Raw genomic sequence first — 109,661 nt, forward strand, 5'->3', positions numbered from 1 at the left:
GGCGTCCCTGGCCCTGATCGTGTCGGCGGCGGAGGAACACGAACATGCGCAAGACTGACCAGCGGCCCGGCCAGTGGCGCAAGAGCAGCCACAGCGGCGGCAACAACGGCACCTGCGTCGAGGTGGACGACGCCGCGCCCGGGCGGTCCGGGACTCCAAGGACCCCGACGGGCCAGTGCTCGCCTCCACTCCCGGCGCCTGGCAGTCCTTCGTCACCGCCGTCCGCGCGGGCGAGTTCGGCCGATCCCTGCCTACCGGACGAACTCGCCGATCAGCCGGGCCAGCTCTGCCGGCCGTTCCAGGTACAGGTCGTGGCCGGTGCCGGGCACGCTGACCGCCACCGTTTCCGGTCGTGTGCCCAGCATCCGGTCGAACTGCTGCGCGTCGATGATCCCGGACTGCCCGACCACGGCCAGGACCGGGCACCCGATGCGCTCCCACTCGTCCCACCACGACCGGTGGGAGTTCTCCGCCAGGCTCTCGACCATCACCCCGCTGTCGAACCGCGGCCACCAGCCGCCGTCGCGCTGCTCCAGCCCCGCCGCCCAGCCCTCCCCGACCGCTCCACCGCCGAAGAACCCCACAGCCGACTCGAACGACGGGAACGGCTCCGGCCAGGCGTCGAACCAGCCGGCGACCCCCGCCAGCGTCTCCGGGTCCGAGCCCGCCGGCCCCGCCTCGACCACGACCAGCCCACTCACCGCCTCGGGGTGCGCCGCAGCGGTGAGCATCGCGGCATGCCCACCGTAGGACTGGCCGACCAGCACCGGTCGCTCCAGCCCGAGCTGCCCGACCACGGCGAGCACGTCCGCCACGTACGCGGCCCGCGAGACGTCCTGCGGCCGCCGCTCGCTGGCGCCGCTGCCGCGCTGGTCCACGGCCACCGTCCGGAACCGCCCGCCCAGGGCCGCCACCACGGCGTCCCACTCCCCCGCGTGCCCCGCCAGCCCGTGCAGCAGCACGACGGCTGTTCCCGGCCCTCCCGAGTCGCGGCAGGCGAGCCGGACCCCGTCCCTCTCGACGTACCTCACCACCGTCATTCCGCCCCCTCCAACCGCCGCGCGCGTTCGGTCAGATGGCGCCGCTCGGGCGCACTGGTCGTGCGGCGGGCCGCCTCCCGGTAGGACTCCACCGCACCGGCCCGGTCGCCGAGCAGTTCCAGCAGGTGGGCCCGGGTCGCGGGCAGCCGGTGGTTCCGGGCGAGGTTCTTCTCCCCCTCCAGCACGGCCAGCAGTTCCAGCCCGGCCTCCGGGCCGTGCACCATGGCCACCGTGACCGCGCGGTTGAGCGTGACCACCGGGTTGGGCCCGAACCCCTCCAGCAGCTCGTACAGGGCGAGGATCTGCGGCCAGTCCGTGGCCTCCGCCGACCCGGCCTCGTCGTGCACCGCCGCGACGGCGGCCTGCAGCTGGTACGGACCGGCCTGCCCACGCGGCAGGAACCGCTCCAGCAGCGCCACGCCCTCCGCGACCAGCCGCCCGTTCCAGCGGCCGCGGTCCTGCTCGGCGAGCGGCACCAGCTCCCCGTCGGCGCCGGTGCGGGCCGGACGGCGGGCCTCGGTGAGCAGCATCAGTGCGAGCAGGCCGGCCGTCTCGGCGTCCTCGGGCAGCAGGCCGTGCAGCAGCCGGGTGAGTCGGATGGCCTCGACGGCCAGTGCCGGCGCAGTCAGATCGGTGCCGTTGCTGGCGGTGTAGCCCTCGTTGAAGACCAGGTAGAGCACCTGCCGGACGTCCGCCAGGCGCTCGGCGTGCTCCGCGCGGCCGGGCACGGCCAGGCCGACGCCCTTCACGTTCTGCTTGGCCCGGCTGATCCGCTGGGCCATCGTCGCTTCGGGCACCAGGAAGGCGGCGGCGATCTGCGCCGTGGTCAGGCCGCCGACCGCGCGCAGGGTCAGCGCGATCCGGCTGGGTGCGGAGAGCGCCGGGTGACAGCAGAGGAAGAGCAGTGCCAGCGAGTCGTCCCGGTCGCTCTCCGGCGTGCCGTCCGCCGCGTGGCCGATCAGCGCGGACTGCGGGGTGGCCAGGGCGAGGGCGTCCTCGCGGCGGCGCCGGGCGCTCTCACTGCGCACCTGGTCGACCAGGCGGCGGGAGGCGACGGTGAGCAGCCAGCCGCGGGGGTTCTCCGGCGTCCCGGCCTCGGGCCACTGCTGTGCCGCCGCGATCAGCGCCTCCTGCACGGCGTCCTCGCACGTGTCGAAGGCGCCGTAGCGGCGGACGAGCGCGCCGAGGACCTGCGGCGCCAGCTCGCGCAGCAGGTCCTCGGTCGCGTGGGGCAGGGCGGTCACACGTCCGCCGCGGCATCGTGCAGGATCGGCCAGAGCTCGACCGGCTCGACATCCGCGAACGGCATGTCGGCGGCGATCTCCTGGGCCCGTTCCAGGCTCTCGCAGTCCAGCAGGTAGAAGCTGGCGAGGTACTCCTTGGTCTCCAGGTACGGGCCGTCCGTGACCACCGGGAGGCCCTCCCGGCGGCGCACCAGCTGGGCGGCGGCCGCGTCGGCCAGGCCGTAGGCGCCGATCAGCTCACCGCTCTCGCGGTACTTCTTGTTGAACGCGTCCTGCTTGGCGATCGCCTCGGGCCAGGCCTCGGCCGGGAACGCGTCCCACTTGGCCTGGTTGCCGTAGATCATCGCGACGTACTTCATCTCGGGTGTCCTCCCGTCGTGCGCGCCCCTCCGGCGCGCTCTCACCCTTCAGTCGGAGCGGGTGCCGGGACCTCGACATCGTCCGACGACATTTCCCGAATCCTTTTCGCGGGCCGTCGAACGGCCCGGAAGACGCCCCCCATCGGCATGATCAACATATCGGTATCGACCTGCCGGAGTCAGCGGTGACGCCCGAGCCCGCCGCCCGGCCCGCCGCCCGGCCCACGAGCGGCGGGCGGCGGTCCTGGCGGGGCGGTCAGTCCTCCGGGCCGAGGTCCACGCCCGCGAGCAGGCCGGCCAGGCGCTCCGGGTCGGTGAGGACGTCCAGGGCGGTGATCCGGCCGCCCCGGATGGTGAAGGCCATCAGCGACAGCGGCTCGCCGTCCGCGAACGAGAGCACCGCGGGCCCGCCGTTGACCAGCACGTGGCGGCCCTCCACCGCGAACCGGGCGAAGGTGATCGCCTGCGAGGCCACCTCGGCCGCACCGCGGCGCAGCAGGCTCGGCCGCAGGGCGCCGCCGTCGGAGCGCGCCACCACATCGGGGTCGAGCACGGAGAGCAGGGCGTCGAACTCGCCGCCGCGCGCGGCGGCGAGGAAGGCGTCCACGACGTGGCGCTGCCGGGCCAGGTCGGCGTCGGGAACCGGGGCGGCGTCCTGGACCCGGCGGCGGGCGCGGCTGGCGAGCTGCCGGGTGGAGGCGGAGGTGCGGCCGAGGATCGGGGCGATCTCGTCGAAGGGCACCTCGAACATGTCGTGCAGGACGAAGGCGAGCCGCTCCGCCGGGGAGAGCGCCTCAAGGACGATCATCAGCGCGATGCCGACCGAGTCCGCGACGAGGATCTCCTGCTCGGGGTCGAGCGTCTGGACGCGGCTGACCACCGGGTCGGGCAGCCGGAGCCGGTCCTCCTGGTCCGGCATCGCGTCCTCCCGGCGGGCGGTGCGCGAGCGCAGCATGTCCAGGCAGATCCGGCCGACCACGGTGGTCAGCCAGGCGCCGAGGTTGCGTACCTCCCCCACGTCGCTGCGGTGCAGCTTGAACCAGGCCTCCTGGACGGCGTCCTCGGCCTCGGTCAGTGAGCCGAGCATCCGGTAGGCGACCGCCCGCAGCTGCAGGCGCTCCTCCTCGAAGCGCCGGGCCAGCAGTTCTTCCCCGCTCATCGGTCACATCCTCGGGTCGGGATCCGTCGGTCCACTGACGGACGCTAACCGACGGAACGGACCCGCGCCGCGGCATCCGCGCTGACCTGCGGAGACCCGGAGGCCGTCTCCGCCGATCGCAGCGAGCGCCCCGGACTGCCGCTCCGGGAAACCTCCGTGACGGTCCGTCACGCCTCCGGCCGGCGCAGCGGGACCGCACCGCGCCGCCCGCGGGACCGCGCCGCGCCCGAGTGGGGCGATAATCCCCCGTACCGATCCGTCCACGCCCGCAGGGAACGGCCCATGACCAGCTCCCGGACCTCCCGAGCCACCTCCCGGACCTCCCGGACCCCCCGGGCCATCACCGGGGCCGCCTCCTGGACCGCGTTCGGCGGCGACCTGCACCTCGACCTCACCGGGCGGCGGGCCGCCGGCGCCGGGGTCCGGGCCGCCCTGGAGGACGCGCTGCGGGAGGCGGTCCAGGACGGCCGGCTGGCGCCCGGCACCCGGCTGCCGTCCTCCCGGGCGCTCGGCGAGGACCTCGGAATCGCCCGGAACACCGTGGTGGAGGCGTACGGGCAGCTGACCGCCGAGGGCTGGCTCAGCTCCCGGCAGGGCTCGGGCACCACGGTGGCCGAGCGGACCACCCCCCGCCCGGCCCGGCGGGCCGCACACCCGCCGCTGGACCGCCGCACCGCCCGGTACGACCTGGCCCCGGGACGGCCTGACGTCTCGCTCTTCCCGCGGACCGCCTGGCTCTCCGCCGCCCGACGGGCCCTGGCCACCGCCCCGCACGAGGCCTTCGACTACGGCAGCCCGCTCGGGCGGATCGAGCTGCGGCAGGCGCTCACCGACTACCTGGCCCGGGTCCGCGGCGTCCGGACCGACCCCGACCACCTGCTGGTCTGCGCCGGGTTCACCCAGGGGCTGGGCCTGCTCTGCGCCGCCCTGCGCGGCCGGCGCGCCCGCTCGCTGGCCGTGGAGGAGTACGGGCTTCCGCCGCAGCACGAGGTGGTCCGGGCCGCCGGGCTCACCACGGCACCGCTGCCGCTGGACTGCTCCGGGGCGCGCACCGAGCTGCTGGCCCGACGGCGGGACGCGGCGGTGTTGCTCACCCCCGCCCACCAGTTCCCGACCGGTGCCGCGCTCTCCGCCGAGCGCCGGGCCGCCGCCGTGGCCTGGGCCCGCACGCACGACGGGTACGTGATCGAGGACGACTACGACGGCGAGTTCCGCTACGACCGGCAGCCACTCGGCGCGATGCAGGCACTCGACCCCGAGCGGGTGGTGTACGCGGGCACGGCCGCCAAGAGCCTCGCCCCCGGTCTGCGGCTCGGCTGGCTGGCACTGCCGGACGCACTGGTGGAGCCGGTGGCCCGGCTCAAGCAGCAGGCGGACGGGATGTCCCCGGTGATCGACCAGCTCACACTCGCCGAGCTGATCACCTCCGGCACCTACGACCGCCACGTCCGCCGCTCCCGGCTGCACTACCGGCGCCGCCGTGACCACCTGGTCGCGGCGCTGGCCGAGCGGGCCCCGCGCGTCCGGGTGACCGGGATCGCCGCCGGCCTGCACGCCGTGCTGCAACTGCCGCCCGGCGCACCGTCGGAGGCCGAGCTGCTGGCCCGCGCCGAGGCCGCCGGCCTGGTGTTCGGCGTGCTCGGCTGGCACCTCGCCGCGCCCCCGCCGGGCCCGGACGCCGCACCCGCCCTGGTGGTCGGCTACGCGACGCCGCCCGACCGGCTCTTCCCGGCCGCAGTGGACGCGCTCTGCGAGCTGCTGCGCGGGGTATGAGGCTCGGGCGGGCCCGGGGCCTGTCCGCCTGCGCGCAGGGGTCGCTACTTGTTCCGGTTGCCCAGCTCGAAGAGCAGGAGGATGAAGCCCGCGAAGGCGTGCGTCGCGACCGTGTAGATCACCAGGCGGATGCCGACGCGGCGGTTGGCCCACTTGCCGGCGTCGACGGTCTTCGCGGCGGGGGCAGCGGGGGCGGCGGGGGCGGCGGGGGCGGCGGGGGCGGCGGGGGCAGCGGGGGCAGCGGGGGCGGCGGGGGCAGCGGGGGCGGCGGGGGCAGCGGGGGCAGCGGGGGCGGTGTCGGCGCTGACGGTGGTGACGGTGGTGGGATCAGCCATGGGAGATCTCCTCCGGGAGGTCTGACGGTGGGTCAGTGCGGAGCGGCAGGGCCGCCGCCGAGGCAGAGTTCACCGCCGGGGCTCTGCAGCAGGGTGTGGACGAAGAGCAGCTCGACCCCGCCGGACGACTCCGCGGCGATGCAGTGCGGGGTGAGCGAGTCGAAGTGCGCGGAGTCGCCCTCGTCGAGCTGGTGGAGGCGGTCGCCGAGGGTCAGCTTCAGCCGGCCCTGGAGGACGTAGAGCCACTCCTCGCCCGGGTGGACCCGGACGACGGCGTCCTGGACGCCCAGCGGGACGTGCACGCGCAGCGCCTGCATCGCCCGGCCGGGCGCACCGGCCCGCCGGTAGCCCCAGCCGCCCGCGCGGCCGGGCTCGATCGCGCCGCCGCGAACCACCGGGTCCGGCTCGACCATGGCCTCGCCGAGGAGGCCGGAGACGGACGTGCCGTAGGCGCGGGCGAGGCCCAGCAGGACGGGCAGCGACGGCTGCCGTCGGCCGGTCTCCAACCGGGACAGATAGGCTGGGGAGAGGCCGACCCGGGCGGCGGCCACCTCCAGGGTGAGGCGGCTGCCGAGCCGGTGCTCACGCAGTCGCGCGGCGAGGCCGGCGACCTCCTGGTCGTCGAGCTGGTCACCGGTGGAACCGGCGGAACCGGCGGAACCGGCGGTGGTGGGGCCGGACGGGCTGGTGCTCATGTGACCAGTGGACACCCCCGCGTGCCACACGGGCAAGAAATTTGCCTCAGAGGCAAACCGCGTCCCGCCCTCTACTCCGCCGCCAGGTGGTCCGGCCCCGGGCCGAGCGTCCCCGCGGCCACCCCGGCCTGCGGCTGGCGCCGGGCCGGCTCGCGGCCGGGCGGCTGGGCGCAGCGCTCCTGGGCGGGCGGCACCGTGGTGGGCAGCGTGACCGGCGTGCCCGCCTTCACCTGCACCGCCTCGCCGTCGTGCCGCAGGTGGATCACCTCGCCCCGGCGCAGCGTGTACGTCGTCCCCTCGTGGGTGATCCGCACCCCGAGCAGCTGGCCGCGCACCAGCAGCGAGAAGCTCAGCCTCATCAGCCCGGTCGGCAGCCGGGGCCGGAAGGACAGCACCTCCGTGTTGTCCCGCAGGCCGCCGAACCCGGCCACCAGGGCGATGCAGGCGCCGGCGAGCGAGGCCATGTGCAGGCCGTCGCGGGTGTTGCCGCCGAGGTCGTGCAGGTCCATCAGGGCGGCCTCGGCGGTGTAGTCGTACGCGAGGTCCATCTGGCCGACCTCGGCGGCGATCACCGCCTGGGTGCAGGCCGAGAGCGAGGAGTCGCGGACGGTCAGCCGCTCGTAGTAGGCGAAGTTGCGGGCCTTCTGCTCGTCGGTGAAGGCGTCGCCGCGCACCTGCATGGCGAGCACCAGGTCGGCCTGCTTGACCACCTGCTTCCGGTACAGGTCGAAGTACGGGTAGTGGAGCAGCAGCGGGTAGTTCTCCGGCGGGGTGCGCTCGAAGTCCCAGACCTGGTGGTCGGTGAAGCCGTCGGCCTGCGGGTGGACGCCGAGGTTCTCGTCGTACGGGACGAACATCGCCGCGGCGGCGTCCCGCCAGGCGGCGGTCTCCTCGGTGTCCACGCCGAGCGCGGCGGCCTCCCGCGGGTGCCGGGCGGCGGCCTCGGCGGCGACGCGCAGGTTGGTCTGCGCCATCAGGTTGGTGAAGACGTTGTTGTCGGCGACCGCGCTGTACTCGTCCGGCCCGGTGACGCCCTCGATGCGGAACTTGCCGACGGCGTCGTGGTGGCCGAGCGAGCGCCACATCCGGGCCGTCTCGACCAGCAGCTCCAGCCCGTACTCGCGCTCGAACTCGACGTCCCCGGTGGCCCGGACGTACCGGGCGGCGGAGACGGCGATGTCGGCGCCGATGTGGAAGGCCGCGGTGCCGGCCGGCCAGTACCCGGAGCACTCCTCGCCGCGGATCGTCCGCCACGGGAACACCGCGCCCGAAAGGCCGAGTTGGACGGCCCGCTCGCGGGCCATCGGCAGCGTGGTGTGCCGCCAGCGCAGCGCCTGGTTGACGGCGCCCGGCAGGCAGTAGGTGAGCACCGGCAGGACGAAGGTCTCGGTGTCCCAGAAACTGTGGCCGTCGTAGCCGGGGCCGGTCAGGCCCTTGGCGGGGATGGCCCGCTCCTCGCTCCGGGCGCCCGCCTGCAGCACGTGGAAGACGGCGAACCGGACGGCCTGCTGGAGCTCGACGTCGCCCTCGATCTCGACGTCGCTGGTCTCCCAGAACTCGCTGAGGAAGGCGGCCTGTTCGGCCACCAGGCCGTCCCAGCCGGTGTACCGGGCGGCGGTCAGCGCGGCCTCCACCTGGTCCCGGACGGCGGGCAGCGAGCGGGTCGCGGACCAGCCGTAGGACATGAACTTCACCAGGCGCAGCTTCTGGCCCGGTTCGAGCACGGTGGTCACGCTGATCCGGCAGTGGTCGGCCTCGGACTCGGCGACGGTGTCCAGCCGCTCCGGGCCGTCGATGAAGTGGTCCATCCCGGCGGCGACCCGAATGCCGCTGTAGCGGGTGCGGTGCACCAGGACGGCCTTGGTGCCGCCGGCGTGGCTGGCCTCGGCGAGCAGCGGCGCCTCCAGCACGGCGGCCGCCCTGGGGTCGCCCTCGGGGCCGCCGGGCAGCTGCTCGTTGGCGACCAGCTCCGACTGGAGGACGATCCGCACCGGCCCGTCCACCGCCTCGACGGTGTACTCGACGGCGGCGATGGCGCGCTGGGTGAGCGAGACCAGCCGGGTGGAGTTCACCCGGATCGTCCGCCCGGCCGGGGAGGCCCACTCCGCCTCGCGCCGCAGCAGCCCCTCGCGGAAGTCCAACCACCTCCGGTGGCTGAGCAGTTCGCCGTAGCGCAGGTCGAAGGGCTCGTCGTCCACCAGCAGCCGGATGATCTTGCCGTTGGTGATGTTGATGATGCTCTGGCTGGACTCCGGGTAGCCGTAGCCGCCCTCGCCGTACGGCAGCGGGCGCAGCTCGAAGACGCCGTTGAGATAGGTGCCGGGCAGGCCGTGCGGCTCGCCCTCGTCCAGGTTGCCGCGCAGGCCGATGTGGCCGTTGGAGAGGGCGAAGAGCGACTCGGCGCGGGCCATCGAGGCCAGGTCGAGGCCTGGCTCGACGATCTGCCACGGGTCGACCGAGAAGTTGTCCAGGCCGGTCATGCCGCGCCTCCTTCGAGCAGTTCGGCGAGGTCGGTGACGACCACGGTGGCGCCGTCGCGGCGCAGCTCGGCGGCCTGGCCGACGCGGTCCACCCCGACCACCGCGCCGAAGCCTCCGGCCCGGCCGGAGGCGACGCCGGCGAGCGCGTCCTCGAAGACGGCGGCGTGTGCCGGCTCGACGCCCAGGGCACGGGCGGCGGCCAGGTAGGTGTCCGGGGCCGGCTTGCCGGGCAGTCCCTCGCGCTTGGCGACCAGGCCGTCCACGATCACGTCGAACAGGTCCTCGATCCCGGCGGCCCGCAGGACGTCCCGGCAGTTCGCGCTGGACGAGACCACCGCGCCGGGCAGCCCGAGCTCCCGCAGCCGGCGCACGTAGGCGACCGAGCCCTCGTAGGGCTGGACGCCCTGCTCGCGGATCATCCGCAGCACGGTGTCGTTCTTGGCCAGGCTGATGCCGTGCACCGTGCGGGTGCCGGGCGGGTCGGCGTCGGTGCCCTCGGGGAGCGCGATGCCGCGGCTCTCCAGGAACGCGCGGGTACCGTCGAGTCTCGGGCGGCCGTCGACGTAGGTGTCGTAGTCGACGACCGCGTCGAAGGGGACGAACTGCCCGCCGGTGCGGGCCGCTTCCGCGCGCAGGAAGGCGTCGAAGGTGTCCTTCCAGGCCGCGGCGTGCACCTTGGCGGTCTGGGTGAGCACCCCGTCGAGGTCGAAGAGGAAAGCGCGGATGTCGTCCGGAAGCCCCAGCATGGGTGCAGTCTTACCCGTGAACGCGGGGAAGCCACCCATTCCCGGCGGCGCGTCGCGGGAAGGGGCGGCTTCCGGTGGCTCCCGGGCCCGGCGGCGCTCAGGAGTCGGGCATCTGGGACTCGGGCGCCGCCGTCACCGCGAAGACCGCGCCCTGCGGGTCCTGCACGACGGCCATCCGGCCGGACTGCATGTCGAACGGCGGCTGGATCACCGAACCGCCCGCCTTCACCAGGGCGTCCACCGTGGAGTCGGTGTCGTCCACCGAGAAGTACGTCATCCAGTGCGGGGGCGTGCCTTCCGCCAGGTACCCGGCGACCGGCTGCATGCCGCCCACCGTGCGCTCGCCGACGTTGAGCGAGTAGTAGCCCTCCATGCCCTGGATGGTCGCCGGGCGCAGGCCGAGCGCCTGGTGGTAGAACCGCCCGGCCGCGTCGGTGTCGGTGGTGTTGAGCTCGTTCCAGACCAGCGCGCCGGGCTCGTTGACCACGCCCGCGCCGGAGAAGTCCACCTTCTGCCAGACGCCGAACACCGCGCCGGTCGGATCGGCGGCGACCAGCATCCGGCCGACCGTGCCGACGTCCATCACGGGGTAGAGGATGGTGCCGCCGCTGTCGGCGATGGCCCGGCCGGTGGCGTCGGCGTCGTCCGAGGCCAGGTACGTCGTCCAGGCGACCGGCGGGACGGGCTGGCCCTCCGGGGCCGTCTGCGCCATGATCCCGGCGACCGGCTTGCCGTTCAGCGAGCACACGGAGTAGCCGCCGAACTCGGGCGGGCCGACCTCGCCCTGCCAGCCGAACAGGTCGCGGTAGAAGTCGAGCGCGGCCTGCTGGTCGCTCGCCATCAGGTCGACCCAGCACGGGGTGCCGGGCTTGTACGGAGCGGTGACTACGGGCATTGCTGGGCCTCCAAGAGCGATGGTCCTCCGCCGGGCCCGCCGGTCCGGCACTCCGTGCGGGAGCCGTCGGGGCGGGCGCGGCGCTCCCGCACCGGGCGGACGACCGGACGGCGGTACACCGCCCACCTTCGCCGCGCCACCGCGATCGCGCCACCGGACGGCGCCCGGCGGGGGACGCCCCCGGCGCACCGTCACGCAGTGTGCTCCGGGGCCTTCACGAAGTACGGCTGCACCTTGCCGCTCTGCACGTAGTCCTTGAGCCGGACGATCAGCTCCGCCCAGGTGCCGGCCACCGTCGGGACGCCCTCCTCGGTGCCGGGCTGCCAGCCGCCGTGCCGGAACAGCAGCCGGGTGCGGCCGGGGTCGCCGGGCTGGTCCGCGAGCTCCCAGCTGATCCAGGTGCCGGCCCAGTGCGGCGGGAAGGTACCGACGTTCGTCCACACCACCCGGTCCCGGTCGGCGCGCTCGCGGCGCAGCCGGAACGGCTCGGGGACGCCCGGGAAGTCGAAGAGCAGCACCTCGTCCTCGTCCCGGTCGACCTCGGTGGTCCACCAGCTGGTGAGGCCGTCGTGGGTGTTGAGCGCGGCGAGCACGACGTCGCGGGGCGCGGCGATGTCGAACTGCATGGCGATCTCGGCCATGGGGTCCGCCTTTCGGTCCTGCGGGCCCCCCTCGTTCCACGGCCCGCCACGTGGGCCCGTTCCGTGGTCCCCAACGGCCACCATGGCACGGGCCCGGGGCGCGCACACCCCGGGCCCGGCCCCGTCGCCCTGCGTCGCCGGCCGCTACCCGCCGCTGCCGTAGGTGGTGCCCGCGCAGATGTCGTCGTCCGCCGAGCGGGCCTCGTTGGTGACGCTGGTGGGCAGCGGTCCCGGGGCGGTCGGGGCGGCCGAGGGACCGGAGGTGCCGGAGGCGGCGGCCGTGCCGCCGTTGGCCGCCACGAAGTCCTTGCCCACGATCACGGTGACGCCCGCCGAGCTGCCGGCCTCGACGGTCGCCCCCGGGAACAGCGCGGCGACCTTCTCGGCGTTGGCCTTCTGGCCGGAGCCGTACTCGACCATCGTGGTCGTGTACTTGGTGCTGGCTGCCGTGCCCGCCTTGGTGACGGTGAACTTCGCCGCCTTGAGCTGCTCGCTCGCCTTGTCCGCCATGCCCCGGGTGGTGGTGCCGTTGTAGACCGCCACCTTGATCGCCGCGTTGCCCGCGTCGGGGGCCGCCGCCGGGGCGGCGGAGGTGGTGGCGGGGGCTCCCGGTCCGGCGGAGGCGGACGGCGAGGCGGGCGCGTCCGGCTGCTCACCCGTGGCGTTCTGGCCGTCGAGGGTCCGGTCGGCCTTGATGGTCTCCCAGAGCTTGCCGGCGTCGGGCTGGACGATGTCGAGGTCGGCATCCACGGTGCGGTAGCGCCAGGGCACCGTGACGAACTTGAGGTCGTGCAGGTCGATGTTCTTCAACGAGAGGCCGAAGGAGAGCAGCTTGTCCGCCGAGTCCAGCCCGGGGTCGACGACCAGCGACTTGGTGGCGGCGTCGGCGAGCGGCAGCAGGGTGGTCGGGTTGAGGCCCTGGCCCTTGATGTTCTTGGCCAGCGAGCTGAGGAAGGCCTGCTGGCGCTTCATCCGGCCGATGTCGGAGCCGTCGCCGAGGCCGTGCCGCAGCCGGACGTAGTCGAGCGCCTTCTGGCCCTCGACCTTCTGCGGGCCCTGCGGCAGGACGAGGTTCCCCTTCTTGGGGAGGAGCTTCTGGTTGATGTCGCTCTCGTAGATCGGCTTCGGCAGGCAGACGTCGACGCCGTGGACCGCCTTGGTCATCGCCGAGAAGCCCTGGAAGTCGACCACGATGGTGTGGTCGACCCGGATGCCGGTGAGCTTCTCCACGGTGTTCTGGGTGCAGGCCGGGTTGCCGTCGTCCGTCCCGCCGACGGCGAAGGCCTCGTTGAACAAGGCGTTCGGCTTCTCCTTGGTCCACTTGCCGCTCGGCAGCTTGCAGGCCGGCAGGGTGACCTTGGAGTTGCGCGGGATCGAGATGCCGACCGCGTGCTTATGGTCGGCGTAGACGTGCAGCAGGATCGTGGTGTCCGAACGGGCGCCGCCGTCGTCGCCGCCGCCCAGGTCGGCGTTGTTCTTGCCGCGGCTGTCCGAGCCGACCAGCAGCACGTTCACCGGCTTGTTGCCGTCCGCGTCCGCCTGCGCCTCGGGCGGCCGGTCGGTGGCGATGGCGTCCGCGTCGAAGGACTTGATGTTGGCGTTGAGCTTGAGGTAGATCGCCCCCCCGGCGCCGGCTATCAGCACCAGCACCCCGGCCGCCGACCAGGCGACGATCTTCTTCACGTTCTTGGGCGGCTTCCGGCTGTTGCGGGCCGCCGCCCGGCCGCCGGGGACGGGGCCGGACGGCCCGCCCGTCTCCGGTCCCCCCTTGCCCTGCGGGCCCTTGCCCTGAGCCGCCCGCCGGGCCTCGGCCCGCCCGCCGGTCCGCGGCTGCGGCACCGCGCCGCCGTCGCCCGCCTCGGTCGTGAGCGCACCAGGCGCGTCGTCACCACGAGCCGGGCCCTCGCCCCATTGACCTGACATCCGTGTACCTTTCACCGGCGGACGCGGCACCCGCACATCCGGGTGCACTGCACACAGAGAGACGGCTGGAACCACCGCCGGGTTGCACATACGAAGGTCGCAATGACCTACGAACGCCCCCCGCGATCGTCCCCGCAGCCCCCTCCTACGGCCCCCTGCAGCCACAGCAGGCCCTCTCGGAGCATACAAGCCGGTCATATTTATCCGGCCGTGCTCTCGATCACCCGCCGGTGCCCCACCGGTCCAGGAACCCTGCCCGCACGCACGGGTGACCCTCCGTCAACACCCGTCCACGACTCCCCCAACGCAGCGGAGCCGGACCGGGACTCGCGTCCGGTCCGGCCCCGCAACCGTGGGCCGCCAGGGGCTCGAACCCTGAACCTACGGATTAAAAGTCCGCAGCTCTGCCAATTGAGCTAGCGGCCCTACACCGGCGACAGTATGCCAGAGCGTGCCGCCGCGCGACGCACTGTGCGGCGTTTGCGCAGATCAGGGCACGTGTAATGCGCTCACCGCGCACTGCCGCACGGGCTAGCCACAAATTCGCCGGGGACACGTCAATCTGTTCCCGCGCCCCGCATGGTCCGAAGGCGTCCGGACACATCACGGACACGGCATGGGTGGGGCTGACGCATCGCCACCCGCGCCCCACGAAGCGCTTGGCACGGAACCGAGCGGCCTGCTCACGCGCCACTGGCCCGCCAGCCCCAGATGCAGAACCACGCCGCAGACACACCGAGCGCGTGGCAGGAGACGGAATGCAGGATGCCGCGCTCGGCCCTCTGGTCGCCGATCACCCCGACAAGCGCCGCCGGGTCCGCCACAGCTATTTCACCCGCAGGGTCATGCAGCGCTTGAGAACATCACGCTCCGTCTCCAACTCCCGGACAAACTTGTCCCGTTCGGCCGACTGCCACCGCAGCCGGGCCAGCTCCTCGCGCTCGGACTCGCCCAATGTCCCGTCACTGCCAGCCTTCCGCGACCGGGAAACCCAGGTGGGGTCAGGGTGGTCTCGTTGATCCCGAGCTCCGCGCGACCTCCGCTGCGGGCATCCCCGTCTCGGCGACGATCCGTCTGGGTGGACTGTCCGCAGAAGGAGCTGACCTCCCGTCTCCTGGCGGACACATGTGAGGCCTGCGGGGCCACCGGTGATGTCCAGGTGCATCACGGCAGGGCCCTTGCCGATCTCGCCCGTGCCGGATGGCCGCCGTCCGACTGGGCGCGCGTCATGCTCGACCGGCGGCGCAAGACGCTCGCGGCCTGCGCTGCCTGCCATGACCGCATCCACGAGACACGAACGGCCGGATCACCAACGCCGTGATCACTGGAGAGCCGGATGACCGGGAACCCGACATGCCCGGTTCGGCGGGACGCCGCGCGGGAAAGAGCCTGCCAGTCAGGCACCTCGCCGCGCGGCCGACCCAACCACCTGGCTCACCGCACACCGGCGCCTCGCCCGGGACTACGAAGCCCTTCCCACTCGCTCTGCAGCCGTGATTCACGTCGCGATAATCAACCTCATGACCCGCCGACTCACCGGCGCCCCCACCTGGCGCGGAACATCAGCCCCAGACTCAGGGGCGAAACGCCCGGTCAGGCCCCGGCGGCAGGGCGGAACACGAGGGTCCGGGTGCCCCAGAAGCGCAGGGCGGTCGCCAGCGCCATCCCGATCACGCTGCCGGAGATCAGGTCGGCGGTCGGAGTGGTCAGGTCGAGCAGGTAGTGCGAGACCCCGAGACAGCCGAGCTGAACCACTGCGCCGAAGAGGTTGACCACCAAGAACATGGCGGTCTCCCGGCCGGTCTCGCCCTTCGGGGCCCCGGCCCGCCGGGCCCGGAAGGTCCAGTACTTGTTCCCGACGAAGGCGACAGCGGTCGAGGCGGTCAGCGACAGCACCTTGGCGAGGACCGGTCCGGCCCCGTCGCGGAGGACGAGGAAGAGCAGGATGTCGGTGGCGTATCCCAGACCGCCGATGATTCCAAACTTCAGCAGTTCGGGGAGCGCCGTACTCAGCCGGTCACGGAGTGCAGCCATGTCACCCGGCCAGAACAGCGAACCCGTACAGCCCGGCCCAGATGGCGCCGAGGACGAGTAGCGGACGATCCTTGAGGACGACGTTCTCCGGAGCCTCGGCGTGGCCACGGTCGGCGAAGACGGCGTAGCGCAGGATCGCGAAGACGAACGGCAGGACGGTGATCTGCCGCAGCGCGGTGTCCGCTCCGGCGGCATTGTCGGACGACCACAGGCAGTAGCTGAGCAGGGCCACAGCCGCGGAGGCCTGCCAGACGAACCGCAGGTACCCGGGGGTGTACGAGGCGAGCAGGCGGCGGGAGTCAGCGGCCTGCTCGCCCATGCTGACGAGCTCCGAGTAACGCTTGGCCCCAACCATGAACAGGGCGGCGAACCCGGTGGTGATCAGGAACCACTGGGACAGCTTGATGTCGGCCGCGAGTCCGCCGATCATGGCGCGGATCAGGAAGCCGGACGTCACGAAGGCCAGATCAACCACGAGGACGTGCTTGAGGCCGGTGCAGTAGAGAAACTGCATGACCAGGTAGGTGCCCAGCGCGATGGCGGTGGGCAGGTTGCACAGCAGGAGCGCCCCGCCGATCGCGCCGCCCGCGAGCAGAGCCGCACACAGGTAGGCGAGCGGGAGCGGGACGATCCCGGAGGCGATGGGACGGTTGCGCTTGGTCGGGTGGGCCCGGTCGGCCTCGACGTCCATGGCGTCGTTGAGAAAGTAGATCGCCGACGCCGCCGCGCAGAACAGGACGAAGACGATCCCGGCCTGCTTGAGCACCGTGGTGTCGGTCAGCATCCCGGCGGCGCCCGGCGCCGCGAGCACGAGGACGTTCTTGACCCACTGGCGGGGCCGGGCGTTGCGGATCAGCCCAGCAGGAAGGGCCTTGAGCTTGAACGGGCGGGCCGTCGGCGCGGTGCTCGCGGTGCCGGCCAGAACCGCCTGCTCGACAGGACCCGCAGCGGCCGGGGACGCCACGGGCTCGGTGTCGAGCGTCGTCGACTCAGCCATCGGCCCGCTGCCCCTTGGCAATCCAGGAACGTCCGGCCGCGGCCACGGCGGCGCCGAGAGCGGCACCGCCGACGACGTCGGTCATGTAGTGGACGCCGACGACCAGGCGGGAGAAGCACATTGCGCCGGCTACGGGAGCCACCGCCGAGGCGGGGAGCAGCGAGGCGAAGGCGACCACGGCGGCGGCCGAGGACGTGGCATGCGAGCTGGGGAAGCTGTGCTGCCCGGCGGTCTTGACCAGCGGCTCCATGCCCGGACCGTTGGGGCGCGGCCGACGGACCACCCGCTTGACCGCCATGCTGGCGGCATGAGCGCCGGCGACCGTGGCGGTTGCTCGGAGCCAGCGGCCCCGGCGGTCGGAGTCGAGGACCGCACCGGCGAGGCCGAGGGCGATCCAACCGGCGGCGTGCTCGCCGGTCCAGGACAGGGCCTTGCTGGCGTTCACTGAGCGCTGGTCATTGAACCGCTCGCGGACGGACCGGTGGACCTTGTGGTCAGCACGTTCCAACGCCCGGAGAAACTGGGGCATTCTGGGATTTCCTCTGCTGCAGAAGCGGGGAGAGCACGGCCTCACTCGGAGCGGGGAAGTCACACAGCATGCGCCGGTCCCACAGACCCGAGTCCGCTCTTGCGCCCCCCCTAGCGATAGGCATGCGGGGACATGATACAGACTATTTTCATACCGCACTTGCGATCCCCTCACGCGTGAGCGGTCCCTGCCGCGGGATTCAGGCCCGGCGACGGTGCGCCGGCGGCGGCTGACGTGACGGGCGCAACATCCGATGGCCATCTTTTCTGCCTCTGGTACGGTCAGTCAGTTCATCGCCAAGTGCCGAATGCGGCCGAATCGTGGATGGGTTGAGGATCGCTCGTGGGCGTACTGGGGCTGCTAGTGGCCCTGACGGCGACAGCCGTCGGCACAGCGCATGTGATCGGCACATTCGGCCCCTGGAGGGCTGCTGACGCTCTCTCGGGCTGGATCCTGGCGTCGGTGACGCAACTGATCGGGTTGGCCCTTCTCGTCGGGGTCCCCGTGCGCGGCCTGAGACCGCTTCCGATGCTCGTCGCCGCCGTACTGGCGGCCGCGATGGAGATCGCCGTGGTCCGGACCAGACCGGCCGCCCTGGTCCGGTACCGCGAGACGGTGTCGGGCGTCGCCCACTCGCTTCGCAGCACCGTCGGCGTCTTCTGGCGCAACCCGGCCACCGTGTTCCTCGGTTTGCTGGTGACGGCCGCCTACGTGTGGCGCGTCGCGCTGGGCTCCTTTGTGCTTCCCGTCGAATGGGACGGCATGTGGTACCACTTGGTCGGTCCCGCGGTCTGGATCCAGAACGGTCAGATCGGCCATACCCCGGCCGCCTTCTGGTCCGACGTGTACCCGCAGGGCCAGGAGCTGCTGGGCGCCTGGGCCGGCGTATTCACCCACACGCTGCGCTGGTCCTGGGCGGCGACGCTCCCCTTCCTGCTGCTGGGTTTCACGGCCGCGGTGTCCCTCGCCCGGCGCTTCGGCGCGCGGCGCGACCACGCGCTGCTTGCCGGGTTCGGGTTCCTGACGACCCCGGCAGTGCTCGCGCAGACCGCAACCTCCTATGTTGACGTCGGCGCGGCCACCACAGCTGCCGCCGCGTTCCAGTTCGTGCTCGCCACCCCGAGCGGCAGCGGCGAGGTCGGCGGACGGCTCCGCCACCTCTGGCTCGCAGGCATCGCCCTCGCCCTGGGGACCAGTGTCAAGGCGTCCAACCTGCTGACCATGGCTTGCGTCTTCGCTGTGGGGATCGCGCAGGTGGTGCTGGCGGTTCTGGCGGAGCGCCGCTCGGTGGGCCGCGAGGCGACCGGGTTCCTGCGCAGCGGTGTCACCCAGTCGGCAATGCTGAGTGCGGCGCTGATCGTGCCCTCGGTCCTACTGTCGTCCTACTGGTACGTCCGGACGTGGATGGCCCACGGCAACCCCTTCTATCCGTTCACCATGTTCGGCTTCTCAGGACGCGGCACCGTGCACGACCTGATCATGGTCAATAACACGCCCAAGGTGATCCTCGAGGCGGGCGGGGTGCCCGCGCAGCTGTGGGAGTCGTGGACCACCCCGATCGCGGCTGGCTTCTCGTACGACCAACGGCTGGGCGGTCTCGGCGGCGGCTGGGTCTGGGTGCTTCTTCCGGCGGTGCTGGCGGGGACCGTGCTGTTCGCCGTCCGACGCCAGTGGGCGCTGCTGCTCGGCCTGCTGCTACCTATGGCGGTGATGGCGGCGGCGAGCCCGGGTCCGTGGTGGGCGCGCTACACCCTGTACCTGCCGGTGCTCGGCGGGGTCTTCCTCGCGGTCCTCCTCACCTGGATAGGCGGTACGGAAGAACGGCCGGCCGGCTCGGTAGCGTGGGGGCGCTGGGCCGGATCGGTGGCCGTCGGGCTCGGGCTGGCGGTTGCGGCCACCGGTCCGATGTGGGCGGCGACGGAGCCCACCTACCTCCCGGTGAGCTCCGACGGTTCGCACCTGCGGGCGGCGACGATCGACGAGACCGTCGGCCTGATGCGCAACCGGACGCTCCAACAGAAGCAGCTCTGGCCCTGGAACACCTTCACCAACGTTCGGAAGCTCCCGAACGGGTCGGTGATCGCCATCACCGACAAGGGCCCCGACATCCGCTTGCCGCTGATGGGTCTGAAGATGGAACGGGAACTGGTCCAGGTCGACTCCACCACGGATCTGGCCACGCTCCGTGCCGACCTGAAGCGGAGTGGCGCGGGCTTCCTCGCGCTCGACCCGGCCGGCGAGTCCGACGCCCAGCTCCTCGCGCAGGTCCAGACGGACCCCGGCCACTTCCGCCTGGTGAGCGGCAATGACCCGATCCGGATCTTCGCGCTCGACGGGATCTGATCACCCGCGGGACGCCACAACGGAGGCCTGGTCCGGTGACGTTCACCGGACCAGCCCCCGTCGTCCCCAGCACACGCGCATCACTGCACCACCGCTGCCGGTCAGCCGGCGAGCAGCGCGGCCCCGGCCGGGCGGCCCGGCACCGCGTTCCGCGGGTGCGGCGGCTGAGGAAAGAGGTTGTTCCTCCCGCAGATGCGCACGGTGACGCGGGACTCGGCCGGGCGGTGCAGGCCGTGGAACTCCTCGGTGGGGGCGGCGAAGAGGCCGAGCCGGTCGGTGTCGGAGCCGGCGTGGGCGAGGCCGTACGCGGTCGAGCCGACGATCCCGGAGAGCAGGACGGTGCCGGGTGCGGTGGGCATGGATCTGCTCCGATCTGGACGGTCCCGGTCGGGATCGCGCGGGCGCGGCCGGTGTGCGGGGCCCTCGTCGCGCGGTGCGGTCAGAGGAGTGTGCCGTGCGCGGGCCGCGCCGGGCGAGCGAATTCCCACCCGGCGGCGGCCCGGGCCCGATACTGGCCGCATGGCGAAGGCGAACGGCACCCCCCGGCACCCCGAGGCCGCCTCCACGGCCCCGCCCGGTGCCGCACCCGGCACGGCGCCCGACGTCACCCCCGAGAAGCTGCGGGCCTGGTGGGCGCACCGGCAGTGGCTGGACGGCACCCACCGCGGCGCGTCCGCGGCCGAGGTCCTGGCCACCACCGGCTGGGCCCGCTCGGTGGGCGGCGCGGCGCCCTACCTCGGGCTGTTCGCCCGGGCCGGGCTGGACCGGCAGACGGTGGACGCGGCGGTCGCCGGGCAGGAGGTGCACGAGCTGCCCGCCGCGCGCGGCTGCACCTACGTGGTGCCGGCCACCGACTTCGCGCTCGCCCTGGCGGTCGGAGCGGCCTCCGCCGCAGGCGAGTTGGCCTCCGCCGAGAAGCACCTCGGGGTCGGCCGGGACGAGGTGGAGAAGCTCTGCCTGGCGATCGGCCGTGCCCTCGCCGCCGCCCCGGACACGCCGCAGGACCCGGCCGCGCTCCGGGTGGCGGTCAGCGGCGCCGTCCGGTCGCTGGGCGAGGCCGGGAAGAGGCGCGGTCTCTCCACCACCCTGCCGCTGGCCCTCGGGCTGATGCAGTCGCGCGGCCAGATCCGCCGGGTGCCGGCCAACGGCCGTCTGGACCAGCAACGTTACGGCTACCTCGGGTGGGACCAGCCCGTCGCCGGCGACGCGGTCGACCTCGCCCGGCGCTACTTCACCTGGGCCGGCCCGGCGAACCTCGGGCACTTCCGCTGGTTCTCCGGCTTCACCGCGGCGACCGCCCGGCGGGCCGTCGCCGAGGCCGGGATCGTCCCGCTGCCGGGCGGGCCGCCCGGCAGCGGGCTGCTGATGCTCCCCGAACTCGTCGAGGAGTTCGCTGCGTTCACCGTCCCGGCGGAACCGTCCTACGCACTGCTGGCCGGCATCGACGGCATCCACCTGCTCCACCGAGACCTGCCCCGGCTGGTCGACCCCGCCGACGCGGTCCGGCGGCTGCCGTCCGGCAGGGGCGGGAAGGCCGGGCGCATCCTCGGCGACGAGGCCGATCCGCAGACCCACGTCGTGCTGGACCGGGGCCGGATCGTCGGCTTCTGGGAGTACGACGTCGAGCGGTCCGAGATCGTCCACCAGTCGTTCGCGCCGCCCGACGCCGAACTGCGGGCGGCGGTGGCCCGGACCGAGGCCTTCGTCCGCGACCAGCTGGGGGACGCGCGCGGGTTCAGCCTGGACTCGCCGAGGAGCCGGGCGCCGAAGATCGCGGACCTGCGGGCGGCGGCGGCCGCGTCCGGGTGGTGAGGCCCGGGGCCGCGGGACGGTGACGTCGACCCGGGCCGTGACGCGGGGCCCGGGCCGTGACACGGGCCCGGGCGGGCGCCGGCGGAGTACCGTGCAGGGCATGACCGACGCGACGGCCGCGGCCCGTACCGAAGTCCTCCTCGTCACCGGCGCCGGGCGCGGGATCGGCGCCGCCACCGCACGGCTCGCCGGGCGCCGCGGCTACCGGGTCTGCGTCAACTACCGCAGCGACGAGGCCTCGGCGGCCTCGGTGGTCGAGGCGATCCGGGCCGAGGGCGGCACCGCCGTGGCCGTCCGGGCGGACGTCACCCGCACCGCCGGGGTCGAGCGGCTGTTCGCCGCGGTCGACACCGAACTCGGCCCGCTCACCGCCCTGGTGAACAACGCCGGAACGCTGGAGAAGCAGTGCCGGCTGGAGGAGGTCGACGAGGACCGGCTGAACCGGATCTGGGCCGCCAACATCACCGCCCCCTTCCTCTGTGCCGCGCAGGCCGTCCGCCGGATGTCCACCCGCTACGGCGGGGCCGGCGGCGTGATCGTCAACGTCTCCTCCGTCGCCGCCCGGCTCGGCTCGCCGAACGAGTACGTGGACTACGCGGCCGCCAAGGGCGCCGTCGACTCGATGACCCGCGGGCTGGCCTTGGAGGTCGCCGCCGAGGGCATCCGGGTCAACGCCGTCCGGCCGGGCCTCATCCACACCGACATCCACGCCCTGGGCGGCGAGCCCGGCCGGGTGGACCGGGTCGCCCCCGGCCTGCCGATGCGGCGCGGCGGGCAGCCGGAGGAGGTCGCCGAGGCGATCCTCTTCCTGCTCTCCCCGGCCTCCTCGTACATGACCGGCGGCTTCCTGGACGTCGCGGGCGGCCGCTGAGGCGGGCCCGCACCCGGCCCCGGCGGCCGCTGAGGCCGGCCGGGGCGGACCGGGCGGGCGCCTGCGGCTGCCGGGGTGCGGGCGCGGGGAGCCGGACACCGAGACCTCGTGTTCCGTTTCCTTCCCGTGGCGCCGCTCCCGCCCGTACGGTGGAGCGCATGACCGACGCCTTGCCGGACCGTGAACCCGACCTGCCGTCCGCCCTCATCGACATCCCCGGTGTCCGCAACTTCCGTGACGCCGGCGGCGTCGGCACCCTGCGCAAGGGGGTGCTCTACCGCTCCGGGTCCTTCCACGCCCTCGCCCCGGAGGGCGCCCAGCGCCTCAAGGCGCTCGGCGTGCGGCTGGTGATCGACCTGCGCAGCCCGTTCGAGCTGGAGGTCTGGCCGGACCTGCGGCACGGCCTCGACCACGAGGCGGTCAACCTCCCCACCCTCCCGGCCAACCGGGAGGACACCGACCGGCCCTGGCCCGAGGACCAGGCCGAGCTCTACCCGTTCATGGCCCAGACGGCCGGCCCGTCCCTGGTCGCCGCGGTCCGCCGGCTCGGTGCCCCCGGCGGCGTCCCGGCCGTCGTCCACTGCGCCGTCGGCAAGGACCGCACCGGCCTGACCATCGCCGTCGTGCAGTCCCTCCTCGGAGCCTCCGACGCCGACGTCATGGCCGACTACCTGCTCTCCAACGCGGGCCTCGGCCTGCTGGGCGGACCGACGCCCTACATCGACGAGACCGGCGCCGAGCGGATCTCCCGCCCCGTCCACGCGCCGCTGCTGGCCTCCTCGCTCACCTGGATCCGGACCAACCACGGCTCCGTCGCGGACTACCTCCGGGCCCACGGCACCACCGACGAGGACCTCGCCGCCCTCCGCGGCAACCTCTCCGCCTGAGGTCCGGGGCCCGAGTCCCGACCGACCCGGTCCGGGCCCGAGTCCCGACCCGGTCCGCGACCGGTCCGCGACCGGGGCGGGCCGGGGACGGGCCTCTACCCCGGCCCCGACGGCCCCGGGCGCCGCCACCGCGGGACACCGCTGCGGCGGCTCCCGCCGGCGGCCTCCGGCAGCAGGCCGCTGCCGACGTTCCGCACCCGGTGGAGGCCGTCCTGGAGCGCGTGATCCGTCACCGTGCGGTCCTGCCACCGGGCACCCACCGGCCGCGGGGCCGCGCGGCCTCGTAGCCGAAGGCCCCGCCGAGCACGGCGGCCACGGCGGCCACCTCCACCAGCGCCGACACCCGCGTACCCAGCGGGACGGCCGCCAGCAGAAGGCCGGCGGCGAGCAGCCGGGGCAGGTTGGGGGTCAGCGCGAAGCTGCGGCGGATCGCGGTGTTCACCGCGAGGAAGAACGCGACGCCGCCGGCCAGGGCGGCGGCCTGCGCGAGGGTGATCGGCGCGCCCGGGTGGGCGACCGCCGACTTCACCCCGGCCGCGAAGAGCAGCACGCCGAGCAGCAGCCCGCAGTGGCCCAGGTTGTAGACGCTCACCGCGAGCAGGTTCCGGCGGTCCGGGGGCAGCGCCGCCATGTGGTGCTCGGCGCGGCTGTCGTCGTCGTGGCCGAAGTACGCCCACCAGAGGCCCACGCAGACGGCCAGGCTGAGCACGGCGACGGAGACCAGCGCGGCGCTGAGGTCGGCGGTGCCCGCACCGACGCCGATGGCGATCACCGACTCGCCGAACGCGATGATCACGACGAGGCCGTGGCGCTCGACGAAGTGGTCGGCCCGGAGCTGGAAGCTCGGCAGGTCGACCAACCGGGGTATCGCGAGCTGGAGAGCGAAGGCGGCGGCCCACAAGCCGAGTTGGGCGGTGCCGGTGAGGTAGCCGCCGGCCACCACCAGGCCGGTGTTGACCAGGTTGAGCCCGCCCATCCGCAGTACCGGCCCGAGCGCCACCCCGGAGGCCGCGAACATCCCGGTGTGCACGGCGACCACCAGCAGGTACGCCCAGCCGAAGGCGACGCCGCTGCCCTCGAAGGCGTGCGGGACGGCGAGCGCGATCACCAGGAAGCCCGCCATCGCCAGCAGCAACAGGCCGCGCCGGCCGTGGCTGGTCGGCGGCATCGCGTTGGTCAGCCAGATGAACGCGTCGTACATCCACCAGATCACCGCCAGCATCACCACCACCTGGGCCAGGCCACCGGGGGTGAGGTGGTGGACCAGGCTCCCGGTGAGCTGGGTGATGGTGAAGACGAAGACGAGGTCGAGGAAGAGTTCGAGCGGAGCCACCCGCAGGGCGGGCTCCGCCTCGGCCGCCGAGGGGGCCGGCAGGGCACGGGGCACGGTCACCGCGCGAGTATGCGGCACGGCGACCGCTTCCCGCGGGTGTTTTCGGCAGCCGGACACGCGGGCGACCCCGGACGGACGGCCCGTCGGGGTGGGCGCCTATGCTGCGGCGAATGGTGTCCGACCGAATTCCCCCGCCCGGCGGGTCCGCGGATCCGTCCGACCGTCAGCAGCCGACCCTCGACGGCGCGATCACCGCTCTGGAGGCCGCGAACGCGGTCGCCGACATGGAACGCTTCGATGCCGCCTTCCGGCTGGTGGGCGGCCTGCTCGGACCGGCCGGCGAGCGCGAGTCGGCGGCGGTCGGCCCGCGGCTGGCCGCCCAACTGGCGGACTCCCCTCCCTTCGAACGGGCCCACCTGGCGATGATGGTGGGCGCCTGCGTGGAGCGCGGCGCCGATCCGGTGGCCTGCGCCGACCAGGTACTGGCCGGTCTGCGCGAGGCGCTCACCGGCGCGCTTCTGCTGGTCGAGCGGTGGAAGGAGACCGGCGGCGGGGAGCTGCCCGACCCGGAGGCCGACAGCCCGGGGCACGCGCACGCCCGGATCGCCGACCCGGACGACCCGGACGCCTGGCCGGCCCACCGGGCGGTGATCGGCTGGTGGACGCTGCACCTGTGGCAGATGGCCTCGTTCGCGGTCTACACGCACGCCGCCGTCCGCACCTCGGCCCGGTCCTCCGGCGTGACGGACGTCCTGGCCGAGCTGATCGAGCGGTACGGCGACGACCACCACGACCTCAAGGGCCTGCTCTACCTGATGAAGACGCTGGACGACGAGCCGCTGCTGGTGCTCGACCGTCCGAGCGGCACCGGCTACCTGGTCCGGATGGACGGACTGACCGACAACTTCCAGCTGCACACGCTGCTCGCCGAACTGCTGATCGGCGGCGGCCACCTGCCGGGCACCCGCCCCGACCCGGAGGTGGTGGCGCTCAGCCGGACCGCCGAGGTCGACGGTCGGCGCCGGGTGACCGCGCTGGGCGCGTTCAACCTGCTCGCCCCGGACGGCTTGTGGATCTGGAACGAGGGCACGCCCGCCGACATCCCGGTGGTGGACGGCGTACGCACCCTGGTGCTGGACCCGCAGCCGTACGAGCGGAGCTGGTCCGCCGGCCGGTTCATCCAGCAGGTCCCGGGGGACCTCCGGTTGGAGCGGGTGCTGGCCCCCGCCGAGGCCGCGGCCAAGCTCGCCGCGGCGGCGCCCGCGCACCCCTTCGAGCAGGCCTACCGCTGAACCCCGCTGCCGGGAGGGGCGGCCGGACCGACCCGCCCCGGCCCCGGCCCCGGGTGGACGGGTCGGCCGGCCCGGCGGGCGGGTTATCGTCGGAGGAGCCGGAGGAGCCGGAGGAGCCGGAGGAGCCGGCGGCCCCGGGCGGAACCCACAGGAGCGGAGTCGACCATGGCGAGGATCCCCGACGTGCTCTCGGCCGCGGCGCCCGCCGCGCTCACCGCGGCGAGCGGTCTGGTCGGTGGCTACGGCGTCGCCCGCTGGAGCGGCCGGCGCGAGCTGGGCGGCGCGGTCCTGGCCGCGGCCGGGGCCGGTGCCGCGGTGCAGTGGCACCGGCGCTCGGGCGCGGCCACCGCGGCCGCGCTGACCGGGCTGTACGTGGCGGCATTCGGCGGCTCGCACCCGCTGGCGAAGAAGATCGGCGCCTGGCCGTCCGTCTTCGCGGTCACCGGGGTGGTCGCGGCCGCCTCGACCGCCGCCACCGCGATCACCGCCCGCAAGGGCTGACCCGACCGTCCGGCGGGCCGCCGTCGACACGACGCCGGCCCCGGCCGTCAGGGGGTGGCCCGGCCGAACCGGACCTCGAAGGCGGCGCGGTTGGCCGAGACGGGCGTGCGGTCCCAGACCGCGAACACCACCCGCTCGAAGGCCGCGCCGTACTGCGCCAGCGCCCCCTCGAACGCCGCGGCCACCTGCGCCGGGTCGTTGCGGAACACCCCGCAGCCCCACGCCCCCAGCACCAGCGTCCGGACCTCGTGGCGGGCCGCCGCCGCGAGTACCCGGACGGCCCGCTCGGCGAGCACGCCCCGGACGTCCGTCCCGGCCGAACGCCGTTCCAGCTGGCCCGCGTTGGGCGCGGGCGAGGTGAGGAAGGTCACCGGGTAGGGCTGCGCCAGCAGCTCGCCCTCGCCGTCCCGGATCACCGGCACGTCCGGCGAGACGATCACCCGGTGGCTGTAGCGCAGGTCGGTGGAGGCGCGGTGCGCCTCGTAGTAGTCCGGCGCCTCCACCAGGCAGGTGTACAGCAGGGCGCTGCGGCAGAGGTCCTCCTCCTGGGCACGGGCGCCGCGCAGGTAGCCGCCGCCCGGGTTCCGCGCGGAGGCGAAGTTGAGCACTCCCACCCGGCCTGCCCCGACCAGCCGCCGGGCCGCCTCGACACTGCCCTCGGCGGTCACCTCGACGGCTCCGGCCGCACCCGTCAGCGGACCCGGCCCGCCCTCCCGGACCAGCGCGTCCAGCGCCTGCGGGGTGTACGGCACCGTCCCCGCCCTGGCCGCGGCCAGCCGCTCCCCCACCTGGACGAGCTCGCCCCCGGCCGCCCGGTAGCTCCCCCGCTCGGCGATCCCCTCGTTCACCGCTGCCACGTGATGCAGTCTGCTGCTCATGACCGCGACCGTAGGGGACGGGGCCGCCCTCGCGCCACAGGTTATTCTCACCAGCAGAACAACACCCGCGCGGGCGGCCGCGAACGACCCGGCCGCCCCCGGCCGAACCGGCGGACGGGTGCCGAAAAGCGGACGGGCCCGCCCCACCGAAGTGGAGCGGGCCCGTGGCGCCGGTGCCGACCGGGTCAGTTCTTCCAGCGCGGCTTGCGGTCGTCGCGGTTGAAGCCGCCGGAGCGGCCGCCGCGGTCGTCGCGGTCGCGGTTGAAGCCGCCGGAGGCCTGCGGGCGGCCACCGGAGCGGTGGTCGTCGCGGCGGGAGAACGGACGGCTGCTGCCGCCGCGCTCGTCGCGGTCCCGGCCGAAGGACGGGCGGTCGCCGAAGGAACGGGCCGGACGGTCGCCGAAGCCGCCGGAACGGCCGCCGCGGTCGTCGCGGTCACGGTTGAAGCCACCACGGTCACGGTCGCCGAAGCCACCCGAGCGGCCGCCACGGTCGTCACGGTCACGGTTGAAGCCACCACGGTCACGGTCGCCGAAGCCACCCGAGCGGCCGCCACGGTCGTCACGGTCACGGCCGAAGCCACCACGGTCACGGTCCCGGTCCCGGTCCCGGTCACGGCCGAAGCCACCGGAACGGCCGCCACGGTCGTCGCGGTCACGGTCACGGTCACGGGTGAACGCCGGGCGCTCGGTGCGGACCTCGCGGTAGGACGAGGTGCGCTCCTCGACCGCCGGCGCGGCGGTCTCGGCCGGAGCCTGCGCGGCCTCGGCGGTCTCGCCCGCCTCGGCGTCGGCGGCCGGCGCGTCGTCCTCGATGCCCAGCTCGGCCCGCTCGCGCGCGGCCCGCGCGGCCAGGCGGTCGGCCTCGTCGCGCAGCTCGGTGGCGCGGCGCTGAGCGCGCTCCAGCTGGCGGGTCATCTCGGCCAGCTCGCGCTCGGCGGCACCGGCGATGCCGGCCGCGCTCTCGGCCTGGACCTCGATCAGCGAGCGGGCCCCGGTGATCCGGGCGACCTCGGCGTCGAAGGCGTGGTCGAGGATGTGGCGCGAGGCGTCGACGCCCGCGTCCTCCATCAGGCGGAAGACGCCGCGGCGCTGGTGCGGCAGCACCAGGGTGACGACGGTGCCGGAGCGGCCGGCACGCGCGGTGCGGCCGGAGCGGTGCAGGTAGTCCTTGTGGTCGCCGGCCGGGTCCACGTTGAGGACCAGGTCGATGCCGTCGACGTGGATGCCGCGGGCGGCGACGTCGGTGGCGACGACGACGTTGACGTAGCCGTCCTTGAAGTCGCCGAGGACGCGGGTGCGGGCGCCCTGGGTCATGCCGCCGTGCAGCGCGTCGGCCTTCACACCGGCCTCGATCAGCTGCTCGGCGACGCGGTCGGCGCCCATCTGGGTGCGGACGAAGATGATCGTGCGGCCCTTGCGGGCGGCGATCGCGTTGGTGATCGGCGCCTTGTCCTTGGGCTTCACCACGAGGATGTGGTGGGTCATGGTGGTGACCGCGCCCGCCGACGGGTCGACCTCGTGGGTGACCGGGCTGTTCAGGTAGCGCTTGACCAGGGTGTCGATCTCGTTCTCCAGCGTGGCGGAGAACAGCAGGCGCTGGCCGCCGGCCGGCACCTGGTCGAGGATCTCGGTGACCTCGGGCAGGAAGCCCATGTCGGCCATCTGGTCGGCCTCGTCGAGGACGGCGACCTGGACGTCGTCGAGCTTGGCGGAGCCACGGTTGATCAGGTCGCGCAGACGGCCGGGGGTGGCGACCAGGACGTCGACACCGCGCTCCAGCGCGTAGATCTGGTTGGACATCGAGGTACCGCCGCAGACGACCTTGAGACGCAGGCCGAGCACCGAGCCGAACGGCTCCAGGGCGTCGGCGACCTGCATCGCCAGCTCGCGGGTCGGGACCAGGATCAGGCCGCGCGGGTGCTTGGCGCGGGTGCGCTCGCCGTCGGCGAGGCGGGTCAGCAGCGGCAGGCCGAAGCTGAGGGTCTTGCCGGAGCCGGTGCGACCGCGGCCCAGGACGTCCTTGCCGGCCAGCGCGTCCGGGATGGTCGCGGCCTGGATCGGGAACGGGGTGGTCACGCCGCGCTTGGCGAGGGCCCGGACGACGTCGTCCGGCAGGCCCAGGTCGCCGAAGGTGACGGTGGGCTCGGCAGCCTCCGCGGCCTCCGCGGCCTCGTCGGCGGCGGCCTCGGTGATCTCGGCGGCCTCGGCGACGACCTCGGCGGCGTCGGCCTCGGTCAGTCGGGCGTCGGTCTCGGGAGCGGTGGCATCGGCGGCGGACTCGTTCGCGGGCATGGCGAAGCGGGCGTCGTCAATGAGAGACATCTAAAACCTTCCGGAAGTGGCACGCGCCAAAGTCCGGGGTTCTGTTTCACAACCGCCTCTATGCGGTCAGCCACGGATCGCCGGAACGCGCCAAGGGCGCCAGATGGGAGTAGGGCGCCAGTCAAATGGATCAAACGAACGATCTACCACCATAGAGGAACCCCGGGATCAGAGGCAAATGCCCTGGCCAGATCGCTAATGTCCACCCGGAGCGGCGGTCGGGGCCGAAGATCCGGAGTTTCCGGCGGAGGGCTCCGGGGCGCTCGGCGCGGGCGGGGCGGAGGTGGTGTGCCCGGGCTCCGGGGTGCTCGACGGCCGTGTGGTCGGGCTTGCCGCCGGGGTGGTGGCGGAGCCGCCGCCGGACCGCCCCTCGCCGGTGCCCGCGGTACCGGTGGTGCCGCCGGTGCCGGTGGCACCGCCTGCCCCGCCCTGGCCGTCGACCGCGCCGCCGCTGGACGAGCCGCTGCCCGGACGAGGTGTGGTGCCGACGCTCACGCCCCCGGCGGATCCGCTCGCTCCGGGCGCGGGCTCGCCCGCCACGGCGCCCAGGGCGGATCCCGCGCCCTCAGCCGTCCCGCTCACGTCGTTCGGACCGGCCGCGCTGTCGGCGCCCGGAGAGGCCGCGCCCGGCGTCGAGGTCAGGCCCGCCGTCCGCGCGCCGTCGACGGACCCGCTCCCGGACCGCTCGGACCTCCCGGACGGGCCGCCCTGGTGGCCACCGCTCGGCGCGGCCGTACTGCCGGCACCGCCCGCCCGGCCCGGCGTCCCGGCCTGCCCGACCGGCACCGTGCCGTGCTTCTCGTCCGCCGCACCCGGGCCCACCGACATGCACCCCGTCAGGCCCAACCCGGCCACCGCCAGCACCGCGGCCGCCCGCACCACGCCACTGCGCACCGCAGCCGCCCGCGGCTCGGCCCGCCGGACCGCCACCGCCCGCACCACCGCCGGACGACCCTCCCGGGCACCCACCTCGCGCACCTCGCGCACCTCGCGCACCGAACGCACCGAACGCACCGAACGCATCGCCGCCACCGAGCCCCTCTTCCACAGCCCCACCCGGCCGCCCATGCACACGGCCCACTTGTGGTGACCAACGCGCGCCCGGCCCGGCGGGACACGGCCGGCCCGGCGGCAAGCCCCGGACACCAGCCGCCCGGCGCAACGGCGGCGGTTCAAACCTCCCGGCCGGCCCGGCCCCCGGGCGGCTCCGCGCCGCAGCCGCTGCACGCAGGATCGCGGGACGCCCCGGAGCCGCTCAGCCCCAGAGCGCCGAGGCCAGCCCCGCCCCCGCGTAGACGGCCGCCAGCCCCACCGCGATGCTCCCCAGCGCATTGGCCAGCGCGTACCGCCCGGCGCCGCTCTCGGCCAGCCGCAGCGTCTCGTACGAGAAGGTCGAGTACGTGGTCAACGCGCCGCAGAACCCCGTCCCGACGAGGAGTTGGACGTGCGGGGACGCCGCACCGGCCGCCGCCGCACCGGTCAGCAGACCGAGCACCAGACAGCCGGCCGCGTTCACGGCGAAGGTGCCCCACGGGAAGACCGAGTCGTGCCGGGACTGCACGGCACGGTCGGTCAGGTACCGCAGTGGGGCGCCGACCGCCGCACCCACCACCACGAGCAGCCAGTTCACGTCCCCGCCCCCCGCTCCCGCTCCGCGCCCCGCCCGCGGCCCGCCGGCCGGACCACCTCGCACGGGTCGAGCACCACCAGGCCGCCCGCCACCAGCCCGTCCAGCCGGGGCAGGAAGGCCCGCACCCGTTCCTCGGTGTCCACGACCACCACCGCCACCGGCAGGTCCTCGCTGAGCGAGAGCAGCCGCGCGGTGTGCACCAGTGAGGACGCTCCGAACCCCTCGATCCCCCGGAACACGCTCGCCCCGGCCAGCCCGGCGGCCCGCGCCCGGTGCACGATCTCGCTGTACAGCGGGCGGTGGTGCCACCGGTCGCTCTCGCCCACCAGCACGGTGAGCCGCAGCGCCGGCCCGCTCAGCTCCGGCCCGTCCGCCCTGGGCCCGTCCGACGCCGGTCCGCCCGGCCCGGGCCCGTCCGACGCCGGCCCGTCCGGTCGGCCGGTCATCCCGACACCTCTTCCCCGCGACGGGCCAGGCGGCGGATCAGGCCCCGGGTCAGCCCGGCCGCCGCCCATACCGCGGCCATCGCCGCCAGCAGCGTCAGCCCCAGGTAGACCACCGCGGCCGCCGGCCGCCCCTCGGCCAGCAGCCGCCGGACGTCCACCTCGTAGGTGGAGAAGGTGGTGAAACCGCCCAGCACCCCGGTCCCGAAGAACGGCCGCAGCAGCGGGTGCGCGGGCCGTCCCTCGGTGACGGCCACCAGGAACACCCCGATCACCGCGCAGCCCGCCACGTTCACCACCAGCGTCGTCCACGGGAACGACGCCGGACCGGCCGGCCAGATCAGCCCGGCCCCGTACCGGGCCGCGGCGCCGGTCGCCCCGCCCAGCCCCACCGCGGCCACCGTCCGGCCCTGCCCGCGCAGCACCGGCGGCCGCGCCGGCCGGGCCGGCGCCGCCCCCCGCCGTTCCGCGCTCTCCACCGCACCGCCCGAGGTCGTCATAGGCCCATGAAACACCGGCGCCGACCGCCTGGCACACCGTCACCCCAGACCCGACAATGATCCGGTGGAGATGACCCGGGAAGAGTTCGAGACGCTGGTCGGCGACGCCCTCGACCAGATTCCCCCGCAGCTCGCGGCCATGATGGACAACGTCGCGGTCTTCGTCGAGGACGAACCCGACGCCTCCGACCCGGAGCTCCTCGGCCTCTACGAGGGCACCCCGCTCACCGAGCGCGGCGAGTGGTACGCGGGCGTCCTGCCCGACCGGATCATCATCTACCTGGGCCCCACGCTCCGGCACTGCAACTCCCGCGAACAGGTGGTCGAGGAGGTCCGCACCACGGTGATCCACGAGGTCGCCCACCACTTCGGCTTCGACGACCACGAGCTCGACGAGCTCGGCTGGTCCTGACCGGCCCGTCCCACCCGCCCCACCACTCGGCCGAAACCCGTTTTGGCGTTCGGCTCGACATCCCATATGCTTCTCGACGTCCCCGAGCGCTGGAAACAGCGGGACAGGCCGCAAGCCCTCATCGTCTAGTGGCCCAGGACGCCGCCCTTTCAAGGCGGTAGCACGGGTTCGAATCCCGTTGGGGGCACGCAGTACCGCAGTACCGTAGTAAAGTGCAGTGCCGCAAGACCTAGTGGAGAAACACCACATAAGGTCCCGTGGAGCAGTTGGTTAGCTCGCCACCCTGTCAAGGTGGAGGTCGCGGGTTCAAGTCCCGTCGGGATCGCTCGTCTCGCAAGAGACGGTGCAGTACGGCCAGGTAGCTCAGTTGGTACGAGCGTCCGCCTGAAAAGCGGAAGGTCGCCGGTTCGACCCCGGCCCTGGCCACATAGTCTGACCAGGCACGATGCCCCCGAAGCAGTTCGCTTCGGGGGTATTTTCGTGCCGTTTGACGCCAACGGCGCAGCGGACGGTCGCTGTGCCGCCCCGGCCCGTCTTTACCGAAGCTAGACAAAGACCTCGATGATGCACTTGGCGGCGCCGCTGCGTTGGATTCGGGCGTCGCTGGTGACGAGCGGCACGCCGAGCGTCTCGGCAAGCGCCACGTACTGTGCGTCATATGCACTGATGTTGTGGTGCAGCTCTCGCACCCGCTGCCAAAGGATCAGCGTCTCGTGCCGCGTGATGGCGAGTGCCTGGTAGTCGGCTACCGCCTTCACCGCTTCCTTCTCCGCGAGCTTGCCGCCCCGCACCATGCCGAAGAGAGCCGACACCAGCTCATAGTCGAGCAGGCCGGGAGCAGCGAGCACATCCGCCCTGCGGAGCCGGTCCCGGACGGCATGGCCCGCAGGGCTGTGGTCGACGAGCACCCGAACCAGCGCAGAGCAGTCGATGACAACGCTCGAATTCACCGACGCTCCCGCCCGTCATCGATCGCGGCGAGGATGTCCGAGGTACTGACGTCGGTACGGGTCTCCCGGTCGAGACGGGCCATCATCTCGGCCAGCGTCGGCACAGCCGCCTCGCGGGTGACGAGGTCGAGCAGGTATGCCTGGAGGCTCTTCCCTGCCTGGGCCGCCTTGAGCTTGAGGGTTTCGAGAACCGGGTCCGGGACTTCACGGATCGTGATCGCAGTCATGCATGCATTTTAGCTGCAACGCCTGCAAAGTGCAGCGACTCGACTGGACCTGCTACGCCCGGCCTCCGCCGGTTGACCCCAGCTCTGACGCCAACCGCCCCACACCAAGGCGATCGATCGCGGCCGTCCATGGACGGCAGAATCACCCAAAGCGGGGCATCTCGACGCCCCGGCTTGGCCTGAAAAGCGGAAGGCCGCCGGTTCGACCCCGGCCCTGGCCACCACGCCTGACCAGGCGCGATGCCCCTGAAGCAGATCGCTTCGGGGGCATTTTTGCGTTGTTTGACGCCAACGGCACAGCGGACGGTCACCGCCCTCCTGTGAGGGTAAGTGCGTGAAGTACTTGACGTACTTCACGTACTGGCGCGACCCTGGTCCTCGGACGAGGAGGCTTCCAATGACAGCGGTCCACTACGAGAGCTACACCGAAGCCCGAGCGCACCTGAAGGATCTACTGGACGCAGCCGGGCAGGGCCGGGTCGCGACCGTTCGCCGGGACACCGGATATGCGGCCGTGGTCGATGCGGGGCGGCTGCGCCACGCGCTCACGCTGCTGTGTCCGTCCAAGGCCGAGGTGATCGCCGAGGGCGGTGGCTGGTCGGTGTTCTTCCCCGGCCTCCCGGTCGCCGCGGATGGCGGCACGTTCGATGAGGCCATCGACGAGATGGTCGACGCGCTGCGCGAGTACGCGGATGACTGGCAGGACCGGCTCCTGAACGCGCCCAACCACCGTGACAACTGGGGCCTGGTCCAGCTGATCGGTCTCAGCGACGACGCGCAGCTCCGCGACTGGCTGCTCGGAGTCGCGAAGTGACCTGGCCTCAGCCGACACGCGAACGACACGAGCAGTTCTGCAAGGTCGAAGGCTGGGATCGGGTACGCGACGCGCACGGTCGCACCGGCACCCACCACATCACCTATGAGTTCGGGCTCCCCGATGGGCGGATCCTGCGTACTCGGGTGTCGCATCCGGTCGACCGCACCGGGTACGGCGCGAGCATGTGGGCGCACATCCTCCGCGACCAGTTGGACGTGACGGAGGATGTCTTCTGGCCGTGCGTCCTGGACGGCACGCTTCCCGATCGAGGCGTGCCCGAGCCGCCACGCGAGGCGCTTCCCGCGGATCTGGTCCACATGCTGATCAACCGCGTCGGACTCGCCGAGGACCAGGTCGCCGAGCTGGACAAGGCCCAGGCGATCGCGCGACTCCAGCAGTTCTGGACCGAGGGCCGCTGACCCCGGTCGCCGGGTTGCAGCCGGAGTCGGCGGTGTCCCTCGGCGCACCCACCAGTGGGAAGGACGGGCCTCAGCCCCGCAGGGCCCGGTCGTCGAGCCGGCGCAGCAGGCCGGGCAGGTGCTGGTACCGGTCGCGGAGTGCTGCGAGCCGCTGCCGGAACTCAAGGCCGCGCCCGATGTGGTCGCAGGCGTCGCGGAGCTCGACCAGGAGGGCCACGGCGGTGTCGTAGCGGGCCGCCTGCTTACGGGCGACGTGGTTCTCGACCTCGCGCCAGATCGCTTCTTCGTCGGCAGCCAGGGCGGTCAGCTTCGCCGCGCGTGCCTCGGCTCGGACCCGCTCACCGCGCTGTCGGCGCTCGGTGGCTCGCGCGTGCGCGGCGTCCAGCAACTCGGCGGCGGAGCGCTGCCCCAGCACCGTCGCGACGGGCGGCTCGCCGCGCAGCCGGCGCAGGAGGTCGGCCCCCAGCTGGGGCTCGTCACCCAGTGCCAGGCGCAGCAGGAGGTCGTTCTTCTCCTTCTCGGGGAGTGCGGCGATCAGCGGCGCCAGTTCCTTCTTCCCGGGCCTCTTCCGAGGCGCGGGGGCGGGCGGGCTGGCCTGGGCGGCGACCGCCAGCAGGTCGGCGTCGACGCGCAGGAAGTCCGCGAGCGCTCGCTGTGGTGCGGTGAGCCGGTCGAGCCCAGCCGGGACCGGGGGCTCGACCTCGTCCTGGTAAGCCTCCTCGTCGTCCTCCTGGAGTGCCCAGGCACCGATGCCGGACAGCCACGCGAGGTACAGGGCGCGGTGATCCCCGGAGGCCAGCTCGGCCCGAACCCCGGCGATGGCGCCGAGCGAGTCCTCGGCACCCTCGTCCCAGTCTCCGCTCTCGTCCTCACTGCGCAGGTCGAGGATGAGGTGGGTCCTGGTCGTCCATGCCTCGACGGACTCGTCGAAGCAGTACGGCTCCACCGCCCGCAGCGCGAGCTGCCCCTTGGGCACCCGCAGGATCACCTGGTGGGTTCCCCAGTTGGTCAGGTAGAGGTGGGCGTCGTAGTACCGCTCCACCATCCGCCTGGGGTCGCCCCGGAAGTTGCCCCACTGGTATTCGTTGGTGAAGCTGGTCGCGGTGATCCGGGCCCGGGTCGACAGCGCCCGCAGCTGCCCCTGCTCCTCGCGGGTCAGCGGCCGGTCGATCGCCAGGAACTCGTAGTACTGGTACTCGCTCATCACCACGACCCTAGCGAGTCTGCCGATCCTCGATGATGGAACCCGTCAAGCCCAAGGCAGACAGGAACCGATGATGGAACCCGAGCAGCCACGCACCGTCGAGCAGATCCGAGGTCTCGTCGGCTGGATCGGCGCAGGGCGCAAGCTCACCCAGACGGGTAAGGTCACCCTCGCCGACGCGCGGGCCCTGGTCGCGCTCCTGGAGACCGGCGACACCATTGACCCGGCCATCGGTGACAGGACGTTCAAGACCAAGTCCAGCCAGGAGCTGTACCACCTGAACCTGCTGGTGGAATGGGCCAGGGCGGCCCGGCTGCTGCGGGTCGTCGGCGGCCGTCTGGTACGGGTCAAGAAGAACGCGCGCGTAGTGGAGCACCCTGAGCAAGCCCTCGACGCACTGTTCGAGGCCCTGCCCCGCATCGGCGAGGCGGTGCTCCCCTCCGGGTGGCTCGGCTCGATCTTCGCCGAGGAGTACCCGGCCGGGCTTCGGGTGCTGTTGACGAGCCTGTACGCCGCCGACGACCTGCTTCCCGAGCAGGAGCTTCAGGCTGCGGCGTGGGACAAGGTCTCCGGGTTCTACGTCCTCGACGATCTTCCCGAGGACCGCCTCCGGCTGCTACACCAGAGCAACGACCGCGACGTGGACCGCGTGCTCGCGACGCTCCTCGGCCTCGGCTCGGTCAGGCGCGTCGGCGACGCCGTCGCCCTCACCTTGCGGGGCCGTCAAGCCATGGCCCGGCTGCGCGGGGAAGCACGCCCCGGCGATCCCGTCTACCAGCTCCGCATCGAACTCGCCGATGTGGAACAGCCCGCCGTCTGGCGCTGCGTTCAGGTCCCGGCCGGATTCCACCTCGACCGGCTGCACCTGGTCATCCAGGCCGCCATGGGCTGGCAGAACTGCCACTTGCACGCGTTCGAGGTGAAAGGTGTCAACTACGCCCATCCCTCCTCCGAACTCGACTTCGTCGACGAGACCGCCGTCGGCCTGGACGCCGTGGTCAAGGAGGGAGAGTTCCTCGACTACACCTACGACTTCGGCGACTCGTGGGAGCACCGCATCCTCGTCGAGCGCCAAGTGGCGGCCGGCGCGGGCCACCACTACCCGCTGTGCGTCGACGGGGCAGGAGCCTGCCCACCCGAGGACTGCGGCGGCGCGCCCGGATACGACGACCTCAAGCAGGCCCTCAGCGGCCCCTCCCATCCCGAGCGCGAGGACCTGCTGCGCTGGCTCGGCCTCGAAACAGCATCCGACTTCGACCCGACCCGTTTCGACCTTCACCGGACGAACCGGCGGCTCCGCGCTCTCGACTGGTGAGCCCCACCGGCTCGTCCGTGCCGGTTGACGCCAACGGGACGGCGGACGGTCGCGGCCCCCACGAGCCCAGTGAGTACGCAGCGTACGCACTCGAACGTGTCGACGGGCGCATCCTGCGCCCCCTGATCACCGGCCGGCCAGCAATGCGCCCGCCAGCGCAGCGGCGGTGCTCGGTCCCTTGCCCTGGCGCGGTCGTGCCCCGGACAGTGACGGCATGCGATTGGGGCCGCGTTCCCTACGGGCCTTCTCGATGACCGTCGTCCCGGTCTCCGCCTCCAGTACGGGGGCGTAGCCGGCACTGCGAAGCGCGGCGAGCGTTGCTTCGGGCTCGGCCGTACTGATCAGCACGGTCGGCGCGATCCGTCGCAACCCGAGCTTGGCCAGCGCACGGGCCGCAGCGAGCTCCGACACCAGTGCCTCGTCGTCGGAGCGGATGCAGCAGGCGGAGCGCACCACTCGCATCCGGCCGTGGGTCCGCGCGGTGTCCTTGATCAGGTACTCCAGAGGCTGCGGAAGCGGCCGGCCGCCCTCGGAGACGTCGGCCAGCCGAGCCAGCAGGTCGGCGGCATCCCATCCGGAGTCCAGTGCCCGGCGGACCGCCGCAGGGGTGACCCGCCACACCACGGCATGGCCCTCCGACTCCCGGTCCGCACAGGCGGCCAGCAGATCGGTCAGCTCCGACGCGGCGGCTCCGGCGACCACGACCGTGAGGTCCGCCTGGAACCGGGCGGTGGTCTGCGGCGCGGGCAGCAGGGCGTCCAGGGCCGCGGACACCTGCCGAACCGCGTCGCCCAGCGCGGGATGGGCGCGCAGCGCCGGCCCGGCGCCCGGAACGGCGGGGAAGTGGCGATGTCCACCCGCCCTCAGGAAACCGAGCACGGCGTGCCCGAGAGGAGTCAGCGCTCCGCGGGCGACGACCCCGAGCAGTTCCGCCTCCGCCAGGGTCGCCTCGACCCGCTCGATCTCCCACGCCCCCTGGGCGAGGACGGTCGGACGGAACCAGGCCGCCGTGGCGACGAGACCGGAGAGCGCGGTCGCCCGCGTGCGGGCGGACCTGCCGGTGGCAACTCCGTGACCGGTCGGAAGGGTGGCCAGAGCCGCCAGCACGGCGTAGCGCAGATCGACGGCCTCGCCGTCCTCCGGCACGACCAGCGCGACCGGGGTGTCGCTCTCGTCCGGCCAGTGGCTGAACACCTCGGGCACCACGGCCCAGGTGACGACGAGCGGCAACAGCCGCTGAGCGGGCGCAGCTGCCAGCCACTCGTCGTACCGCTCGGTGGGCAGCATCCGGGCAGGGGGCTGGGGTTCCGGCCGACGCGCGCGGCCCCGCCCTCTCGCCGGGGCCTCCGGCTCCTCGGCGCAGGGGGTGATCAGGTCCGCGTTGTTCGCCAGGTCGAGCCACAACCGGACCTGTTCCTCCGGCAATCCGACCGCCTTCGCCAGCCGGCGGGTGTCCCGGACCGCGATCCCACCCGCCTTGCGCACGGCGAGCGGCTGCACGACCAGCTGGCGGAGCATCAGCTCGACCCGGGAGGCCGCCTCGGCCAATGCCGCCTGCGCCTGCGTCTCGACCGCACCGCTGGGGATCTCCGCCGTGCCCTCGACCGGGGGCGGGGCAGGCCGGTAGCTCGGCGCGCGGTCGTGGTCGCGCAACGCGTCGGCCACCTCACGCGGCAGTTCCACCAGGTCCTCATCCACCGGAACGACCATGCCCCGGGCGGCCAGCCAGTCCGTGCCGGGATCTCCCGAGCCGCTTTCCCGGAAGGTGAACTTGCCTCCGGAGCCCGGGTAGAAGCCGGCGCCGTACCGGGAGACGAAGCAGTGCGTGCGCAGCAGAGGCGGGCCCGGAACCAGTTTGCCCAGCAGGTCCAAGGCCGCGGGCGGCGCCTCGGCGGCCATGGCCCGCACGCGCTTCGCGTCCCTGAGCACGTCCACGATCTGCCGCTGCGCCTCGTCACGGGTCCGCGCCTTCGCGAGCCCCAGTCCCTGCGCGATGCGGTGGATCTCCGGAGCGTTGAAGGCCTCGGTGAGCAGGTGTTCGGCGGGCCGGCCGTAGCCGTCGCCGTCGCCCGCCTGACGGTGGACCAGGATCGGAACGGTGACCGTGCTCCCGGACGAGGGCAGCACCAGGGCCCGCTCGGTCAACCGGGACAGCGCGGCCTCGGCCGCGGACCGACCCGCGCCGTCGAGTTGCAGGAATCGGAAGAGCTGTTCCCGGGTCACGGACCGTTCAGCGGGGTCGACCGCAGGTACGTCGAGTCGCGGTGAACGGCCGCCGTAGCCCATGAGCAGGTGGTGAGCAGGCGGGACGGCCGGGAGCGGACCGTGCAACCGTTCGGCCAGGGTCGCCACGGCGAGCAGCAGTTGAAGGTCCCCGAGGCTGATCTCGCTCAGCCCCAGGGCCGTCGAGGCGTCCGTCAGCAGGTGGTCGGCCAGGCCGGTCAGGTTCGCCACCCCGGCCGCACAGGGCAGTTCGCGCTGCTCCAGCAGTTCGGTCAGCTGCGAAGGAGTACGGTCGGCCAGCCAGATCGCGAGGCTTCGTACGGCTTTCACCGCACCAAGCGTAGCGAGTCGCCGACGAGGGCGGGCCACGAGGCCTGAAGTCGGCCCCACCGCCCGCATCGCCCGGTCTCCGCAGCTACCCGAAGGCCTCGATGCCGCACTCGGCCGCGGCTGCTGCGCCGGGTTCGGGTGTCGCCGGTGATGAGCGGCACCGGCTCCTTCTTCCCGAGCCGTCCGCTTCGAGCCGGTCACCGACGGGCTGCGCGGTCACTGAGGCCCCGACGGCCCCGGCGGCCCCGGTCACCGGGCTGACGGGGTGCCGAGGCGCGCGGTGAGCCAGTCGGCGGCGGCGGGGAGCCAGTCGGCGAGGGCGTTGCCCAGCAGGTGGTTGCCGTGCGGCACGAGCAGGAGCTCGGCGTGCGGGGCCCGGTCGGCGAGGACGTCGGCGTTGGTGACGCCGGGGATGCGGTCCTCCCCGCCCTCGACGACGAGGAGGGGGCCGGTGACCGCCGGGGCGAGACCGGTCATGTCGACGCGGGCGGCGAAGGCGCGGGCCGCCTCCGGGGTGCCGCAGCGCTGGGTCAGGGTCGCGGTGACGAAGGGGACCAGGGCGTCCCAGTCCAGCCGGTACGGGCCGCTGACGACGGCCGTGGCGCGGATCCGGGGCTCGTGGGCGGCGGCGGTCACCGCGTAGTAGCCGCCGAGGCTGAGGCCGATCACGCCGACCCGGTCGGTGTCCACGCCGCCGTGCGCGGTCAGGGCGTCGATCACCCGGCCGACCACGCGGTGGTAGTCCGGTTCGGGTGCGCTGGTCGCGGCGAGCACGCCCTGCCCGGGGCCGTCCATGGCGAGGACCGCGGTGCCGCGGGCCAGCAGGGCCCCGGCGACGGCGTGGAACTCCTCCTTCCCGGAGTCCATCCCCGGGACGACCAGCGCCACCGGCGGGTGGGCGACCCCGGTCGGGCGGCGGAGCCAGCCGGCGAAGGATCCGCCCTCGACCCGCTCGGCCGCCGGGTCGAGGTGGGCCAGCGCCCGGCGCATCGCCTCGTCCGCCTCGACGGCGGCCTCGGCGGCGGCTGCGCGGTCGGGGTGCGGCAGCAGCCCGGCGGCGTGGAACCAGCGGGCGGCCGCCTCGTATGCCTCGCCGGCCGACACCGTACGGCCCTCGGCGGCGGCGCGGTCGGCGGCGGTCAGGTGGCGGCGTCCGGCCGCGCGGCAGGCCTCGGGCCACTCGTGCAGGGAGCGCAGCAAGGCGGTGACCCGGGTGTACTCGTGCGGGTCCAGCCCGGCCCCGGTGGCGCGGGGGCGGTTCTCCTCCACGAAGGCCGGGAGCAGCGCCGGGTGGTCGAGGAAGGAGAGGTCGAGGAAGGAGAGGTCGGGGAGGGACGGGGACGGGGACGGGGTGCCGGTCATGGGTGCGGTTCGCTCCTCTGCGGGTTCGGGTACGCCGGTGGGTGCGGGCGTGGGCCGTTCGGGTGCACGGCCGGTGCCCGGGGTCAGGCCAGGGTGAGCACGGCCTTGCCGCGGATGCGGCGCTCCCGCAGGTCGGTGAGGACGGCGGCGGTCTCCGTCCAGGGCGCGACCCGGCCGATCTCCGGGGTCAGTCGCCCCTCCCCCACGAGGCGGACCAGGGTGGCGAGGTCCACCCCGTCGGGCACGTCGGAGTCGGCGTAGTGGAAGTGCCGCAGGGTGGCCGACTCCGGCCCGGCGAAGAAGCCGAAGAAGTCGAGCGTCGCGGGCGTCCGGGAGGCCTGGCCGAACCAGATCAGCGTGCCGCGCCGGGCCAGCCTGGCGAGCGCCAGCGCCAGGTCCGGGCCACCGGTCGATTCCAGCACGAGGTCGTACGGCCCGCGCGCCGCGGCGAGCTCGTGCACCACCTCCGCCGCGCCCAGCGCGGCCAGGCTCCGGCCGCGCTCCGGTGAGGCGGTGACGACGGTCAGCTCGGCGCCGGCGGCCGCGGCCAGCTCGGTGACGTAGTGGCCGACGCCCCCGGAGGCGCCGGTCAGCAGCACCCGGCGGCCGGCCAGGGCCCCGGCGGTGCGCAGCAGCCGGACGGCGGTCAGGCCGGCCAGCGGCAGGGCGGCGGCCCGCACGCTGTCCAGTTCGTCCGGGATCTCGGCCAGCGACGTGGTGGGGACGCAGACGTACTCGGCCCAGCCGCCTGCCGGTGGGTGGCCGACCACCCGGCGGCAGACGCCCGGGCCGGACCCGTCGGCGGCGGCCTGCACGACCAGTCCGGCGACGTCCTTGCCGGGACGCCAGCCCGGCCCGGGGGCCTCCAGTTGGAAGGTCTCGCCGCGGTTGAGCGAGAACGCCTCGACCTTGACCAGGGCCTCGCCCGGGCCCGGCCGCGGCTGCTCGACCTCGGCGAACCCGACCGTGACGTCGGCCCGTCCGGTCGGTTTCAGCGCCCTCATGGTCCCGTTCCCTCCCTCGGTCCCGCGCCGGGCGGTCCGGCGGCCGCGGCGGCGGTCCCCGGGCGGTTCCCAGCAGACCGCGGTCGTCCGGGCCCGGTCCAACAACCGCTCAGGTGCGAGGACAACCGATCGTTGTCGCCCCTACGCTGGGCGGCCATGGATCTCGATCTCGCCCAGGTCCGCGCCTTCACGGCGGCGGCCGAGGAACTGCACTTCGGGCGCGCCGCCGCGCGGTTGGCGATCAGCCAGCAGGCGCTGTCCAAGCGGGTCGCCCGGCTGGAGGCGGCGCTCGGTGCCCGGCTGCTCGACCGCGACGCGCACGGGGTCGGGCTGACCCCCGCCGGCCGGCGCTTCCTGGAACCGGCCCGCCGGCTGCTCGTCCACGGCGACCGGGCGGTGGCGGCGGTGGCCTGCCCGCGGCGGCCGCTGCGGATCGACGTGTGGGGGCACCTGTACGCACCGATGCGGACGGTGGCGCGGGCCGTCGAGGGGGTGCCGGGGCTGGAGGTGGAGCCGGTGCCGGGGCGGGATCTGCCCTCGGTGGCGGCCGCCGTGCTGCGGGGCGAGTCGGACGCCGGGTTCGGCCGGGTGCACCCGCTGCCGGACGGCCGGGACGCGGGTCTGGCGCACCGGCTGGTCCGGCTGGAGCCGGTGGACGCGCTGCTGAGCACCGACCACCCGCTGGCCGGGCGGGACGTGCTCCGCCCGGCCGACCTGCGCGACGGCGTGCTGCGCTACCCGGCCGCGGTGGGCCGGCTGGACTTCCTGACCCGGTTCGCCGACCGGTTCGGTGTCGAGGGGCGGACCGGCTCGACCAACCTCGGCCTGGAGCACTTCGTCGAACGGGTCCGCGCCGACCCGACCTGCTTCTCCCTCCTCCCCGCCGACTGCCCGCTGCCCGACCTTCCGGCCGTGGGCGGCGGTCGGCCCGGTGTGCGGGCCGTCCCGCTGGTCGACCCCACCCCGCTCTACGCCTGGTCGCTGGTGTGGCGCGAGGACGACGCCCAGCCGCACCCCCGGCTGGAAGCGCTGCTGGGGGCGTTCGGCGAGGAGGCGCGGCGCAGCCGCTGGCTGGAGTACGACCCGGCGCGGGACTGGCTGCCGGGCCCGGACGAGGACGCCCTGGGCCGCTGAGCCCGGCGCGGCCCGCCCGGGCCCGCGTCCGCCGGACCGGCCGACCCGGACCGGCCGACCGCGCCGCTGCCCGCCGTTCGAACGACCGGCCGGCCGGGGTTCGCGCGTCCGCACCGGCGGCTGTGACACTGGAGGGGCTCGAAAACCGGGGTGCACACCACCCCGCCTCCTTGCGAACCTAGAGGGATGCCCGCAGTGAGTTCTCCCGCAGTCCAGTCCGCCGACGCATCCGCCCAGGCGCCCGACACGGGCCCGGGCATCGGCGAGCTGGCCGCCCGTCTCCCCGCGCTGACCCTCCGCGACGAGGTGCGGATCGGGCGCCGTCTGGAGGGCGCCCGCCGGGTCCGCAAGCCCGAGGCGCGTGCGCAGATCGCCGCCGAGATCGCCGGCGACATCGAGCGCGCCGAGCTGCTGGTCGAGCAGCGCCGCGCCGCCGTCCCGACCATCACCTATCCCGCCGAGCTCCCGGTCAGCCAGAAGAAGGACGAGATCCTGGCGGCCGTCCGCGACCACCAGGTGGTGATCGTGGCGGGCGAGACCGGCTCCGGCAAGACCACCCAGATCCCGAAGATCTGCCTGGAGCTGGGCCGCGGTGTCCGCGGCCTGGTCGGCCACACCCAGCCCCGCCGGATCGCCGCCCGCACGGTGGCGGAGCGGGTCGCCGAGGAACTGCGCACCCCGCTCGGCGAGGCGGTCGGCTGGAAGGTCCGGTTCACCGACCAGGTCGGCCAGGACACCCTGGTCAAGCTGATGACGGACGGCATCCTGCTCGCGGAGATCCAGACCGACCGCGAGCTGCGCCAGTACGACACCCTGATCATCGACGAGGCGCACGAGCGCAGCCTCAACATCGACTTCATCCTGGGCTACGTCAAGCAGCTGCTGCCCCGCCGCCCGGACCTCAAGGTCGTCATCACCTCCGCGACCATCGACCCCGAGCGCTTCGCCCGCCACTTCGGCGACGCCCCGATCATCGAGGTGTCCGGCCGGACGTACCCGGTCGAGGTCCGCTACCGCCCGGTCCTCGACGAGGACGCCGAGGACGACTCCACCGACGCCGACCGCGACCGCGACCAGATCCAGGCGATCTGCGACGCCGCCGAGGAGCTGCAGGCGGAGGGCCCCGGCGACATCCTGGTCTTCCTCTCCGGCGAGCGGGAGATCCGCGACACCGCAGAGGCGCTCAACCGGATGAAGCTGAAGTCCACCGAGGTCCTCCCGCTCTACGCCCGGCTGAGCTCGGCCGAGCAGCACAAGGTCTTCCAGCGCTCCAGCAGCCGCCGGATCGTGCTGGCGACCAACGTCGCCGAGACCTCGCTCACCGTCCCCGGCATCAAGTACGTGATCGACCCGGGCACCGCCCGGATCTCCCGCTACAGCCACCGCACCAAGGTGCAGCGGCTCCCGATCGAGGCGATCAGCCAGGCCAGCGCCAACCAGCGCAAGGGCCGCTGCGGCCGCACCTCGGACGGCATCTGCATCCGGCTCTACTCGGAGGAGGACTTCCTCTCCCGCCCCGAGTTCACCGACGCCGAGATCCTGCGCACCAACCTGGCCTCGGTCATCCTCCAGATGACCGCCGCCGGCCTCGGCGACATCGCCGCCTTCCCGTTCCTGGACCCGCCGGACTCCCGCAACATCAAGGACGGCGTCAACCTGCTGCACGAGCTCGGCGCACTGAACCCGGACGAGAAGGACGCCCGCAAGCGGCTGACCCCGCTCGGCCGCAAGCTGGCCCAGCTCCCGGTGGACCCGCGGATGGCCCGGATGGTCCTGGAGGCCGACCGGAACGGCTGCGTCCGCGACGTCATGGTGATCGCCGCCGCGCTCTCGATCCAGGACCCGCGCGAGCGGCCCACCGAGAAGCGCCAGGCGGCCGACGACCGGCACCGCCGCTTCCAGTCGGAGACCTCCGACTTCCTCTCCTACCTCGCCATGTGGCGCTACGTCCGGGAACAGCAGAAGGAGCTCTCCTCCTCCGCCTTCCGCCGGATGTGCAAGGCCGAGTTCCTCAACTACCTGCGGATACGGGAGTGGCAGGACATCTACTCCCAGCTGCGCACGGTCGCCAAGCAGCTCGGCGTGACCATCGAGGAGCCTCACCCGGACGCCGAGCCGGACGCCGACCGGATCCACCAGTCGCTGCTGGCCGGCCTGCTCTCCCACATCGGTCTGTTCGACGTGGAGAAGCGCGAGTACGGCGGCGCCCGCGGGGCGCGGTTCGCGGTCTTCCCGGGCTCCGGCCTGTTCAAGAAGCCGCCGCGCTGGGTGATGTCGGCCGAGCTGGTCGAGACCTCCCGGCTCTGGGCCCGGATCAACGCCAAAATCGAGCCCGAGTGGGTGGAGCCGCTGGCCGGCCACCTGATCAGGCGCAGCCACAGCGAGCCTCACTGGGAGAAGAAGGCCGGCGCGGTGATGGCCTACGAGAAGGTCACCCTCTACGGGATGCCGATCGTCGCCCAGCGCAAGGTGAACTACGGCCGGATCGACCCGGAGCTCTGCCGCGAGCTGTTCATCCGCAACGCGCTGGTCGAGGGCGACTGGGAGACCCACCACCGCTTCTTCGCCGAGAACCGCAAGCTGCTCGGCGAGGTCGAGGAGCTGGAGAACCGGGCCCGCCGCCGGGACATCCTGGTCGACGACCAGACCCTGTTCGACTTCTACGACAGCCGTCTGCCGGACGACGTCGTCTCCACCCGGCACTTCGACTCCTGGTGGAAGAAGGCCCGGCACGAGCAGCCGGACCTGCTCAACTTCGAGAAGTCGATGCTGATCAACGACGCAGCCGACGGCGTCACCGAGGCCGACTACCCGGACCACTGGCAGCAGGGCAAGCTCCGCTTCAAGCTCACCTACCAGTTCGAGCCGGGCAGCGACGCGGACGGCGTGACCGTCCACATCCCGCTCCCGGTGCTCAACCAGGTGACCGCGGAGGGCTTCGACTGGCAGATCCCCGGCCTGCGCGAGGAGCTGGTCACCGCCTGGATCAAGTCGCTCCCCAAGGCGGTCCGGCGCAACTTCGTCCCGGCCCCGGACTTCGCGAGGGCGGCGCTGCGTCAGGTGAGGGAGCGCCAGGCCGCCAACACCTTCGGGTCCGCCGAGCCGCTGCTGCCCGCCCTGGAGCTCGTCCTCAAGCGGCTGACGGCGGTCACCGTGCCGCCGGAGGCCTGGGACGAGGAGCGGGTGCCGGACCACCTCAAGGTGACCTTCCGGGTGGTGGACGGACGCCGGAACCTCGCCGAGTCCAAGGACCTGGAGGAGCTGCGGCTGAAGCTCAAGCCCAAGCTCAAGGAGACGCTCTCCTCGGCCGCCTCCGGGCGCGGGATCGAGCAGTCCGGGCTGACCTCCTGGCCGGCCTCGCTGCCCGTCCTGCAGCGGACCTTCGAGCAGCGCTCGCGCGGCCACTCGCTGCGCGCCTACCCGGCTCTGGTGGACGAGCAGGACGCGGTCGGCATCAAGCTGTTCGACACCCCCGAGGCGCAGACCGCGGCGATGTGGGCGGGCACCCGGCGGCTGCTGATGCTCACCACCACCTCCCCGGCGAAGTCGATCCAGGGGCGGCTGGGCAACCAGGCCAAGCTCGCCCTGTCGTACAACCCGCACGGCTCGGTCCCGGCGCTCTTCGAGGACGTGGTGGCCTGCGCCGCCGACCGGCTGATGGCCCTGGCCGGCGGCCCGGCCTGGGACGAGGCCGCGTTCGGCAAGCTGCACGACAAGGTGCGGGCGGACCTGTACGACCTCTCGGCGGACACCACGCTGAAGACCGCCTCCGCGCTGATCGCCTTCCACAAGGCGTCGACCCGGCTGAAGTCGGTGAGCAGCCCGGTCCTGCTCTCGGCGGTCAACGACATCCGGCTGCACCTGGCCTCGCTGGTGCACCCGGGCTTCGTCACCGGGACGGGCTGGCAGCGCCTGCCGGACCTCAAGCGGTACCTGCTGGCGGTGGACCGCCGGCTGGAGGCGCTGCCCAACCACCCTCAGCGGGACGCCCAGCAGCTGCTGAAGGTCCAGCAGGTGCAGCAGGAGTACGGGCAGCTGCTGGCGGCGGTGCCGGCGGGCCGGCAGCCCTCGCCGGAGGTGCTGGCGATCCGCTGGATGATCGAGGAGCTGCGGGTCAGCTTCTTCGCGCAGTCGCTCGGTACGCCGACCCCCGTCTCCGAGAAGCGGATCGTGAAGGCGATGGAGGCGGCCCGGGCGACGCTGTGAGGCCGCCCAGCTCAGCGGGCCGGGGGCCCTCAGGAGCCAGTTCGACCTGGGGGCCCCACATGGGCTACGATCTGTCTTGTTCGCAGCGCGGCAAGCAAAGCGAACGGATCAGAAATCTCTGGTCCCGTGGAGCAGTTGGTTAGCTCGCCACCCTGTCAAGGTGGAGGTCGCGGGTTCAAGTCCCGTCGGGATCGCCGTAGCCGAGAGGCCCGGAACCGTTTGGTTCCGGGCCTCTCGTCGTTTCACCGCCGGCCGCCCCATACCCCGGACTAGGTCTAGACCACAAGTGACTGTCCGCGTGACGGTCGTCACTCATCTTTCCCGGCGAACACACAGTCTTCACCCCCTCCGCGCGCCCACTAATTTAATATGTAAAATTGCACTGCTATTCACAGTAAATCCCCCCCACCCCACGCCCCTCAAATCGTTATCTGGAGTTCAACATTCCGGCCGACCGGGATGCTCTCCGGCGGCACTCCGCCGATCGCGCCGGGGCATGCAAAGGGGGCCGCTTACCGGACCCGGCGGAGTCCGGTAAGCGGCCCCTTTGAAAGAGCCTTCGGCCGTCAGGCCTCGGTGCGCTGGGCGGGAATACCGGCCAGCAGAGCGCGCACCTCCGCCTCGCGGTACCGGCGGTGGCCGCCGAGGGTGCGAATGGACGTGAGCTTGCCCGCCTTGGCCCAGCGGGTAACCGTCTTCGGGTCCACGCGGAACATGGTGGCTACCTCTGCCGGCGTCAGCAGGGGCTCAGCATCAGGGGTACGAGCGGTCATGAGCGGCCTCCTCGGGAGAACCGAACCAGGGCGGTTCTATCCTTCAAATTCTGCACCTTGGCCCGCGATGCCCGAAATGGCATACACGGGCCGAGTCGGTTATAGGACGAACGGCTTGTCCTGGTGTCTACAACTACACCATCCGTCCAGCCCTATCGACCAAACCGCCAAAATTGACCCCTCACGGGTTCAAGGCCGACGGATGGCGATGGACCACCCCATAACGGACAGTCACTTTATAGTGACATCTAGTTACGAGGGGACCAGACCCGCCGTTTCCTCGCAAAGCACGCATCGATTCCAGAACCACCCAAAAGTGGGCACGCTCACGTGAAGTTGGGCTGGTTGTCCCATTTTTGCACATAGGGGTAAGTTCGCGTCAACGGTGAGTAGTGTCACGTTCGACAGCTATTGACCCGAACCGGGACCTTGGTCATACCACTCGGACCAGAGCTTCCCTCCAGTCTTACAAGTACCACCGACAGGCCACCGGGCCCGCGGTGACGCCCGCTCAGGGCCGTCGCCGGGACCACCGCGCAGGCCCCGGAGAGCCGCTCAGTTCGCGTACCGCAGGGCCAGCACCCGCCGCCAGCGGACCGTCAGCTCCTCGTACGCCCGCAGCGCCTCCGCCGCGTCCCCCGCCCGCAGCGCGCGCAGCCCGTCCTCCAGCTCCCCCGCCGAACGGTCCGCCGACAGCCGCTCCGGCCCCAGCAGGTGCACCAGCCCCCCGTAGTCCAGCTCCACCAGCGAGCGTGGGTGGAACTCCTCCAACCACCGCCCGACCTGCTCCGCGCCGCGCACCAGCTCCCCCTCCGGCACCGCCTCACGCAACGCCCGGTACGCCCGGGCCACCCGCCGGCGGGCCTGCGCCATCGGCGTCAGGTAGAAGAGCGCCGGCCCCTCCCCCTTCCCCCCTCCTGCGGGGGACCCGGCCGCCGCGGCCCCGTCCGGCTCCCCGCCGGGCTCCCCCGCCGGCACGAAGCAGCGGTCCTCCTCCCCGAACGGCAGGAACCAGCGGACCGGCACCTCCCACCGACTGGTCAGGATCCACGGCCGCGCGTCCGGGTGCTCCGCCCGCCAGCGGTCCCGGTCCGCCTCCGCAGCTGCCCGGGAGGCCGGCGGCAGCGCCGTGTCCACCAGCGCCACCGGGGCGGCCCCCTCCAGCTCCTCCAGCGCCTGCCAGCTGCGCAGCCGGGTCGCCCACGGGCAGACGTAGAGCACGCCGTCCAACGCCCGGACGAAGGCCCGCTCGCTCTCCCGCTCCGGCAGCGGCCGGGGCGTGCGGCCCACCAGCTCCGCCAGCGCCGTCCGCTGCTCCTCCAGCGCCGCCGCGGCGACCGGACGCCCGGCCTCCGCCGCGTCCGGGCCCCGCTCGGCCGCGTAGGCCTGCCAGCGCGCCCGCTCGGCCTCCGGGTACGCGGCCAGCGGCTCGTAGACCCGCAGGTGGGCGGCGTAGGGCGGCTGCACGGAGGTGCGTACGACGGTCACGTGCTGCATCGTCGCACGCACCGGCCGCCCGCCGGGAGGGCTCCGGCCCCGAGCCGTTCGCGGACGCACTCCGCACGCCCCCGGTCTCACCACTCGGACAACCGGCCCGAGCTCGGACAAGGGGGCAGATCGCGGGCGCCCCCGCGACTACTCTTCGCCCTAGGCGCCCGCACCACAGCAGCGGGCCTCGAATGCTGGAGTCACCACAGTGACCGACGTACAGACCTCCGCGACGCACCCCGCACCCGGCGTGCTCAGCAGGATCTTCCGCACCGAGCAGGACGGCGCCCCCGGCGACGGCCACGAGCAGGTCGTCCTCTGCCACGACCGCAGCTCCGGGCTCAAGGCGATCATCGCCATCCACTCCACCGCGCTGGGCCCCGCCCTCGGCGGCACCCGCTTCTTCCCGTACGCCTCCGAGGAGGCGGCGCTGGAGGACGCGCTGAACCTGTCGCGCGGCATGTCCTACAAGAACGCGCTGGCCGGGCTCGACCTCGGCGGCGGCAAGGCCGTCATCATCGGCGACCCCAACAAGGACAAGAACGAGGCGATGCTGCGCGCCTACGGCCGCTTCGTCGAGTCCCTGCGCGGCCGCTACATCACCGCCTGCGACGTCGGCACCTACGTCCAGGACATGGACGTGGTCGCGCGCGAGACCCAGTTCGTCACGGGCCGCTCCCCCGAGCACGGCGGCGCCGGCGACTCCTCCATCCTGACCGCCTTCGGCGTCTTCCAGGGCATGCGCGCCAGCGCCCAGGCCCGCTGGGGCCAGCCCACCCTGCGCGGCAAGCGGGTCGGCGTGGCCGGCGTCGGCAAGGTCGGCCACTACCTGGTCGGCCACCTGGTCGCGGACGGCGCCACCGTCGTCATCACCGACGTCTCGGAGGCCGCCGTCAACCGCGTGCGCGCCGCCCACCCGGAGGTGGAGGTCGTCGCCGACACCGCCGCCCTGCTCCAGGCCAAGCTGGACGTCTACGCCCCCTGCGCCCTCGGCGGCGCCCTCACCGACGCCTCGGTGGCCGCGCTCGGCGAGTTCGGCACCTCCGTGGTCTGCGGTGCGGCCAACAACCAGCTGGCCCACCCGGGCGTCGAGAAGGACCTCGCCGACCGCGGCATCCTCTACGCGCCGGACTACCTGGTGAACTCCGGCGGCGTGATCCAGGTCGCCGACGAGATCGAGGGCTTCAACTTCGAGCGGGCCAAGAACAAGGCCACGAAGATCTTCGACACCACCCTGGAGATCTTCACCCGGGCGGCCACCGACGGCGTCCCGCCGGCCGTCGCCGCCGACCGCCTGGCCGAGAAGCGGATGCGGGAGATCAGCGCGCTCCGCTCGGTGCTGCTGCCTGGCGCCCGCCGCGCCTGATCCGGCCGACCCGGCCGTGATGCGCGGGGGACCCTCGTCCCCCGCGCATCACGATGTGGAACCGGATTCTCACTTCTGCGCCCGATCGGGTGATCCGAGGTCCCCCTTGGGGGGATAATCGATCCGGGAACGACGGACCTCAGATACCTCCGGACAGCGTGCAAACCGCCGCAAAACCTCCCGTGACCTGGGAAGACCTGGTCTCGGGTGCGGTCGGTGCGCGCCACGTCACACCGACGACGTACCGTCCGGCGGCGGAAACAGGTACCGTTAATGCTCCAAGGGACGGCTTCTCCACTTAGGGCAGGCCGATCCTGAACATGAACACGTGTCAGACTCGGGGCCGTGAGCCCCACCGTTGAGGGGGTCGACCCATGGGGCGCGGCCGGGCCAAGGCCAAGCAGACGAAGGTCGCCCGCCAGCTGAAGTACAACAGCGGCGGCTTCGACGCTAACCGTCTGTCCAACGAGCTGGGCGTATCGCCCGCTACCGCTTCGATCGAGCCGGAGCCGATCGAGGAGGAAGAGGACGACGACCCGTACGCGGAGTACGCGGCTCGCTACGGCGACGTCGACGAGGACGACGACGCGGATTCGGACACCGGGCCCTCCCAGGCCCGCCGTCGCGCGTAGTCACCAGTCTGGCCTGACCGGTCCGGGCGCCCTGGGCGCCGGGCCGGTTTTCGGCGTTCCCGCGCGCGGTAGGCCCCGGACGTGACGCTCCGTGGCGCGTGCCGCAGGCCGAGCGCCCTGGGCCGCGGACGACGGCGTCGGACACACGGAAGGGCCTCCCCGCGGGGAGGCCCTTCGTCGCTGCCCCGGCCGGGCCGGGCGGCCGGGTCTCAGGCCGCCGGGGTCGGCTCTCAGCCGGCCGTGAAGCCCTCGTAGGCGTTGTAGAGCGCCGCACCGCCGTCGTGGTCGTCCGCGCGCTCGACGATGTCGCCCAGCAGCCACGCCTCGACGCCGCGGTCCTCCAGGATCGACAGCACGACGTCCACCGAGTGCGGCGGGACGACCGCGACCATGCCGACGCCCATGTTCAGCGTCTTCTCGATCTCCAGGGTGGCGACCTTGCCGACCTCGGCCACGGTCTGGAAGACCGGCAGCGGGGTCCAGGTGCCGCGGTCCAGGCGGGCGTGCAGGCCGTCCGGGATGACCCGGGCCAGGTTGGCCGCCAGGCCGCCGCCGGTGACGTGCGAGAAGGCGTGGACCTCGGTGGCGCGGGTCAGCGCCAGGCAGTCCAGGGAGTAGATCCGGGTCGGTTCCAGCAGCTCCTCGCCGAGCGTGCGGCCGAACTCCTCGACCTTGCGGTCCAGCTTCCAGCCGGCCTCGTTCAGCAGCACGTGGCGGACCAGCGAGTAGCCGTTGGAGTGCAGGCCGGAGGCGGCCATCGCGATCACCACGTCGCCGGCGCGGACGCGGTCCGCCCCGAGCAGGGCGTCCGCCTCGACCACGCCGGTGCCGGCACCCGCGACGTCGTACTCGTCCGGGCGGAGCAGGCCCGGGTGCTCGGCGGTCTCGCCGCCGACCAGGGCGCAGCCGGCCAGGGCGCAGCCCTCGGCGATGCCCTTGACGATCGAGGCGACCCGCTCCGGGACGACCTTGCCGACGCAGATGTAGTCGGTCATGAACAGCGGCTCGGCACCGCACACCACCAGGTCGTCGACGACCATGCCGACCAGGTCGTGGCCGATCGTGTCGTGCTTGTCCATGGCGGCGGCGATGGCGACCTTGGTCCCCACACCGTCGGTGGCCGAGGCCAGCAGCGGCCGCTCGTAGCGCTTGAAGGCGGACGCGTCGAAGAGCCCGGCGAAGCCGCCGAGGCCGCCGACCACCTCGGGGCGGTTGGCCTTCTTCACCCACTGCTTCATCAGCTCGACGGCGCGGTCGCCCGCCTCGATGTCGACGCCGGCGGCGGCGTAGGTGGCGCCGTTCTGGTTCGTGGTCACTGCGGTGCGGCCCTTTCGGGTCGAGGTGGGGGGTTGGAACGGCGGTGGGGCCCCGGGTTCCGGGACCCCACCGCGAGGTACTACGGGCGGCGCAGGGCGTCGGCCGCGCCCGCTCCGCCGAGCAGCGACTGGACACCGTCCAGGTCACTGCCGCTCGTCGGCTTGCCGCGGACGGCCGGCGGCTGCTGGCCTCCCTTGATCTCGGCCTCCAGCAGGAGCTTTCCGAGCAGCGCCGGGTCCGGCAGCTCCATCGGGTACTCACCGTCGAAGCAGGCCCGGCAGAGCCGGTCCTTCGGCTGCTTGGTGGCCTCGATCATGCCGTCGATCGAGATGTAGGCGAGCGAGTCGGCGCCCAGCGTGCGGCCGATCTCCTCGACCGTCATGCCGTTGGCGATCAGCTCCGCGCGGGTGGCGAAGTCGATGCCGAAGAAGCAGGGCCACTTCACCGGCGGCGAGGAGATCCGGATGTGGACCTCCGCGGCGCCGGCCTCGCGCAGCATCCGGACCAGCGCCCGCTGGGTGTTGCCGCGGACGATCGAATCGTCCACGACCACCAGGCGCTTGCCCTCGATGACCTCGCGCAGCGGGTTGAGCTTGAGCCGGATGCCGAGCTGGCGGATGGTCTGGCTGGGCTGGATGAAGGTGCGGCCCACGTAGGCGTTCTTCACCAGGCCGGAGCCGTACGGGATGCCGCTGGCCTCGGCGTAACCGATCGCGGCGGGGGTGCCGGACTCGGGGGTCGCTATCACCAGGTCGGCCTCGACCGGGGCCTCCTTCGCCAGGCGACGGCCCATCTCCACGCGGGAGAGGTGCACGTTGCGGCCGGCGATCGAGGTGTCGGGGCGGGCCAGGTAGACGTACTCGAAGACGCAGCCCTTGGGCTTGGCCTCGGCGAACCGGGAGGTGCGGATGCCGTTCTCGTCGATGGCGATGAGCTCGCCGGGCTCGACCTCGCGGATGAACGAGGCGCCGCAGATGTCCAGCGCCGCGGTCTCGGAGGCGACCACCCAGCCGCGCTCCAGCCGGCCCAGCACCAGCGGGCGGATGCCCTGCGGGTCGCGGGCGGCGTAGAGCGTGTGCTCGTCCATGAAGACCAGCGAGAACGCGCCCTTGACCTTGGGCAGGACCAGCTTGGCCGTCTCCTCGATGGAGAGGTCCGGGTGGCCTGCGAGCAGGGCGGTCACCAGGTCGGTGTCGTTGGTCGCGGCCGTCCGGCCCGAGCGGGAGACGTGCTCCTCGCCGGGGAGTTCGGCGACCATGGCCGCCAGTTCGGCGGTGTTCACCAGGTTTCCGTTGTGGCCGAGGGCCAGCGAACCGTGAACGGTCGCCCGGAAGGTCGGCTGGGCGTTCTCCCAGACCGAGGAACCGGTGGTCGAGTAGCGGGCGTGTCCGACGGCGATATGCCCGTGCAACGACCCCAGCGAGGCCTCGTCGAAGACCTGGGAGACGAGCCCCATGTCCTTGAAGACGAGAATCTGGGAGCCGTTGCTCACTGCGATGCCCGCGGATTCCTGACCGCGGTGCTGCAGGGCGTAAAGGCCGAAGAACGTGAGCTTGGCGACCTCCTCGCCGGGAGCCCAGACACCGAAGACGCCACAAGCGTCCTGGGGGCCTTTCTCGCCGGGAAGAAGATCGTGGTTGAGTCTTCCGTCACCACGTGGCACGCCTTCGAGTCTAGGGCAGTTGGCACAGGCTTCCGGAACCCGGGCGGCCGGGTTTGTTGGGCGATCGGTCGGCGACGCGCGTAGACAAAACCCCTTACCGCGGCCGGATTTCGGGCTGCCGGAATTCGGCGGAGGGGCGCCTGGCCTTGCGGTTCGCGCTTGTTGGGGAGTTCCGTGTGCGGACGGCGCTTCGCCCGGCGTTCGCCGGGCGTTCGGCCAACGTGAGCCTGCTCACCCGGGGCGGGGGCCGGCCCGGTCGGGCCTCCCCGCTGCGGGCGGCTACGCGGCCGGGAGCAGCAGGCCCCAGGCGCTCGGGTGGACCGTCCAGGTGCGCGCACGCACCGGGCCCACCGGACGGCCGTCCACCTCGTAGCCGAACCCGCGCCCGGCCACCGAGACGGTCGCCGCCCGGGTGCGCACCAGGGCACCCGGCGCGCGGACGACGACCTCCATCACGCCGGCGCCGGTCCCTTCACCGGACGGCAGGGTCACCTGGACCACCCGCACCGGGCGGTGGACGTCGGCGAGCAGTCTGCCGTCCGCCTCGACCCGGAGCCGGGCGCCGTGGTCGGCCCACCCGCCGACGGGGTCCTGGTCCTCCCGGTCCCGGGCCGCGGCACTGAGTGAGGTCCCCTGCTCGGCCGCAGCCAGTTTCGCCCATAGCGAACGCCAGCCACTCGTGCGGCCCACCATCCGGCGCGCTCCGCCGCCCGCGATCCGCACGCCGCCGAGCGCCACGCCGCCACCGTCGTCCACCAGCAGGTCCAGCTTGCGCGGCACGCCGGAGAGCACCGCCCGCGCCGCCGCCACCGGGGCCCCCGGCACACCCAGTGCGCGGGCCGCCGTCAGCTCACCCGCCCGGCCGACCGGAACCACGCCCACCGGATCCGCGCCCAGCTCACGCTGCCGGTATAGAGCTTGGAGCACCCGCTGGAGCGCAAGGTCGGAACCGATCACGACCGGTCGCCGCCGCCCCCGGTGCGAAAGGACCCGGTCGAGCTCGGACGGGGTCTCCGGATAGGCCACCTTGACGTCCGCCCCTCCGCAGAGGACGTCCTTCGCGATCCGCACCGACTCGCCGTCGGTCTGCCGGGCCGCCGGGTCGAGGAGCAGCAGGAGCGGCTCGGGGCCGCCGGTTGCAGGCGTGGACAGGGACGACACGACCGGTCCTTCCTCAGGTAATCTCTCGGTGCAAGAGCCCCTTGCGCTATTGCGCCAGGGGCTTCGTCTATCTCGGGGCAGACTGCGGCCTACGCAGGATGCCCCAACCGGAAGGGGTGTACGCCTGTGCCGGCACTCGTGCTCGTTGGCGCTCAGTGGGGAGACGAGGGCAAGGGGAAGGCGACCGACCTCCTCGGTGGCTCCGTCGACTACGTCGTCCGCTACCAGGGTGGCAACAACGCCGGTCACACGGTGGTCATCGGCGACCAGAAGTATGCCCTGCACCTGCTGCCTTCCGGCATCCTCAGCCCGAATGTGACGCCGGTGATCGGCAACGGCGTCGTCATCGACCCGGGCGTGCTGCTCTCCGAGCTCAACGGTCTCAACGAGCGCGGCATCGACACCTCCAAGCTGCTGGTCTCGGGCAACGCCCACCTGATCACGCCGTACCACCGCACCCTGGACAAGGTCACCGAGCGCTTCCTCGGCAAGCGCCGGATCGGCACCACCGGCCGCGGCATCGGCCCGACCTACGCCGACAAGATCAACCGCGTCGGCATCCGCGTGCAGGACCTCTTCGACGAGTCGATCCTGCAGCAGAAGATCGAGGCCGCGCTCCACGACAAGAACCAGCTGCTGGTCAAGCTCTACAACCGCCGCGCCATCCCGGCCGAGCTGGTGCTGGAGGAGTACCTCGGCTACGCGGACAAGATCAAGCCCTTCCTGGCCGACACCACGCTGGTGCTGGACGAGGCGCTGAAGGCGAACAAGGTCGTCCTGCTGGAGGGCGGCCAGGGCACCCTGCTGGACGTCGACCACGGCACGTACCCCTTCGTGACCTCCAGCAACCCGACCGCGGGCGGCGCCTGCACCGGCGCCGGCATCGGCCCGACCAAGATCGACCGCGTCATCGGCATCCTGAAGGCGTACACCACCCGCGTCGGTTCGGGCCCGTTCCCGACCGAGCTGCTGGACGAGGACGGCGAGGCGCTGCGCCGGATCGGCGGCGAGCGCGGTGTCACCACCGGCCGTGACCGCCGCTGCGGCTGGTTCGACGCGGTGATCGCGCGCTACGCGACCCGGGTCAACGGCCTGACCGACTTCTTCCTCACCAAGCTCGACGTGCTGACCGGCTGGGAGCAGATCCCGGTCTGCGTCGCGTACGAGATCGACGGCCGTCGGGTCGAGGAGCTGCCGTACAACCAGTCGGACTTCCACCACGCCAAGCCCGTCTACGAGACGCTGCCGGGCTGGAGCGAGGACATCAGCAAGGCGAAGAGCTTCGCCGAGCTGCCGAAGAACGCCCAGGCGTACGTGAAGGCGCTGGAGGAGATGTCCGGCGCCCCGATCTCGGCGATCGGCGTCGGCCCGGGCCGGGACGAGACGATCCAGATCAACTCGTTCATCTGAGCCGACCAAGGTTCGCGAAGGCCCTGTGGGATCCGTCCCGCAGGGCCTTCCCCTTATCTCTCCAATTTTGCACTAATGCAGATCTCGATTGCATCTAGTGCAGAGTCGGGGCTACCTTCGGGATCATGACTGCGAAGCCGCCTGCCCCCGTGACCCTGACCGGCCGCCACGTACGACTGGAGCCGCTGAGCCGGGACCACCTGCCCGACCTCTGGGCCACCGTCGGCCCGGACCCGGACGTCTGGCGCTGGATCCCGTTCCTCCCGCCGGCCACCGAGGAGGAGCTGGGTGCGATCCTCGACATCCGGCTGGCGGAGGTCGAGGCGGGGACGGCGGTGAAGTTCGCGGTGATCGACCTCGCGAGCGGGCGAGCCGTGGGCGTCACCGGGTTCTACGACTTCAGCGCCGTCGACGAGCTGGTCGAGATCGGCGGCACCTGGTACGCCCGGTCGGTCTGGCGGACGGCGGTGAACACCGAGTCCAAGCTGCTGCTGCTCACCTACGCCTTCGACGAGTTGGGCATGGGGCGGGTGATGTGGAAGACGGACGCGCTCAACGACCGGTCCCGCAACGCGATCCAGCGGCTGGGCGCGCAGTACGAGGGCACCCACCGGCGGGAGAAGCTGCGGGCGAACGGCGTCTGGCGCGACACGGCGTACTTCTCGATGCTGGGGGACGAGTGGCCGGCCGCGCGCGAGCGACTGACCGAGCGCCTGGCCGCCGGGTGACCGCGCCTGCTTCTCGCTAGAGGTGCGCGAACGTCTGCCCTGAGGCTGGGAGTTGACCATCCAGGCCAGCCAACCCATGAAGAGCAGGGAGACGAACAACCCGGCCAGCAGCAGGACGGCCATCAGACACTGACCGCCGAAATGGCCCAGACTGCCTTGCCATACGACCCGATGAGTTCCACACCCCATTCATCGGCAAGCGCGTCCACGAGGTCAAGCCCCCGGCCGCCGGTTCGTGCGGTGTCCGGGGCCCGGCGGACGACGGGGACGGGGGAGGCGTCCGAGACCGTGATGTAGAGCCTGCCGTCGCGGAGTTCGAGCACGACCGCGGGGGCGCCTCCCCCGTGCACGAGGGCGTTCGTCACGAGCTCGGAGAGGATGAGGCAGGGCGCGTCATGGTCGAGCCCGACGGATCCGAGCATGTCCCGCAGGAGCCGGCGGAGCACCCCCACGACTTGCGGGGTGGCCGGCGGGAAGAGGTCGAGCCTGAACTCCCCGGCGGACTCGGCCGAGGGAGGGCGAAGGCAGGGAAGGGACATGGCAGTTCTCCAGTCCAATGGAGGTCGGAGTGATCATGGAGGGCCGTCACCCGTGGCCTGCCCCTGCCGGCGATCAGGCGGGCAGGCGTCGGCAGCCTGCACGTGCCCATCCGGGGTGCACTTCGGGATCACTGACAAACCATCAGTAAGTGAGGCGCTACTCAAGGTAGTCTCACCCCCTCATTAGTGCAACCACTCGGAAGGGTGAAGCTGGGCCGGCCCGCCGAGCGAGTGGCGCGGCGCCGCTCCCGCGCGCAACACTGCCGATGCCACGGGAAGGGGGCAGACTTTGGCTCTACGAGCACACATCAGCGAGCGTCAGCGCCGGTACGGAGCCGAGGTGCGTCGGCTTCGACTACGTGCCGACATCGCAGTGCAGGCCGCGGCGGCGCATGTCGGCATGCGAGGCCCGCAGCTCAACCACATCGAGGCCGCCCGGACCGGCCTCGATGAAACCAGGATGCGCGCACTGGCATCCTTGTACGCCTGCACGGATGAGGATTATCTAGCGACGCTGGCCTCACTTGGAGCCAGCGACGGCAAGGGCTGGTGGAACAAGCACAGGCGGAGGGTTCCCGCGTTCGCCCTGGATCTCGCCGAGCTGGAGCACTGGGCCACCCGGGCTTACCTGAGCTACGAGACCTTCTTCATCCCCGGCCTCCTCCAGACCGAGGAGTACATTCGCCGGACCTTCCAGAACAGCGAGGCGCCGCTCTCCGACGAACAGATCGACGACGCTGTGTCATTTCGGCTCGAACGCCAGCAGATCCTCAACAGCTTGGCCGAGTTCCGGTTCGTCATCCACGAGGCCGCGCTGCTGATGTCGTTCGCCGATAAGCACGCGATGCGGCGCCAGCTGGCCCACCTGCTCGAAGTTTGGGAGAGGCCGAACGTGACCATCCAGGTGTTCCCGTTCAGCGTCAAGGCCACACTGCCGTACAGCGGCCCGTTCCTCATCACGGAACCGCGCTCCAGCGCGCTGTCCACCGTGGTCATCGACCACCCCGGCGTCTCCGAGTTCACCGACGCGCCAGAGGCCCTGGAGAAGTATCGAAGCAGGTTCGAGGCCCTCAGCCGACTCGCCCTCCCCGCTGGAGACACACGAACCTCCACCCGCCCCGACTCCGTACGGGACTCCTGGGGAGTGGTCCAACACATCAAGCACGGACTGGAATTGGAGACGTAGTGATGTCCAAGCAGTGGCAGAAGTCGAGCACCAGCACGCAGGACGGTGGCAACTCGATAGAGGTCCGCGTCCGCCCCGACGGCATGATCGAGATCCGCGAGTCCGACGATCCCGACACCATCGTCGTCACGACCCAGAAGAAGTTCGCCCTCTGGGTCCAGGGCGTCCAGGCCGGCGAGTTCGACCACTTCGTCGGCCTCTAGCCGCATCGTCCCGGTGGCCCCTTGCTCCACGCAGGGGGCCACCGGGAGACAGAACCCGATGTACACGCCGAGTCGAGGCGCTGCGGCACCGGCCATTGGACCGCGAGTCCATGCAGGAACGTGCATGATCCTTGCTCCTCCGCTGATGCCTCCCTAGTGTCCTCATCACGAATCCGCATGGAAGATGGAGGAGGAGCAGTGGAGCTGACGAGGATCGCGGGCGGCGACCCGGACTGCCGCAATGACGACTGCCCGACCGTCTACACCACGGACCGGGGCACCATTGCCGTCCAGGGGTACACCGTGGATCGTCGGACGCCCGACGGCGAGGCCGTCGTGGAGATCCCCGAGGGCGTGCTTCGGGAGGCGTTCCGTGCTCTTGGCTGGTGACGCCTGGCGCACGTTCTTCGACTCGTTCGAGCGTGAGGCATTCCGGTTGGAGACCCGGAGCTTCTACGCCATGCCGGACGAGGACGAGGAGTACCGGGAGTTCCTGGCCACAGGAGAACTCCACATCCCCGATGACGATCCGTGGCTGACCCGGGTACGACACTTCCGCGAAACCGGCCGGACCATCAACCGCGTCCGCGTTCTCACTCGGCCCCTATCGGACTATCTGCGCTATGAGTTCGCGGCGTACGCGTTCAACGTCGCGGCCGGCGAGGACATCAGGATTCTCGACCTCACCGACCGGCAGAATCCCGGCCTACCCGATCAGGACTTCTGGATGTTCGACGACGTCAACGTGGTCGACATGCGGTACCGGCCCGACGGGGCACAGGTCGGTAGAGAACTCCTGGCCAACCCGGACCTGAAGCAATACCGGCGCTGGCGCGACCTCGCGATCTCCGTGTCGGTGCCGTTCCTGGAGTACAGCTCAGATTGACCCACGACCCCGGCAGGGCCGGAGAGCAGCGCCGAGACCTCGCAGCAGCGCTCAAGGATCTCCGGCGCGCCTCCGGGTTGTCCGGTGAGCGCCTGGCCGTCCGCTGCGGCATGAGTCAGAGCAAGGTCTCCCGGATCGAGACCGGGAAGACGCTGCCTTCCGTCGTCGACGTCCAGCAGATACTGAACGCGCTGGGCGTCGACGAGGAACTGGCGCGAGAGCTCCTTGCGCTGGCGAGCATCGCCAACGCCGAGTACGAGGACGTGCGCGCCTCCGTCCGCCGCGGACTACACCTTCGCCAACGCGAATTAGGGGCGCTCGAAGCCGGTGCCAAGCGCATCCGCTACTTTCTTCCCGCGATGCTCTCCGGGCTGCTCCAGACACCCGAATACATGCGCACGGCCATGATCCCTCCGGTCGACCCTGCGAACTGTGACGTCTCCCAGGCGATTGCGCTCAAGCTGGAGCGGCAGTCCGTCCTGTACGACCGGAGCAAGCGGTTCGACTTCCTGCTGACCGAGTCCGCCGTCCGCTGGAAGCTCTGCGATCCGGCGATCATGGCTGTACAGCTGGACAGGCTGGTCTCCGTTTCGCGATTCCCCAATGTCACGATGGGAATTCTGCCGCTCTCGACTCAGGTAGCTGACGCCCCGTTTCACACCTTTACTGTCTACGGCACCAAGCTGGTGACCATCGAACTGTTCACCGGGCGGCTCGTACTGCGCGACCCCAAGGATTTGGATCACTATCGGGACCTGTTTGACTACTTCTCGGGCGAGTCGGTGTTCGGAGACGACGCCAGGAGCCTGATCACACAGTGGTCTGAGGACTTCCGGGGCTGCGCGTAGCGAATCCATGCAGCTACGCGAATAATCGTGGAACCGCCCCTTTCCGGAAATAGCCTGGTGTCTCACCCGACAACGCCGAGAGACGCGGGAGCCCGCCATGTCCGTTCCAGATTCCATCGAACCGGCCGATCCGAGCCGCGCGCCGGGGCGTCGCCGGACCATTGCAGAGCTTCTTTCCCTGATCGAGAACAATCCGATCCGGTTCGACCTCACCACCGGCCTGATGGTCGAACTGGTCAGTGAGAGCGACGGGATGGCGATCGTGCATCCGCTCTTCACGCCGGACGGGCCGCGGCGACGCGTCCCGTCCGGCGAACTCGTGCGGCGGCTGAGTGATGGTGTCCGCCGTGACTGAGGGGTGGGAACCGAGAGTCGGTCAGCGGGTCTACGAGCGCGGAACCAGGAACGCGGTCGAGGTGATGGCGATTCGCCGATCCGGGCTCTACGTCCGGCCGTTGAGGGGAGGGCGGGAGCGAGTCGTCCGCGTTTCCGACCTCGTGCCGCCGGATGACACGCCAGGCGGGTTCTTCGAGCAGCAGGCCGCTCGCGGGTAGCTGTCGCTCCTTCTTCATCCAACTTCTCCCCGCCCGAACACACGGGCCGGGGCGGGGCCTGTTGCGCCCCGGATCACCAGAGAGGTGCACGCGATGGATCACTTCAACCTCTACGAACTCGACCTCACCACTGTTGAGTTCAAGCGCTCCTGCGGCGGCAACCAGGGCGGTGGGGACGGCGGCGAGTCGTGCGTGACGCTCGGCGCCGTGCCCGACGCCCCCGGTGTCTTCGCCCTCGGGGACAGCAAGCGGCCCGATGTCCGGCCGCTGCTCTTCACGGCCGACGAGCTGGACGCGGCCGGCATCGACCCGACGCGCTTCGGGCTCTCGGCATAGCTCGTCCGCCCGGGCCGTCCGCGGTTGGCGCGGACGGCCCGGGCCCCACGAGGAGGAACGACGTGCACTTCCACGGCTACGAGTGGGCCGGTGACGGGCGGCTGCTGGCGCGGGAGGCCGAGCGGCGGCCGGTGGAGGGCGGCGGCTTCCGGCTCTCGGAGCTGCCACCGATGATGACCGGCTGGTGGCTGCTCCGCCCCGCCCTACAGATCCGGGGCACCTGGACGGAGCCGGAGCAGGCCACCGCCTGGCTGGCCGCCCGCTACGAGAGCCACACACCCGGCGGGGACCCGTGGTGTCCGACCGAACGGCGGCGGCGGTACGCGGAGGAGCGGCTGGGTCGGGGCGACGATCTCGTCTGGTCCCGTTGGGTGTCCGACAGCCGGTGGTCGGGGCACTACGTGGTCGCCTGTCCCAGCAGGGCCTGGCCCGGGCTGCGGTGCCCGGTCGGGGAGGTGTCCCGGCCGTCCCCGGTGTCCGAGCGGCAGAATGGGCGCGAGCACGGCCCCCGGCCTCGATAGACTCGGGGCTGCCCACAGTGGACTTCCGCTCTGTGAGGCAGCCCGGGAGTCGGCGCGTGTGCCGGGCTCCCGTTGCGGCCCCCAGACCCTGCGCCTGTCACGGCACTCCGGGGTAGGGGTGCGTGCAGGAGAAATTGGAGCATCCGAGGATGGCTCGGCACCTGATCACCAGCGCCCTTCCGTACATCAACGGGATCAAGCACCTGGGCAACATGGTCGGGTCCATGCTCCCCGCGGACGTCTACTCCCGCTACCTGCGCCAGCGCGGGCACGAGGTGCTCTACATCTGTGGCACCGACGAGCACGGGACGCCGGCCGAGCTGGCCGCGCAGGAGGCCGGGCTGCCGGTGGCGGAGTTCTGCGCGCAGGCGCACGACCAGCAGAAGGCGGTCTACGACGGCTTCCGACTCTCGTTCGACTACTTCGGGCGCAGCTCGTCGCCGCAGAACCGGGAGATCACCCAGGAGATCGCCCGCGAGCTGCACGCCAACGGTTTCATCGAGGAGCGGGCGATCCGCCAGGTGTACTCGATCACCGACGGCCGCTTCCTTCCGGACCGCTACATCGTCGGCACCTGCCCGCACTGCGGCTACGACAAGGCGCGCGGCGACCAGTGCGAGAACTGCACCCGCGTGCTCGACCCGACGGATCTGCTGGAGCCGCGCTCGGCGATCAGCGGCAGCTCGGACCTTGAGGTCCGCGAGACCAAGCACCTGTTCCTGCTCCAGTCGAAGCTGACCGAACAGGTCGAGGCGTGGGTCGCGACGCACGGCGACCAGTGGCCGGTGCTCGCGTCCTCGATCGCCCGCAAGTGGCTGACCGAGGGTCTGCAGGACCGTGCGATCACCCGCGACCTGGAGTGGGGCGTGCCGGTGCCGGCCGACGTGTGGCCGGAGCTGGCGGCCGAGGGCAAGGTCTTCTACGTCTGGTTCGACGCCCCGATCGAGTACATCGGCGCCACCAAGGAGTGGGCGGACGCGGCACCGGCCGGCGAGCTCCGGGACTGGAAGTCCTGGTGGTACGAGGCCGACGAGACGGTCCGCTACACCGAGTTCATGGCCAAGGACAACGTCCCGTTCCACACGGTGATGTTCCCGGCGACCATCCTGGGCTCGCGCAGGCCGTGGAAGAAGGTCGACTACGTCAAGGCCTTCAACTGGCTGACGTACTACGGCGGGAAGTTCTCCACCAGCCAGAAGCGGGGCATCTTCACGGACGTCGCGCTGGAGCTGCTGCCGGCCGACTACTGGCGCTACTTCCTGATGGCGCACGCCCCCGAGTCGGACGACTCCAGCTTCACCTGGGACCTCTTCGCCTCCGTCGTCAACAAGGACCTCGCCGACACCCTCGGCAACTTCGTCAACCGGGTGCTCTCGTTCAGCCGCAAGCGGTTCGGCGACGACGTCCCGGCCGGGGACGCGGCGGGCGAGGCCGAGGAGCGGCTGGGCGCGCAGATCGCCGAGCTGCTGGCCGAGTACGAGGCCCAGCTGGACGCGCTGAACTTCCGCAAGGCCGCGCAGAGCCTGCGCACGCTGTGGAGCGCGGGCAACGCGTACCTGGACGAGAAGGCGCCCTGGAAGCAGGTGAAGACGGACCCGGAGGCGGCCGCGCTGACCCTGCGGACGGCGATGAACCTGATCCACCTCTACGCGGTGGTCTCCGAGCCGTTCATCCCGACCGCGGCCGGCGCGATGCGCGACGCGTTCGCGCTCGCCGAGGACGCCCCGGCGCGGACCCGGCGCTGGGTGAGCGCGGACGAGGCCCGCGCGCTGGACGCGGTGCCGGCCGGGACGGCCTTCACCGTGCCGCCGGTGCTCTTCGCGAAGATCACCGACGACGACCTGGCCGCCTGGTCCGCCCGCTTCGGCGGCGGCGAGTAGGACGACGGGCAGGACCGCGGGCAGGACGGCGAAGCAGGCCCGGACGGGGCCGAGCAGGAAACGAGAACGGCCCGGCCTCCCCACTGTCGTGCACAGCGGGGAGGCCGGGCCGTTTCCGGTCGGCTCAGTCCGCGGCGGTCTCCGCGGCCACCCAGTCGAGGTACGCCGGGCTGCCGGCGGTCACCGGGACGACGACGACCTCCGGGGTGTCGTAGTCGTGGTGCGCGCCGATGAAGGCCGTGAGGCGGTCGGCGAGGTCGGCGCGGGTCTTGAGGTCCACGCGCCACTCGGCGCTGTCCTGCACCGCGCCGTCCCACCAGTAGAGCGAGCGGATCGGGTGGACCTGCGCGCAGGCGGCCAGGCGCTCGCGGACGACTGCGGCGGCGAGGGCGCGCGCCTTGTCCTCGGTTTCGTGGGTGGTGGTCACCACGACGACTTCAGGGGTGGTTGCCGGCATGCCGCGACCGTACCGCGCGCCGGTCAGCCGAGGGAGCGGCGAGCGGTGTCGAGCAGCGGGGCGAGGTCGGGGGTGCCGGCGGCCGCCTCGTCGAGGGCCGTTCCGAGGGTCTCCTCGTAGGTGGCACGGGCCTCCTGGCGGCGGGCGCGGCCGGACTCGGTGATGACGGTGTAGACGCCGCGCTTGTCGTCGGGGCACGAGTCCCGGTAGGTGAAGTCCGCCGCGTGCAGGCGGGCGACCAGGCGGGTGACGGAGCTCTGGTTGAGGCCGAGGCCGGCGGCGAGGTCCTGCATCCGCAGCTCGCCCCTGGGCGCCTCGGCGAGCAGGCCGAGGGCGCGGTACTCGGAGAGCCCGAGACCGTGCCGGCGCTGCAGCGCGGCGGCGAGCCGGCTCTCCACCTGGGCGTGCAGCGCGGTCAGCCTGCTCCACATCCTGGCATCCGAATCACCGCTGGTGGGAGTGGGTTCCGTGGGCATCGGTGCGGCTCCTGACGGCTGGGGCGGTTGACACAGGTTACTTGTACATGCATGCTCTTGCCCAGTTCCAATCAATTTGCACATACATGCATGCAAGGACAGTGAACCCGGGGGGTTTCGCTCCATGGCCTGGATCCACCTGCTCATCGCCTCGGTCTTCGAGGTGGTCTTCGCCCTCGCCACCAACGCCACACACGGCTTCACGGAGCCGGGCCCGTCCCTGCTGACCGCAGCGGCGGCCGCCGGCGGGATCTTCTTCCTCAGCCTCGCCCTCAAGACCCTCGACGTCGGCGTCGGCTACACGGTGTGGACCGGGATCGGCTCGGTCGGCACCGTCGTGCTCGGCACCGTGATCTTCGACGAGTCGATGAACGCCGGCAAGGTCGCCGCCTTCGTCCTCATCATCGGCGGGGTGCTCGGGCTGAAGCTCTCCGACCGGCTCGGCGCGAGCGCCTGACCCTCCCCGCCACCCGACGTCCCACTCCACCAAGGAGCACGCCACCATGGCCTGGATCTTCCTCGCGATCGCCGTCGTCTTCGAGATCGTCTTCGCCCTCGGCACCAACGCCACACAGGGCTTCACCAAGCTCTGGCCGTCCGTCCTGACGCTGCTCGCGGCCGCCGGCGGCATCTTCACGCTCAGCCTCGCGCTGCGGACGCTGGACGTCAGCGTCGGCTACACCATCTGGACCGGGCTCGGCTCGATCGGCACCGTGCTCTTCGGCGCCCTGATCTACAAGGAGCGGATCACCCTGCCCAAACTGCTCTCGTTCGCCTCGATCATCGCCGGCGCCATCACCCTGAAGCTGGCCACCGGCAGCTGACCGGCCGTCGGTTTCACTCGATCGTGGACTCGACCCGCACCCCGTCGGCAAGACCGGCCGTGGCCGACGCGAGGAAGGTGCCGGTCCGGCCGGTGCCCAGCGGTGCCGGCCCCGCGCGAGGGCACCGGCCGGCACCGCGAGCCGGACCGCCGAGGACCCGGGGTCCTCAGGACGCTTCACCCGCACGGGCGGTGTGCACCGTGACCGCGACCAGGAAGAAGGCGTCCGGACGGGCGAGAACGCCGGCGGGCGCATCGGGGTCGAGCAGTTCGTCCAGGGTCGCGAGGTCCTCCGCGTCCAACTGCCCGGTGAGCTGGTCGCGCCGCCGGACCAGGTGCCCGTGCAGGTGCTCGCGAACCTGCGGGTCGAGCGGAGCCGGCCACTCGGCCAGGAAGGTCCGGCTGCCCGCGGGGACGAGTCCGGCCTTGGCCAACATGGCCGGCCAGTCCTCCACCACGGCCGTGGTGTCGGGGAGTTCGGCGCGCATCAGGCTGAACGCGTCCTCGTGGGCCGCATCCAGCCGGGCCTGCAGGCCGGGGCGGCCGAGGCCGATGTCCCGCGGCAGGAACCGCAGCGGCAGCCCGCGCTCGGCGACGGCCAGCAGACCGCCGGGGCGCAGCGAGCCGGCCAGCGCGGTCAACGCGGCCTGCTGGTCGCCCAGATGGTGGACGGTCTGCGAGGACCAGATCAGGTCGGCCGCCCCGAGCAGACCGAAGTCGCTCGGAAGGTCGGCCTGCTGCGTGGCGACACGGCCGGACGAACGGGTCCGGGCGTGCTCCAGCAGGGCGGCCGACCGGTCCACGGCGACCACGTCGGCGCGCGGGAAGGTCTCGGCCAGCAGGCCCGCGACCACACCGGGGCCGCTGCCGACGTCCAGCACCCGCCCGACCGCGGCACCGCCCCGCAGCTCGCGCAGCCACCCGGCGGCCTGGGTGAACGCGGGAGCGTGCAGCTCGCCCTCGCGCTCCAGGTAGGCGGCGAGGGCGTCCCAGTCCGGCTCGACGCCGGACGCCCGGCGGCCGCAGGCGTGGGCGTGGGTGTGGGTGTGCGTGTGTCCGTGGGCCTGCCCGTGGCCGTGGCCCTCGCGCTGTTCGTGGTTGGTCATGCCGTCCTCCCTCACGGTGGGTGGGGTGCCGCCCGTACCGGCCACCTCCACCGCCAGGCTGCGCCCGCCCTCACGCCGACGGCAAGCACGGTTGCCACTTCCGCAAACCAGCGCGGGTCGGAGGCCCCGAGCGGTGAACCTCAGCGCTCCCGGAACTCGGTCTCGACCGGGGGGCCTTCCCGGTGACCGCGGCCCAGGAGCGCCGCCCGGCGCCGGCCCCGGTCGGCCCGGTCCGTCACGTGGAACCAGGCCAGCACCCCCGTCGCCAGAACCGCCAGTCCGGCCGGTGCGAAGGCCCACACGGTGTGGGAGTACAGCCAGAGCAGCAACGCGAGTGCGGCCGAGCCGAGGACCGCGTACGAGAGCCCGAGCCTGCTGCCCGGCAGGCTCCGGTGGATCTCCTCGATCTGCGCGGCCGCGTCCCCCTCGCCGCCGCTCCCGGTGAACTCTCCCGGATCGAAGAAGTAGGGCTCGATGTCGCCTTCCTCCCAGTCCCGCTCCACCCGGACCGCCCGCCGGCGGAAGCCCCGCCGGCCCGGCCCGCCGGGCACCGCGTTGTAGCCACTGCTCACACGTTCCTCCTCCCGGATCCGGCCTCGCCGGCCCCCTGTGCCGTCGTGTTCAGCGGGCCAGCCCACCGGCCAGCAGATCGGCCAGCACCAGCAGTTGGCGGACGTTCTGGTCGCTGAACTCCTGCTGGTCCGGTTCGCTGAAGGCGTCGCTCCAGGTGTCCGCCTTCGCGTCCACGGCGAGAACGCCGAGTGGCACGTTTCCCGCCTGCACCCGGACGATCACCACCGCGTCGTCGGCCGGCGTGCCGGGGACGTTGCCCCGGAAGTAGGACTTCGTGCCGGTGCGGCGGAACACCCGGCCGGTGGTGACGACCTTGCGCAGCGCACCGATGCCGAAGTCGCCGGGGCCGATCCGCTCCACCGGCGACGCCGAGTCGAGGGAGCGCCCGCGGCAGGTGAAGGTCGTGGTCGCCGGGTCCCAGGAGTAGTAGGCCCCGCGGCAGGAGTGGTGGATCCGCGCGGCGGCCGCCGCGACGGCCTGGTCGAGCCGCCCGCGCTCGGCGCTCGGATCCCCCGAAGCGGCCAGGATGCCACTGATGTTGGCGGTGAAGGTGGCCCCCGGAGCAAGCGCCGTCACCAGCTCGTTCAGACCCCGGGACGTCTCCCGGGCCAGCGCCTCGACCTGCCCGTGCACCGTCCGCGCACGCCGCGCCTCCACCGATCCGACCAGCACGGTGAGGCCGGTGGTGGCGATGCCGTAGAGGATGAACTCCACCTGCCGGTCGCTGTTGGAGCCGGCCAGGGTGCTGAAGACGAACGCTCCGGAACCGAAGCCGAACGCGAAGAACTTCAGTGTGCCGTCGACGATCCGCATCCGCTGAGTAGCCGTCACCCGCGCCCCTCGCCCTCGCCCCACCCCACTGGCCGCTACGCGATCCTAGGCACGGCCGGGGGCGGGCTCAAGGGGTTGTGGCGGGAGCGGGGTGGGAGCGGTGCGGTGCCAGTAGGAGCGGGCGGCGGCGGCCAGGGCGACGCCGTAGACCGCGAAGGCGCCGAGGCCGAGCCAGCAGACCAGCAGGACGTCGGCCTCGGTCGGGAAGTCGCCGAGCGGGATCGTCACCAGACCGGTGGTGCCCAGCGCCGCGTAGCCGATGCCGACGATGCCGTACGGGGCGAGGGTGGCGGCGCCGAGCAGGGCGGGGGTGAGCGGGAGCCAGCGCGGGACGCGGCGCCCGCGCAGGGGCAGGGTCCAGCGCGGGAAGACCTGGCCCCACGGCCGGACCAGGCCCCAGAGCAGGAAGACGCCGAGCGCCGCCAGCAGGGCGGTGGCGTCCACGCCCCAGGACTCCAGGGTGAGCCAGAGGCCGGAGGCGCCGTTGCGTTCGGCGGCAGCCCGCATCTCGGCGCCGCTGACGCCCGCGAACGTGCCGCCGAACGCCCAGGTCAGCTTCATCCCGGCGTAGGGAACGAACGCCAGGCTCCCGGCCAGTGCGGCCAGTTGGACCGGGCCGGAGGCCGCGGACGGCTGCGGCCGGCCGGTGCGGCCGGCGGCACCTTCGCGGGCGGCGGCGGTGCCGGCGGTGCCGGCGGTGCGGGCCGGGTGCGCGGTGGCCGCCAGCAGGAGGGCGCCGAGCGCCGACAGGGCGTGCAGGACCGCGCCGGGACCGCTGTCCACGGCCTGGTTGAAGAGCAGCGTGATCACGTCCATCAGAAGGCCGAACGCCGCCGCGCCGGCCAGGACGCAGAGCGTCCGCAGGACCGGGCGCAGCACCCCGCCGTGCGCCGGGGCGGCGTGGGCCGAACGGGACGCGACCGCCCCGGCCACCACCGCGGCCGCACCCACCGCAGCGACCGCCCACCCCAGCCGGTCGGTGCCGAACAACGGTGTCCCGGTCACCGCGCAGACCGTGCCGAACACCGCGTACCCGACGCCCCACACGGCCGCGCCCGTACCGCTGCCGGTCCACCCGGTGGCGCCCGGCCGCGCCGTCCGCACCTCGATCCCTGTCATCCACCCAAGCTCGCACCGGCCGCCCGCCGGCGCCCTCCCCCGGGGAGGGGAACCCGCTCCCCCGGCGGGGGGAGGGCACCGCCCGACGGAAACACCTTGCGTTGGAGCGCACTCCAACTCCTATCGTCGGAGCCACCGGACGGCCCCGAGCCCGCCCCGCGCGGGCACCGGCAGCAGCGGCGGACCGCTGCCGACGGGGCCGCCACCAGCGGACTCCGGGCACCGGACTCCCGGCACCCGGGCCCGGCACCGAACTCCACCGTGCAGATTCCTACAAGGGGGACTTGAACCATGCGCTACCGCGTCCTCGGCGGCACCGGCATCGAGGTGAGCGCCTACTGCCTCGGCACCATGATGTTCGGCGCGATCGGCAACCCCGATCACGACGACTGCGCCCGGATCATCCACACCGCCCTCGACCAGGGCATCAACTTCGTCGACACCGCCGACATGTACTCGGCCGGCGAGTCCGAGGAGATCGTCGGCAAGGCGCTGCAGAGCCGCGGCAACCGCGACGACGTGGTGCTCGCGACCAAGGTGCACTTCCCGATGGGCGAGGGCCGCAACCGCGGCGGCAACTCCCGGCGCTGGATCGTCCAGGAGGTGGAGGAGAGCCTGCGGCGGCTGCGCACCGACCGGATCGACCTCTACCAGGTGCACCGGCCGGACCACCGCACCGACATCGAGGAGACCCTCGGCGTGCTCGGGGACCTCGTCCGGGCCGGCAAGATCCGCGCCTTCGGCTGCTCGACCTTCCCCGCCGAGCAGCTCGTCGAGGCCCACCACGTCGCCGAGAAGCGCGGCCTGCCGCGATTCCGCACCGAGCAGCCGCCGTACTCGCTGCTCGCCCGTGGCATCGAGCGGGACGTGCTGCCGGTCGTCCAGCGGCTCGGGATGGGTGCGCTGACGTGGAGTCCGCTCGCCTCCGGCTTCCTCACCGGCCGCTACCGCAAGGACCGCCCGATCGACCTCGGCACCGGCCGGGCCGCGCTCCACCCGGCCCGCTTCGACCCGGCGCTCCCCGGCACGGCCGCCAAGCTGGACGCGGTCGAGGGGCTGACCGCGATCGCCGAGGACCTCGGCCGCACCCTGCCCGAGCTGGCCCTCGCCTTCCCGCTGGCGCACCCGGCGGTCACCTCGGTGATCATCGGCCCGCGCACCGCCGAGCAGCTGGCGGCCGCGCTCAAGGGCGCCGACCTGCTCCTCGACGACGCGGTACTCGACCGCATCGACGCCGTCGTCCCGCCCGGCACCAACGTCTACCACCCGGACGGCGTCTGGCAGCCGCCCGCGCTGACCGACCCGGCCCTCCGCCGCCGCCCGGCCGCCGACCGCGCCGCCGGCGACCCGGTGGCCGAGGGCGCCTCGGCCGGCTGACGCGGAGCAGCAGCCGGGGCAGCCGGGCGGCGACCGAGTCGCCCGGCTGCCGCCTGCCCGGCTACCGGCGCAGCAGATCGACCACGCCCACGAGGTCCTCCTCCCCGCCGCCCTCGGCGAGCCGGCGCCGCATCAGCCGGAAGTACGGCTCCAGCAGCTCTGCGCTGACACCCTGTTCCTCGGCGGTGCGCAGGAAGGTCGGCGTGCCCGCCACCTGCATGGCGAGCGCGGAGACCACACCGCCGGTGTAGTCGCCGCTCTCCAGCCGTTCGGCTGTCTTCGCCACCGACCCGGCCATCGCGGTGAGCCAGGACGACAGCAGCGGGGCCAGCTCGGTCGGCGCGACCTCCTCCTCCCCGATCAGCGCGAAGGCGTGCGCGACCCCGGCGAACATCCCGTACATCGCGCTCAGCAGCGCCACGTCGTACAGCGCCGCGAAGCCCGGGTCCTCGCCGACCCAGGTGGTGCCGGCCGGGACGGCCAGGGTGTCGCGGTGCTCCGCGAAGAGTCCGGGCGAGCCGCTGTAGAAGACGTACGGCCCCGCCACCGGGACGCCGATCATCGGCGGGACGGCCATGATCCCGCCGTCGAGGTAGCGGGCGCCGCGCCCGCGGACCCACGCGGCCCGCGCCCGCGCCTGGGAGGGGGTGCTGGTGACCAGGTTGACCACGTCCCGGCCGGCCAGGTCGACACCGTCGAGGGCCTCCGCCACGGAATCGTCGTCGAGCAGGCAGACCACCACCAGCCGGCCTGCCGCGATCGCCTCGGCGGCCGTTGCGGCGACGGTGGCGCCCAGGGCGGCGAGCGGCTCGGCCCGGGCGGGGGTGCGGTTCCAGACGGTCAACGGGTGCCCGGCGGCCAGCCAGGCCCGAGCCAGGGCGGCGCCCATCGCGCCGAGTCCGAGCAGGGTGACGGGGGTCTTCGCAGCGGGGTCAACGGTGTTCTCTGCCATGCCGATCAGCCTCGCCGCGGCCCCGGCCGGCCATCAAGTACCCACTTCGGAGTGGGTGGTTACCCTGGGGTGAGCGAGCAGGTCGGGAGGGTGGGCATGGCGACGGTGCCGAGGCCGGGTGCGCACGTCTGCGGGATCGACGCCGCGATGGACGTCATCGGCGGCAAGTGGAAGGTGCTGATCCTGTGGGCGCTCGGGGAGCGCCCGGGCTGCCGCTTCGGAGAGCTGCGGCGCCTGGTGTCGGGTATCACCGAGAAGGTGCTCGCCGCCCACCTGCGCGAGCTGGAGGAGGACGGCATCGTGCACCGAGAGGCGTATGACGAGGTGCCACCGCGTGTGGAATACACGCTGACGGAGGCGGGCCGGCGGCTCAACGAGGCGCTGGCCCCGCTGGGCGCCTGGGGCCGCGCCCACGTACGCGGCGTGCCTCCGCATCCTGCTGCGGCACAGGGTCCGGAGGCGTAGGGCACGGAGGCACGGGGCACGGAGGCGTAGGGCACAGAGGCGTGGCGCGCCGGGCCGGGCGGGCCGCGTCTGAGCCGGCCGGCTCAGGCGATCGAGGCCGCCACGATCGCCGCCACCGCGAGGTTGCAGCTGGCCGACACCCAGACCGCCGGGTGCGGCTCGGGGTCGACCAGGATGACGCCCAGCTTGCCCGGCGTCAGCAGGTCCACCAACCAGAACGCGACCGCCATCAGCACCAGCCCGAGCAGACCGAAGCAGGCGGTGGAGACCAGGCCCTTCCCGAAGTCCTCGTAGGTGTAGAGGATCGCGGTGAAGACGATGCCGCCGATGCCGAGCAGCGCCGAGCTGAGCAGCACGGCGGCGTTGCGGTTGCGCTCGACCCAGATCTGGTGGCCGAGCTTGCCCGGCGTCAGCACGTCCACCAGGAGGATGCCGAGGAGCAGCAGCACGACGCCGACGGCGCCGAAGGCGGCGGCCACACCGAGGCCGTGCAGGATGTCGTTCATGGGCGTCTGCCCCCCGGGTCCAACGGTCAAGGATCGGCAAAAGATATCCCATGCCCCTGGATCCGGTCAGAGCACCGGAGCCCCTGCCGTACCGTCCCGCCCCACGCGCACCATCGAGCGCGTGACACCGCCACCGCCCGCCACCACGGCCGCCCCCGGTACGCCGCCGGGTCAGTCCTCCTCGGCCAGGTGGTCCACACAGGCCGCGACCGCCAGCAGCAGCGCCGTGTCGGCCCCGTCCGCGATCTCCACCCCGTAGCTGTCCCGGATGCGGAACCACTTGCGGGAGATCCGGGCGAGCTCGGCCCCGCGCTCGTCCTCGATCCGGTAGTCCTTGTCGATCAGGTCCCCGTGGACCTCCAGCTCGCCGCCACCGGCCAGCTCCACCCGGTACTTGTCACGGAACGGCGTGAACAGCTTCTCCCGCACGGTGGCCACGGTGTCGCCGTCGGCGTTCTCGATCCGCATCGCGTCCCGCACGGTGAAGGCCTTCTCCCGCACCACCACGACCACCCTGCCGTCGGCGTCCTTCAGCTCGAAGGTGTGCCGCAGCCGCAGCACCTTGCCGTCCACCAGGAACGCCTTGTTCCCGCGGTCGTCCTCGATCCAGTAGTCGTCGCCGATCGCGAAGAGCTTCTCTCTGACCAGGTACCGCACAGTGCCTCCTCGGGTGTGAACGTGCCCCCGCCCGCCATTCGACCCGATCCACCCCCGTTCCGGGAAGCACCGCCACGGGGCACCACCGCGGGGCACCACCGCGGGGCACCACCGCGCGGCCCCGTCGGCCGTCCGGGCGGGCGGCACCGGAGTCCGGTGACGACTCCGATATCCGGGACCGACCGGTCCCGAGCACCATGACGGCCCCTGCCTCTCTTTGCGGGGGGCGGGGTGGAGGCCGTCGTCGCCGGCGCCCTACCCCAGGTAGGGGGTCGCCCGGTGCTCAAGGAAGTGCCGAAGCCGGAGTCGCTGGGTGTGGTGCATCGGCAGGTCTCCAATGGCGTCCGGCGCTACAAACTGGAGATCGGTCGACTCGTTGGAGATCCGGAGTTCTCCACCCGTGATGCGCACTGTGAAGCAGACGTTGAACTGTTGCCGCACCTCGCCGTCCGAGTAGGCGATCACGTGTCGCGGATCGGTGTACGTGCCGACGAGACCAGTGATCTCGACGTCAAGGCCGGTCTCTTCACGAACCTCCCGAACGGCCGCTCCCGGAAGCGACTCGCCAAGATCCATCGTGCCGCCCGGCAGCGCGTACAGGCCATTGTCGGTACGTCGTTGAAGCAGGATGCACCCGTCGTCATCGGTTACCACTGCGGACGCTGCCACCACCAGCCGGTTTGGCTTGGGCGCGTTGGGATCGTCGTAGAACTCGGTGCGTGCCACGTGATCAGCTCTCCTCAACGGGTAGGGCGGCGTTCCACACTGCGTCGAAACCCGCAGCAAAGGTGTCGAAGAGCGTCCCCGCGCCGGTCCTCCGCAGGTGCCAGACCGGGGCCCCGAAGGCGTTGACTGGGCGTTCCCCGCCCCCGGCCAGCACTGGGACGCCCTCAGCGCCCACTGGCTCGCCTGGCTGCGCCACCGGCTCGGCTAGAAGCTCCAGACCGGCCCGGCTGCCCGACGCACCACGGGGTGGCCGGGCCACGGGCCCATTCCGAGGCGCCCGGAATGCGGGCAGTGGCCGTGAGGTTTGATTGGGGCATGGCTTCTCGTGCACGTGTCCGCGCCCCCGAGCTGGTCGGCGCCGGTGGATGGCTCAACACAGGCGGTAAGGAACTCAAGCTTGCCGACCTGCGAGGTAAGTGTGTCGTACTGGACTTCTGGACGTTCTGCTGCATCAACTGCCTCCACGTCCTGGACGAGCTGCGGGAGCTGGAGGAGAAGCACCGCGACACCGTGGTGATCGTCGGCGTCCACTCACCCAAGTTCGTCCACGAGGCCGACCACCAGGCCGTGGTGGACGCCGTGGCCCGGTACGAGGTGCACCACCCGGTGCTGGACGACCCGGCGCTGGCAACGTGGAAGCAGTACGCGGTGCGGGCCTGGCCGACGCTGGTGGTGATCGACCCGGAGGGCTACGTGGTCGCCCAGCACGCCGGCGAGGGACACGCGCACGCGATCGCCCGGCTGGTGGAGGAGCTGGAGGCCGAGCACGCCGCCAAGGGCACACTGCGGCGCGGCGACGGCCCTTACGTGCCGCCGGAGCCGACCGCAGGCGACCTCAAGTTCCCCGGCAAGGCCGTCCGGCTGCCGAACGGCCACTTCCTGGTCGCCGACTCCGGCCACCACTCACTGGTCGAGCTGGCCGAGGACGGCGAGACCGTCGTCCGCCGGATCGGCGACGGCGTGCGCGGCCTGGTCGACGGCACCAGCCCGCGGTTCAGCGAGCCCCAGGGCCTGGTCCTGGTGCCGGCCGACGCCGGCCTCGACCACGACGTGATCGTGGCCGACACCGTCAACCACGCGCTGCGCGGTGTCCGGCTGAGCGACGGCCACACCACCACCCTGGCCGGCACCGGCCGGCAGTGGTGGCAGGGTTCGGCCACCGCGGGGCCGGCCCGCGAGGTGGACCTCTCCTCGCCCTGGGACGTCGCCTGGTTCGACGGCAGCGTCTGGATCGCCATGGCCGGCGTCCACCAGCTCTGGTCCTTCGACCCCGCCGACGGCACCGTCGGCGTCGCCGCCGGCACCACCAACGAGGGCCTGGTCGACGGCCCGGTCGACGAGGCGTGGTTCGCCCAGCCGTCCGGGCTCGCCGTCTCGGCGGACGGCGAGCGGCTCTGGGTGGCCGACTCGGAGACCTCCGCGCTGCGGTGGGTTTCACGTGAAACGAGGACCGTCCACAGCGCCGTCGGCACCGGCCTGTTCGACTTCGGCCACCGGGACGGCGCCGCCGACCAGGCGCTGCTCCAGCACCCGCTGGGCGTCACCGTGCTGCCCGACGGTTCGGTGGCCGTCAGCGACACCTACAACCACGCGCTGCGCCGCTTCGACCCGGCGAGCGGCGAGGTGACCACGCTGGCCACCGACCTGCGCGAGCCCTCCGGCGCGCTGCTGGTGGACGACGACATCGTGGTGGTGGAGTCGGCGCGGCACCGGCTGACCAGGCTGCGGCTGCCCGAGGAGGCCGTCCGGGTCGAGTCGGTCGCGCACCGCACCCAGCGGGCCGCCACCGAGGTCGCGCCCGGTACGTTCACGCTGGACGTGGTCTTCCGGGCGCCCACCGGTCAGAAGCTGGACGAGCGCTACGGCCCGTCCACCCGGCTCCTGGTCAGCTCCACCCCGCCCGAGCTGCTGGTCTCCGGCGCGGGTGCCGACACGGCGCTCACCCGCGAGCTGGTGCTCTCCGCAGAGGTGGCCGAGGGCGTGCTGCACGTCTCGGCGATGGCCGCGTCCTGCGACGACGACCCGGAGATCGAGTACCCGTCCTGCCACGTCCACCAGCAGGACTGGGGCGTGCCGGTGAAGCTGGTCGCAGACGGCGCGAGCCGGCTGCCGCTGGTGCTCGCCGGCATGGAGTAGGCACCGGGGCACCGGCCGCAGCCCGGCGGGGGTTCCCGGGCTCCGGGAGTCGTTGCAGCACGCCGGCTCGGCGGATGCAGGGGACTTCGAGACCGGCGAGGACCGGACGACCCAGGGGCCCGTGAGGCCGAGCCGGGAGCGGGAGGCACGCTCCCGGCTCGTGCAGCAGGGCTGCACGAGCCCGAGGCGTGCCGGATCGTCGGCATCGCCCGCCGGACCGGCCGGAAGTGGCGCCACGGCCGCGGAGCCGGGCAGCGGCAGAAGGCGGCACCACCGATTCGCAGGGTGGTGCCGCCTTCTGCCGCTTCCCGGCATCTGCGCACGGCCGAGCGGATCCACATCGCCGGGCCGGCTGCGGGAGAGGGCCGCGGTACGGGCGATCGCCGGGGGCCCGGGCCCAGCCCGTCCACGACGAGCCGGGCCTCCGGCGTGGAACGCGTCCGGCCTGGGGCCGTCAGCCCTCCAGGAAGGCCTTGATCGCGCTCGCCAGCAGGTACGGGTCCTCCGCGCCGCACAGCTCGCGGGCCGAGTGCATGGAGAGCGCGGCGATGCCGCAGTCCACCGTGGCGATCCCCAGCCGGGCCGCGGTGATCGGGCCGATCGTGGTGCCGCAGGGCATGGCGTTGTTGGAGACGAAGGTCTGCCACGGCACGCCGGCCTTGTCGCAGGCCGCGGCGAACACCGCCCGGCCGACGCCGTCGGTGGCGTACCGGTTGTTGACGTTGACCTTCAGGATCGGGCCGCCGTTGGGCATCGGGTGGTGCCCCGGCTCGTGCCGCTCGCTGTAGTTGGGGTGGACGGCGTGGCCCATGTCGGAGGAGAGGCAGACGGTGCCGGCCAGCGCCCGGGCGCGGTCCTCGCGGCTGCCGCCACGGGCGTGGACGGTGCGCTCCAGCACGTTGCCGAGCAGCGGGCTCTGCGCGCCGGTGTCCGACTCGCTGCCGGTCTCCTCGTGGTCGAAGGCGGCGAGCACCGGGATGTACGGCACCTCGGCACCGCCGCCGGCGGCGGTGGCGACGGCGGCCAGCGCGGCGGTCGCGGCGTGCACCGAGAGCAGGTTGTCCAGCCGTGGACCGGCCAGCAGCTCGCGGTCCCGGCCGAGGTAGGAGGCGGGCTGCACGTCGTGGGTCATGAGGTCCCAGCCGGCCACGTCGGCGGCCTCGACGCCGGCGCGCTGCGCGACGTACTCGATCAGGCCGCCCTCGTCGACCGGGCCGAGGCCCCAGATCGGGGTGAGGTGGCGCTGCTTGTCGAGCTTCATGCCCTCGTTGACCTGGCGGTCCAGGTGGATGGCCAGCTGCGGCACGCGCAGCAGCGGCTCGTCCAGCTGCACCAGCCGCACGCTGCCGTCCCGCAGGGCCAGTCGCCCGGAGAGGCCGAGGTCGCGGTCGAGCCAGGTGTTCAGCGGCACGCCGCCGTAGATCTCCACCGCGACCTGCCGCCAGCCCGCCGAGCCGGTGTCCGGCAGCGGCTTGACGCGCAGGTTGGGCGAGTCGGTGTGGGTGCCGACCACCCGGAACGGCGTCTCCGGGCTGGCGCCCTCCGGCACGTACCAGGCGATCAGCGCGCCGCCGCGGACCAGGTACCGACCCCCGGCCGAGGCGTCCCAGGCGTCCGTCTCGGCGACCTGCCGGAAGCCCGCCTTCTCCAGCCGCTCGGCGGCGCTGGCGACCGCGTGGTACGGCGACGGTGAGGTACCGAGGAAGGCGATCAGATCATCGGTGTGCTTCCGGTCGAAGTAGGCCTGACGGGCGGCGGTCGACATGCTGCTCCTGGGTCGAGGGAGGGCCGGAGCCGGATGGGGGGTTCGGCTTCGCACCTTGAGCATATGCCCGTACACGGACATGACACTCGGAACGTCCCAACGGATGCAGAACACAGACAGAAACGTGAACTGACACTGCGCCGGGGAGCCGGACACCCAAGGGCACCGCCCGGTCGCGGACGGTCGTCACGGGGCTCGGCGGCGGGGCACGACGGGGCACGACGGGGCTCGGCGGCGGGGAACGACGAAGGGCCCGGTGCGGTACCGGGCCCTTCGTCGTGAGGGTTCGTCAGGCGGTCAGTGGGGTGCGCGGCGTCAGAACGCCTCCTCCGCCAGCTCCATGATCTCGTTGTCGATGCCCTCGGCGATCAGGCGCTGCGGGGCGACGGTCGGCAGCACGTTCTTGGCGAAGAAGCGGGCCGCGGCCACCTTGCCCTGGTAGAACGCGACGTCCTTCTCGGAGGCGCCGGCCTCCAGCTTGGCCAGGGCCACCGCGGCCTGGCGCAGCAGCAGCCAGCCGACCACGACGTCGCCGGAGACCAGCAGCAGGCGGGTGGTGTTGAGGCCCACCTTGTACATGTTCTTGACGTCCTGCTCGACCGAGGAGAGGTCCGCCAGCAGCTTGCCGACGATCGCCTCCAGGTCGCCGGCGGCCTTGGCGAGCAGCTCGCGCTCGGCGGCCAGGGCGTCGCCGCCCTCGGCGGTGGCGAGGAACTTCTGGATCTGCTCGGACAGCGCGGTCAGCGCCTGGCCGCCGTCCTTGACGATCTTGCGGAAGAAGAAGTCCTGGCCCTGGATCGCGGTGGTGCCCTCGTAGAGGGTGTCGATCTTGGCGTCCCGGATGTACTGCTCGATCGGGTACTCCTGCAGGTAGCCGGAGCCGCCGAAGGTCTGCAGGGACTGGGCGAGCTGCTCGTAGGACTTCTCCGAGCCGTAGCCCTTGACGATCGGGAGGAGCAGGTCGTTCAGGCGCTCGGCGGCCTCGTCGCGCTCGCCGCGCAGGCGGGCGGCCAGCATGTCGTCCTGGGTGGACGCGGTGAACAGGACCAGCGCACGCATGCCCTCGGCGTAGGCCTTCTGGGTCAGCAGCGACCGGCGCACGTCCGGGTGGTGGGTGATGGTGACGCGCGGGGCGGTCTTGTCCAGGAACTGCGAGATGTCGGCGCCCTGCACGCGCTCCTTGGCGTACTCCAGGGCGTTCAGGTAGCCGGTGGAGAGGGTGGCGATGGCCTTCGTGCCGACCATCATGCGGGCGAACTCGATGATCTTGAACATCTGGCGGATGCCGTCGACGGTCTCGCCCAGCAGCCAGCCCTTGGCCGGGTGCTTGGCACCGAAGGTCATCTCACAGGTGTTGGACGCCTTGAGGCCCATCTTGTGCTCGACGTTGGTGGCGTAGACGCCGTTGCGCTCGCCGAGCTCGCCGGTCTCCCAGTCGAAGTCGAACTTCGGGACGATGTAGAGGCCCAGGCCCTTGGTGCCCGGCTTGCCGCCCTCGGGGCGGGCCAGCACCAGGTGGATGATGTTCTCGGACATGTCGTGCTCGCCCGAGGTGATGAAGCGCTTCACACCCTCGATGTGCCAGGAGCCGTCCTCCTGCTTGATCGCCTTGGTGCGGCCGGCGCCCACGTCCGAGCCGGCGTCCGGCTCGGTGAGGACCATGGTGGCGCCCCAGAGGCGCTCGGTCATCCGCTGGGCGACCTTCTTCTGCTCCTCGGTGCCCTCGTCGTGCACGACGCCGGCGAAGGCCGGGCCGGAGGAGTACATCCAGATGGCCGGGTTGGAGCCCAGGACCTGCTCGGCGTAGGCCCAGATCAGCGAGGACGGCGTGACCTGGCCGCCGATCTCCTCCGGGATGCCCAGACGCCACCACTCGGCGTCCATGTAGGTCTGGTAGCTCTTCTTGAAGGTGGCCGGGACCGGCGCGGTGTTGGTCTCGGGGTCGAAGACCGGCGGGTTGCGGTCGGTGTCGGTGAAGGACGCGGCGAGGTCGTTCTCGGCGAGGCGCGCGATCTCGCTCAGGATGTTCTTCGCGGTCTCGACGTCCATGTCCGCGAACGGTCCGGTGCCGTAGACCTGCTCGCGGCCGAACACCTCGAAGAGGTTGAACTCCACGTCCCGCAGGTTGGACTTGTAGTGACCCATGGCCGTTTTCTCCGGTTCGTCGCTTCCGGGAGACCGCCGCGTTCGGGCGCCCCGTACCCACCAGTAGGCATCATGATGCTACCCAGCGGTAACTTGTTCAAGCCCCCCGCGGTGAATCCGCTATGAACGTGGTCACGTCCCACAAGGCGGGACGACCACTCCTTGTCAGGATCGACGCCAGCACGGGTGGCGGCGCTCCCGATAGCCTGTCCGTGTGTACGGCTATGACCAGAACGCATACCCGGGCGGCTCCTACCAGCAACAGGCGGGACCACAGCCGGGCATGAGCGGCATGCCCGGCCCCGGCCCGTACGGCGAGCAGCCGCAGGGCCAGCAGTCCCTCTATCCGGAGCCGTCCCCGCCGTCACTGGCGGACGCCGTCCGGGCCTTCACCACCGGGTCGATGGCCGTGGAGGACTTCCAGGCCATCTTCATCACCTCCAAGGTGCACTGCCCGCGCGGCGACCGGCCCGGCTTCCTGGCGCTGCACAACACGCCGACGCCGGTGATCCCGATGTTCAGCTCGCTGAAGGAGCTGCGCCGCTACGCCGGCAAGGACTCCAAGCACTTCACCGTCACCGGGGCGGAGGTCCTCGACCTGCTGCCGACCGGCTACGGCTTCGCGCTGGACATGGAGGGCGAGCACCGGATGGTGTTCGACGCCAAGGCCGTCGAGCAGATGGTCGACTTCACCATGCGCCGGATGTACGGCTAGGAGTCGCCGGGCTCCGCGTCCCGGGGGCCGGCCGACCCCCGGGACACCCCCCGGGCCACCCGTCGACACATAGTTCAATCTTCAACTTGCTTCTTGTTGAGGATTGAACTAATCTCGTGGACGTAGGCCAGAGGAACCCCCGAAGGAGGCCGACATGCCCGCCGTGACCGTCGAGAACCCGCTGATCCTGCCGCGCATCGCGGCCCCCGCCAACGGCGCTCAGCCCCGCCCCGTACTGGCCGTCTCCACCGCCATCGAGGGCTTCGAGGGCGAGGGCTTCCCCGTCCGGCGGGCCTTCGCCAAGATCAACCAGAAGTACCTCGACCCGTTCATCATGATGGACCAGATGGGCGAGGTGGACTATCAGGCTGGTGAGCCGAAGGGGACTCCCTGGCATCCGCACCGGGGCTTCGAGACCGTCACGTACATCATCGACGGCACTTTCATCCACCAGGACTCGCACGGCGGCGGTGGCGTCATCACCGACGGCGACACCCAGTGGATGACCGCCGGCTCCGGGCTGCTGCACATCGAGACCCCGCCGGAGTCGCTGGTGCTGTCCGGCGGCCTCTTCCACGGGCTGCAGCTCTGGGTCAACCTGCCCGCCGCCGACAAGATGATCGCGCCCAAGTACCAGGACATCCGCGGCACCAGCGTCAAGCTGCTGGCCTCCTCGGACGGCGGCGCGCTGGTCCGGCTGATCGCCGGCGACATCGACGGCCACCAGGGCCCCGGTGCCACCCACACCCCGATCACGATGATCCACGTGTCGGTGAACCCTGGCGCCCAGGTCACCCTGCCGTGGCGGGCCGACTTCAACGCGCTGGCCTACGGACTGGCCGGCAGCGGCTCGGCCGGCGAGGAGCGGCGGCCGTTCCACATGGGCCAGGCCGTGGTCTTCGGCGAGGGCGACTCCCTCGCCATCCGCGCCGACGAGCAGCAGGACTCCCGCAGCGCCAGCTTCGAACTGGTGCTGCTCGGCGGCCTGCCGATCCGCGAGCCGGTCGCCCACTATGGCCCGTTCGTGATGAATAGCCACCGCGAGCTCCAGCAGGCAATGGAGGACTTCCAGGCCGGCCGCCTCGGAACCATCCCCGCCGACACCAACCTGGGACGCTGACGGGCACAGCGGCGAGGGCCCGGACCGGGAGCGACCCGGGCCCTCGCATGTCCGGTTCAGACCGTCGGCAGCCGCGCTGCGGCCCGATCACAACGAACTACAGGGAAGTGGTAGCGACGATCTACCCTGACCTGGCTCAATAGCAGGATGGAGATCGGCGAGAACTGGGCGTACCGCGCCCAGCCCAAGATGCTCGGCAGTGGGAGCCGCCGTGCTGGGCGTCGGGGCCGGGGTCGCGCCGGGCCGCTCAGGTGCACATCAGATTCCTCGAAGGCGAGGACGCCGGCCTGCAGGACTGGGTTGCCCCTGCCTCCCTGGTCGCGCTGTGGGACGACGTCGCAGTCTTCCAGAGCGACGATGCTGCTGAACTGGCGCTGGTCGAGGCATCCCGGCACGTGCGGAAGACTGCCGAGTTCGAGACCGCCCGAATGGTTCTCGGCTTCGTCCGTCCCAAGAGCCATCTACGGCTGCGCACAACTGCGGCCGATGCCGGCGTGCTTGAGCTCACCGCTCTCGATGCCACCGCTGACCGACTCGGGCTCGATGCAACTGAGCTGCGTGCAGACCCGATGGTCCATGAGAACCGCACCGGCCTGTTCCTGGCAGGTTGGCCGGTCACCGAGCGAATCGCCCGGCGAGCCGCAGAGGTCCTGGCCGAGGAGATCCTCCCGGAGGTTGAGCACCGGCAAGAGGCCCTCGACCAGGAACGTGCGCAGCCCTCGTGGCAGTCGTGGAACCGTCGTCGCGACGAACGGAAGCTGCAGGCAGAGGACGAGCTGCTGCGGACCGTTCGCGAGTGGTGCGGTCAGGAACGGGTGGAGCGGTTCGACGAATTGTTCGCGCTACGGGCCGAGGTCGAGCGGCTTGGCACGATCGTCGAACGGGCTCTGATCTGAAGGCCCTGCGCGACCGGGGGCACGGCGTCATCGCCTCCACCATTGAGCGCGACCTTGGGGTCCGCATCTCCAGCCTTGGCCCTGAGGTGCGGCGCTGACGTCGCGCCACGGGTCGGCCTGGTGCCGCGGCTGAGTGGGCTCGGCAGGCAGTGCCTCCATCTCCGGCCGATGTGGGCTCCAGCCGTTGAGGAACGGCCGCAGCGCATCGGCCGTGAGCTCGGTCTCGAAGGCTTCGACACCGAGACCGCTTCCGAGCGCAGTCGGGTCGATCCTGTCCGCCTCGGCTCTACCCCAAGCGGCCCACTCCCGGAACCTCCGCACCTCCCCCTCGTTGCCGGTCCGACTCGCGGCTTCGTCCAGTGCCGCACAGAATTCCCGGATTTCCCGCGCCCCCTGCCACCGTTCCAGCGCCGACCCGAACCTCCCAGCGCGTGAGGCTTCGACGGCCTTGGCGCCAGCCGCAGCGACCGCAGCCTCCCAGTCCCGCTGCTTGCGTGCCTTCGCCTCGGCCGCCAAGCGCTGCCGCTCGGCCTCCGCCCTCTCCCGCGCCTCCCGCAGCCGACGTTGCTCGGCTTCGCGCTCCAACTGGAGGCGCTCCTGCTCCTCGGCGCGCGTCTTCAGCTTCCGGAAGAGCGAGCTGATCTGCTCCTCCACCGGCCGCTTCGGAGTGTCGGCACAGTCGGTCTTCCAGCCACCGCCATATCCGTAACCACCTGGAGGTGACTCGACTACCTGGAGGTCGAGTTCACCGGACGGCTCGGACCGATAAGCGGGAGTCACCCGCTGCCAGTCGTACGTCTTGCGCCGTCCCGTGGCCTGGGGCACGTACTTGACGTGCTTCTGCCACTCCTTAAAGCTCAACTCCCATGTCCTGCCATGGACGGAGAGGAGCGGCCGCGGCTGCTTCCGCTTCTTCAGGGTCTGTACGGTAGCCGGTGGCGTCGAAGTCTCCTTCCGAAGGCCGACGCTGAAGGTCATCGGCCCCTGGAGGGTCGTTCCCCTTGATGTGGTGCAGTGGTCGCGTGCTAGCGGTTATGCGATGGGCGGGAGTTCGTCGCGGGTCTGCTCGGCGGGGTAGATCCTGTCCATGCTGCCCTCGGGCAGGTAGCGCCGGGGGAAGGCGATCCATTCGTCGTACATCTCGAACAGCACGGCGGTGACCAACCGCAGGAGCGCGTCGCCGTTCGGGAAGACCTGAACAACGTCGGTGCGGCGCTTGATCTCGCGGTTGATCCGCTCCAGCGGGTTGGTCGACTGGATCTTCTTCCAATGCCGTTCCGGGAAGCCGGCGAAGGCGGTCAGATCGTCCTTGGCCTCCAGCAGCATCGCTCGCCTGGCCCGACGTTCCGACGGCCGTCACGGCTCTCCCGAGCGGTGGCCGCCCGATCGAGGGCCGACCGGGCAGGTCCGGACGGCCCGGGAGAGGGGTTCGACCACGGCTCGGTAACGGGGCATGTGGGTCTACTGGTCACTGGGCGGCTGGTGGTGGCCCTGCTGACTCTCAGTTCGTCGTTTCCGCTCGTAGTGGGTCCGGCCTTTGGCGGAGTTCCCGCAGGTGGCCATGTCGCACCAACGGCGACGACCACCTCGGGATCCGTCGATGAACACCCAGCCACATCGCTGACCAGGGCAGACTCGGGTGCGTTCCAGCGGAAGTGACCGAAGCAGGGCCAACGCCTGCAGGGCGAGTTCGTGGTCGGGGTACTCAAGCCCCGAGGTTTCGACGCTGACCTGGAGCTGCGGCGTGTTCCCGCGGATGGTGAGCCGCGCACGGGCGGCCGCGCACTTCCAGTGATCCTCCAGCTGGTCGACCGCCGCCGCGGGGGCTGGAGCGTCTCTGCGGAGCAGCGCCGTGAGGAGACCGTGCAGAGCCTCGCGCAGCTCGCGGATGCGGTCCAGGGCCAGCGCGGCTTCGGCGGGCCGGGTCTCGGCCAGCCGCCGCAAGGCCGTGAGGGCCGTGGGGTCGAACTGTCCGGTGAGGGTGGCCCACTCCAGCAGGCGCGGGTATCCGTCGAGCCAGTCGATCGGCTCCGTGTCACGGGCCGTGACCGTGTTCAGCAGGTCGATGACGATGTGTCCGCCGACCAGGTCACGGGGCCTGAAGGTGTGAGCCTGGATGGTTCCCGTCACGCATGACCGCCTTTCATGGGTTGCCCTGCCTCATCCAACCAGTGTAGTGATGTTATCCGGTTGGAATTCACCCTGACGCAAAGGAGGCGGCCATGGCCGCTGCCATTGAGCTCATCGCGGCTCCCTGGAATCTCGGCCTGCGACCGCCCACGCCGGGGCGCGAGCCGGGAACCTGGCAGACCCCGCAAGCGCTGCTGTCAGCAGGGCTGGAAGCACGACTGCGGCCCGCTCGGGTGACGCAGCTCGACCGTCCGCCGTACGAGTTCGACGCGCAGCCGGCCACTCTCATCCGCAACGGGGTGACCATCCGCGAGCACACGCTGCGGCTCGGCGAGGCGGTCCGGGCCGCACTCGCCGCCTCCCGGTTCGCGGTCGTGTTGGGCGGCGACTGCAGCATCCTGCTGGGGTGCCTGCTGGGGGCCCGGCGCGACGGGTGCTGCGGCCTGGTTCACCTCGACGGGCACAGCGACTTCCGGCACCCCGGCAACCACGACGCCGGTTCGTCCCTCGGCTCGGCGGCGGGAATGGATCTGGCTCTGGCCACCGGCCGTGGTGAGCTGCTGCTCACCCACTGGCCCGAGGTGGGCCGGCCACTGGTCGCCGACGAGGACGTCATCCAGATCGGCGACCGGGAGGACGAGGGGACGCCCCCGGTCAACCGGTTCACCGCCCAGGAGATCCAGCGGATCGGCATCGCCGATCTGGGCACGCGGGTCATCGGTCACCTGGAGCAGCGCGGGCTCGACCGCGTCTGGCTCCACGTCGACCTCGACGTCCTCGACGAACGCGTCCTGCCCGCGGTGGACTCCCCGGGCCGTCCCGGCCTGGACTTCTCCCAGCTCGCCCGACTCATCTCGTCCCTGGTCGGCACCGGCCGGGTGGTGGGGCTCGACGTCGCCATCTACGATCCGGAACGCGACCCGGACGGCGTGTACGCCGCTCCCATCGTCGACTGCCTCGCCTCCGCCCTGGCCCCCCTTGCGACCATGGAGGCCCACGCGTGAAAACGCTGCTCGCCGACGGCCCGAGCGCCCCGTACGCGACCGAGATGGAGCAGTTCGGACGCCTGACCGGACAGTGGGCCACCCAGATCACCCACCACCCCGTCGACGGCTCACCGGCCCGACGAGTCAGCGGTGAATGGGAGTTCGGCTACGCCCTGGAGGGCAGAGCAGTCCTGGACGTCTGGCAATGGCCCGAACGCAAGGAACTCCCCGCCGGGGGCCGCTCACCCGACCAGGAGTGCGGCCTGTGCGTGCGAATCTGGGACCCGCGCCTGCAACTGTGGCGGTTCACCTTCCACGGCACCGCCCGCGGCGACCTGGTGCACATGTACGCCCGCCGGATCGACGATGAGATCGTCATGGAGCGCGCCGCGGGCAGCGACCTCATCCGCTGGACCTTCACCGACATCACCGCCGGCACCTTCCGCTGGCGAAACGAACGATCGACCGACGGTGGACACTCCTGGCGGCTCGACCAAGAGGTCTACGCTCGCCGCCTGTTGAGTCCCGATCACGAGGAGGGTGTGATCGGGACTCAGGCCGACGATGCCGTGGTTGACCAAGGCCCGCCGGAGGCGTCCGGCTAGCCTCACCGATCTCCACGGCGCCACGGGGATGCGCGAGACGCCCGTCATCCCGTCCAGGCTTCGACATCATGCTCGGTGATCGGTCCAGTACCTGACGTCGTCGCCCTGGGCCGGTGGGCGAGACCGTCCAGCCGTGATGGTCGTGTCCCTTGAGTTGGCGTAGTGGTCGTGCTCCAACGGTCACGCGGTGGGCTGGGGTTCGTCGTGGATGTGCTCGGCGGGGTAGGCACGGCGACCATATCGGCCGTCTCCTCCGGGATGACGGCGAAGGCGTTCTGCAGGAAGTGGGCCTGAAATTAATCAACACAGTTGTTTCGTCGGGGTGCTGAGCGCCGGGACGGAGGCGAGGAGGGCCTCGGCCGTGCTGTGCTTCACCGGGGCCGGCGGCAGGTGGAACCCATCCTCCTCCAGCAGTGGGCGGACATCGCGGAAGGCGTTGCCGATGGCGCTCCGGTTCACCCGGAACAACTCGGCCAGCACCTCGCCGGTGCAGACGCGACGGTGGAAGAGGACGGCGGCGAGGACACGTTCTGCATCGGTGATCTTTTGAGCGAACACCCCTCCGCGGGTGCCGGCTTGGCGCGGGCCGCCGCGCCGGGTGTGACGGCGGCGTTCCACCAGTGCCGCCTGCCTGACGGCGAGGCGTTCGACAAGCGTCTGCAGGTTGGCGAGGCTCAGACCAGTCAGGGATGGACCGCAGAGCATCTCAGGCAGGGGTGGGCGGCTTCGGGTGGGGAGGGCACCGGTGCGCACGAAGTCGACCAGGTGGGCCGGCTCGGTGAACGGCAGCGTGGTCGACTCGATCGTGATCCTGTGCTTGTCCAGGAATCTGTGAGTCTCGGCGATCGCCGGGCCGATGGCTCGGTCGGTGACCTCCAGCATCTCCGCCAGGAGGCGCTGGAGGCAGACCTGGAGCTCGAGCAGAATATGAAGCAGGCCCCGGACACTGTCCGGGGCCTGCTTCACGTACCGGCAGCCGTCACGACACGAGCTGTCCTTCGGCTTCGTCGGCCGCATCCTGCCGCTTGGCGAAGCCGATCTTCACCCGCTCATGCACCGGCCCGCGTCCGCCGCGCTCCTTGGACTTGTACACGGTGATCCGGTCCACGAAGAGCTTGACGAACTTCCGGCGCTCCGCGAGGGGAGCGCCTTGCCACCAGGACCCTGGGCCGATGGGGTCGGCCGTCGGGTCTTCGGGCAACCGCTCGGCGATGGGGATCACGGGGGTAGCGGCCTCCTCCAGGACCGCGATCCTCGCCTCGGCCGCTTCCAGGAGACTCAGCAACGCGGACTCCTCCGCAATGAACCTCCGTCGGCCGATGTCTCCTCGGAAGCCACCCGCCTTGCGGTCGTCGTACAGCTCCTCCAGCGCCCTCACGGCGTCGGCCCGCTCCGCGACCAAGGTGGCACGCTCACGCGATCGTTCGGCCGACTCGTTGGCGACACCGAACCTGCGCGTCGCCTCTGCGAGGACCGCCAGAGCCTCGTGGTCGTGCTCGACCTCCCGCAGTAGAGCGAAGATGCTGCGGGCCACGTGGTCGTCCAGCGCCGCCTGGCTGATGGTGCACTCTCCGGTGTGCTGACCGGGCAGCACCTTGCGCCGACGGCAACGGTAGGACCGCTTCACGGGCTTGGCATCGGCGTGCGAGGTCTTCACGGCTCCGCACTCGCAGAACAGGACTCCCATGGCGGACAGCAGGGATTCGCCCCGCGAGAGCCCCTTCCCGCGTCCTCGCCCGTCGAGCCACTCCTGCAACTCGTACCACTCCGCCGACGGGATGATCGGCGCGTAGATCTGGAGCGGGAGCATCGTCTCGGGGTCCCGGAGGATGCGGTAGGTCTCTATCTGGCTCGTCGATCACCCTGCTGCACGCCAGCATCACCCCTGGCGCGCAGGTCACCATCCCGTGGCGGCCGGACTTCAACGCGCTGGCGTACGTCCTCAACGGCGACGGCAAGGTCGGCGCGGAGGGCCGGCCGATCCACAGCGGACAGGCGGCGGTGTTCGGAGAGGGCGACACCCTCACCGTCTCCGCCGACGCCAAGCAGGACTCCCGGCACCCCAACCTGGACGTGATCATCCTGGGCGGGCAGCCGATCCGGGAGCCGGTCGCCTGGTACGGGCCGTTCGTGATGAACAGCCACCGCGAGCTGGAGCAGGCGATGCGGGACTTCCAGTCCGGCTCGTTCGGCCACCCGATCGACTGACCGGTCGGCCCGCGGCAGTGGGGCGGGGTGCGACCTCACCCCACTGCCGCGGAACGCCTCGTCCCCCTACAGCAACGCGTAGAGGGCCGAGGCGTCGTCGTGCGCCTTGCCCCGCGGCCAGCGCTCGCAGTCGGTGTCCGTGCGCTCGACCGCCCGCACCTGGGCGATCAGCTCGCCCGGCCCCGACTCGGCGAGCAGCCGCAGGGCATCGCCCCAGCTGCCCAGGCCGAACCGCTCGGTGTAGCGCGAGGCACCGTCGGTCAGCGCGGCCACCGCGCGCAGCCGGTCCAGGCCGACGAAGCCGGTCTCGGCGTGCTGGGCCGCCTTCGGGCTGGCGGCGGCGATCCACGGACCGCCGCCGTTGTTCCGGGCCGCCCGGACGGCCAGCGCGTACTCCAGGTGCAGCGCGGCGCGCTCGTCCGAGCCCGGCACCGTCGACCAGACCTGCCGGCGCAGCTCCTCCCCACCCGGGAAGCGCTGGTTGTCGCCGATCACCCTGGGCGGGCCGTCCTTGAACTCCAGCACCAGCAGCGAGTCGCCGAGCACCAGGTACTCCAGCGCGGTGCCGTGCCGGCGGGCCGCGACGACCATGGCGGCCGGCGTGTTGGGGTGGGCGAGGTCGCACCGGCCACCGTGCAGCGCGGCGGTCTCCACGATGGCGTCGGCCAGGCACTCGGCGATCGAGCGGTCCGCGCGGTCGGTGAGCCGGGTCAGCAGATGCACCCCCAGCCGCCGCACGTACCAGGGGGTGCCGTGGCGGCACCCGGACTCCAGGCCGGTCGGCGAGCTCGAACCGTCGAGGAGGACGAGCGCCTCCGGTGAGGCCGCCGCGAAGTCCTCGCTCTCGCGGCCCGGCCGCCGTGCTTCTCCTGCGAGCTGTACCTGCATCCCGACAGTGTGGCCGCCGGGCCCGGCGCAGGCCCAGACCCCTGCACGCGGCGCGCTGCGCCGTCCGGTGGCAGCCAGGGAAATTCGGCCATACCGTCGGATAGCGAGTGGACGATTCGGCCAATCGGGGCCCGCGCGGTTTGAGATCCCCGTTCGGGTGCCCGAGCCTCCCGGGGCTGACGGGGCGCCACGGGCGGGACGACCGACGAGGACGAGGAGCGACGGATGTTCTGGCAATTCATCGTGCTGCTGGTCGCCTCGATCGGCTTTCCGATCGCCGCGCTGCTCTACCTGATCGGCGGGCCGCGGTTCCCCGACGAGCCCCGCGACGGCGACTGAGCCGCCCGCCCTCCTGCCCGGACCGCCTCCGCACCGCGCCGCGCCGGGCCGGGCCGGGCCGGGTCCTACCGCGCGGGCAGCGCCCAGGCGGGGTCGCGACCCAGCAGGGCGAGCGCGCGGTGGAACGGCCCGGCGGCGCCGGGCTCCAGACGTTCGCGGAAGGCACTCCCCGGCACCCGGTCCGCCGGCCCGGCGGGCACCCGCTCGGCCACCGCCAGCAGGGCGGCGGCGAGCCGCGGCTCGCCGTCCACGGCCGCGGCGACACCGGCGCCGACACCGAGCGCGGCCGCGACGTCCCAGCTGTGCACCAGGGTGTCCAGCAGGTGGAAGCCGACCGCCAGGCGCAGCGGGAAGGTCCCGTCCGCGCGGATCTCCGGCAGCCGGAGCCGCCGTCCGCCGTCGGCCGCCGCCTCGGCGAAGGCGGCGGCCAGCTCCGCGGCCGAGCGCCGGAACGGACCCGCCGGGTCGTTGCCGACCGGCACGGCCGCGAACAGGGCGAGGTCGGGCCCGGCGCCGCGCGCCGCGGCGGCGAAGCCCCGGTGCTGGCCGACCGCGTGCGCCAGCAGCTCCCGCAGCGTCCAGCCGGCGCACGGTGTCGCCAGCACCAACTGCTCCGGCTGCACGGTGTCGACCAGCCGGGCCGCCGACTCCAGCGAGCGTGCATGGAGTTCGAGCAGCTCGCGCAGTTCGAGCGGTTCGGGGAGGCCCGGGAGACCGGGCAGGCCGGCGGCGTTCACGTGGCACTCGCCGTGCGGTCGGCGTCGGCCAGGAAGCCGACGGCGTTGTCGAGGACGGCGGGCTCGCCGAGGATCCGCCGGTGGCCCAGCCCTCGGGTGATCAGCAGCTCCAGCCGGTCACCGTACGCGGCCTTGAGCCGGTGGGCGTGGTCGACCGGGACGACGTCGTCGCCCTCGTCGTGCGCCACCAGGATCGGCAGGCCGATCTCCTCGGGACGGCGGGTGGCGTCGAAGTACTCCGCGACGTCCTCGACGCCGGGGAACATCTCCCGTTCCACCAGCCGCCGCAACCGCCGCTCGACCCGGGCGTTCAGACCGGCCCTGGCGCAGAAGGCGGCGGGCATGAAGGAGACCTCGGCCGCCCCGGCGACGGCCACCAGCCGCCCGGCCCGCAGGCCCCCGCGCAGCGCGAGGAAGGCCGCGTTGACGCCGAGCGAGTGCGCCACCACGGCCTCGAAGCCGCCGTACCGCTCCTGCAGCCGGAAGGCCAGCTCGCGGTACTCCAGCACGTGGGTGGTGCCGCCGCCGGACTCGCCGTGGCCGGGGGCGTCGAAGGCGACCGGGGTCAGGCCCAGCGCCCGCAGCCGCGGCACGAGCGGGGCGAACCGCGAGGCCCTGGACTGCCAGCCGTGCAGCAGCAGAACGGGCCGGGTGCCGTCGCCCCAGCGGTAGGCCACCACGGGCTTGCCGCCGACGGCCAACCGCTCGGTGACGGCCTGTGCGTGGACGTGCTGCTCGTGCGGGCGCAGCCGGCCGCGTCGGAGCGGGTGGCGGAACAGCGCGAACGCGGCGCGGCCGGCCGGGCCGGGCGCGAGCAGCGAGGCGGTGTTGAGGGTGGTGCGGATCAGTGCGACGGCCGGGTCCATCGGGGTCTCCCTGTCGGTGCTGACGGGTCTGCCTGGTGCGGGGGCCGAACTTGCCGCGATATTAGCACGATCGTTCGTGCAGTTTTCTGGTCCGGGCAAGACCCCGGCGAAGTGAGGTGGACCGGGCGGCGGAGGTCGCCGTCGCCCCGGCGGCGGAGGTCGCCGTCGACCGGGCGGGTCTGCGGCAGACCCGGCGGAGCTGCCGCACCGAGCGGGCCGGTCAGCCCTCCGGCAGCGCGGCCGGGTCGCTCGCCTCGGCCCGCAGCAGGCTCCGGGCCGCCCTGACCGCCCGGTCGTACGGGGCGTCCTCGTCGAACAGCAGCGCCTGCGAGTTGGCCGTCTCCATGAAGCTGGTCAGGGCGAAGACCAGCTGGTCGGGGTCGGCGTCGGCACGCAGCTCGCCCGCGTCCCGGGCGCCCTCCAGCAGGGTGCGCACGGTCTGCTGCCACTCCCGGGCACTGGTCGCCAGCAGGTCGCGCACCGGCCCCGGCTGGGCGTCGAACTCGGCGGTGACCGCGTAGAAGAAGCAGCCGCCGGGGAACACCCTGGCCCGCGAGTAGGCGATCCAGGACTCGAAGAGCCGCCAGACCGCGGCCAGGCCGGGACGGTCGTCCGCGACCGGGGCGATCACCGCGTCGAAGTAGATCCGCCGGGCCGCGCGGACGGTGGCGAGCTGCAGCTCCTCCTTGGAACCGAAGCCCGCGAACACCCCGCTCTTGCTCAGGCCCAGGTCGGTGGCGAGCCGGCCGATCGAGAGCGCGCCGAGCCCCTCCACCGAGGCGATCTCGACCGCCCTGCGGAGCACCGCCCGGCGGGTCTCCTCGCCCCGCTGGACCCGGCCGTCGACGCGTCCGGCCGACCGGCCGCCGTCCTGGCCGCCGGTGCGTCGGTCGGTCGCGGAGCCGGTCACGGTGCACCTCAGCTGTCGGTCGGGACGGCGGCGCCGTCGTCACCAGAAGGCGGCGGGCGGTCCACAGTCGTGGGCCGCCCGCCGCGTCTGCGTCCCGCCAGGGTATCGCCGCCCGCCCGCCGGGCGGAGGTCCCGCGGGACCGGCCCTACCCCCGGGCCGCCAGGGCCGGGCCGCGCAGGGCCGCCCGGCCCGGCAGCGCCGTCGCGGCCAGGGCCAGCACCGCCGTCACCGCGAGCACCCCGGCGTAGTCCGCCCACGGCCAGACGAGCCCGGCCGACCCGGTCATCCCCACGCTGAAGGCGGTCAGCACCGCGCCCGCGATCGCCGTGCCGAGCACCGCCCCGGTGACCGCCACCGCCGCCGCCTCCAGGCGCAGCATCCGCAGGATCTGGCGCCGGGTGGTGCCGGCCAGCCGGAGCAGGGCGAACTCCCGCCGACGGTCCGCCGTGGCCATCGCCAGCGTGTTGACCACGGAGATCGCGGCGAAGCCCAGGACCAGGCCCATGCCCAGGACGTTGACCTCGGCGCCGGTGCGCCGGCCTTCGTCCGCGGCCTCCCCGGCCTGTGCCCGGTCCAGCACCCGCACGCCGGGGTAGCCGGCCACCGCCGCGGTCAGCCGCTCCCTGGTGACGCTGCCGTCGGAGGCGACCAGGACGACCGCGGCCAGCGGGTCGTCCACGTGCCGGGCCAGCAGGGCGTGCGAGAGGGTCAGGTCACCGAAACCGAGGCCGCGGGCGTAGACGGCCCGGACGGTCAGCGCGGCCGGGGTGCCGTCGCCGAGGGTCAGCCGGACCACCGAGCCCGGGTGCACCCCGAGCGCACCGGCCGCCGTCTCGCTGACCGCGAGATCGGCGTCGCCGAAGCCGGCCAGCGTGCCGGCCGTCACCCGCGGGTCCCACGCCGCGGTCAGGCCCGCGGTGGTGACTCCCTGCGCGGAGTACTTCTCCAGGTCGATCCGGACCGAGCTGCGGACCACCTCCGTCGCCGCCGTCACACCGGGCAGCGCCCGGACCGCCTGCGCCGCCTCACCGGGCACGCCCGGGGCGGTCGCGGCCAGCGTCCACGGGGCCAGGACCCCCTCCTCGGCCTGCCGGCCGGCCGCGCCGTCGAGCGTGGCCTGGGTGAACAGCACCGTGCAGACCATCGCGGTCAGCAGGGCCAGCGGCGCGGCGACCGCCCCCGTCCGGCGGGCCTCGGCGCGCAGGTTGGCGGCGGCCAGGTGCCCGCTCACCCGGGAGAGCCGCAGCACCCCGCCGAGGACGGCGGCGGCGACCCGGGCCAGCACCGGGCCGAGCAGCGACACCGCGATCGCCAGCACCAGCACGGTGGCGAAGGTGACCGGGGTGGAGGCCTTCTCGGTGTCCAGCGCCGACAGGACGGCGACCAGGGTGACGCCCCCCGCCAGCGTCACCAGGCCGGCCGCCGTACGGATCCGGCCGCCGGTGCGCACCTCCACGGTTGCCTCCGCCAGCGCCTGGCCGGGGCGGATCCGGGACGCCCTGCGGGCGGAGATCCGGGCGGCGGCCCAGCCGCCGAACAGCGCCGCCAGCACGCCGACGGCCATCGGGAAGACGCTCTGCGCGAGGTTCAGCGTGCCCGGCACCGCGCCGAGGTCGACGAAGCCGTCGTACAGCGCGCGTCCGGCCGGCAGGCCGGCGAGCGAGCCCGGCACCCCGCCGGCCAGGCCGAGCAGCAGGGCCTCCCGGCCGATCAGCCGCCGCACCTGGCCCGGCGTCGCGGCCACCGCCCGCAGCAGCGCGATCTCGCGGCCACGCTGCTGGATCGTCAGGGCGAAGGTGCCGCTCACCACGAGCACGGTCACCAGCAGCGCGGTGCCGCCGATCGCGGCACCCATGCTGACCAGCTTCACCCGGGCGTTCGCCGCGTCCGGGAACTCCGCCAGGCCGCGGTCGGCGCCGCGGTGGACGACGGCTCCGCTGCCGGCCAGCACCGGTGCCAGCCGGCCCGCCAGCGTGGCGGCGTCGGTGCCGGGTGCGGGCAGTACGCCGATCGCGCCGACCCGGCCGGGGTGGCCGGCCAGCCGACGCGCCTCGGCCGGACTGAAGAACAGCGCGCTCTGCTCGGCGAGTTCGACGCCGCGCGGGGCGGCGAGGCCGGTGATCCGGTACTCGGCGGGGGCCCGGGTGGCGCGGACGGTCACCCGGTCGCCGACGCGGAGCCCGGCCCGGGCCGCCGCGGCGGTGTCCAGCACCAGCTCGTCGGCCGCGACCGGCTCCCGGCCCTCGGCCAGGGTGAACGGGGCCAGCACGGCGGACTCCCAGGAGTGCCCGTACGAGGGGCGGTCCTCGCCGGACCGACCGCCGGCGGCCACCGCGCGGGCCGGGAAGCCGAGCTCGGGAACGGCCGCCCGAACGCCCGGCACCGCGGCGATCCGGGCGGTCAACTCCTCCGGCAGCCAGACCCGTTCGGCGAGCGGTTTGGCCTTCTCCTTGGTTTTGGTCTTCCCGTCGCCCTTGTCCTTGACGACGGTCTTGTGCACCTGCTGGTCGCCGGCCACGACGATCGGCGTGCCGGCGAGCCGCTCGGCGCGGACCTCGCCGCGCAGGCCCGTCTCCAGCAGGGTGCCGCAGGCGGTGACGGTGAGGGCGGCGAAGAACAGCGCGACGAAGGCGCCCGCGAAGCTCGCCCGGCGGGCGCGCAGGCTCTGGAGCGCGTAGGAGAGCAGCATCAGAGCCACGCTCCCCGTCGGGAGTCGGGGCGGGCGGTGGAGCCGGGGACAGTGCGGAGCGCGGGCCGGTGGAGAGGCCGGTGCGCGGCGCGACCGGGGCGGCCCGGGCGGCCGGCGGCGGGCGTTTTCGTCATGCCCCCAGGCTTCCGTTCCGAGGGGGTCCGGCGCAGTGCGGCGGCCCGGTCGGTCCGGGCGGGGGTTATCCCCCGACCGAGCCGGCCGGCTACTCCGTCGCGCCCAACACCGTTTCCAGCAGGGCCGCCTGGGCCAGCAGCCGCTCGTCGGCCCCGGCGGCGCCGACCACCTGCAGGCCCAGCGGCAGGCCGTCCGCCGTCGTCCCGGCCGGGAGGCTGAGCGCGGGCAGCCCGAGGTGGCTCCACGGCAGCGACATCACCGCGTCCCCGGTGGCGGCCAGGCCGAACGGGGCCGGCCCGGTCGCGGAGGGCGCCAGCAGCAGGTCCGCCCCGGCCCGTTCGCGCTCCTCGGCGACGCGGTCACACAGGTGCTCGCGGGCGCGCAGCGCCGCCGCGTAGTCCTCCGGGGCCACCGCCTGGCCCTGCCGGATGCCGGCCGCCGTCTCCGGCCGGTAGAGGCCCGCGAAGCGGGTGAACCAGTCGGCGTGGGTGCGGGCCTGCTCGAACCGGTTGATCGTGTGCACCTGTCGCAGCACCGACTCGAAGTCGGGCAGCAGATCGATCCGGCGCACCGTCAGACCGGCCGCCGCCAGCCGCACCAGCTGCTCCTCGAAGGCCTTCACCGCCTCCGGCCGGGCCCGTTCCAGGTAGCGGCCGACCGGCACGCCGAGGACGGGCGCCGGGCCGGCCGGCTCTGCCGCCTCGGCGTGCCAGTCGTCGCAGAGCAGGGGCGCCGCCAGCGCCGCACCGGCCAGGTCGGCCGTGAACAGGCCCAGGGTGTCGTAGCTCGGCGCGTTCGGGACCACCCCGTCCACCGGGATCCGCCCGAAGGTCGGCCGGAAGCCCACCACGCCGCAGTAGGCGGCGGGCCGGACCACCGAGCCGATGGTCTGGGTGCCGATCGCCAGCGGCACCAGCCCGGCCGCGACGGCCGCCGCCGAACCGCTGCTGGAGCCGCCCGGGGTGTGGCCGGGGTGGTGCGGGTTGCGGGTCGGGCCCGGGGCGCTGCCCGCGAACTCGGCGGTGACCGTCTTGCCGGCCACCAGCGCGCCCGCGGCCCGCAGCCGGTCGACCACCGCGGCCTGCGGGCCGGCCAGCACGCCGGGGGGCAGCGCCGAGCCGGCGTGGGTGGGCAGGCCGTCGACGTGGACGATGTCCTTGACGCCGACCGCCACGCCGTAGAGCGGCGGTGCGGCGGTGCGGTCGGGGTACCGCGCGGCCAGTGCCCGGGCCTCGGCGTGCAGCCGGGCGGGCCGGCCGGGCTCGGGCACGAAGGCGTGGATCAGCGGGTCGACCCGTTCGATCCGGGTGCAGAGCCGGTCGACGTGGCCGGCCAGGTCGGGGCCGGCGGCCCGCAGGGCGGCGGCCTCACGGGCCAACGAGCGCGGGCCGACCAGGGGTTCCTCCATACCGGCCACGGTAGCCCGGTTCACGGACGACCGGTGGCGCGCGTCGCCCGGGGACCGGTGTCCGGGTGCGGGCGGCCGGGGGTGCCGGTGTCCGGGGGAGGCGCCGTTCAGGGGGAAGCCGCCGTTCAGGGGTGCTCGGTGGCCAGGTACGGCGTCTCGCGAAGGTAGTAGGCGCCGCAGGTGTGGCAGCAGAGTTCGGCGGTCTTGCCCCAGTCCGTCGCCTCCCGCACCGGCGCGTCGTCCGCCAGCTCCCGGCCGCACATGGCGACGGCCTCGCTGCCACGGACCACGTGCCAGAGCCTCACCCCGGCGGCCGGGCCGCCGTCGCCGTACTCGGCTCGCATCTGGTGCATCATCCACCCATCGTCCGGCCGCCCTCCGGCCGCGGCAACCGGAGGACGGCGGGGCGGAGCGGCCGCGTCGGCGGGGCGTTCCGACGGACCGGCCGGCCCGGTTCGAGGAGGCCTCAGACCAGGCTGCCGTGCAGCCGCAGCCGGGCGATGCCGCCGTCGGGGAAGACGTCCAGCCGGACATGGGTGGCGGGCCGGGGCGTGTCCAGGACCAGGCGGTGGACGGCGTCGGGCTGCAGCCGCGTACGCGGGACCAGCTCGAACCACTCCTCCGGGTCGGCGGCCTGCTCGTCCCGCCCGTACAGCGCGGCCCAGCCGGCCGCGTTGCCGACGTAGTAGCCGGTGTCGATCTCGACGGCCCGGATCGCGCCGCGACCGGCCAGCCGCAGCCGGACCCAGTCGTGGCCGTCGTCGCGCCGCCGCCGGTTCTCCCACCCGTCGCCCATCGCCCGGGACCTGCCGGGCAGCGCGAGGTTGGCCGGGGGCGAGAAGAAGCGGTCCGAGGCGTCCTCGACGGCGCCTCCGTTCTCGATCGCGGCCAGGTCGAAGGTGCCGAGCGCGGCCAGCCAGGCGGCGTCCGGCCGGGCTTCGCCGTGCACCCGGAGCCGGGCGACGCCGCCGTCGGGGTACTGGCTGAGCCGCAGGTGGGTGAAACGGCGGCCGTCCTCGACGGTGAAGCCGTTGGCGGCGTGGCCGCGCACCGGCGAGCGGGGCACCAGCGGGTGCCAGACGGTGGAGTTGGCGAGCAGTTCCTCCGGCCCGGGGGTGCCGGGGAGCTCGGCGCCCTCGACGGCGATCTGCTGCGGGTAGTTGCCCCGGAAGTGCGCGGTGTCGACGATCACGCCGCGCACCACGCCCGGCACCCCGAGCCGGATCAGCGCCCAGTCGCGGTCGTCGGCCGCCGGGTGCGGGCGGCCGGTGCCGGCCCCGCGCCGCCGGCGGGTCTCCCAGCCGTCCATGATCTGGCCCTTGTTGCCGAAGGTGTGCGGGCGGAACTCGGCGGGCCCGGGGAGCAGCAGGTTCTCCCGCTCGGCGAAGAGCTCGTCGTTGGCGGCGATCACGGCGCCGCCGAGCCGGCGGTCGGCGAGGTCGGTCAGGGCGGTGAAGGCGAAGTCGGCGGAGCGGTAGTCGGCGTACGGGTTGCCGCCCGCGTAGGGCAGGGCGTCTGCGTCGGAAAGCGTCTCGGAGGCCATGCCTCCACGATGGCTCCGTCCGATCGGTCAGGTCCATCACAAAGAATTGAGCAAAATGTTCAGCCGGACTGAACGGTTGCGGCCGCCTCGGCCAGCGCGTCCAGCACCCGGCGCAGCGGCGGCGTCCCCTCCGTCCCGGTCCGGACCGCCGCCACCACCCGGCGGGTCGGCAGGTCGGCGGGCAGCGCCCGCACCACCGCCCCGCCCCCGCGCCGCGCCGAGGCCAGCCGGGGCACCAGCGCCACCCCGAGGCCCGCGCCGACCATCGCGAGGATCGCCGTCCAGTCCGCCGCGGTGTGGGCCCGCTCCGGCACGAACCCGGCGTCCGCACAGGCCGCCAGGGTGATCTCCCGCCACGGCCCGGCGGCGCCGTAGATCCACGGCTCGGCGGCGAGGTCGGCCAGCCGCAGTCCCGGGGCGCCGGCCAGCGGGTGGCCGGGCGGCAGCGCGACGTCCAGCGGGTCGCTGAGCAGCACCGACTGGACGAACCGCGGATCGTCGCCGCCCGGCTGCACGGCCAGCGACAGCGCCAGGTCGACCTCGCCCGCCGCCAGCAGCCCGTACGCCCCGGCCGCCTCGGCCTCCACGACCCGGACCGTCAGCCGCGGTGCGGACTCCCGCAGCCGGGTGATCGCCGGGACGAGCAGTCCGGCGACGGCGCTGGCGAACGCGCCCACCCGCACCTCGCCGGCCTCGCCGTGCAGGTAGCCGGCCAGTTCGGCCTCGGCCCGCTCCAACTGCCCGAACACCGGCTCCGCATGGCGCAGCACCAGGCGTGCCGCCGGGGTCAGCCGGACCCGCCGCCCGTACGGCTCCAGCATCGGCGCGCCCAGCTGCTTCGCCAGGGCCGACACCTGCTGGGAGACCGCAGACGGCGAGAGGCGGAGCCGCTCGGCCGCGCCGGTCACCGTGCCGCACTCGTCCACCGCCCGCAGCACCCGCAGCCGCCGCAGATCCCACTCGCCCACACCCATCGCGCCAGCGTAGGACCACCGCCGAGCCGTCTCGGCCACCCCGGCCGAAACCCGTCGCCGGTACCCCGATAAGGTGCCGCTCCTGCGACCGCCGGTGATCACACCAGGCATCAAGTCGCCCATATTCAGACAGAATTCACCTAATGGGGGCAAAGAACGTGCGTACTTCCCGCCTGCTGGCCGCGTCCTCGCTGCTCGCGCTCTCCCTCGGCGCGACCGTCGGCACGGCCACCGCCGGCGCGGCCGCGGTCTCGCCGACCCCGACGGCCACCAGCTCGGCCACCGCCACGCCCTCGGGCACGCCGTCCGCCACGCCGTCGGCGACCGGCACGGCCTCCCCGTCGGCCAGCGCCAGCCCCACCGCCAAGCCCACCGTCAAGCCGACCGTCCCGATGCCTTCGCCCACTCCGTCCGGGGCCTGCCGCGGCTACCGCACCCTCCAGCTGAAGACCACCGGCAGCGGGCTGGCCAACACCACCATCGTGAAGGGCGGCACGCCCGGCGAGCTGTCGGTGACCTTCGAGAACACCGCCTCCGTCGACCTGCAGAAGCTGGACGCCCACCTCTTCCTCACCAATGTCGGTGAGGAGGAGCCGGTCACCAACCCGGTCACCTGGGGCAAGGACGCGTTCAACCTCCAGGTGAAGCTGCCCGGCGGCGACTGGAAGAGCCCGGCGCCGGACGCGGTGAAGGCCGGCGGCACCTACCTGATGGTCGACCTCGGCGTCCACAAGCTCGCCAAGGGCGCCAAGCTGGCCTTCCAGGTGCGCGTCGCACCCACCGACAAGGCGCCCACCGCCCAGTACTACGCCCAGCTCGACGCCGGCTCGGAGGCCTTCGAGTCCAAGGCCGTCCCGGGCGCTCCCGAGACCGACAGCTGCATCACCTTCAACGGCAGCTTCCGGGTCGACGACCTGTTCAAGGTGACCGACAAGAACGCCGCCACCACCCCCGCGTCGGGTGCCCCGTCCTCGCCGTCCACCAAGGTCTCCACCTCCCCGGCGGCCGGGCCGCACCTGGCGGAGACCGGCAGCAGCTCCAACACCCTCCCGATCGCGGTCGGCGGCGCCGCCGTGCTCGCCGCGGGTGCCGGGACGCTCTTCGTCCTGCGCCGCCGCAAGGCCGGTTCGCACAGCTGAGACCGGTAGCGGCCGGCTGAACAGGGGGTACGGGCAGCACGCCCGTACCCCCTGCCGCTTCAGCAGGCCCTCAGCAGCGCGCCGTCCTGCCACTTGAGGACCTTGTCGAAGCTGACGATCGCACCGCGGAGCGGGTGGTTGCGCAGCTGCACGTGGTCGGTGAGGGCGTGGATCAGGAAGAGGCCCCGGCCGGACTCCGCGGTGAGGTCGGGCAGGGTGTCGAGGTCCACCGGGCGAAGCGTGGGGGCCTGCGGACGGCACGGCAGCACGTGGGTGTCGTAGGGGCGGTCCTCGCGGCGCGGCCGGTGGCCGGTGAGCACCGGCCCGGGGACGCTGGCGCGGCCGCGCCGGCTGCGGCGCTGGCGGTGCCCGGCCGCTGCGGGGCGGGCCGGTGGGGCGGGCGGGCGCAGCAGTGATGGCGCGACCGGGGCGGCCGCGGGGGCCACGGTCAGCCCGGGACCGGAGTCGGTCACCTCGATCCGCAGCAGGTCGCCGCTGATCGACGCGCTGACCTGGAAGCCCTCGTCCGGCCGACCGCCGGCGCCGTGCTCCACGGCGTTGGCGCAGGCCTCGCTGAGGGCGAGGCCGAGGTCGTGGGCGATCTGCGGGTCGACGCCCGCCGTCTCCATCGCACCGAGCAGGATGCGCCGGGCCAGCGGGACGCTGGCCGGGTCGCGCTTGAGGTGCAGAGTCCACCAGATGTCCACGGGAGGTCCCTCCTGGCTGCGGCTCCACATATAGCGAGGTATCTCCGGGCGATTCCGGGATGAACCGTGCCGGAGGCCGGCTAACGCTCGTTCGGCGGATGGACTGGGGCCGTGCTCTGTGCCGAGCGGCGCACACGCGCGACCGCGCGCCGGGGCCGAACGGGGCATTCGTCGGACAAGCCACCGCGTTTCCCACCCCGCCCGTTCCTGCCCGGTAGGCGATGAGATGATGGGCCCCGCCATGACTGCCCACGCCGCCGCCCCGCACCCGGGCGACCCCGTACCGGACGCGCCGGTGGGGGCCGCCGCCTGGGACCTGCGGCTTGCGCGGGCCGTGCCGTTCGCACTGGTCTGCACGCTGATCGCGGCCACCGGACACGCACTGGCCAAGGGCGGGAACGTCGCCCCGGCCACACTGGCGGCGGGCTTCGCGGCCGCCCTGGTGCTGGCCGTGGCCCTCGGCGGGCGGGAGCGCTCGCTCGGAGCCATCGCCGGCGTGCTCGGCGCCGGCCAGCTCGGCCTGCACTGCCTCTTCCACGCCTCCGGCGGCCACGGTGCCGCGGTGGCCGGGATGCACCACGGCGCCGCGGGCTCCGGCCCGCTGACCCTGCCCGAGGTGGCCGGCCGGCTGATCTGCAACGAGGCCAGCCCCGGCACCCTGGCCGGGCTGTCCGGCGGCCCGACCCCCGAACAGCTGGTCGCCGGCGCGGGCCTGGACCCGAGCGCCTTCGCCGCCGCGCCCTGGTGGCAGGGCGGCCTGTTCGGCATGACGCCGTCGATGCTCGCGGGCCACCTCGCCGCCGCCCTGGTGGCCGGCTGGTGGCTGCGGTGCGGCGAGGCCGCGCTCTGGCGGCTGGTGAGGATCGCCGCCACCGCCGCCCGGGAGCACTGGGCGGCTCCGCTGCGGACCGCGTTCGCCCTGGCCGCCGCTCTGCTCGGCGGCCTGCTCGGCACGCCCGGACCGGTCCGCCGGTTCGGCGCGCGCGGCGGGGAGGGCCCAGCGCCGGCCGGTGCCGCGCTGCGGCACAGCGTGGTGCGGCGGGGGCCGCCGTTCGGGGCGCTCGCGTACTGACCCCGCCCCCCCGGTTCCCCACGGGCCGGGTTCCGGGACGTACGCGGCAGCCGGGCCGTCGCCGCGCGTCCGCGCGGTCCGCGGCCGTACCCCACCCCATCCCCGCGCTGCCCGGCCCCGCCGGGACACGGACCGCCCGTGCCCGGGAGCGGGCCCGCCGCCGAGCCTCCGAACGGAGACCCAGAAACCATGCGTTCCCTTCCCACCCGCCGTATCGCCGCCGTCGCCCTCACCGCCGCCGCCTCCGTCGTGCTGCTGGCCGGTCCCGCCTCCGCGCACGTGACCGTCCAGCCGGGCAACGCCCAGCAGGGCGGCTACACCGCCGTCGACTTCCGGGTGCCGAACGAGAACGACACCGCCTCCACGGTGAAGCTGGAGGTCAACCTCCCGCTGGACCACCCGCTGGCCTCGGTCCGCACCCTGCCGATGCCGGGCTGGACCGCGACCGTCGAGAAGTCCAAGCTCGACAAGCCGATCAAGGTGCACGGCAACGACGTCAACGAGGCCGTCTCCAAGATCACCTGGACCGCCGACGCGGGCACCAAGATCGCCCCCGGCCAGTTCCAGGAGTTCCGGGTCTCGCTCGGCCCGCTGCCGGCCGACACCGACAAGCTGGTCTTCAAGGCGCTGCAGAGCTACGACAACGGTGACGTCGTCCGCTGGATCGACGAGGCCCAGGACGGCCAGCCCGAGCCGGCCAAGCCCGCCCCCGTGCTGGCCCTCACCAAGGCCACCTCCGCCGACGGCCACGGCGTCTCCGCCTCCGCCTCCGCCTCGCCCGCCGCCGACGGCCACGGCCACGGCGACGCCAAGGAGCAGGCCGCCGACTCCTCCGCCAAGGCGAGCGACTCGACCGCCCGCGTCCTCGGCGTGGTCGGCATCGTGGTCGGCGTGATCGGCGCCGCCGTCGGCGTCCTCGGCCTGCGCCGCCGCAACGCCTCCTGACCCTCCACACCGGCGGGGCCGTACCCGCCGCCGTACCCGTGCGCCGGGTACGGCCCCGCCGGTGGTCCACCGCGTACGATCGGATCTCCCATGCCCCGCACCGCCCGTACCTCCCGCCTGGCCGGCGCCGCGGCCGTCGCACTCGCCGCCGCCCTCACGCTGACCGCCTGCGGCTCCGGCGGCAGCGGCAGCCCGGCCAAGGTCACCCAGCAGAAGGCCGACTCCCCCTACGACGGCACCGTGCTCAGCAAGCACTTCGACAAGCCCGACCTGCAGCTGACCGACACCTCCGGCCAGCCCTTCGACCTGCGCCAGAGGACCAAGGGCAGGTCCACCCTGCTGTTCTTCGGCTACACCAGCTGCCCGGACGTCTGCCCCACCACGATGGGCGACATCGGCGTGGCGATGAAGAAGCTCTCCGCCGAGGAGCGGCAGAAGGTCGACGTCGTCTTCGTCTCCACCGACCCGCAGCGCGACACCCCGCAGGTGCTGCGGACCTGGCTGGACTCGATGGGCGGCGACTTCATAGGCCTCACCGGCGACCTCGCCAAGGTGAAGGCCGCCGCCAAATCGCTCGGCATCATGATCGAGGACCCCGTGGTCAACGCCGACGGCACCGTCACGTCCACCCACGGCGCGCAGGTGCTGGCCTTCCTCCCGTCCGACGACAAGGCGCACGTCCTCTACCTCAGCGGCACCGAGGAGAAGACCTACGAGCACGACCTGCCGCTGCTCGCCGAGGGGGTCGCGGCGTGAAGGGCACCGGCGGGCCCGTCGGCTTCCGGCGGACCGCGCTCGCAGGGGCGGTGCTGGCGACGGCACTGGGCGGCGGCGCCATCCTGGTCGCCTGCGGTGCGGGCGGCCAGGACGGCGCCGCCGACGGGCCGGCCCGGCTGACCGTCGCGGACTCCTACATCCCGCTCCCGCCGGCCGGCGGGATGGCGGCCGGCTACCTGACCGTGCGCAACGACGGCGGCCGGGACCAGCTGGTCGGCGTCTCCAGCCCCGGCGCCGGCTCGATCACCATGCACCGCTCCACCGCCTCCACCATGGAGCAGGTCACCCGGCTGGACGTGCCGGCGCACGGCGCGTTGCAGCTCGCCCGCGGCGGCAACCACCTCATGATCATGGGATGGCAGAAGGCCCCCGCCCTCGGGGACGAGGTCGAGCTGGACCTGACCTTCGCGAAGGCCGGCACCATCTCGGTCAAGGTGCCGGTCAAGGAGCTCACCTACCGCCCCGGCCAGCAGTAAGGATCCGCCAGATGCCGAAGGCCGCGTTGCCGCAGACCGCCCGCCGCCGACTCGCCGGGCTGCTCGGCGTCCTCGGCGCCGTGCTCGCACTGATGCTCGCCGGCGCCGGACCGGCCGCCGCGCACGCCACCCTGCAGTCCACCGACCCGGCGCAGAACTCCGTCCTCGCCGCCGCGCCGCAGGCCGTCACGCTGACCTTCAGCGAGGCGGTCTCGCTCTCCGGCGACTCGGTGCGGGTGCTGGACCCGGCCGGCAAGGCCGTCGACACCGGCAACCCGGCGCACGCGGACGGCAAGGACAACACGGCGCGGGTCGGGCTGAACGCCGGGCTCGCGGGCGGCACGTACACAGTGGCCTGGCGCGCCGTCTCCGAGGACTCGCACCCGATCGGCGGCGCCTTCACCTTCTCGATCGGCGCCCCCTCGGACACCTCGGTCTCCGCCACCGCGCTGGGCAGTGCCGAGGCCGACGACGTGGTCGCCGCGCTCTACGGCACCGGCCGCACGGTGGCGTACGGGGCGTTCGCGCTGCTGGCCGGCACCGCCGCGTTCGTGCTGATCTGCTGGCCCGGCGGGGCGGCGCGGCGCCCGGTGCAGCGGCTGCTGATGACCGGGTGGGTGGCCCTGCTGGTCTCCACGGTGGCGGTCCTGATGCTGCGCGGCCCGTACGAGCGCGGCTCGGGCGTGGGGCAGGCGTTCGACCTGTCTCTGGTGCGCACCACCCTGGACGAGCGGATCGGCACGGCGCTCGCGGCCCGGCTGCTGCTGCTCGCGGCGAGCGGCGTCTTCCTCTCCCTGCTGGTCGGCCAGCTCGGGCAGCCGGCCCGGCCGACGGCCCCGGACGCCGGGGCCGAACCCGGCGCGAAGGCGGAGCCGGCGAAGGCGGAGGCCGTCGACGCGGCAGCGGCCGAGCAGGCGGCCGAGGAGGCCGAGCTGCGCGAGCTGGAGCGGCGCGCCGCCGAGCGGCCGGAGCGCGAGGCCCGGCTCGGCCTCGGCGTGGCCGGGCTGGTGCTGGCCACCGCCCTGTCGGCGACCTGGGCCGGCGCCGATCACGCCTCGGTGGGCATCCAGGTCTGGCTGGCGCTGCCGCTCGGCATGCTGCACCTGGTCGCGATGGCGCTCTGGCTGGGCGGCCTGGCCACGATGCTGGTCGGCCTGCGGCACGGGATCGGCGCGGAGGTCGCCGAACGCTTCTCCAAGGTCGCCTTCGGCGCGGTCGCGGTGCTCACCGCCACCGGCCTCTACCAGTCCTGGCGCGGCCTCGGCAGTTGGGGAGCGCTGACCGGCACCGAGTACGGGCGACTGCTGCTGGTGAAGACCGGCTGCGTGGTCGCGATGCTCGGCGTCGCCTGGGTCTCCCGCTCCTGGCTGGCCCGGCTGCGGTCCGCCCCGGCCGAGGCGGCCGCGGTCGAGCCGGTGGAGGTCGAGGCGCCGGAGCCGGCTGCCGTCGCCGCGCGGCACTCCGACGACCCGGTCCGGCAGGCCCAGCTGGCCCGCCAGCGGACCGCCCGGGCGAACGCCGGCCGCGACCGCGGACTCACCCCGACCCGGGCCGGGCTGCGTCGCTCGGTACTGGTCGAGGCGCTGGCCGCGGTGGCCGTGCTGGTGGTCACCACGATGCTCACCAACTCCCCGCCCGGGCGGGTGGCGGACGAGGTCTCGGCGGGGGCGGCCGCCGGTCCGGCTCCGGGCGTGCCCGCGCCGCAGACGGTGCCCGGCCAGACCCTGGAGCTCAAGCTCCCGTACGACACCAAGGGCCGCACCCCGAACGCCAAGGGCACCGCGACGGTGACCCTCAACCCGGCCCGGACCGGCCCCAACGAGGTGCACCTGAAGCTGGACGGTGCCGACGGTCAGCCGGTCGAGGTGCCCGAGGTGCAGCTCGCCTTCACCCTGCCGGACCGCGACCTCGGCCCGCTGCCGGTCACGCTGGCCCCCGAGGGCACCGGCCGCTGGAGCGGCACCGCGCAGCTGCCGCTGCCCGGCAACTGGGTGGTCTCGGTGGTCGTCCGTTCCTCGGACATCGACCAGGCCACCGAGATCAAGCCGCTGAAGATCGGGTGACCGCGATGGAGCGTACGGAGCAGCCGCCGCAGCCGGATCGATCGGAGCCGGAGCGTGCGGACCGGTCGGCGGCCGCCGGGAGCGGCCAACCCGGCGGGGTCACCCGGCGGGCCCTGCTGGGCACCGCAGGGGCGGGCCTGGTGGTCGGCGCGAGCGCGGGCGCGGCCGGGGCGGCCGCCCTGGACCGCCACCCCGCCCCCGCACCCGCACCCGCCGCCGGCCCCGGCGGCGGCCTCGGCGCCGCCCGGGTGCCGTTCCACGGCGCGCACCAGGCCGGCATCCTCGAACCGCAGCAGGCCCGGGTCCAGCTGGCCGCCTTCGACCTGGCGGACGGCGCCGGCCGGGAGGGTCTGCGGTCGCTGCTGCGGCGCTGGTCGCGCACCGCCGCCCGGCTTGCCGCCGGCGAGCCGGCCGACGAGTTCGAGAACCAGGTCGCGCTGGACGCCGGCCCCTGCTCGCTGACCGTCACCTTCGGCTTCGGCGCCGCCCTCTTCGACAAGACCGGGCTGGCCGACCGCCGCCCGGCCGCGCTGGAACCGCTGCCCTCCTTCCCGGCGGACGCCCTCGACCCGGCACGCGGCGACGGAGACCTGTTCGTCCAGATCGGTGCCGACGACGCCCTGGTCGCCGTGCACGCCCTGCGGGTGCTCCAGCGGCAGGCGGCCGGCACGGCGGCGCTGCGCTGGCAGGCGGCCGGCTTCGCCCGGACGCCGGGCGCCACCGCGCACCCGGTGACCGGGCGCAACCTGATGGGTCAGATCGACGGCACCAACAACCCCCGGCCCGGCGAGGAGGGCTTCGCCGACAAGGTGTTCTGCACCGCCGGGGGCGACCGGCAGGCCTGGCTGGCGGGCGGCTCGTTCCTGGTGTTCCGGCGGATCCGGATGCTGCTGGACAACTGGGAGGCACTGCCGACGGATCGCCAGGAGCGGGTGATCGGGCGGCGGAAGTCCGACGGCTCGCCGCTCTCCGCGCCCGCGGGTGCGGGCGAGTCCACCCCGGTGGACCTCGCCGCGCAGGGCCCGGACGGCGTGCTGGCGATCCCGGCCGACGCCCACGTCCGGGTCGCGGCACCGGCCGCCAACGGCGGGGCCGCGATGCTGCGGCGCGGCTTCTCCTACCACGACGGCCTGCTGCCCGACGGCGCGCCGGACGCCGGGTTGCTCTTCCTCGCCTTCCAGGCCGACCCGCGCCGGGGCTTCACCCCAGTGCAGCGCAGGCTCTCCCGGGGCGACGGCCTCTCCCGCTTCCTGCGGCACGAGGCGAGCGGCCTGTACGCAGTCCCACCGGGCGCCCCGGAGGGCGGGTACGTGGGGCAGACGCTGCTGGAGCCGTAGCCGCCGGCGGCCCCGGCCGGGCCCCGACCACGTGCCGGTCGGGTGCTGCCCACGGGCCGGAACACCGCCGTGGACAGCGGGTGAAAGTGGTTAAGGTGGCTTGCCCGGTTACCCATTCGCATGGAGGCACGGAATGTCGGCCACCCGCTACACCTACCTCGGCCCGGCGGGCACCTTCACCGAGGCCGCCCTGCGCACGCTGCCCGAGGCGGCGACCCGGGAGCTGGTGCCGCTGGCCTCCGTCCCGCTGGTGCTGGACGCGGTGCGCGGCGGCGAGGCCGCGGGCGCGTTCGTGCCGATCGAGAACTCCGTCGAGGGCGCCGTCACCGCGACCAACGACGAACTCGCCTCCGGCACCCCGCTGATGATCTACCGCGAGGTGCTGCTGCCGATCGCGTTCGCGCTGCTGGTCCGACCGGGAACGGAGCTGGCCGACATCCGGACCGTCACCAGCCACCCGGTGGCCCAGCCACAGGTGCGCCGCTGGCTGGCGGCCAACCTGCCGGAGGCCCGGTGGGAGTCGGCCGCCTCCAACGCCGACGGGGCCCGGCTGGTCGCCGAGGGCCGGTTCGACGGCGCCTTCGCCGGCGAGTTCGCCGCGCCGATCTACGGGCTCGACCCGCTGGTCAAGGAGATCGCCGACGCGCACAACGCGACCACCCGGTTCGTCCTGGTCGGCCGGCCCGGGCGGGTCTCCTCGCCGACCGGCGCGGACAAGACCTCGATGGTGGTCTGGCTGCCGGACGACCACCCGGGCGCGCTGCTGGAGCTGCTGCAGGAGTTCGCGGTGCGCGGGGTCAACCTGATGCGGATCGAGTCCCGGCCGACCGGCGAGGGGCTCGGCAGCTACTGCTTCCTGATCGACTGCGAGGGACACCTGGCCGACCGCCGGGTGAGCGAGGCGCTGATGGGACTCAAGCGGATCTGCCCGCAGGTGCGCTTCCTCGGCTCCTATCCGCGCGGGGACCAGCAGGCCTCCGAGCACCAGCGGCCGGGTACGTCGGACGCCGATTTCACCGCGGCCGCCGACTGGCTCTCCCGCTGCCTCGACGGGCGCGGGGACGTCTGACCGTCACCATTTGTCCTTCTGACCTTTTCCGACCGTTTTCGACCGCGCCCGCCG

Annotated in this window: 105 protein-coding genes, 5 tRNA genes and 8 pseudogenes (1 of these 118 cut by a window edge); 56 read left to right on the top strand and 62 right to left on the bottom strand. The window is 72.9% G+C overall.

Features of this window, described 5'->3' with window-relative positions; translation table 11 throughout:
• The 3 genes and pseudogenes from ACF9IK_RS16240 to ACF9IK_RS16250 form a co-directional block, all read left to right on the top strand.
• A protein-coding gene (locus tag ACF9IK_RS16240) for a hypothetical protein (RefSeq protein ID WP_395294914.1) crosses the window boundary here: on the top strand, positions 1-58 show its final stretch. Its footprint begins 134 nt before the window's first position; the window shows 58 of its 192 coding nt (coding positions 135-192); the start codon falls outside the window, past its left edge; the stop codon is at positions 56-58.
• Positions 45-104 (top strand): annotated as a pseudogene (locus ACF9IK_RS16245) (hypothetical protein); the annotation flags it as partial. The gene ACF9IK_RS16240 and the pseudogene ACF9IK_RS16245, both read left to right, overlap by 14 nt.
• An 8-nt stretch (positions 105-112) precedes the next feature.
• Positions 113-334, top strand: coding sequence for a DUF397 domain-containing protein (locus ACF9IK_RS16250; protein WP_395298593.1), 222 nt, complete (start codon positions 113-115; stop codon positions 332-334).
• Here the strand turns inward: ACF9IK_RS16250 and ACF9IK_RS16255 are convergent.
• The 4 genes from ACF9IK_RS16255 to ACF9IK_RS16270 all read right to left on the bottom strand — a co-directional run bounded on the left by ACF9IK_RS16255 (position 252) and on the right by ACF9IK_RS16270 (position 3,802).
• The gene (locus tag ACF9IK_RS16255; protein WP_395294915.1) at positions 252-1,040 is read right to left on the bottom strand and encodes an alpha/beta fold hydrolase; all 789 of its coding nucleotides are present in this window, start codon (positions 1,038-1,040) and stop codon (positions 252-254) included. The two genes, ACF9IK_RS16250 and ACF9IK_RS16255, sit on opposite strands and share 83 nt — an antisense overlap.
• Positions 1,037-2,275 carry an RNA polymerase sigma factor gene (locus ACF9IK_RS16260; RefSeq protein WP_395298594.1) on the bottom strand — a complete coding sequence of 413 codons (1,239 nt, stop codon included), beginning with the start codon at positions 2,273-2,275 and terminating at the stop codon, positions 1,037-1,039. The genes ACF9IK_RS16255 and ACF9IK_RS16260 overlap by 4 nt, the downstream gene beginning before the upstream one ends.
• A gap of 5 nt (positions 2,276-2,280) precedes the next feature.
• Positions 2,281-2,643, bottom strand: a complete 363-nt coding sequence (locus tag ACF9IK_RS16265; protein WP_395294916.1) for a YciI family protein — start codon at positions 2,641-2,643, stop codon at positions 2,281-2,283.
• Positions 2,644-2,899: 256 nt separating this feature from the next.
• Positions 2,900-3,802: a sigma-70 family RNA polymerase sigma factor gene (locus ACF9IK_RS16270; protein WP_395294917.1), complete on the bottom strand. Its 903-nt coding sequence runs from the start codon at positions 3,800-3,802 to the stop codon at positions 2,900-2,902.
• Positions 3,803-4,084: 282 nt separating this feature from the next.
• Here ACF9IK_RS16270 and ACF9IK_RS16275 point away from each other — a divergent pair, with 282 nt between their 5' ends.
• Entirely contained in the window at positions 4,085-5,575 is a 1,491-nt protein-coding gene (locus tag ACF9IK_RS16275; protein WP_395294918.1) for a PLP-dependent aminotransferase family protein, read from the top strand.
• 44 nt (positions 5,576-5,619) lie between these two features.
• Here the strand turns inward: ACF9IK_RS16275 and ACF9IK_RS16280 are convergent, their stop codons facing one another.
• From ACF9IK_RS16280 to ACF9IK_RS16315, 8 genes are all read right to left on the bottom strand, one after another.
• Positions 5,620-5,910, bottom strand: coding sequence for a DUF6126 family protein (locus ACF9IK_RS16280; RefSeq protein WP_395294919.1), 291 nt, complete (start codon positions 5,908-5,910; stop codon positions 5,620-5,622).
• Positions 5,911-5,942: 32 nt separating this feature from the next.
• Positions 5,943-6,605 carry a helix-turn-helix domain-containing protein gene (locus ACF9IK_RS16285; RefSeq protein WP_395294920.1) on the bottom strand — a complete coding sequence of 221 codons (663 nt, stop codon included), beginning with the start codon at positions 6,603-6,605 and terminating at the stop codon, positions 5,943-5,945.
• 71 nt (positions 6,606-6,676) lie between these two features.
• Complete coding sequence (locus ACF9IK_RS16290; RefSeq protein ID WP_395294921.1) at positions 6,677-9,085, bottom strand: glycoside hydrolase family 65 protein; 2,409 nt, start codon at positions 9,083-9,085, stop codon at positions 6,677-6,679.
• Positions 9,082-9,831, bottom strand: coding sequence for an HAD family hydrolase (locus tag ACF9IK_RS16295; protein ID WP_395294922.1), 750 nt, complete (start codon positions 9,829-9,831; stop codon positions 9,082-9,084). The genes ACF9IK_RS16290 and ACF9IK_RS16295 overlap by 4 nt, the downstream gene beginning before the upstream one ends.
• Before the next feature lie 97 nt (positions 9,832-9,928).
• Complete coding sequence (locus ACF9IK_RS16300) at positions 9,929-10,726, bottom strand: VOC family protein (RefSeq protein WP_395294923.1); 798 nt, start codon at positions 10,724-10,726, stop codon at positions 9,929-9,931.
• A gap of 191 nt (positions 10,727-10,917) precedes the next feature.
• Entirely contained in the window at positions 10,918-11,367 is a 450-nt protein-coding gene (locus ACF9IK_RS16305; protein ID WP_395294924.1) for an SRPBCC domain-containing protein, read from the bottom strand.
• 144 nt (positions 11,368-11,511) lie between these two features.
• Positions 11,512-13,290, bottom strand: coding sequence for an LCP family protein (locus ACF9IK_RS16310; RefSeq protein WP_395294925.1), 1,779 nt, complete (start codon positions 13,288-13,290; stop codon positions 11,512-11,514).
• A 353-nt stretch (positions 13,291-13,643) separates the two neighbouring features.
• Positions 13,644-13,716: transfer RNA gene (locus ACF9IK_RS16315), tRNA-Lys, on the bottom strand.
• A 190-nt stretch (positions 13,717-13,906) separates the two neighbouring features.
• On the opposite strand from ACF9IK_RS16315, the gene ACF9IK_RS16320 reads away from it, so the two are divergent.
• Both ACF9IK_RS16320 and ACF9IK_RS16325 read left to right on the top strand, forming a co-directional pair.
• Positions 13,907-14,611: a hypothetical protein gene (locus ACF9IK_RS16320; protein ID WP_395294926.1), complete on the top strand. Its 705-nt coding sequence runs from the start codon at positions 13,907-13,909 to the stop codon at positions 14,609-14,611.
• An 82-nt stretch (positions 14,612-14,693) separates the two neighbouring features.
• Positions 14,694-14,849, top strand: a pseudogene (locus tag ACF9IK_RS16325) (IS5 family transposase); the annotation flags it as partial.
• A gap of 34 nt (positions 14,850-14,883) precedes the next feature.
• Here ACF9IK_RS16325 and ACF9IK_RS16330 read toward each other — a convergent pair.
• Genes ACF9IK_RS16330 through ACF9IK_RS16340 form a run of 3 tightly spaced genes read right to left on the bottom strand, consistent with a single transcriptional unit; the run spans position 14,884 to position 16,850 of the window.
• Positions 14,884-15,324: a GtrA family protein gene (locus tag ACF9IK_RS16330; protein WP_395294927.1), complete on the bottom strand. Its 441-nt coding sequence runs from the start codon at positions 15,322-15,324 to the stop codon at positions 14,884-14,886.
• A 1-nt stretch (position 15,325) separates the two neighbouring features.
• Positions 15,326-16,321: a decaprenyl-phosphate phosphoribosyltransferase gene (locus ACF9IK_RS16335; RefSeq protein ID WP_395294928.1), complete on the bottom strand. Its 996-nt coding sequence runs from the start codon at positions 16,319-16,321 to the stop codon at positions 15,326-15,328.
• Positions 16,314-16,850, bottom strand: coding sequence for a phosphatase PAP2 family protein (locus ACF9IK_RS16340; protein ID WP_395294929.1), 537 nt, complete (start codon positions 16,848-16,850; stop codon positions 16,314-16,316). The genes ACF9IK_RS16335 and ACF9IK_RS16340 overlap by 8 nt, the downstream gene beginning before the upstream one ends.
• A gap of 462 nt (positions 16,851-17,312) precedes the next feature.
• Here ACF9IK_RS16340 and ACF9IK_RS16345 point away from each other — a divergent pair, with 462 nt between their 5' ends.
• Positions 17,313-19,193 carry a hypothetical protein gene (locus ACF9IK_RS16345; RefSeq protein WP_395294930.1) on the top strand — a complete coding sequence of 627 codons (1,881 nt, stop codon included), beginning with the start codon at positions 17,313-17,315 and terminating at the stop codon, positions 19,191-19,193.
• A gap of 200 nt (positions 19,194-19,393) precedes the next feature.
• On the opposite strand, the pseudogene ACF9IK_RS16350 reads toward ACF9IK_RS16345, so the two are convergent.
• A pseudogene (locus tag ACF9IK_RS16350) lies at positions 19,394-19,552 on the bottom strand (DNA polymerase beta superfamily protein); the annotation flags it as partial.
• A 160-nt stretch (positions 19,553-19,712) separates the two neighbouring features.
• Here ACF9IK_RS16350 and ACF9IK_RS16355 point away from each other — a divergent pair.
• The 3 genes from ACF9IK_RS16355 to ACF9IK_RS16365 all read left to right on the top strand — a co-directional run bounded on the left by ACF9IK_RS16355 (position 19,713) and on the right by ACF9IK_RS16365 (position 22,763).
• A complete protein-coding gene (locus ACF9IK_RS16355) occupies positions 19,713-21,005 on the top strand; it encodes a DNA glycosylase AlkZ-like family protein (RefSeq protein ID WP_395294931.1) in 1,293 nt (430 codons plus the stop codon).
• 100 nt (positions 21,006-21,105) lie between these two features.
• Positions 21,106-21,876 (top strand): SDR family oxidoreductase, encoded by a 771-nt coding sequence (locus ACF9IK_RS16360; RefSeq protein ID WP_395294932.1) that lies wholly within the window; start codon positions 21,106-21,108, stop codon positions 21,874-21,876.
• A 158-nt stretch (positions 21,877-22,034) separates the two neighbouring features.
• On the top strand, positions 22,035-22,763 hold the full coding sequence (locus ACF9IK_RS16365) for a tyrosine-protein phosphatase (RefSeq protein ID WP_395294933.1): 729 nt from the start codon (positions 22,035-22,037) through the stop codon (positions 22,761-22,763).
• Between the two features lie 229 nt (positions 22,764-22,992).
• Here the strand turns inward: ACF9IK_RS16365 and ACF9IK_RS16370 are convergent, their stop codons facing one another.
• Positions 22,993-24,156 (bottom strand): low temperature requirement protein A, encoded by a 1,164-nt coding sequence (locus tag ACF9IK_RS16370; RefSeq protein ID WP_395294934.1) that lies wholly within the window; start codon positions 24,154-24,156, stop codon positions 22,993-22,995.
• A gap of 110 nt (positions 24,157-24,266) precedes the next feature.
• Here ACF9IK_RS16370 and ACF9IK_RS16375 point away from each other — a divergent pair, with 110 nt between their 5' ends.
• Positions 24,267-25,388: a hypothetical protein gene (locus ACF9IK_RS16375; RefSeq protein ID WP_395294935.1), complete on the top strand. Its 1,122-nt coding sequence runs from the start codon at positions 24,267-24,269 to the stop codon at positions 25,386-25,388.
• Positions 25,389-25,553: 165 nt separating this feature from the next.
• Positions 25,554-25,889: a hypothetical protein gene (locus tag ACF9IK_RS16380; protein ID WP_395294936.1), complete on the top strand. Its 336-nt coding sequence runs from the start codon at positions 25,554-25,556 to the stop codon at positions 25,887-25,889.
• 47 nt (positions 25,890-25,936) lie between these two features.
• Here the strand turns inward: ACF9IK_RS16380 and ACF9IK_RS16385 are convergent, their stop codons facing one another.
• The gene (locus ACF9IK_RS16385) at positions 25,937-26,767 is read right to left on the bottom strand and encodes a TIGR02452 family protein (protein ID WP_395294937.1); all 831 of its coding nucleotides are present in this window, start codon (positions 26,765-26,767) and stop codon (positions 25,937-25,939) included.
• A 185-nt stretch (positions 26,768-26,952) separates the two neighbouring features.
• Positions 26,953-29,091 carry a DEAD/DEAH box helicase gene (locus tag ACF9IK_RS16390; protein ID WP_395294938.1) on the bottom strand — a complete coding sequence of 713 codons (2,139 nt, stop codon included), beginning with the start codon at positions 29,089-29,091 and terminating at the stop codon, positions 26,953-26,955.
• Between the two features lie 304 nt (positions 29,092-29,395).
• On the opposite strand from ACF9IK_RS16390, the gene ACF9IK_RS16395 reads away from it, so the two are divergent.
• The gene (locus tag ACF9IK_RS16395; protein WP_395294939.1) at positions 29,396-30,181 is read left to right on the top strand and encodes a hypothetical protein; all 786 of its coding nucleotides are present in this window, start codon (positions 29,396-29,398) and stop codon (positions 30,179-30,181) included.
• Positions 30,182-30,346: 165 nt separating this feature from the next.
• Here the strand turns inward: ACF9IK_RS16395 and crcB (ACF9IK_RS16400) are convergent, their stop codons facing one another.
• Genes crcB (ACF9IK_RS16400) through crcB (ACF9IK_RS16410) form a run of 3 tightly spaced genes read right to left on the bottom strand, consistent with a single transcriptional unit; the run spans position 30,347 to position 31,664 of the window.
• A complete protein-coding gene (gene crcB / locus ACF9IK_RS16400) occupies positions 30,347-30,721 on the bottom strand; it encodes a fluoride efflux transporter CrcB (RefSeq protein WP_395294940.1) in 375 nt (124 codons plus the stop codon).
• Complete coding sequence (locus ACF9IK_RS16405) at positions 30,718-31,167, bottom strand: DUF190 domain-containing protein (protein ID WP_395294941.1); 450 nt, start codon at positions 31,165-31,167, stop codon at positions 30,718-30,720. The genes crcB (ACF9IK_RS16400) and ACF9IK_RS16405 overlap by 4 nt, the downstream gene beginning before the upstream one ends.
• On the bottom strand, positions 31,164-31,664 hold the full coding sequence (gene crcB / locus ACF9IK_RS16410; RefSeq protein WP_395294942.1) for a fluoride efflux transporter CrcB: 501 nt from the start codon (positions 31,662-31,664) through the stop codon (positions 31,164-31,166). Before crcB (ACF9IK_RS16410) ends, ACF9IK_RS16405 begins: the two co-directional genes overlap by 4 nt.
• A gap of 70 nt (positions 31,665-31,734) precedes the next feature.
• On the opposite strand from crcB (ACF9IK_RS16410), the gene ACF9IK_RS16415 reads away from it, so the two are divergent.
• From ACF9IK_RS16415 to ACF9IK_RS16430, 4 genes are all read left to right on the top strand, one after another.
• On the top strand, positions 31,735-32,076 hold the full coding sequence (locus ACF9IK_RS16415; protein ID WP_395298595.1) for a metallopeptidase family protein: 342 nt from the start codon (positions 31,735-31,737) through the stop codon (positions 32,074-32,076).
• Positions 32,077-32,190: 114 nt separating this feature from the next.
• A tRNA-Glu gene (locus ACF9IK_RS16420) sits at positions 32,191-32,263 on the top strand.
• 64 nt (positions 32,264-32,327) lie between these two features.
• Positions 32,328-32,401: transfer RNA gene (locus tag ACF9IK_RS16425), tRNA-Asp, on the top strand.
• Between the two features lie 27 nt (positions 32,402-32,428).
• Positions 32,429-32,502 (top strand) — tRNA-Phe (locus ACF9IK_RS16430).
• A gap of 119 nt (positions 32,503-32,621) precedes the next feature.
• Here ACF9IK_RS16430 and ACF9IK_RS16435 read toward each other — a convergent pair.
• A complete protein-coding gene (locus ACF9IK_RS16435) occupies positions 32,622-33,026 on the bottom strand; it encodes a type II toxin-antitoxin system VapC family toxin (RefSeq protein ID WP_395294943.1) in 405 nt (134 codons plus the stop codon).
• A complete protein-coding gene (locus tag ACF9IK_RS16440) occupies positions 33,023-33,253 on the bottom strand; it encodes a FitA-like ribbon-helix-helix domain-containing protein (protein WP_395294944.1) in 231 nt (76 codons plus the stop codon). Before ACF9IK_RS16440 ends, ACF9IK_RS16435 begins: the two co-directional genes overlap by 4 nt.
• A gap of 397 nt (positions 33,254-33,650) precedes the next feature.
• Here ACF9IK_RS16440 and ACF9IK_RS16445 point away from each other — a divergent pair, with 397 nt between their 5' ends.
• Together ACF9IK_RS16445 and ACF9IK_RS16450 are read left to right on the top strand one after the other, a co-directional pair.
• A complete protein-coding gene (locus tag ACF9IK_RS16445; RefSeq protein ID WP_395294945.1) occupies positions 33,651-34,067 on the top strand; it encodes a prevent-host-death protein in 417 nt (138 codons plus the stop codon).
• Complete coding sequence (locus tag ACF9IK_RS16450; protein ID WP_395294946.1) at positions 34,064-34,489, top strand: cytotoxic translational repressor of toxin-antitoxin stability system; 426 nt, start codon at positions 34,064-34,066, stop codon at positions 34,487-34,489. The genes ACF9IK_RS16445 and ACF9IK_RS16450 overlap by 4 nt, the downstream gene beginning before the upstream one ends.
• A 70-nt stretch (positions 34,490-34,559) precedes the next feature.
• Here the strand turns inward: ACF9IK_RS16450 and ACF9IK_RS16455 are convergent, their stop codons facing one another.
• A complete protein-coding gene (locus ACF9IK_RS16455) occupies positions 34,560-35,693 on the bottom strand; it encodes a hypothetical protein (RefSeq protein ID WP_395294947.1) in 1,134 nt (377 codons plus the stop codon).
• Positions 35,694-35,763: 70 nt separating this feature from the next.
• Between ACF9IK_RS16455 and ACF9IK_RS16460 the strand changes: the two genes are divergently transcribed.
• Positions 35,764-37,008 carry a plasmid pRiA4b ORF-3 family protein gene (locus ACF9IK_RS16460; RefSeq protein ID WP_395294948.1) on the top strand — a complete coding sequence of 415 codons (1,245 nt, stop codon included), beginning with the start codon at positions 35,764-35,766 and terminating at the stop codon, positions 37,006-37,008.
• 126 nt (positions 37,009-37,134) lie between these two features.
• Here ACF9IK_RS16460 and ACF9IK_RS16465 read toward each other — a convergent pair whose 3' ends face one another.
• The 3 genes from ACF9IK_RS16465 to ACF9IK_RS16475 all read right to left on the bottom strand — a co-directional run bounded on the left by ACF9IK_RS16465 (position 37,135) and on the right by ACF9IK_RS16475 (position 41,927).
• Positions 37,135-39,561 carry a helicase-associated domain-containing protein gene (locus tag ACF9IK_RS16465; RefSeq protein WP_395294949.1) on the bottom strand — a complete coding sequence of 809 codons (2,427 nt, stop codon included), beginning with the start codon at positions 39,559-39,561 and terminating at the stop codon, positions 37,135-37,137.
• 249 nt (positions 39,562-39,810) lie between these two features.
• On the bottom strand, positions 39,811-40,923 hold the full coding sequence (locus ACF9IK_RS16470) for an alpha/beta hydrolase family protein (protein ID WP_395294950.1): 1,113 nt from the start codon (positions 40,921-40,923) through the stop codon (positions 39,811-39,813).
• 83 nt (positions 40,924-41,006) lie between these two features.
• Entirely contained in the window at positions 41,007-41,927 is a 921-nt protein-coding gene (locus tag ACF9IK_RS16475) for a zinc-binding dehydrogenase (protein ID WP_395294951.1), read from the bottom strand.
• Between the two features lie 156 nt (positions 41,928-42,083).
• On the opposite strand from ACF9IK_RS16475, the gene ACF9IK_RS16480 reads away from it, so the two are divergent.
• From ACF9IK_RS16480 to ACF9IK_RS16490, 3 genes are all read left to right on the top strand, one after another.
• On the top strand, positions 42,084-43,061 hold the full coding sequence (locus tag ACF9IK_RS16480) for a LysR family transcriptional regulator (RefSeq protein ID WP_395294952.1): 978 nt from the start codon (positions 42,084-42,086) through the stop codon (positions 43,059-43,061).
• 258 nt (positions 43,062-43,319) lie between these two features.
• Entirely contained in the window at positions 43,320-47,267 is a 3,948-nt protein-coding gene (gene hrpA, locus ACF9IK_RS16485) for an ATP-dependent RNA helicase HrpA (protein ID WP_395298596.1), read from the top strand.
• A 120-nt stretch (positions 47,268-47,387) separates the two neighbouring features.
• A tRNA-Asp gene (locus tag ACF9IK_RS16490) sits at positions 47,388-47,461 on the top strand.
• A 372-nt stretch (positions 47,462-47,833) separates the two neighbouring features.
• Here ACF9IK_RS16490 and bldC read toward each other — a convergent pair.
• Together bldC and ACF9IK_RS16500 are read right to left on the bottom strand one after the other, a co-directional pair.
• Positions 47,834-48,040, bottom strand: coding sequence for a developmental transcriptional regulator BldC (bldC, locus tag ACF9IK_RS16495; protein WP_014137253.1), 207 nt, complete (start codon positions 48,038-48,040; stop codon positions 47,834-47,836).
• Positions 48,041-48,595: 555 nt separating this feature from the next.
• Positions 48,596-49,537 (bottom strand): hypothetical protein, encoded by a 942-nt coding sequence (locus ACF9IK_RS16500; RefSeq protein ID WP_395294953.1) that lies wholly within the window; start codon positions 49,535-49,537, stop codon positions 48,596-48,598.
• 199 nt (positions 49,538-49,736) lie between these two features.
• Here ACF9IK_RS16500 and ACF9IK_RS16505 point away from each other — a divergent pair, with 199 nt between their 5' ends.
• Positions 49,737-50,894 carry a Glu/Leu/Phe/Val dehydrogenase dimerization domain-containing protein gene (locus tag ACF9IK_RS16505; RefSeq protein WP_313764945.1) on the top strand — a complete coding sequence of 386 codons (1,158 nt, stop codon included), beginning with the start codon at positions 49,737-49,739 and terminating at the stop codon, positions 50,892-50,894.
• 374 nt (positions 50,895-51,268) lie between these two features.
• A complete protein-coding gene (locus ACF9IK_RS16510) occupies positions 51,269-51,526 on the top strand; it encodes a DUF3073 domain-containing protein (protein ID WP_395294954.1) in 258 nt (85 codons plus the stop codon).
• A 230-nt stretch (positions 51,527-51,756) separates the two neighbouring features.
• Here ACF9IK_RS16510 and purM read toward each other — a convergent pair whose 3' ends face one another.
• The 3 genes from purM to ACF9IK_RS16525 form a co-directional block, all read right to left on the bottom strand.
• Complete coding sequence (gene purM / locus ACF9IK_RS16515; RefSeq protein WP_395294955.1) at positions 51,757-52,842, bottom strand: phosphoribosylformylglycinamidine cyclo-ligase; 1,086 nt, start codon at positions 52,840-52,842, stop codon at positions 51,757-51,759.
• An 80-nt stretch (positions 52,843-52,922) separates the two neighbouring features.
• A complete protein-coding gene (purF, locus tag ACF9IK_RS16520; protein ID WP_395294956.1) occupies positions 52,923-54,506 on the bottom strand; it encodes an amidophosphoribosyltransferase in 1,584 nt (527 codons plus the stop codon).
• A 279-nt stretch (positions 54,507-54,785) separates the two neighbouring features.
• Positions 54,786-55,667 carry a diacylglycerol kinase gene (locus ACF9IK_RS16525; RefSeq protein WP_395294957.1) on the bottom strand — a complete coding sequence of 294 codons (882 nt, stop codon included), beginning with the start codon at positions 55,665-55,667 and terminating at the stop codon, positions 54,786-54,788.
• Positions 55,668-55,793: 126 nt separating this feature from the next.
• On the opposite strand from ACF9IK_RS16525, the gene ACF9IK_RS16530 reads away from it, so the two are divergent.
• Together ACF9IK_RS16530 and ACF9IK_RS16535 are read left to right on the top strand one after the other, a co-directional pair.
• Entirely contained in the window at positions 55,794-57,077 is a 1,284-nt protein-coding gene (locus ACF9IK_RS16530; protein WP_395294958.1) for an adenylosuccinate synthase, read from the top strand.
• A 125-nt stretch (positions 57,078-57,202) separates the two neighbouring features.
• Complete coding sequence (locus tag ACF9IK_RS16535; RefSeq protein WP_395294959.1) at positions 57,203-57,805, top strand: GNAT family N-acetyltransferase; 603 nt, start codon at positions 57,203-57,205, stop codon at positions 57,803-57,805.
• Positions 57,806-57,927: 122 nt separating this feature from the next.
• Here the strand turns inward: ACF9IK_RS16535 and ACF9IK_RS16540 are convergent, their stop codons facing one another.
• Complete coding sequence (locus ACF9IK_RS16540; RefSeq protein ID WP_395294960.1) at positions 57,928-58,344, bottom strand: ATP-binding protein; 417 nt, start codon at positions 58,342-58,344, stop codon at positions 57,928-57,930.
• A gap of 340 nt (positions 58,345-58,684) precedes the next feature.
• On the opposite strand from ACF9IK_RS16540, the gene ACF9IK_RS16545 reads away from it, so the two are divergent.
• The 9 genes from ACF9IK_RS16545 (at position 58,685) to metG (ending at position 64,758) form a co-directional block, all read left to right on the top strand.
• Positions 58,685-59,530, top strand: coding sequence for a DUF5753 domain-containing protein (locus tag ACF9IK_RS16545; protein WP_395294961.1), 846 nt, complete (start codon positions 58,685-58,687; stop codon positions 59,528-59,530).
• Between the two features lie 2 nt (positions 59,531-59,532).
• The gene (locus ACF9IK_RS16550) at positions 59,533-59,733 is read left to right on the top strand and encodes a DUF397 domain-containing protein (protein ID WP_395294962.1); all 201 of its coding nucleotides are present in this window, start codon (positions 59,533-59,535) and stop codon (positions 59,731-59,733) included.
• A gap of 177 nt (positions 59,734-59,910) precedes the next feature.
• A complete protein-coding gene (locus ACF9IK_RS16555; RefSeq protein WP_395294963.1) occupies positions 59,911-60,123 on the top strand; it encodes a hypothetical protein in 213 nt (70 codons plus the stop codon).
• Entirely contained in the window at positions 60,107-60,619 is a 513-nt protein-coding gene (locus ACF9IK_RS16560; RefSeq protein ID WP_395294964.1) for a DUF6879 family protein, read from the top strand. The genes ACF9IK_RS16555 and ACF9IK_RS16560 overlap by 17 nt, the downstream gene beginning before the upstream one ends.
• Positions 60,616-61,467, top strand: a complete 852-nt coding sequence (locus ACF9IK_RS16565; protein WP_395294965.1) for a helix-turn-helix domain-containing protein — start codon at positions 60,616-60,618, stop codon at positions 61,465-61,467. Before ACF9IK_RS16560 ends, ACF9IK_RS16565 begins: the two co-directional genes overlap by 4 nt.
• Before the next feature lie 97 nt (positions 61,468-61,564).
• Positions 61,565-61,822, top strand: coding sequence for a hypothetical protein (locus ACF9IK_RS16570; protein WP_395294966.1), 258 nt, complete (start codon positions 61,565-61,567; stop codon positions 61,820-61,822).
• 292 nt (positions 61,823-62,114) lie between these two features.
• A complete protein-coding gene (locus ACF9IK_RS16575; protein WP_395294967.1) occupies positions 62,115-62,357 on the top strand; it encodes a DUF397 domain-containing protein in 243 nt (80 codons plus the stop codon).
• A 62-nt stretch (positions 62,358-62,419) separates the two neighbouring features.
• Positions 62,420-62,878 (top strand): hypothetical protein, encoded by a 459-nt coding sequence (locus ACF9IK_RS16580; RefSeq protein WP_395294968.1) that lies wholly within the window; start codon positions 62,420-62,422, stop codon positions 62,876-62,878.
• Between the two features lie 149 nt (positions 62,879-63,027).
• Positions 63,028-64,758, top strand: a complete 1,731-nt coding sequence (gene metG / locus ACF9IK_RS16585; RefSeq protein ID WP_395294969.1) for a methionine--tRNA ligase — start codon at positions 63,028-63,030, stop codon at positions 64,756-64,758.
• A 124-nt stretch (positions 64,759-64,882) separates the two neighbouring features.
• Here metG and cutA read toward each other — a convergent pair whose 3' ends face one another.
• A complete protein-coding gene (gene cutA / locus ACF9IK_RS16590; protein ID WP_395294970.1) occupies positions 64,883-65,215 on the bottom strand; it encodes a divalent-cation tolerance protein CutA in 333 nt (110 codons plus the stop codon).
• Between the two features lie 23 nt (positions 65,216-65,238).
• Positions 65,239-65,691 (bottom strand): MarR family winged helix-turn-helix transcriptional regulator, encoded by a 453-nt coding sequence (locus tag ACF9IK_RS16595; RefSeq protein ID WP_395294971.1) that lies wholly within the window; start codon positions 65,689-65,691, stop codon positions 65,239-65,241.
• Between the two features lie 124 nt (positions 65,692-65,815).
• Between ACF9IK_RS16595 and ACF9IK_RS16600 the strand changes: the two genes are divergently transcribed.
• Both ACF9IK_RS16600 and ACF9IK_RS16605 read left to right on the top strand, forming a co-directional pair.
• The gene (locus ACF9IK_RS16600) at positions 65,816-66,148 is read left to right on the top strand and encodes a DMT family transporter (protein ID WP_395294972.1); all 333 of its coding nucleotides are present in this window, start codon (positions 65,816-65,818) and stop codon (positions 66,146-66,148) included.
• Between the two features lie 46 nt (positions 66,149-66,194).
• Positions 66,195-66,515 carry a DMT family transporter gene (locus tag ACF9IK_RS16605; RefSeq protein WP_395294973.1) on the top strand — a complete coding sequence of 107 codons (321 nt, stop codon included), beginning with the start codon at positions 66,195-66,197 and terminating at the stop codon, positions 66,513-66,515.
• Between the two features lie 166 nt (positions 66,516-66,681).
• On the opposite strand, the gene ACF9IK_RS16610 is transcribed toward ACF9IK_RS16605, so the two are convergent.
• From ACF9IK_RS16610 to ACF9IK_RS16625, 4 genes are all read right to left on the bottom strand, one after another.
• A complete protein-coding gene (locus ACF9IK_RS16610) occupies positions 66,682-67,620 on the bottom strand; it encodes a class I SAM-dependent methyltransferase (RefSeq protein WP_395294974.1) in 939 nt (312 codons plus the stop codon).
• A gap of 140 nt (positions 67,621-67,760) precedes the next feature.
• Positions 67,761-68,192, bottom strand: coding sequence for a hypothetical protein (locus ACF9IK_RS16615; RefSeq protein WP_395294975.1), 432 nt, complete (start codon positions 68,190-68,192; stop codon positions 67,761-67,763).
• A 49-nt stretch (positions 68,193-68,241) separates the two neighbouring features.
• Positions 68,242-69,024 (bottom strand): hypothetical protein, encoded by a 783-nt coding sequence (locus ACF9IK_RS16620; protein WP_395294976.1) that lies wholly within the window; start codon positions 69,022-69,024, stop codon positions 68,242-68,244.
• A 45-nt stretch (positions 69,025-69,069) separates the two neighbouring features.
• Positions 69,070-70,143: a hypothetical protein gene (locus ACF9IK_RS16625; protein WP_395294977.1), complete on the bottom strand. Its 1,074-nt coding sequence runs from the start codon at positions 70,141-70,143 to the stop codon at positions 69,070-69,072.
• A 291-nt stretch (positions 70,144-70,434) separates the two neighbouring features.
• On the opposite strand from ACF9IK_RS16625, the gene ACF9IK_RS16630 reads away from it, so the two are divergent.
• The gene (locus tag ACF9IK_RS16630) at positions 70,435-71,520 is read left to right on the top strand and encodes an aldo/keto reductase (RefSeq protein ID WP_395294978.1); all 1,086 of its coding nucleotides are present in this window, start codon (positions 70,435-70,437) and stop codon (positions 71,518-71,520) included.
• Positions 71,521-71,581: 61 nt separating this feature from the next.
• Here the strand turns inward: ACF9IK_RS16630 and ACF9IK_RS16635 are convergent, their stop codons facing one another.
• Positions 71,582-72,472, bottom strand: a complete 891-nt coding sequence (locus ACF9IK_RS16635; protein ID WP_395294979.1) for an NAD(P)-dependent oxidoreductase — start codon at positions 72,470-72,472, stop codon at positions 71,582-71,584.
• Between the two features lie 96 nt (positions 72,473-72,568).
• On the opposite strand from ACF9IK_RS16635, the gene ACF9IK_RS16640 reads away from it, so the two are divergent.
• On the top strand, positions 72,569-72,937 hold the full coding sequence (locus tag ACF9IK_RS16640; RefSeq protein ID WP_395294980.1) for a winged helix-turn-helix transcriptional regulator: 369 nt from the start codon (positions 72,569-72,571) through the stop codon (positions 72,935-72,937).
• 83 nt (positions 72,938-73,020) lie between these two features.
• Here ACF9IK_RS16640 and ACF9IK_RS16645 read toward each other — a convergent pair whose 3' ends face one another.
• The 4 genes and pseudogenes from ACF9IK_RS16645 to ACF9IK_RS16660 all read right to left on the bottom strand — a co-directional run.
• Positions 73,021-73,443: a DUF350 domain-containing protein gene (locus tag ACF9IK_RS16645; protein ID WP_395294981.1), complete on the bottom strand. Its 423-nt coding sequence runs from the start codon at positions 73,441-73,443 to the stop codon at positions 73,021-73,023.
• Positions 73,444-73,614: 171 nt separating this feature from the next.
• Complete coding sequence (locus tag ACF9IK_RS16650) at positions 73,615-74,100, bottom strand: LURP-one-related/scramblase family protein (RefSeq protein ID WP_395294982.1); 486 nt, start codon at positions 74,098-74,100, stop codon at positions 73,615-73,617.
• Between the two features lie 255 nt (positions 74,101-74,355).
• Positions 74,356-74,826 carry an NUDIX hydrolase gene (locus tag ACF9IK_RS16655; RefSeq protein ID WP_395294983.1) on the bottom strand — a complete coding sequence of 157 codons (471 nt, stop codon included), beginning with the start codon at positions 74,824-74,826 and terminating at the stop codon, positions 74,356-74,358.
• Between the two features lie 4 nt (positions 74,827-74,830).
• Positions 74,831-74,953 (bottom strand): annotated as a pseudogene (locus tag ACF9IK_RS16660) (XRE family transcriptional regulator); the annotation flags it as partial.
• A 188-nt stretch (positions 74,954-75,141) separates the two neighbouring features.
• Between ACF9IK_RS16660 and ACF9IK_RS16665 the strand changes: the two are divergent.
• Entirely contained in the window at positions 75,142-76,962 is a 1,821-nt protein-coding gene (locus ACF9IK_RS16665) for an NHL domain-containing thioredoxin family protein (protein ID WP_395294984.1), read from the top strand.
• A gap of 52 nt (positions 76,963-77,014) precedes the next feature.
• Positions 77,015-77,382, top strand: a pseudogene (locus ACF9IK_RS37045) (IS30 family transposase); the annotation flags it as partial.
• Between the two features lie 34 nt (positions 77,383-77,416).
• Here ACF9IK_RS37045 and ACF9IK_RS16670 read toward each other — a convergent pair.
• Both ACF9IK_RS16670 and ACF9IK_RS16675 read right to left on the bottom strand, forming a co-directional pair.
• Positions 77,417-78,727, bottom strand: a complete 1,311-nt coding sequence (locus tag ACF9IK_RS16670; protein WP_395294985.1) for a M18 family aminopeptidase — start codon at positions 78,725-78,727, stop codon at positions 77,417-77,419.
• 315 nt (positions 78,728-79,042) lie between these two features.
• Positions 79,043-80,872, bottom strand: a complete 1,830-nt coding sequence (locus tag ACF9IK_RS16675; RefSeq protein ID WP_395294986.1) for an acyl-CoA dehydrogenase — start codon at positions 80,870-80,872, stop codon at positions 79,043-79,045.
• A 214-nt stretch (positions 80,873-81,086) separates the two neighbouring features.
• Between ACF9IK_RS16675 and ACF9IK_RS16680 the strand changes: the two genes are divergently transcribed.
• The 3 genes from ACF9IK_RS16680 to ACF9IK_RS16690 all read left to right on the top strand — a co-directional run bounded on the left by ACF9IK_RS16680 (position 81,087) and on the right by ACF9IK_RS16690 (position 83,603).
• Positions 81,087-81,587 carry an SseB family protein gene (locus ACF9IK_RS16680; protein WP_238860851.1) on the top strand — a complete coding sequence of 167 codons (501 nt, stop codon included), beginning with the start codon at positions 81,087-81,089 and terminating at the stop codon, positions 81,585-81,587.
• 154 nt (positions 81,588-81,741) lie between these two features.
• Positions 81,742-82,707 carry a pirin family protein gene (locus tag ACF9IK_RS16685; protein WP_395294987.1) on the top strand — a complete coding sequence of 322 codons (966 nt, stop codon included), beginning with the start codon at positions 81,742-81,744 and terminating at the stop codon, positions 82,705-82,707.
• Between the two features lie 251 nt (positions 82,708-82,958).
• Positions 82,959-83,603, top strand: a complete 645-nt coding sequence (locus ACF9IK_RS16690; protein WP_395294988.1) for a PE-PGRS family protein — start codon at positions 82,959-82,961, stop codon at positions 83,601-83,603.
• A gap of 27 nt (positions 83,604-83,630) precedes the next feature.
• Here ACF9IK_RS16690 and ACF9IK_RS16695 read toward each other — a convergent pair whose 3' ends face one another.
• From ACF9IK_RS16695 to ACF9IK_RS16705, 3 genes and pseudogenes are all read right to left on the bottom strand, one after another.
• Positions 83,631-84,581 (bottom strand): hypothetical protein, encoded by a 951-nt coding sequence (locus tag ACF9IK_RS16695; RefSeq protein ID WP_395294989.1) that lies wholly within the window; start codon positions 84,579-84,581, stop codon positions 83,631-83,633.
• A 54-nt stretch (positions 84,582-84,635) separates the two neighbouring features.
• Positions 84,636-84,935 (bottom strand): annotated as a pseudogene (locus ACF9IK_RS16700) (transposase); the annotation flags it as partial.
• 129 nt (positions 84,936-85,064) lie between these two features.
• On the bottom strand, positions 85,065-85,733 hold the full coding sequence (locus ACF9IK_RS16705) for a CGNR zinc finger domain-containing protein (RefSeq protein ID WP_395294990.1): 669 nt from the start codon (positions 85,731-85,733) through the stop codon (positions 85,065-85,067).
• A gap of 92 nt (positions 85,734-85,825) precedes the next feature.
• Between ACF9IK_RS16705 and ACF9IK_RS16710 the strand changes: the two genes are divergently transcribed.
• Together ACF9IK_RS16710 and ACF9IK_RS16715 are read left to right on the top strand one after the other, a co-directional pair.
• A complete protein-coding gene (locus ACF9IK_RS16710) occupies positions 85,826-86,737 on the top strand; it encodes an arginase family protein (protein ID WP_395294991.1) in 912 nt (303 codons plus the stop codon).
• Positions 86,734-87,324, top strand: coding sequence for a hypothetical protein (locus tag ACF9IK_RS16715; protein WP_395294992.1), 591 nt, complete (start codon positions 86,734-86,736; stop codon positions 87,322-87,324). Before ACF9IK_RS16710 ends, ACF9IK_RS16715 begins: the two co-directional genes overlap by 4 nt.
• Before the next feature lie 300 nt (positions 87,325-87,624).
• Here ACF9IK_RS16715 and ACF9IK_RS16720 read toward each other — a convergent pair.
• Positions 87,625-88,266, bottom strand: a pseudogene (locus tag ACF9IK_RS16720) (ISAzo13 family transposase); the annotation flags it as partial.
• 37 nt (positions 88,267-88,303) lie between these two features.
• Positions 88,304-89,134, bottom strand: a complete 831-nt coding sequence (locus ACF9IK_RS16725; RefSeq protein ID WP_395294994.1) for a hypothetical protein — start codon at positions 89,132-89,134, stop codon at positions 88,304-88,306.
• Positions 89,135-89,148: 14 nt separating this feature from the next.
• Here ACF9IK_RS16725 and ACF9IK_RS16730 point away from each other — a divergent pair.
• A pseudogene (locus ACF9IK_RS16730) lies at positions 89,149-89,532 on the top strand (pirin-like C-terminal cupin domain-containing protein); the annotation flags it as partial.
• A gap of 66 nt (positions 89,533-89,598) precedes the next feature.
• On the opposite strand, the gene ACF9IK_RS16735 reads toward ACF9IK_RS16730, so the two are convergent.
• The 9 genes from ACF9IK_RS16735 to ACF9IK_RS16775 form a co-directional block, all read right to left on the bottom strand.
• Positions 89,599-90,420, bottom strand: coding sequence for an integrase (locus tag ACF9IK_RS16735; RefSeq protein ID WP_395294995.1), 822 nt, complete (start codon positions 90,418-90,420; stop codon positions 89,599-89,601).
• Positions 90,421-90,824: 404 nt separating this feature from the next.
• The gene (locus ACF9IK_RS16740) at positions 90,825-91,496 is read right to left on the bottom strand and encodes a TIGR03086 family metal-binding protein (protein ID WP_395294996.1); all 672 of its coding nucleotides are present in this window, start codon (positions 91,494-91,496) and stop codon (positions 90,825-90,827) included.
• Positions 91,493-92,362, bottom strand: coding sequence for an alpha/beta hydrolase (locus ACF9IK_RS16745; protein WP_395294997.1), 870 nt, complete (start codon positions 92,360-92,362; stop codon positions 91,493-91,495). Before ACF9IK_RS16745 ends, ACF9IK_RS16740 begins: the two co-directional genes overlap by 4 nt.
• 220 nt (positions 92,363-92,582) lie before the next feature.
• Positions 92,583-93,272 carry a TetR/AcrR family transcriptional regulator gene (locus tag ACF9IK_RS16750; RefSeq protein WP_395294998.1) on the bottom strand — a complete coding sequence of 230 codons (690 nt, stop codon included), beginning with the start codon at positions 93,270-93,272 and terminating at the stop codon, positions 92,583-92,585.
• A gap of 146 nt (positions 93,273-93,418) precedes the next feature.
• Positions 93,419-95,962, bottom strand: a complete 2,544-nt coding sequence (locus tag ACF9IK_RS16755; protein ID WP_395298597.1) for an FtsX-like permease family protein — start codon at positions 95,960-95,962, stop codon at positions 93,419-93,421.
• A gap of 223 nt (positions 95,963-96,185) precedes the next feature.
• The gene (locus tag ACF9IK_RS16760; RefSeq protein WP_395294999.1) at positions 96,186-97,505 is read right to left on the bottom strand and encodes an amidase; all 1,320 of its coding nucleotides are present in this window, start codon (positions 97,503-97,505) and stop codon (positions 96,186-96,188) included.
• Between the two features lie 125 nt (positions 97,506-97,630).
• A complete protein-coding gene (locus tag ACF9IK_RS16765; RefSeq protein ID WP_395295000.1) occupies positions 97,631-97,849 on the bottom strand; it encodes a hypothetical protein in 219 nt (72 codons plus the stop codon).
• A gap of 122 nt (positions 97,850-97,971) precedes the next feature.
• Positions 97,972-99,048, bottom strand: coding sequence for an allantoicase (gene alc / locus ACF9IK_RS16770; RefSeq protein ID WP_395295001.1), 1,077 nt, complete (start codon positions 99,046-99,048; stop codon positions 97,972-97,974).
• A gap of 59 nt (positions 99,049-99,107) precedes the next feature.
• Entirely contained in the window at positions 99,108-100,016 is a 909-nt protein-coding gene (locus ACF9IK_RS16775; RefSeq protein WP_395298598.1) for a LysR family transcriptional regulator, read from the bottom strand.
• 164 nt (positions 100,017-100,180) lie between these two features.
• Here ACF9IK_RS16775 and ACF9IK_RS16780 point away from each other — a divergent pair, with 164 nt between their 5' ends.
• Positions 100,181-101,161, top strand: a complete 981-nt coding sequence (locus ACF9IK_RS16780) for an LAETG motif-containing sortase-dependent surface protein (RefSeq protein ID WP_395295002.1) — start codon at positions 100,181-100,183, stop codon at positions 101,159-101,161.
• Between the two features lie 59 nt (positions 101,162-101,220).
• Here the strand turns inward: ACF9IK_RS16780 and ACF9IK_RS16785 are convergent, their stop codons facing one another.
• Positions 101,221-101,868: an ATP-binding protein gene (locus ACF9IK_RS16785; protein WP_395295003.1), complete on the bottom strand. Its 648-nt coding sequence runs from the start codon at positions 101,866-101,868 to the stop codon at positions 101,221-101,223.
• Positions 101,869-102,109: 241 nt separating this feature from the next.
• Between ACF9IK_RS16785 and ACF9IK_RS16790 the strand changes: the two genes are divergently transcribed.
• The 7 genes from ACF9IK_RS16790 to pheA all read left to right on the top strand — a co-directional run bounded on the left by ACF9IK_RS16790 (position 102,110) and on the right by pheA (position 109,607).
• On the top strand, positions 102,110-102,940 hold the full coding sequence (locus tag ACF9IK_RS16790; protein ID WP_395295004.1) for a hypothetical protein: 831 nt from the start codon (positions 102,110-102,112) through the stop codon (positions 102,938-102,940).
• Between the two features lie 189 nt (positions 102,941-103,129).
• Complete coding sequence (locus tag ACF9IK_RS16795) at positions 103,130-103,885, top strand: YcnI family protein (RefSeq protein ID WP_395295005.1); 756 nt, start codon at positions 103,130-103,132, stop codon at positions 103,883-103,885.
• Between the two features lie 90 nt (positions 103,886-103,975).
• On the top strand, positions 103,976-104,641 hold the full coding sequence (locus ACF9IK_RS16800; RefSeq protein WP_395295006.1) for an SCO family protein: 666 nt from the start codon (positions 103,976-103,978) through the stop codon (positions 104,639-104,641).
• Complete coding sequence (locus ACF9IK_RS16805) at positions 104,638-105,138, top strand: copper chaperone PCu(A)C (RefSeq protein WP_395295007.1); 501 nt, start codon at positions 104,638-104,640, stop codon at positions 105,136-105,138. Before ACF9IK_RS16800 ends, ACF9IK_RS16805 begins: the two co-directional genes overlap by 4 nt.
• Positions 105,139-105,149: 11 nt before the next feature.
• Entirely contained in the window at positions 105,150-107,201 is a 2,052-nt protein-coding gene (locus tag ACF9IK_RS16810) for a FixH family protein (RefSeq protein WP_395295008.1), read from the top strand.
• A gap of 5 nt (positions 107,202-107,206) precedes the next feature.
• Complete coding sequence (gene efeB, locus ACF9IK_RS16815) at positions 107,207-108,538, top strand: iron uptake transporter deferrochelatase/peroxidase subunit (RefSeq protein WP_395295009.1); 1,332 nt, start codon at positions 107,207-107,209, stop codon at positions 108,536-108,538.
• Between the two features lie 133 nt (positions 108,539-108,671).
• On the top strand, positions 108,672-109,607 hold the full coding sequence (gene pheA, locus ACF9IK_RS16820) for a prephenate dehydratase (RefSeq protein WP_395295010.1): 936 nt from the start codon (positions 108,672-108,674) through the stop codon (positions 109,605-109,607).
• The last annotated feature ends 54 nt before the right edge of the window (positions 109,608-109,661 follow it).

Source organism: Kitasatospora hibisci, from assembly GCF_043950205.1.
Taxonomy (GTDB): Bacteria; Actinomycetota; Actinomycetes; order Streptomycetales; family Streptomycetaceae; genus Kitasatospora; species Kitasatospora hibisci.

What these genes read in the sequence shown, in the direction of transcription:
- ACF9IK_RS16375 (WP_395294935.1), top strand. Translation starts at nt 24,267, where the DNA reads ATGGTGTCCGACCGAATTCCCCCGCCCGGCGGGTCCGCGGATCCGTCC.
- ACF9IK_RS16625 (WP_395294977.1), bottom strand. Translation starts at nt 70,143, where the DNA reads ATGACAGGGATCGAGGTGCGGACGGCGCGGCCGGGCGCCACCGGGTGG.
- ACF9IK_RS16305 (WP_395294924.1), bottom strand. Translation starts at nt 11,367, where the DNA reads ATGGCCGAGATCGCCATGCAGTTCGACATCGCCGCGCCCCGCGACGTC.
- ACF9IK_RS16685 (WP_395294987.1), top strand. Translation starts at nt 81,742, where the DNA reads ATGCCCGCCGTGACCGTCGAGAACCCGCTGATCCTGCCGCGCATCGCG.
- bldC (WP_014137253.1), bottom strand. Translation starts at nt 48,040, where the DNA reads ATGACCGCTCGTACCCCTGATGCTGAGCCCCTGCTGACGCCGGCAGAG.
- ACF9IK_RS16330 (WP_395294927.1), bottom strand. Translation starts at nt 15,324, where the DNA reads ATGGCTGCACTCCGTGACCGGCTGAGTACGGCGCTCCCCGAACTGCTG.
- ACF9IK_RS16630 (WP_395294978.1), top strand. Translation starts at nt 70,435, where the DNA reads ATGCGCTACCGCGTCCTCGGCGGCACCGGCATCGAGGTGAGCGCCTAC.
- cutA (WP_395294970.1), bottom strand. Translation starts at nt 65,215, where the DNA reads ATGCCGGCAACCACCCCTGAAGTCGTCGTGGTGACCACCACCCACGAA.
- ACF9IK_RS16440 (WP_395294944.1), bottom strand. Translation starts at nt 33,253, where the DNA reads ATGACTGCGATCACGATCCGTGAAGTCCCGGACCCGGTTCTCGAAACC.
- ACF9IK_RS16460 (WP_395294948.1), top strand. Translation starts at nt 35,764, where the DNA reads ATGATGGAACCCGAGCAGCCACGCACCGTCGAGCAGATCCGAGGTCTC.
- ACF9IK_RS16480 (WP_395294952.1), top strand. Translation starts at nt 42,084, where the DNA reads ATGGATCTCGATCTCGCCCAGGTCCGCGCCTTCACGGCGGCGGCCGAG.
- ACF9IK_RS16355 (WP_395294931.1), top strand. Translation starts at nt 19,713, where the DNA reads ATGGCGAAGGCGAACGGCACCCCCCGGCACCCCGAGGCCGCCTCCACG.
- ACF9IK_RS16300 (WP_395294923.1), bottom strand. Translation starts at nt 10,726, where the DNA reads ATGCCCGTAGTCACCGCTCCGTACAAGCCCGGCACCCCGTGCTGGGTC.
- alc (WP_395295001.1), bottom strand. Translation starts at nt 99,048, where the DNA reads ATGGCCTCCGAGACGCTTTCCGACGCAGACGCCCTGCCCTACGCGGGC.
- ACF9IK_RS16810 (WP_395295008.1), top strand. Translation starts at nt 105,150, where the DNA reads ATGCCGAAGGCCGCGTTGCCGCAGACCGCCCGCCGCCGACTCGCCGGG.
- ACF9IK_RS16605 (WP_395294973.1), top strand. Translation starts at nt 66,195, where the DNA reads ATGGCCTGGATCTTCCTCGCGATCGCCGTCGTCTTCGAGATCGTCTTC.
- ACF9IK_RS16280 (WP_395294919.1), bottom strand. Translation starts at nt 5,910, where the DNA reads ATGGCTGATCCCACCACCGTCACCACCGTCAGCGCCGACACCGCCCCC.
- ACF9IK_RS16765 (WP_395295000.1), bottom strand. Translation starts at nt 97,849, where the DNA reads ATGCGAGCCGAGTACGGCGACGGCGGCCCGGCCGCCGGGGTGAGGCTC.
- ACF9IK_RS16595 (WP_395294971.1), bottom strand. Translation starts at nt 65,691, where the DNA reads ATGCCCACGGAACCCACTCCCACCAGCGGTGATTCGGATGCCAGGATG.
- ACF9IK_RS16760 (WP_395294999.1), bottom strand. Translation starts at nt 97,505, where the DNA reads ATGGAGGAACCCCTGGTCGGCCCGCGCTCGTTGGCCCGTGAGGCCGCC.
- ACF9IK_RS16610 (WP_395294974.1), bottom strand. Translation starts at nt 67,620, where the DNA reads ATGACCAACCACGAACAGCGCGAGGGCCACGGCCACGGGCAGGCCCAC.
- ACF9IK_RS16795 (WP_395295005.1), top strand. Translation starts at nt 103,130, where the DNA reads ATGCGTTCCCTTCCCACCCGCCGTATCGCCGCCGTCGCCCTCACCGCC.
- ACF9IK_RS16265 (WP_395294916.1), bottom strand. Translation starts at nt 2,643, where the DNA reads ATGAAGTACGTCGCGATGATCTACGGCAACCAGGCCAAGTGGGACGCG.
- ACF9IK_RS16645 (WP_395294981.1), bottom strand. Translation starts at nt 73,443, where the DNA reads ATGAACGACATCCTGCACGGCCTCGGTGTGGCCGCCGCCTTCGGCGCC.
- ACF9IK_RS16365 (WP_395294933.1), top strand. Translation starts at nt 22,035, where the DNA reads ATGACCGACGCCTTGCCGGACCGTGAACCCGACCTGCCGTCCGCCCTC.
- ACF9IK_RS16635 (WP_395294979.1), bottom strand. Translation starts at nt 72,472, where the DNA reads ATGGCAGAGAACACCGTTGACCCCGCTGCGAAGACCCCCGTCACCCTG.
- ACF9IK_RS16385 (WP_395294937.1), bottom strand. Translation starts at nt 26,767, where the DNA reads ATGAGCAGCAGACTGCATCACGTGGCAGCGGTGAACGAGGGGATCGCC.
- ACF9IK_RS16735 (WP_395294995.1), bottom strand. Translation starts at nt 90,420, where the DNA reads ATGCAGGTACAGCTCGCAGGAGAAGCACGGCGGCCGGGCCGCGAGAGC.
- ACF9IK_RS16445 (WP_395294945.1), top strand. Translation starts at nt 33,651, where the DNA reads ATGACAGCGGTCCACTACGAGAGCTACACCGAAGCCCGAGCGCACCTG.
- crcB (WP_395294942.1), bottom strand. Translation starts at nt 31,664, where the DNA reads ATGACGACCTCGGGCGGTGCGGTGGAGAGCGCGGAACGGCGGGGGGCG.
- ACF9IK_RS16535 (WP_395294959.1), top strand. Translation starts at nt 57,203, where the DNA reads ATGACTGCGAAGCCGCCTGCCCCCGTGACCCTGACCGGCCGCCACGTA.
- ACF9IK_RS16510 (WP_395294954.1), top strand. Translation starts at nt 51,269, where the DNA reads ATGGGGCGCGGCCGGGCCAAGGCCAAGCAGACGAAGGTCGCCCGCCAG.
- ACF9IK_RS16335 (WP_395294928.1), bottom strand. Translation starts at nt 16,321, where the DNA reads ATGGCTGAGTCGACGACGCTCGACACCGAGCCCGTGGCGTCCCCGGCC.
- ACF9IK_RS16275 (WP_395294918.1), top strand. Translation starts at nt 4,085, where the DNA reads ATGACCAGCTCCCGGACCTCCCGAGCCACCTCCCGGACCTCCCGGACC.
- ACF9IK_RS16725 (WP_395294994.1), bottom strand. Translation starts at nt 89,134, where the DNA reads ATGCTCCCGCTCCAGATCTACGCGCCGATCATCCCGTCGGCGGAGTGG.
- pheA (WP_395295010.1), top strand. Translation starts at nt 108,672, where the DNA reads ATGTCGGCCACCCGCTACACCTACCTCGGCCCGGCGGGCACCTTCACC.
- ACF9IK_RS16640 (WP_395294980.1), top strand. Translation starts at nt 72,569, where the DNA reads ATGGCGACGGTGCCGAGGCCGGGTGCGCACGTCTGCGGGATCGACGCC.
- ACF9IK_RS16295 (WP_395294922.1), bottom strand. Translation starts at nt 9,831, where the DNA reads ATGCTGGGGCTTCCGGACGACATCCGCGCTTTCCTCTTCGACCTCGAC.
- ACF9IK_RS16470 (WP_395294950.1), bottom strand. Translation starts at nt 40,923, where the DNA reads ATGACCGGCACCCCGTCCCCGTCCCCGTCCCTCCCCGACCTCTCCTTC.
- ACF9IK_RS16415 (WP_395298595.1), top strand. Translation starts at nt 31,735, where the DNA reads ATGACCCGGGAAGAGTTCGAGACGCTGGTCGGCGACGCCCTCGACCAG.
- ACF9IK_RS16745 (WP_395294997.1), bottom strand. Translation starts at nt 92,362, where the DNA reads ATGGACCCGGCCGTCGCACTGATCCGCACCACCCTCAACACCGCCTCG.
- ACF9IK_RS16455 (WP_395294947.1), bottom strand. Translation starts at nt 35,693, where the DNA reads ATGAGCGAGTACCAGTACTACGAGTTCCTGGCGATCGACCGGCCGCTG.
- ACF9IK_RS16475 (WP_395294951.1), bottom strand. Translation starts at nt 41,927, where the DNA reads ATGAGGGCGCTGAAACCGACCGGACGGGCCGACGTCACGGTCGGGTTC.
- ACF9IK_RS16500 (WP_395294953.1), bottom strand. Translation starts at nt 49,537, where the DNA reads ATGCAGCACGTGACCGTCGTACGCACCTCCGTGCAGCCGCCCTACGCC.
- ACF9IK_RS16380 (WP_395294936.1), top strand. Translation starts at nt 25,554, where the DNA reads ATGGCGAGGATCCCCGACGTGCTCTCGGCCGCGGCGCCCGCCGCGCTC.
- ACF9IK_RS16290 (WP_395294921.1), bottom strand. Translation starts at nt 9,085, where the DNA reads ATGACCGGCCTGGACAACTTCTCGGTCGACCCGTGGCAGATCGTCGAG.
- ACF9IK_RS16695 (WP_395294989.1), bottom strand. Translation starts at nt 84,581, where the DNA reads ATGACCTTCAGCGTCGGCCTTCGGAAGGAGACTTCGACGCCACCGGCT.
- ACF9IK_RS16575 (WP_395294967.1), top strand. Translation starts at nt 62,115, where the DNA reads ATGGATCACTTCAACCTCTACGAACTCGACCTCACCACTGTTGAGTTC.
- ACF9IK_RS16405 (WP_395294941.1), bottom strand. Translation starts at nt 31,167, where the DNA reads ATGACCGGCCGACCGGACGGGCCGGCGTCGGACGGGCCCGGGCCGGGC.
- ACF9IK_RS16340 (WP_395294929.1), bottom strand. Translation starts at nt 16,850, where the DNA reads ATGCCCCAGTTTCTCCGGGCGTTGGAACGTGCTGACCACAAGGTCCAC.
- ACF9IK_RS16270 (WP_395294917.1), bottom strand. Translation starts at nt 3,802, where the DNA reads ATGAGCGGGGAAGAACTGCTGGCCCGGCGCTTCGAGGAGGAGCGCCTG.
- ACF9IK_RS16670 (WP_395294985.1), bottom strand. Translation starts at nt 78,727, where the DNA reads ATGTCGACCGCCGCCCGTCAGGCCTACTTCGACCGGAAGCACACCGAT.
- ACF9IK_RS16285 (WP_395294920.1), bottom strand. Translation starts at nt 6,605, where the DNA reads ATGAGCACCAGCCCGTCCGGCCCCACCACCGCCGGTTCCGCCGGTTCC.
- ACF9IK_RS16550 (WP_395294962.1), top strand. Translation starts at nt 59,533, where the DNA reads ATGTCCAAGCAGTGGCAGAAGTCGAGCACCAGCACGCAGGACGGTGGC.
- ACF9IK_RS16755 (WP_395298597.1), bottom strand. Translation starts at nt 95,962, where the DNA reads ATGCTGCTCTCCTACGCGCTCCAGAGCCTGCGCGCCCGCCGGGCGAGC.
- ACF9IK_RS16555 (WP_395294963.1), top strand. Translation starts at nt 59,911, where the DNA reads ATGGAAGATGGAGGAGGAGCAGTGGAGCTGACGAGGATCGCGGGCGGC.
- ACF9IK_RS16790 (WP_395295004.1), top strand. Translation starts at nt 102,110, where the DNA reads ATGACTGCCCACGCCGCCGCCCCGCACCCGGGCGACCCCGTACCGGAC.
- ACF9IK_RS16570 (WP_395294966.1), top strand. Translation starts at nt 61,565, where the DNA reads ATGTCCGTTCCAGATTCCATCGAACCGGCCGATCCGAGCCGCGCGCCG.
- ACF9IK_RS16675 (WP_395294986.1), bottom strand. Translation starts at nt 80,872, where the DNA reads ATGGGTCACTACAAGTCCAACCTGCGGGACGTGGAGTTCAACCTCTTC.
- ACF9IK_RS16710 (WP_395294991.1), top strand. Translation starts at nt 85,826, where the DNA reads ATGGCCGCTGCCATTGAGCTCATCGCGGCTCCCTGGAATCTCGGCCTG.
- ACF9IK_RS16665 (WP_395294984.1), top strand. Translation starts at nt 75,142, where the DNA reads ATGGCTTCTCGTGCACGTGTCCGCGCCCCCGAGCTGGTCGGCGCCGGT.
- ACF9IK_RS16255 (WP_395294915.1), bottom strand. Translation starts at nt 1,040, where the DNA reads ATGACGGTGGTGAGGTACGTCGAGAGGGACGGGGTCCGGCTCGCCTGC.
- ACF9IK_RS16310 (WP_395294925.1), bottom strand. Translation starts at nt 13,290, where the DNA reads ATGTCAGGTCAATGGGGCGAGGGCCCGGCTCGTGGTGACGACGCGCCT.
- ACF9IK_RS16320 (WP_395294926.1), top strand. Translation starts at nt 13,907, where the DNA reads ATGGGTGGGGCTGACGCATCGCCACCCGCGCCCCACGAAGCGCTTGGC.
- ACF9IK_RS16540 (WP_395294960.1), bottom strand. Translation starts at nt 58,344, where the DNA reads ATGTCCCTTCCCTGCCTTCGCCCTCCCTCGGCCGAGTCCGCCGGGGAG.
- metG (WP_395294969.1), top strand. Translation starts at nt 63,028, where the DNA reads ATGGCTCGGCACCTGATCACCAGCGCCCTTCCGTACATCAACGGGATC.
- ACF9IK_RS16800 (WP_395295006.1), top strand. Translation starts at nt 103,976, where the DNA reads ATGCCCCGCACCGCCCGTACCTCCCGCCTGGCCGGCGCCGCGGCCGTC.
- ACF9IK_RS16390 (WP_395294938.1), bottom strand. Translation starts at nt 29,091, where the DNA reads ATGTCTCTCATTGACGACGCCCGCTTCGCCATGCCCGCGAACGAGTCC.
- efeB (WP_395295009.1), top strand. Translation starts at nt 107,207, where the DNA reads ATGGAGCGTACGGAGCAGCCGCCGCAGCCGGATCGATCGGAGCCGGAG.
- ACF9IK_RS16360 (WP_395294932.1), top strand. Translation starts at nt 21,106, where the DNA reads ATGACCGACGCGACGGCCGCGGCCCGTACCGAAGTCCTCCTCGTCACC.
- ACF9IK_RS16600 (WP_395294972.1), top strand. Translation starts at nt 65,816, where the DNA reads ATGGCCTGGATCCACCTGCTCATCGCCTCGGTCTTCGAGGTGGTCTTC.